Source organism: Morganella sp. B601, from assembly GCF_051172335.1.
Lineage (GTDB): Bacteria > Pseudomonadota > Gammaproteobacteria > Enterobacterales > Enterobacteriaceae > Morganella > Morganella morganii.
In genome coordinates this window covers 288,357-403,699 of record NZ_JBPIZE010000001.1, presented here as the reverse complement: position 1 = coordinate 403,699, position 115,343 = coordinate 288,357, and the positions used below count along the sequence as shown (strand labels likewise).

The 115,343-nt window shown below is 50.9% G+C and carries 97 protein-coding genes, 1 tRNA gene, 1 other RNA gene and 1 pseudogene (2 of these 100 cut by a window edge); 42 read left to right on the top strand and 58 right to left on the bottom strand.

Going from position 1 to position 115,343, the window contains the following annotated elements:
- From ACSBQN_RS01820 to ACSBQN_RS01785, 8 genes are all read right to left on the bottom strand, one after another.
- Window positions 1-70, bottom strand: partial view of a nucleobase:cation symporter-2 family protein gene (locus ACSBQN_RS01820; protein WP_004237693.1) — the 5' portion only. Its footprint begins 1,292 nt before the window's first position; only the first 70 of its 1,362 coding nucleotides appear in the window; it begins with the start codon at window positions 68-70; its stop codon lies off the left edge, out of view.
- A 944-nt stretch (window positions 71-1,014) separates the two neighbouring features.
- Complete coding sequence (gene adhP, locus ACSBQN_RS01815; RefSeq protein WP_072869700.1) at window positions 1,015-2,031, bottom strand: alcohol dehydrogenase AdhP; 1,017 nt, start codon at window positions 2,029-2,031, stop codon at window positions 1,015-1,017.
- Between the two features lie 173 nt (window positions 2,032-2,204).
- A complete protein-coding gene (locus tag ACSBQN_RS01810; protein ID WP_036406364.1) occupies window positions 2,205-3,098 on the bottom strand; it encodes a pirin family protein in 894 nt (297 codons plus the stop codon).
- 316 nt (window positions 3,099-3,414) lie between these two features.
- Window positions 3,415-5,529 carry a peptidase domain-containing ABC transporter gene (locus tag ACSBQN_RS01805; RefSeq protein ID WP_214167124.1) on the bottom strand — a complete coding sequence of 705 codons (2,115 nt, stop codon included), beginning with the start codon at window positions 5,527-5,529 and terminating at the stop codon, window positions 3,415-3,417.
- A 34-nt stretch (window positions 5,530-5,563) separates the two neighbouring features.
- Window positions 5,564-6,850, bottom strand: a complete 1,287-nt coding sequence (locus ACSBQN_RS01800) for an HlyD family secretion protein (RefSeq protein ID WP_214167125.1) — start codon at window positions 6,848-6,850, stop codon at window positions 5,564-5,566.
- A 609-nt stretch (window positions 6,851-7,459) separates the two neighbouring features.
- Window positions 7,460-7,735, bottom strand: a complete 276-nt coding sequence (locus ACSBQN_RS01795) for a hypothetical protein (RefSeq protein WP_024474777.1) — start codon at window positions 7,733-7,735, stop codon at window positions 7,460-7,462.
- A 133-nt stretch (window positions 7,736-7,868) separates the two neighbouring features.
- On the bottom strand, window positions 7,869-8,054 hold the full coding sequence (locus ACSBQN_RS01790; RefSeq protein WP_024474776.1) for a hypothetical protein: 186 nt from the start codon (window positions 8,052-8,054) through the stop codon (window positions 7,869-7,871).
- A 176-nt stretch (window positions 8,055-8,230) separates the two neighbouring features.
- On the bottom strand, window positions 8,231-9,202 hold the full coding sequence (locus tag ACSBQN_RS01785; RefSeq protein ID WP_004237684.1) for an SPFH domain-containing protein: 972 nt from the start codon (window positions 9,200-9,202) through the stop codon (window positions 8,231-8,233).
- Between the two features lie 949 nt (window positions 9,203-10,151).
- On the opposite strand from ACSBQN_RS01785, the gene ACSBQN_RS01780 reads away from it, so the two are divergent.
- The 5 genes from ACSBQN_RS01780 to ACSBQN_RS01760 all read left to right on the top strand — a co-directional run bounded on the left by ACSBQN_RS01780 (window position 10,152) and on the right by ACSBQN_RS01760 (window position 16,000).
- Window positions 10,152-10,547, top strand: a complete 396-nt coding sequence (locus tag ACSBQN_RS01780; RefSeq protein ID WP_434991534.1) for a fimbrial protein — start codon at window positions 10,152-10,154, stop codon at window positions 10,545-10,547.
- An 82-nt stretch (window positions 10,548-10,629) separates the two neighbouring features.
- Window positions 10,630-11,337: a fimbrial biogenesis chaperone gene (locus ACSBQN_RS01775; RefSeq protein WP_024474773.1), complete on the top strand. Its 708-nt coding sequence runs from the start codon at window positions 10,630-10,632 to the stop codon at window positions 11,335-11,337.
- A 25-nt stretch (window positions 11,338-11,362) separates the two neighbouring features.
- Window positions 11,363-13,891 (top strand): fimbria/pilus outer membrane usher protein, encoded by a 2,529-nt coding sequence (locus tag ACSBQN_RS01770; protein WP_214167126.1) that lies wholly within the window; start codon window positions 11,363-11,365, stop codon window positions 13,889-13,891.
- 15 nt (window positions 13,892-13,906) lie between these two features.
- On the top strand, window positions 13,907-15,241 hold the full coding sequence (locus ACSBQN_RS01765) for a fimbrial protein (protein WP_152695408.1): 1,335 nt from the start codon (window positions 13,907-13,909) through the stop codon (window positions 15,239-15,241).
- A 9-nt stretch (window positions 15,242-15,250) separates the two neighbouring features.
- Complete coding sequence (locus tag ACSBQN_RS01760) at window positions 15,251-16,000, top strand: fimbrial biogenesis chaperone (protein ID WP_152695406.1); 750 nt, start codon at window positions 15,251-15,253, stop codon at window positions 15,998-16,000.
- 156 nt (window positions 16,001-16,156) lie between these two features.
- Here the strand turns inward: ACSBQN_RS01760 and acuI are convergent, their stop codons facing one another.
- The 9 genes and pseudogenes from acuI to ACSBQN_RS01715 all read right to left on the bottom strand — a co-directional run bounded on the left by acuI (window position 16,157) and on the right by ACSBQN_RS01715 (window position 22,847).
- Window positions 16,157-17,140, bottom strand: a complete 984-nt coding sequence (gene acuI, locus ACSBQN_RS01755; RefSeq protein WP_004237682.1) for an acrylyl-CoA reductase (NADPH) — start codon at window positions 17,138-17,140, stop codon at window positions 16,157-16,159.
- A gap of 117 nt (window positions 17,141-17,257) precedes the next feature.
- Window positions 17,258-17,899, bottom strand: coding sequence for an acrylate utilization transcriptional regulator AcuR (gene acuR, locus ACSBQN_RS01750; RefSeq protein WP_024474769.1), 642 nt, complete (start codon window positions 17,897-17,899; stop codon window positions 17,258-17,260).
- A gap of 184 nt (window positions 17,900-18,083) precedes the next feature.
- Window positions 18,084-18,506 carry an arsenate reductase (glutaredoxin) gene (arsC, locus tag ACSBQN_RS01745; protein ID WP_024474768.1) on the bottom strand — a complete coding sequence of 141 codons (423 nt, stop codon included), beginning with the start codon at window positions 18,504-18,506 and terminating at the stop codon, window positions 18,084-18,086.
- A 10-nt stretch (window positions 18,507-18,516) separates the two neighbouring features.
- Window positions 18,517-19,806 (bottom strand): arsenic transporter, encoded by a 1,290-nt coding sequence (locus tag ACSBQN_RS01740; RefSeq protein WP_214167128.1) that lies wholly within the window; start codon window positions 19,804-19,806, stop codon window positions 18,517-18,519.
- 55 nt (window positions 19,807-19,861) lie between these two features.
- Window positions 19,862-21,613: an arsenical pump-driving ATPase gene (gene arsA, locus ACSBQN_RS01735; protein WP_214167129.1), complete on the bottom strand. Its 1,752-nt coding sequence runs from the start codon at window positions 21,611-21,613 to the stop codon at window positions 19,862-19,864.
- A gap of 13 nt (window positions 21,614-21,626) precedes the next feature.
- Complete coding sequence (gene arsD / locus ACSBQN_RS01730) at window positions 21,627-21,992, bottom strand: arsenite efflux transporter metallochaperone ArsD (RefSeq protein ID WP_024474765.1); 366 nt, start codon at window positions 21,990-21,992, stop codon at window positions 21,627-21,629.
- Between the two features lie 47 nt (window positions 21,993-22,039).
- A complete protein-coding gene (locus ACSBQN_RS01725) occupies window positions 22,040-22,375 on the bottom strand; it encodes a metalloregulator ArsR/SmtB family transcription factor (RefSeq protein ID WP_152695398.1) in 336 nt (111 codons plus the stop codon).
- Window positions 22,376-22,455: 80 nt separating this feature from the next.
- Window positions 22,456-22,576, bottom strand: a pseudogene (locus ACSBQN_RS01720) (Arm DNA-binding domain-containing protein); the annotation flags it as partial.
- A 194-nt stretch (window positions 22,577-22,770) separates the two neighbouring features.
- Window positions 22,771-22,847 (bottom strand) — tRNA-Arg (locus ACSBQN_RS01715).
- A 192-nt stretch (window positions 22,848-23,039) separates the two neighbouring features.
- Here ACSBQN_RS01715 and folD point away from each other — a divergent pair.
- The 3 genes from folD (at window position 23,040) to cybB (ending at window position 24,720) form a co-directional block, all read left to right on the top strand.
- A complete protein-coding gene (gene folD / locus ACSBQN_RS01710; RefSeq protein WP_004241000.1) occupies window positions 23,040-23,903 on the top strand; it encodes a bifunctional methylenetetrahydrofolate dehydrogenase/methenyltetrahydrofolate cyclohydrolase FolD in 864 nt (287 codons plus the stop codon).
- A 2-nt stretch (window positions 23,904-23,905) separates the two neighbouring features.
- Window positions 23,906-24,118: a ribosome-associated protein YbcJ gene (gene ybcJ / locus ACSBQN_RS01705; RefSeq protein WP_004237674.1), complete on the top strand. Its 213-nt coding sequence runs from the start codon at window positions 23,906-23,908 to the stop codon at window positions 24,116-24,118.
- 68 nt (window positions 24,119-24,186) lie between these two features.
- A complete protein-coding gene (gene cybB / locus ACSBQN_RS01700; protein ID WP_024475092.1) occupies window positions 24,187-24,720 on the top strand; it encodes a cytochrome b561 in 534 nt (177 codons plus the stop codon).
- A 75-nt stretch (window positions 24,721-24,795) separates the two neighbouring features.
- On the opposite strand, the gene cybC is transcribed toward cybB, so the two are convergent.
- Complete coding sequence (gene cybC, locus ACSBQN_RS01695; protein WP_201893956.1) at window positions 24,796-25,185, bottom strand: cytochrome b562; 390 nt, start codon at window positions 25,183-25,185, stop codon at window positions 24,796-24,798.
- 175 nt (window positions 25,186-25,360) lie between these two features.
- A complete protein-coding gene (cysS, locus tag ACSBQN_RS01690) occupies window positions 25,361-26,749 on the bottom strand; it encodes a cysteine--tRNA ligase (protein WP_024475090.1) in 1,389 nt (462 codons plus the stop codon).
- Window positions 26,750-27,022: 273 nt separating this feature from the next.
- Between cysS and ppiB the strand changes: the two genes are divergently transcribed.
- The 5 genes from ppiB to ACSBQN_RS01665 all read left to right on the top strand — a co-directional run bounded on the left by ppiB (window position 27,023) and on the right by ACSBQN_RS01665 (window position 31,339).
- Window positions 27,023-27,517: a peptidylprolyl isomerase B gene (gene ppiB / locus ACSBQN_RS01685; protein ID WP_004237667.1), complete on the top strand. Its 495-nt coding sequence runs from the start codon at window positions 27,023-27,025 to the stop codon at window positions 27,515-27,517.
- 2 nt (window positions 27,518-27,519) lie between these two features.
- On the top strand, window positions 27,520-28,242 hold the full coding sequence (locus ACSBQN_RS01680; RefSeq protein ID WP_004237665.1) for a UDP-2,3-diacylglucosamine diphosphatase: 723 nt from the start codon (window positions 27,520-27,522) through the stop codon (window positions 28,240-28,242).
- Between the two features lie 148 nt (window positions 28,243-28,390).
- Window positions 28,391-28,915, top strand: coding sequence for a 5-(carboxyamino)imidazole ribonucleotide mutase (gene purE, locus ACSBQN_RS01675; protein WP_015422943.1), 525 nt, complete (start codon window positions 28,391-28,393; stop codon window positions 28,913-28,915).
- Window positions 28,915-29,985 carry a 5-(carboxyamino)imidazole ribonucleotide synthase gene (gene purK / locus ACSBQN_RS01670; protein WP_214167131.1) on the top strand — a complete coding sequence of 357 codons (1,071 nt, stop codon included), beginning with the start codon at window positions 28,915-28,917 and terminating at the stop codon, window positions 29,983-29,985. The genes purE and purK overlap by 1 nt, the downstream gene beginning before the upstream one ends.
- A gap of 88 nt (window positions 29,986-30,073) precedes the next feature.
- A complete protein-coding gene (locus tag ACSBQN_RS01665; RefSeq protein WP_214167132.1) occupies window positions 30,074-31,339 on the top strand; it encodes an MFS transporter in 1,266 nt (421 codons plus the stop codon).
- On the opposite strand, the gene ybbP is transcribed toward ACSBQN_RS01665, so the two are convergent.
- Complete coding sequence (gene ybbP, locus ACSBQN_RS01660; protein ID WP_214167133.1) at window positions 31,336-33,768, bottom strand: putative ABC transporter permease subunit YbbP; 2,433 nt, start codon at window positions 33,766-33,768, stop codon at window positions 31,336-31,338. The genes ACSBQN_RS01665 and ybbP overlap by 4 nt on opposite strands.
- A complete protein-coding gene (gene ybbA / locus ACSBQN_RS01655; protein ID WP_036406429.1) occupies window positions 33,765-34,451 on the bottom strand; it encodes a putative ABC transporter ATP-binding protein YbbA in 687 nt (228 codons plus the stop codon). The genes ybbP and ybbA overlap by 4 nt, the downstream gene beginning before the upstream one ends.
- On the opposite strand from ybbA, the gene tesA reads away from it, so the two are divergent.
- The 5 genes from tesA to ACSBQN_RS01630 all read left to right on the top strand — a co-directional run bounded on the left by tesA (window position 34,419) and on the right by ACSBQN_RS01630 (window position 38,253).
- On the top strand, window positions 34,419-35,045 hold the full coding sequence (gene tesA, locus ACSBQN_RS01650; RefSeq protein ID WP_036406601.1) for a multifunctional acyl-CoA thioesterase I/protease I/lysophospholipase L1: 627 nt from the start codon (window positions 34,419-34,421) through the stop codon (window positions 35,043-35,045). The genes ybbA and tesA overlap by 33 nt on opposite strands.
- A 62-nt stretch (window positions 35,046-35,107) precedes the next feature.
- Entirely contained in the window at window positions 35,108-35,893 is a 786-nt protein-coding gene (locus ACSBQN_RS01645; RefSeq protein WP_354633171.1) for an SDR family oxidoreductase, read from the top strand.
- Between the two features lie 59 nt (window positions 35,894-35,952).
- On the top strand, window positions 35,953-36,810 hold the full coding sequence (locus tag ACSBQN_RS01640) for a co-chaperone YbbN (protein ID WP_036406604.1): 858 nt from the start codon (window positions 35,953-35,955) through the stop codon (window positions 36,808-36,810).
- A gap of 55 nt (window positions 36,811-36,865) precedes the next feature.
- Window positions 36,866-37,804 (top strand): SPFH domain-containing protein, encoded by a 939-nt coding sequence (locus ACSBQN_RS01635; RefSeq protein WP_024475083.1) that lies wholly within the window; start codon window positions 36,866-36,868, stop codon window positions 37,802-37,804.
- Window positions 37,801-38,253 carry an NfeD family protein gene (locus ACSBQN_RS01630; protein WP_024475082.1) on the top strand — a complete coding sequence of 151 codons (453 nt, stop codon included), beginning with the start codon at window positions 37,801-37,803 and terminating at the stop codon, window positions 38,251-38,253. The genes ACSBQN_RS01635 and ACSBQN_RS01630 overlap by 4 nt, the downstream gene beginning before the upstream one ends.
- Before the next feature lie 90 nt (window positions 38,254-38,343).
- Here the strand turns inward: ACSBQN_RS01630 and ACSBQN_RS01625 are convergent, their stop codons facing one another.
- The 6 genes from ACSBQN_RS01625 to cueR form a co-directional block, all read right to left on the bottom strand.
- A complete protein-coding gene (locus ACSBQN_RS01625; protein ID WP_004237652.1) occupies window positions 38,344-39,828 on the bottom strand; it encodes a C69 family dipeptidase in 1,485 nt (494 codons plus the stop codon).
- Window positions 39,829-40,050: 222 nt separating this feature from the next.
- A complete protein-coding gene (locus ACSBQN_RS01620) occupies window positions 40,051-40,695 on the bottom strand; it encodes a hypothetical protein (RefSeq protein WP_036406434.1) in 645 nt (214 codons plus the stop codon).
- Between the two features lie 240 nt (window positions 40,696-40,935).
- Window positions 40,936-45,570 (bottom strand): hemagglutinin repeat-containing protein, encoded by a 4,635-nt coding sequence (locus tag ACSBQN_RS01615; RefSeq protein ID WP_354633170.1) that lies wholly within the window; start codon window positions 45,568-45,570, stop codon window positions 40,936-40,938.
- A 36-nt stretch (window positions 45,571-45,606) separates the two neighbouring features.
- Window positions 45,607-47,295 carry a ShlB/FhaC/HecB family hemolysin secretion/activation protein gene (locus tag ACSBQN_RS01610; RefSeq protein ID WP_036406439.1) on the bottom strand — a complete coding sequence of 563 codons (1,689 nt, stop codon included), beginning with the start codon at window positions 47,293-47,295 and terminating at the stop codon, window positions 45,607-45,609.
- A 532-nt stretch (window positions 47,296-47,827) separates the two neighbouring features.
- Window positions 47,828-47,950, bottom strand: coding sequence for a hypothetical protein (locus ACSBQN_RS01605; RefSeq protein ID WP_276513030.1), 123 nt, complete (start codon window positions 47,948-47,950; stop codon window positions 47,828-47,830).
- 109 nt (window positions 47,951-48,059) lie between these two features.
- A complete protein-coding gene (cueR, locus tag ACSBQN_RS01600; protein WP_004237647.1) occupies window positions 48,060-48,476 on the bottom strand; it encodes a Cu(I)-responsive transcriptional regulator in 417 nt (138 codons plus the stop codon).
- A 141-nt stretch (window positions 48,477-48,617) separates the two neighbouring features.
- On the opposite strand from cueR, the gene copA reads away from it, so the two are divergent.
- The 3 genes from copA to ybaK all read left to right on the top strand — a co-directional run bounded on the left by copA (window position 48,618) and on the right by ybaK (window position 52,831).
- Window positions 48,618-51,356: a copper-exporting P-type ATPase CopA gene (copA, locus tag ACSBQN_RS01595; protein ID WP_152695388.1), complete on the top strand. Its 2,739-nt coding sequence runs from the start codon at window positions 48,618-48,620 to the stop codon at window positions 51,354-51,356.
- A gap of 134 nt (window positions 51,357-51,490) precedes the next feature.
- On the top strand, window positions 51,491-52,300 hold the full coding sequence (locus ACSBQN_RS01590) for a TraB/GumN family protein (protein WP_036406445.1): 810 nt from the start codon (window positions 51,491-51,493) through the stop codon (window positions 52,298-52,300).
- 51 nt (window positions 52,301-52,351) lie between these two features.
- Window positions 52,352-52,831, top strand: coding sequence for a Cys-tRNA(Pro)/Cys-tRNA(Cys) deacylase YbaK (gene ybaK, locus ACSBQN_RS01585; RefSeq protein ID WP_004237643.1), 480 nt, complete (start codon window positions 52,352-52,354; stop codon window positions 52,829-52,831).
- A gap of 55 nt (window positions 52,832-52,886) precedes the next feature.
- On the opposite strand, the gene ACSBQN_RS01580 is transcribed toward ybaK, so the two are convergent.
- Together ACSBQN_RS01580 and ushA are read right to left on the bottom strand one after the other, a co-directional pair.
- Window positions 52,887-55,742: an RHS repeat-associated core domain-containing protein gene (locus ACSBQN_RS01580; protein WP_434991533.1), complete on the bottom strand. Its 2,856-nt coding sequence runs from the start codon at window positions 55,740-55,742 to the stop codon at window positions 52,887-52,889.
- A 250-nt stretch (window positions 55,743-55,992) separates the two neighbouring features.
- A complete protein-coding gene (gene ushA / locus ACSBQN_RS01575; protein ID WP_024474617.1) occupies window positions 55,993-57,660 on the bottom strand; it encodes a bifunctional UDP-sugar hydrolase/5'-nucleotidase UshA in 1,668 nt (555 codons plus the stop codon).
- A 607-nt stretch (window positions 57,661-58,267) separates the two neighbouring features.
- Here ushA and ybaL point away from each other — a divergent pair.
- A complete protein-coding gene (gene ybaL / locus ACSBQN_RS01570; RefSeq protein ID WP_036406452.1) occupies window positions 58,268-60,073 on the top strand; it encodes a YbaL family putative K(+) efflux transporter in 1,806 nt (601 codons plus the stop codon).
- An 819-nt stretch (window positions 60,074-60,892) separates the two neighbouring features.
- Here ybaL and ACSBQN_RS01565 read toward each other — a convergent pair.
- The 9 genes from ACSBQN_RS01565 to apt form a co-directional block, all read right to left on the bottom strand.
- Entirely contained in the window at window positions 60,893-62,203 is a 1,311-nt protein-coding gene (locus tag ACSBQN_RS01565) for an inosine/guanosine kinase (protein ID WP_024474615.1), read from the bottom strand.
- A gap of 95 nt (window positions 62,204-62,298) precedes the next feature.
- Window positions 62,299-63,288, bottom strand: coding sequence for a Wzz/FepE/Etk N-terminal domain-containing protein (locus ACSBQN_RS01560; protein WP_024474614.1), 990 nt, complete (start codon window positions 63,286-63,288; stop codon window positions 62,299-62,301).
- A gap of 177 nt (window positions 63,289-63,465) precedes the next feature.
- Window positions 63,466-64,422, bottom strand: coding sequence for a ferrochelatase (gene hemH, locus ACSBQN_RS01555; protein ID WP_036406455.1), 957 nt, complete (start codon window positions 64,420-64,422; stop codon window positions 63,466-63,468).
- A 288-nt stretch (window positions 64,423-64,710) separates the two neighbouring features.
- On the bottom strand, window positions 64,711-65,355 hold the full coding sequence (gene adk / locus ACSBQN_RS01550) for an adenylate kinase (protein WP_004236486.1): 645 nt from the start codon (window positions 65,353-65,355) through the stop codon (window positions 64,711-64,713).
- 211 nt (window positions 65,356-65,566) lie between these two features.
- The gene (htpG, locus tag ACSBQN_RS01545; RefSeq protein ID WP_220730813.1) at window positions 65,567-67,441 is read right to left on the bottom strand and encodes a molecular chaperone HtpG; all 1,875 of its coding nucleotides are present in this window, start codon (window positions 67,439-67,441) and stop codon (window positions 65,567-65,569) included.
- A gap of 162 nt (window positions 67,442-67,603) precedes the next feature.
- A complete protein-coding gene (gene recR, locus ACSBQN_RS01540) occupies window positions 67,604-68,221 on the bottom strand; it encodes a recombination mediator RecR (RefSeq protein ID WP_004236484.1) in 618 nt (205 codons plus the stop codon).
- Complete coding sequence (locus ACSBQN_RS01535; protein WP_015422952.1) at window positions 68,221-68,550, bottom strand: YbaB/EbfC family nucleoid-associated protein; 330 nt, start codon at window positions 68,548-68,550, stop codon at window positions 68,221-68,223. Before ACSBQN_RS01535 ends, recR begins: the two co-directional genes overlap by 1 nt.
- 44 nt (window positions 68,551-68,594) lie before the next feature.
- On the bottom strand, window positions 68,595-70,526 hold the full coding sequence (gene dnaX, locus ACSBQN_RS01530; protein WP_354633168.1) for a DNA polymerase III subunit gamma/tau: 1,932 nt from the start codon (window positions 70,524-70,526) through the stop codon (window positions 68,595-68,597).
- Between the two features lie 94 nt (window positions 70,527-70,620).
- Entirely contained in the window at window positions 70,621-71,184 is a 564-nt protein-coding gene (gene apt, locus ACSBQN_RS01525; RefSeq protein ID WP_024474610.1) for an adenine phosphoribosyltransferase, read from the bottom strand.
- A gap of 176 nt (window positions 71,185-71,360) precedes the next feature.
- On the opposite strand from apt, the gene priC reads away from it, so the two are divergent.
- Window positions 71,361-71,906: a primosomal replication protein PriC gene (gene priC / locus ACSBQN_RS01520; protein ID WP_036406466.1), complete on the top strand. Its 546-nt coding sequence runs from the start codon at window positions 71,361-71,363 to the stop codon at window positions 71,904-71,906.
- A gap of 18 nt (window positions 71,907-71,924) precedes the next feature.
- Window positions 71,925-72,089, top strand: coding sequence for a pleiotropic regulatory protein RsmS (gene rsmS, locus ACSBQN_RS01515; protein WP_071233360.1), 165 nt, complete (start codon window positions 71,925-71,927; stop codon window positions 72,087-72,089).
- On the opposite strand, the gene mscK is transcribed toward rsmS, so the two are convergent.
- The 3 genes from mscK to acrR are packed head-to-tail and all read right to left on the bottom strand — an operon-like array spanning window position 72,077 to window position 76,586.
- Window positions 72,077-75,493, bottom strand: a complete 3,417-nt coding sequence (mscK, locus tag ACSBQN_RS01510) for a mechanosensitive channel MscK (RefSeq protein WP_080740576.1) — start codon at window positions 75,491-75,493, stop codon at window positions 72,077-72,079. The genes rsmS and mscK overlap by 13 nt on opposite strands.
- 54 nt (window positions 75,494-75,547) lie before the next feature.
- A complete protein-coding gene (locus ACSBQN_RS01505; protein WP_024474607.1) occupies window positions 75,548-75,901 on the bottom strand; it encodes a DsrE/DsrF/TusD sulfur relay family protein in 354 nt (117 codons plus the stop codon).
- 37 nt (window positions 75,902-75,938) lie between these two features.
- A complete protein-coding gene (gene acrR / locus ACSBQN_RS01500) occupies window positions 75,939-76,586 on the bottom strand; it encodes a multidrug efflux transporter transcriptional repressor AcrR (RefSeq protein ID WP_004236476.1) in 648 nt (215 codons plus the stop codon).
- Window positions 76,587-76,711: 125 nt separating this feature from the next.
- Between acrR and ACSBQN_RS01495 the strand changes: the two genes are divergently transcribed.
- The 4 genes from ACSBQN_RS01495 to ACSBQN_RS01480 all read left to right on the top strand — a co-directional run bounded on the left by ACSBQN_RS01495 (window position 76,712) and on the right by ACSBQN_RS01480 (window position 82,288).
- A complete protein-coding gene (locus tag ACSBQN_RS01495; protein ID WP_024474606.1) occupies window positions 76,712-77,908 on the top strand; it encodes an efflux RND transporter periplasmic adaptor subunit in 1,197 nt (398 codons plus the stop codon).
- Window positions 77,909-77,922: 14 nt separating this feature from the next.
- Window positions 77,923-81,099: an efflux RND transporter permease subunit gene (locus ACSBQN_RS01490; RefSeq protein WP_024474605.1), complete on the top strand. Its 3,177-nt coding sequence runs from the start codon at window positions 77,923-77,925 to the stop codon at window positions 81,097-81,099.
- 562 nt (window positions 81,100-81,661) lie between these two features.
- Window positions 81,662-82,021, top strand: coding sequence for an Hha toxicity modulator TomB (tomB, locus tag ACSBQN_RS01485; protein ID WP_004236473.1), 360 nt, complete (start codon window positions 81,662-81,664; stop codon window positions 82,019-82,021).
- A gap of 63 nt (window positions 82,022-82,084) precedes the next feature.
- Window positions 82,085-82,288: an HHA domain-containing protein gene (locus ACSBQN_RS01480; protein ID WP_024474604.1), complete on the top strand. Its 204-nt coding sequence runs from the start codon at window positions 82,085-82,087 to the stop codon at window positions 82,286-82,288.
- 549 nt (window positions 82,289-82,837) lie between these two features.
- On the opposite strand, the gene ffs is transcribed toward ACSBQN_RS01480, so the two are convergent.
- An RNA gene (ffs, locus tag ACSBQN_RS01475) (signal recognition particle sRNA small type) lies at window positions 82,838-82,934 on the bottom strand.
- A 225-nt stretch (window positions 82,935-83,159) separates the two neighbouring features.
- On the opposite strand from ffs, the gene tesB reads away from it, so the two are divergent.
- A complete protein-coding gene (gene tesB, locus ACSBQN_RS01470) occupies window positions 83,160-84,023 on the top strand; it encodes an acyl-CoA thioesterase II (protein WP_024474603.1) in 864 nt (287 codons plus the stop codon).
- Window positions 84,024-84,082: 59 nt separating this feature from the next.
- On the opposite strand, the gene amtB is transcribed toward tesB, so the two are convergent.
- The 5 genes from amtB to ACSBQN_RS01445 form a co-directional block, all read right to left on the bottom strand.
- Window positions 84,083-85,372 carry an ammonium transporter AmtB gene (gene amtB, locus ACSBQN_RS01465; protein ID WP_024474602.1) on the bottom strand — a complete coding sequence of 430 codons (1,290 nt, stop codon included), beginning with the start codon at window positions 85,370-85,372 and terminating at the stop codon, window positions 84,083-84,085.
- Between the two features lie 19 nt (window positions 85,373-85,391).
- Window positions 85,392-85,730: a P-II family nitrogen regulator gene (locus ACSBQN_RS01460; protein ID WP_004236467.1), complete on the bottom strand. Its 339-nt coding sequence runs from the start codon at window positions 85,728-85,730 to the stop codon at window positions 85,392-85,394.
- A 201-nt stretch (window positions 85,731-85,931) separates the two neighbouring features.
- On the bottom strand, window positions 85,932-87,728 hold the full coding sequence (locus ACSBQN_RS01455) for a SmdB family multidrug efflux ABC transporter permease/ATP-binding protein (RefSeq protein WP_024474601.1): 1,797 nt from the start codon (window positions 87,726-87,728) through the stop codon (window positions 85,932-85,934).
- The gene (locus tag ACSBQN_RS01450) at window positions 87,721-89,460 is read right to left on the bottom strand and encodes a SmdA family multidrug ABC transporter permease/ATP-binding protein (RefSeq protein WP_024474600.1); all 1,740 of its coding nucleotides are present in this window, start codon (window positions 89,458-89,460) and stop codon (window positions 87,721-87,723) included. The genes ACSBQN_RS01455 and ACSBQN_RS01450 overlap by 8 nt, the downstream gene beginning before the upstream one ends.
- Window positions 89,461-89,490: 30 nt before the next feature.
- Entirely contained in the window at window positions 89,491-89,967 is a 477-nt protein-coding gene (locus ACSBQN_RS01445) for an Lrp/AsnC family transcriptional regulator (RefSeq protein ID WP_024474599.1), read from the bottom strand.
- A gap of 114 nt (window positions 89,968-90,081) precedes the next feature.
- Here ACSBQN_RS01445 and ACSBQN_RS01440 point away from each other — a divergent pair, with 114 nt between their 5' ends.
- Window positions 90,082-91,122: a PLP-dependent cysteine synthase family protein gene (locus tag ACSBQN_RS01440; protein WP_024474598.1), complete on the top strand. Its 1,041-nt coding sequence runs from the start codon at window positions 90,082-90,084 to the stop codon at window positions 91,120-91,122.
- Window positions 91,123-91,168: 46 nt separating this feature from the next.
- On the top strand, window positions 91,169-91,867 hold the full coding sequence (gene queC / locus ACSBQN_RS01435; protein ID WP_024474597.1) for a 7-cyano-7-deazaguanine synthase QueC: 699 nt from the start codon (window positions 91,169-91,171) through the stop codon (window positions 91,865-91,867).
- A 51-nt stretch (window positions 91,868-91,918) separates the two neighbouring features.
- Here the strand turns inward: queC and ACSBQN_RS01430 are convergent, their stop codons facing one another.
- The 9 genes from ACSBQN_RS01430 to bolA all read right to left on the bottom strand — a co-directional run bounded on the left by ACSBQN_RS01430 (window position 91,919) and on the right by bolA (window position 102,152).
- Entirely contained in the window at window positions 91,919-92,329 is a 411-nt protein-coding gene (locus tag ACSBQN_RS01430) for an acyl-CoA thioesterase (protein WP_024474596.1), read from the bottom strand.
- A gap of 77 nt (window positions 92,330-92,406) precedes the next feature.
- Window positions 92,407-92,739 carry a ComEA family DNA-binding protein gene (locus tag ACSBQN_RS01425; protein ID WP_024474595.1) on the bottom strand — a complete coding sequence of 111 codons (333 nt, stop codon included), beginning with the start codon at window positions 92,737-92,739 and terminating at the stop codon, window positions 92,407-92,409.
- A gap of 152 nt (window positions 92,740-92,891) precedes the next feature.
- Complete coding sequence (gene ppiD, locus ACSBQN_RS01420) at window positions 92,892-94,760, bottom strand: peptidylprolyl isomerase (protein WP_024474594.1); 1,869 nt, start codon at window positions 94,758-94,760, stop codon at window positions 92,892-92,894.
- 157 nt (window positions 94,761-94,917) lie between these two features.
- The gene (hupB, locus tag ACSBQN_RS01415) at window positions 94,918-95,193 is read right to left on the bottom strand and encodes a nucleoid-associated protein HU-beta (protein WP_004240390.1); all 276 of its coding nucleotides are present in this window, start codon (window positions 95,191-95,193) and stop codon (window positions 94,918-94,920) included.
- Window positions 95,194-95,413: 220 nt separating this feature from the next.
- Complete coding sequence (gene lon / locus ACSBQN_RS01410) at window positions 95,414-97,771, bottom strand: endopeptidase La (RefSeq protein WP_024474593.1); 2,358 nt, start codon at window positions 97,769-97,771, stop codon at window positions 95,414-95,416.
- 193 nt (window positions 97,772-97,964) lie between these two features.
- Window positions 97,965-99,245, bottom strand: a complete 1,281-nt coding sequence (gene clpX, locus ACSBQN_RS01405; protein ID WP_024474592.1) for an ATP-dependent protease ATP-binding subunit ClpX — start codon at window positions 99,243-99,245, stop codon at window positions 97,965-97,967.
- Between the two features lie 108 nt (window positions 99,246-99,353).
- Complete coding sequence (gene clpP / locus ACSBQN_RS01400; RefSeq protein WP_004240392.1) at window positions 99,354-99,974, bottom strand: ATP-dependent Clp endopeptidase proteolytic subunit ClpP; 621 nt, start codon at window positions 99,972-99,974, stop codon at window positions 99,354-99,356.
- A gap of 267 nt (window positions 99,975-100,241) precedes the next feature.
- Window positions 100,242-101,552, bottom strand: coding sequence for a trigger factor (gene tig, locus ACSBQN_RS01395; protein WP_024474591.1), 1,311 nt, complete (start codon window positions 101,550-101,552; stop codon window positions 100,242-100,244).
- A 270-nt stretch (window positions 101,553-101,822) separates the two neighbouring features.
- Window positions 101,823-102,152, bottom strand: a complete 330-nt coding sequence (gene bolA / locus ACSBQN_RS01390) for a transcriptional regulator BolA (RefSeq protein WP_024474590.1) — start codon at window positions 102,150-102,152, stop codon at window positions 101,823-101,825.
- Between the two features lie 178 nt (window positions 102,153-102,330).
- Between bolA and ACSBQN_RS01385 the strand changes: the two genes are divergently transcribed.
- The 9 genes from ACSBQN_RS01385 (at window position 102,331) to ACSBQN_RS01345 (ending at window position 112,107) form a co-directional block, all read left to right on the top strand.
- Window positions 102,331-102,912, top strand: coding sequence for a YajG family lipoprotein (locus tag ACSBQN_RS01385; RefSeq protein ID WP_036409883.1), 582 nt, complete (start codon window positions 102,331-102,333; stop codon window positions 102,910-102,912).
- Between the two features lie 93 nt (window positions 102,913-103,005).
- Entirely contained in the window at window positions 103,006-104,493 is a 1,488-nt protein-coding gene (gene ampG / locus ACSBQN_RS01380; RefSeq protein ID WP_024474588.1) for a muropeptide MFS transporter AmpG, read from the top strand.
- A 241-nt stretch (window positions 104,494-104,734) separates the two neighbouring features.
- Window positions 104,735-105,493, top strand: coding sequence for an outer membrane protein OmpK (locus ACSBQN_RS01375; RefSeq protein WP_004236449.1), 759 nt, complete (start codon window positions 104,735-104,737; stop codon window positions 105,491-105,493).
- A 357-nt stretch (window positions 105,494-105,850) separates the two neighbouring features.
- Window positions 105,851-106,810, top strand: coding sequence for a cytochrome o ubiquinol oxidase subunit II (cyoA, locus tag ACSBQN_RS01370; RefSeq protein ID WP_024474587.1), 960 nt, complete (start codon window positions 105,851-105,853; stop codon window positions 106,808-106,810).
- A 3-nt stretch (window positions 106,811-106,813) separates the two neighbouring features.
- Window positions 106,814-108,805 (top strand): cytochrome o ubiquinol oxidase subunit I, encoded by a 1,992-nt coding sequence (cyoB, locus tag ACSBQN_RS01365; RefSeq protein ID WP_004240399.1) that lies wholly within the window; start codon window positions 106,814-106,816, stop codon window positions 108,803-108,805.
- On the top strand, window positions 108,795-109,409 hold the full coding sequence (locus ACSBQN_RS01360) for a cytochrome o ubiquinol oxidase subunit III (protein ID WP_024474586.1): 615 nt from the start codon (window positions 108,795-108,797) through the stop codon (window positions 109,407-109,409). Before cyoB ends, ACSBQN_RS01360 begins: the two co-directional genes overlap by 11 nt.
- Window positions 109,409-109,741: a cytochrome o ubiquinol oxidase subunit IV gene (locus ACSBQN_RS01355; RefSeq protein WP_004236445.1), complete on the top strand. Its 333-nt coding sequence runs from the start codon at window positions 109,409-109,411 to the stop codon at window positions 109,739-109,741. The genes ACSBQN_RS01360 and ACSBQN_RS01355 overlap by 1 nt, the downstream gene beginning before the upstream one ends.
- 11 nt (window positions 109,742-109,752) lie before the next feature.
- Window positions 109,753-110,637: a heme o synthase gene (gene cyoE / locus ACSBQN_RS01350; RefSeq protein WP_024474585.1), complete on the top strand. Its 885-nt coding sequence runs from the start codon at window positions 109,753-109,755 to the stop codon at window positions 110,635-110,637.
- Between the two features lie 108 nt (window positions 110,638-110,745).
- The gene (locus tag ACSBQN_RS01345; protein WP_201893945.1) at window positions 110,746-112,107 is read left to right on the top strand and encodes an MFS transporter; all 1,362 of its coding nucleotides are present in this window, start codon (window positions 110,746-110,748) and stop codon (window positions 112,105-112,107) included.
- A 42-nt stretch (window positions 112,108-112,149) separates the two neighbouring features.
- Here ACSBQN_RS01345 and ACSBQN_RS01340 read toward each other — a convergent pair whose 3' ends face one another.
- Window positions 112,150-112,641 (bottom strand): YajQ family cyclic di-GMP-binding protein, encoded by a 492-nt coding sequence (locus ACSBQN_RS01340; RefSeq protein ID WP_004236442.1) that lies wholly within the window; start codon window positions 112,639-112,641, stop codon window positions 112,150-112,152.
- A gap of 158 nt (window positions 112,642-112,799) precedes the next feature.
- Here ACSBQN_RS01340 and panE point away from each other — a divergent pair, with 158 nt between their 5' ends.
- Complete coding sequence (gene panE / locus ACSBQN_RS01335; RefSeq protein ID WP_024474583.1) at window positions 112,800-113,702, top strand: 2-dehydropantoate 2-reductase; 903 nt, start codon at window positions 112,800-112,802, stop codon at window positions 113,700-113,702.
- Window positions 113,671-114,291: a protein deglycase YajL gene (gene yajL, locus ACSBQN_RS01330; RefSeq protein WP_024474582.1), complete on the top strand. Its 621-nt coding sequence runs from the start codon at window positions 113,671-113,673 to the stop codon at window positions 114,289-114,291. Before panE ends, yajL begins: the two co-directional genes overlap by 32 nt.
- Here yajL and ACSBQN_RS01325 read toward each other — a convergent pair.
- Window positions 114,282-115,343, bottom strand: partial view of a DUF7057 domain-containing protein gene (locus ACSBQN_RS01325; RefSeq protein ID WP_024474581.1) — the 3' portion only. Its footprint extends 714 nt past the window's final position; the window shows 1,062 of its 1,776 coding nt (coding positions 715-1,776); its start codon lies beyond the right edge, outside the window — the gene reads right to left on this strand; its stop codon occupies window positions 114,282-114,284. The genes yajL and ACSBQN_RS01325 overlap by 10 nt on opposite strands.

Genomic DNA, 115,343 nt, shown 5'->3' with positions numbered 1-115,343 from the left:
ATATTTCTTCAACTTCGTCAATAACGGGCTTAACCGGTTCCTGTGCTTGATCCACACTATGATTGCTCATGAAACAGACTCCCTTACAACCGGGACTCCCCGGCTTCGATTCGAAGATCTCGGAAAATGACCCCTGGCGTCAGGGTGTCTCACTATGATGACGAACCCGGCCCGGGTATCTGTTCATCATTTAAACGATTGAGCAAAATTCAGACCAGCGTGATTTTTTATCAGCATAAATGCTGTGTTTCGTGACCGGATTCCGGTTTTTTGACGCATTTTGCCGTTAAAAACGAGATACCCGCCGCATTTTTATTACACCTGTAAAATGTAATTTTTCAGGACTCACGGCGTGACAATCGATTGCCTTCTCAATTTAATAATTCCGGTTATCACATTGATAGCGTGTATCACCGTATATTTCACCGGAACCGGCAGCCCGGGAACCCGGCCCCCTGCCTCTCATTGCGGACACGCGCCAGAAACTCACCGACAGCCGGTTCATCATAGTCTCCCGGTCACTGATACTGTTCATACCCGTTGTTATTAAACTGAAACCGGGATTTCAGGAGAACTGATTCCCGCAGCGGAGAGTAATATCGTTATCCGAGAACACCAGAAAATAATATTTGATACCATACTCAGGTGTCTGATTATCCATTTATCCGCAACCTTTATGTACAGAACCACGCATTTATCATCACAGAGAAAACTGAAAGCACCGAGATAAAATGCGTCTTTCTTTTCTGATACCGGGACAACAAAGCCCCATGGGATTTGCTTTGTAATCACTCTATTGTTTTGTGCAACAACGCTTTGCCTGATTTATCCTGACAAAGCACATGAAAGGTGTGTTTACCGATATCGATACCAATGAGTGTAATATTTTGCATGATGGCCTCTCCTGAAAGAAAAACACCCTGTCAGCATACCGCTCACAGGGCGGGGGTGACCATCTCATTAACCGCCCGCAAGCGGGCGGCTAAAGGATATTGCAGCAAATAACCGGACAGATTATTTTTTATTTTTAAAATCAATGACCATACGGCCGGTAAATTTGCCCTGCTCCATCTCTTCAAAGATGGCATTAATGTCTTCAAGCGGGCGCATTGCCACTTTCGGTACTACTTTGCCTTCGGCACCAAAGCGGAATGCTTCTTTCAGATCTTCACGGGTTCCCACCAGCGAACCGACAACCTCGATACCGTCCAGTACCAGACGCGGAATACTCAGATCCATGGTTTCCACCGGCAGACCGACCGCCACAACACGCCCTGCGGCACGGACACTGCCGACCGCCGAGTTAAATGCGGATTTGGCTACTGCGGTAACGACCGCTGCATGCGCGCCGCCAAGGTCTTTCTGAATGATTTCATCGACATTATCGGTTTTCGGATTCAGGGTCAGATCGGCGCCCATCTCTTTTGCCAGTGCCAGTTGTTTATCATTGACATCAATAGCGATCACTTTGGCATTAAAGACGTTTTTGGCATATTGCAGCGCCAGGTTACCTAATCCGCCGAGACCGTAAATCGCCAGCCACTGACCCGGTTTGATGCCGGAAACTTTAATTGCTTTATAAGTTGTGACACCGGCACAGGTAATACTGCTCGCAGCGGCTGAATCCAGGCCATCCGGCACTTTTACCGCATAATCCGCAGTCACAATGCACTCTTCCGCCATACCGCCGTCCACGGTATAACCGGCATTTTTAACTTCACGGCAGAAAGTTTCTTTGCCGCTGTTACAGTATTCACAATGGCCGCAGCCACGGAAAAACCATGCAACACTGGCACGATCGCCGACTTTCAGTGAGGTGACCCCTTCCGCGATTTCCGTCACCACACCAATACCTTCATGCCCGAGGATCACACCGGAGACATCACCAAAATCAGCATTTTTTACATGCAGGTCAGTGTGACACACGCCGCAGCATTCCATTTTCAGCAGGGCTTCTCCATATTTCAGTGGGCGTAATGTTTTCTCTTTGATTTCTACGGTCTTATTTTTTGCGACAACAGCTGCTTTCATAGTTCACCTCAGTTATGGAACAACAGAAAAGTTATGTTCAGTTCAGCAACATAACGACCATTAACTGGTTTATTCTAGCGTGAAATACGGGATAATACTGCACTCTGAATGCCAATCATTTCAACTATCATTAATAAGAATTATTGCATTCAGAGTGTATCAGCCATTGCCGGTTACAGGCGGGATGCGGGATACAGTGGAGCAGGCAGCGGCTCGCGGGGGTCATTTTCAACAGTACCGAACCGGACATCACCATTGTTCCAGTCACTGACAGCCTGCTGCAGTGTCTGTACGTCGTAGCCGACAAAATTCCACCACATCATTATCCGTTCCTGCACCGGAGTGCCGCCCAGCAGCAGTAACCGCGAGCCTTTCATCAGTGTCAGTGTGACAGAAGACAACCCTTCACCGACATACACCAGCTCATTGGCGGTATAAACTTCACCGCGGTATGTCAGCTGGCCCTCCAGCACAAAGAAGCCGTATTCAAAGTCCGGCCGGGTATCGAGTGTGGTTTGTGTTGCCTGCTGTGCCAGCAAATCCATGCCGATCAGCGGGGAAAAATGCAGAACCGGCGAACGGTGATCACCATATTCGCCGGTCAGTAATGTGAAACTCACCTGGTCATGATGCCAGACAGGTAAATCAGGATAGTGGTCAAAGCGCGGCGTGATAGTGCTGTCCGCCGGAGGTAAGGCAATCCAGAGCTGGGCGGCATGCAGACGGGCATTTCTGCCGGCGGAATCTTCGGTATGTGTGATTCCGCGTCCGGCCGTCATCAGATTCACCTGTCCCGGGCGGATAATCTGCTCTGACCCGAGGCTGTCCCGGTGCAGTACCTCACCTTCCAGCATCCAGGTGAACGTCTGTAAGCCGATGTGCGGATGCGGCCCGACTTTCATGCCGTCATCCCCTTTGAAAACCGCCGGACCGGCATGATCCAGAAAACACCAGGCACCTATCTGACGGCGCTCTTTTACCGGTAATGCACGGGATACCGGCACGCCGCCGACATCTTTAATCCGCGCGCTGATACGCTGGGGTAAGACCTCTTGTCTGTCTGTCATGGTGTCACCTGCCTTGTCAGTGAGAGAGTACCGTCAGCAAGCGGACGGCTGCCTTAAGGTATCAGTATACTGTTAAGCATTCACATGACAAATAAAGAGAAAGCCCCGCATATCACACTATGATATGCGGGGCTGACTGACAGGATCAGCGCTCACACAGGGCTTCGTTGGCCCGGTTCAGCGGTTTGACCAGATAAATACAACAGATTCCGGATATTCTGCATAAAATTCAGAAAATGCCACAAGAGTTATAGTACTAACGGTAATATAAAATACATATCCGGAGATTATTATTTCCGGTTATATTTTCGTAGCTTTATTTATTGTTTTTCCCGGCAAGAGAAATAATGCGGTCCGCTGACTCAATCGTCGACTCGCGGTGCGCAATAATAATCCGCGTGATCGGTAGTTGGCAGATCGCCTGATTGACGTAAGATTCACTCTCTTTATCCAGTGCGCTGGTGGCCTCGTCCATAAACAGGATGCGGGGTTTTCGGTACAGGGCGCGGGCGATAAATATCCGCTGTTTCTGCCCGCCGGACAGTCCTTCGCCCAGCTCTCCTATCAGCGTTTCATAGCCCATCGGCATCGATATAATCACATCATGAATATAACTGGCCTGCGCACAGGCAATCATCAGCTGCTCGTCGGGATTTTCGGTGAAACCGCAGATATTTTCGCGGATCGAGCCGGAAAACAGTTTGTCGTCCTGCATCACACAGGCGATCATTTTGTGGTAGTTATTGACGCCGAGCTGGCGGATCTCAATGTTATCAATGAATACCTTGCCGTCTGACGGTTCAAACAGGCCGCACAGCACTTTCATCAGCGTGGTTTTTCCCGAGCCGGACGGCCCTGTTATCGCCACACTTTCACCGGGGGCAACCGACAGATTAATATCGCGGAAGATCGGTGCGGACTGGCTGTCGTAACTGTACACCAGGTTGCGGGTTTCCAGCCCGGCAGCCTGCATCTGCGGCTCGTACGGCACATCCGGCTTTTTATTTTCCTGTTCGTTGAGGGCGATATCGGAAATACGCTCGTTGTGCAGGCTCATGATGCGCAGTTGCAGCAGGAACTCAATAATGGAGGCAGCGCGGCCGGAAAACTGCTCGCGGTAGGCGCTGAACGCAATAAACATCCCGAGGGTCATGGCGTTGTCGATCACCAGACCTGCGCCGATCCACAGGATGGCTATCTGGTCACAGGCCATAATAAAAGTATTCACCCCACCGAACATCAGGTTCATCTTGGTCAGGCGGATGCCGGTATTGATGGAATCGACTTTCAGATTCAGCCAGTGATTCCCCCGGCGATCGCTCATGCCCTGGGTTTTCACCGTGGTGATGCCGTAGAGGGATTCCATAAAGTACGACCCGGCGCGCGCCTCTTTGATCAGCGACTCCTCCGACAGCTGGCGGTAATAACGGTAGGTCGCCAGCCGCAGCCCGATATATACGGCGGTAAACCCGAGCACAATCCAGGTGAGATGGCCGCCGTAGAGGATCATCATGATAAACACGCCGATCAGCATGATACCGTCCATGATCGCCCCGACCACGCTGGTGGTAAAGGTGGTGCGCAGGATATCCAGCGATCCGAAACGGGACTGAATATCCCCGAGTTTGCGCCGCTCAAAATAGCTGAGCGGCAGGCGCAACAGATGAGTGAATAATCCGGACTGCCACTGGACGTTGATCAGCGTTTCCATAATCACGCTGGCCCAGGCGCGGCACATACTGACCACCGCTTTCAGCAGAATAAAGAACAGTAATCCGACACAAATCAGGGACAATAACCCCTGATCTCCGGCAGGAATAGCGTGATCCATCACCAGCTGTGTACCGACCGGCATAATCAGGCCGATGGCCTCAATCACCACGGAGAACGCGAAGATTTTCAGCAGCGCTTTTTTCAGCCCGTGAATATTGCCGATAAGCTTGCGCAAGCTGAGTTTTTTCACCACCTCCTGCTTTGTGAAGGTGCTGCCGGGCCAGGCTTCCAGCGCCACGCCGGTAAAATTGCACGACATCTCCTCAATACCGACCACCCGCCGGCCATAGGCCGGGTCATGCAGGATAAATTTGTTACCGCTGATTTTCACCAGCACCAGAAAGTGATTGAAATCCCAGTGTAAAATGCACGGCAGCCGCAGGTTCTGCAGGTCGTCCATATCCAGCGACAGGGCACGGGTAGTCATCCCCAGTTCGGCGGCCATGCCGGTCAGCCCGGCCAGGGTCGCGCCCCGTGCGGAGAGATTGAACTGCTGGTGCAGGGAAATCAGGTCAATACTTTTGCCGTAGTGGGCGGAAATCATCGCCAGGCTGGCGAGGCCGCACTCAGAGGATTCGGTCTGGTGGATCACCGGAATGCGCTGACGCAGACTGAGATCGAGTTTTTCCAGCAAATTTTTCAGGGATAAACGGCGCATGCAGCCTCCCGGTCAGATAACAGCGTCCGTTCTGTCATGGTGTGTCTGCTCCTGTTGGCCCGGAGGCGCTCTGTTTCATGTCATAGAACGGCGATACCATCCACTGATAGATTTTGCGTTTCTCCAGAAACAGCGTGGTATTGGCTTTCATGCCGTTTTGCAGGCTGAGTTCGCGGCCGTCATAGGCGATCATCTGTTTCCCGGGGCGCACAATCACTTTGTAATAGGGGATGGACTGCGGCATCTGACTGACTTTCGGCGCTCCCGCGTAGGTCATCATTTCCTGCGCGGAGGCGGGGGTTTTGGAGAGCACCTGAATGGTGGCGGCAAACTGGCCGAATTTCTCTGCAGGGAAAGCTTCATAACGGATATTCACCACATCCCCGACATTCAGATAGGGCAGCGCGTCATTGGGCACCCAGAGCACCAGCCAGTACTGACGGATATTTTCCGGCAGGATCTGCAGCAGGGTATCGCCGGGATTGACCATCTGGCCGACGGTCACGCCGAGAGAATCCACACGGCCGTCTGTCAGGGCGCGGACAATAATTTCGCCGCCCGCATCATTATTCACCTGCTCTTTCATCAGCTCGGACTGCTGTAATTCCAGTTGATAAATCCGGTTATCAAATTCCGCGGCCTGAGTGAGAATCTGGCTTTCCAGAGATGTAACCTGCAAAATATTCTGTTCATTCTGTCCGCTTAATCCCAGCAGGCTGTTTTGCTGGGAATAATAAAGCGCAGCCTGATTCAGCCACTGATCTTTATTTATCAGCCCGCTTTCCCGGTAGTGATGATAATTATCCATATTCTGTTTCATAATACGGATCCCTTCCTGCGCCCGCTCAACAATCCCGGCTGATCGCAACTGTGCCTGTGCATAAAGAGATTTTTGTTTTTCGAGCGAGGCCAGAGTGGTGTGTTTGTTATCTCTGAGACGGGCGGTCATATCACGGATATGCTGTAACTGATTTTCAATTTCACGACGCTGATTTTCACTGACCACACCACCGGCTGTAGCCCTGCTGGTATCAATACGGTAAACCGGATCCCCTTTGCGGATAATCTGCCCTTCATTCACATATTGCCCGGTAATAAAGCCCTGTACACCGGCTGATACAATGACCGCCCGGGGATTGGTGGTGATTTCTCCGGTCACACTGACCCGCCTCGTATAGCTGCCGGACAAGATAAAGGTCAGAAAAACCATTAAAAACAGAAAACTGCATGCAATTATCAGCCACAGCGGAATACCGGGTAATAATAAGGCCTTACCCCGCCATTTCATTTTTCGGTTATCGAGTGCGGCTTTGCGGAACACAATAGACCCTGCCTGCAGTTATCCGGTGAATAAAAGGCCGTCAGTATCAGGGAAAAGATAAAAAAACGGGAATTCATAAAATAATGAATTCCCTCAAAATATGATATTGACTGCGGAACAGTCAATAATGTGGGTTATAGTATTAATTAACCGGCATCAGAAACGGCTTCAGTTTCTGAATACTTAATGCATTCATATTTAGATTTCCCTTTCATTATTTATTACTTTGTCTGAATATAGTCATCACGGTACTTATTTTAGATGAATTGACTACTGATAATGAATAGAGGGAAGGATGTAATAAAAATTAATCGTTGTTACAGCGTAAAATCACATGGTTAATGTACTGACAGAAAAATAATTATTATTTATCAGCTCAACAGGAAAAACTGCAATTTCACATCACTTTTCAAGTATATATTTGCTTAAGAAATTATACTATATTGTCGTAAAATATTCAGGTTTTATTATGAATCAAAATAACATTCCTGCTCTGTCGTCAGCCGGGCAAAACACCGGCGATTCCGATGATAACTATTTATATATCAAGGATCCTCTGTGGTATATTCCGCAGAGGATCATTATTTATACTAATACTTTATCATCGTATTATTTACAAATACCACCGAGATCCACAATGCCGCCTAATTTACCTTCAATAAAACCGCCGACAGCTGAACCCACTTTTCCGCCGACTTCCCTGCCCAGCCCCGGATATGCATCTTTGAGGCTGACTTTACCGATCACCGGCAGATCTACCGTCAGATAAGGCCCGAGCTGTTCAAAACCCCAGTCACCGAGTTTTTTTCCGAGATCGGTGATAGAGTCCTGAACACATCCGGCACCGGAAACCAGTTCAATTTCAGCACAATTTAATTCTTTCATTATCAATCCTTTTAATAATCAGTTATTTTATCTGAATAATAAAATGAGTTTAGAAATAATAAATAAAATTATTATTCTAGAATCATCTATTATTCATTCGATATCCTACTGATTATTTTAATGAAGAGATAAATCAATATTTATTACTCCGGCATCTGAAATCCGCCACCAGTGCAGCCATGCATTCCGCCTGTAATGCATAAGAGAGCTGCATGCTGTCATGACAGATTTCACTTTCCGCACTGGTTACCGGTGTTTCAGATGAGAATGATGCCAGCAGAGTGCTGATATCATCATGCTGCGGGTGCTGCTCTGACATCAGCAGTGCTTTGCCGGAGACTGAAATCGTATCGCTGTTACCGCTCCTTTCTGGCCATCGCCCGGCAGGTTTTTATCTGATATAAAGATAAATCAATACCTTATTTAAGCATCAAAAATCCCATATAAATAAAAAACCCGCCATATGACGGGTTTTCGGTAGCGGGCAGTTATTTTTTACTGCTGTGAACGCATATCCATGATCATTTTTCCGTCATAGTCTGCACCAACAACAATGTTAGGCACTTCACCTTTATATTTCTCTGCTTTAATTTGTTCTATTTCAAGCTGCTTCCAGTTAATCATTTCGCGGGTGATTGTCTGCTGTAACACGGCGTTCGCTTCTGATTCCTTCTGAGCGGCATATAAACGGGCATCGGCTTCCTGACGCATTGCATAAGAGCTGGCCTGAGCATTACGCTCACGGGCAAGTGCCTGCTGTTCTGCAGACTCACGCTCTGCCTGTGCGATAACCACTTTTTTCTGAGCCAGTTCACGCTCTTTCTCTGCTTCCGCTTTTGCCTGGTTTATCTGCTCCTGACGCATCTTGGTATTCACGACCTGCTCCTGAACCACTTCCGGCAGCGTAATATCCTGGATCATAATCTCTTTGATCGTATAGCCGTAAGGTGAAGCATAACCCTGAATGGCATCACGGATAGATTCCTGTAATTTCCGCTGGGTATCTGCGGTATACAGATCCTGTGCGTTGGCAACGTCTTTCCCGAATTCCAGAATCGTGGAAATCAGTTTCTGGCGGACATATTTATCCAGCGCTTCACTTTCCGTACCGCCGTTAATACGGAGAATGGGAGCTTTAGCGCCATCAAACTGGAGCATCACCGTAATATCCACGATGGATTTCAGTTTGTCCTGTGACGGTACGCGTAGCTCTTTCAGTGACACCCGGATATCTTTTGTTGAATAGGTATCAAATGTCATAAACGGGTTAATCGGGAAATGCAGCCCGGCATCATAAGCGACCGGGTTAACCTTACCTAAAAAGGTTCCGACTTTTACCGAACCATCCTGCACAATAGTATACGAATTAAAAGTAACCACTCCCGCGACGAGGAGAATAACGGCAACAATAATCAATTTTATAACTGACTTCAGTTTGACCGGATTTACTGCCTGCATCATTTGCATGTCTCATCCCTATAAGATAATTCTTAGTTAATGTCGTTTTTATAAATACTGCTTTATGTATCAGTCATATCTTTTTACATCGCTATTATTCATAAAATACAGAAATGAGCAAATGCAGTCCCGGCAGAAAAAATACCGTCGGTACGAAACAGCCGGTACAATCAGACAATTGTAAAAAACACTTTCTCACAAAAACCATAACACACTGAAATATAAATTAAATTATGAAATATCACCTAACACAATCATCATACTCTGTAACACTATTTTGTATAGACATGTAATAAATACACGGATTTAGTGACCATTTGTTTTCAAATATGAACGCAATAATTATTAAGTATATAATACTGTATAATGAAAGCATTACATGCTGTTGTAGCATAAAATATTACAAATATCTGCAAATCAAACTTAACTCTTTTTTAAGTATAACTTAACGCTTTGATTTATATTGATTTTTATGTATACATAAAAATAACACATTCCTGAAATCCACTGACTACTCGGATTTTGTACTCTTGTTAGTTGTATGCTTACTTATTATAATGCAACTGTATTTTCAACGGGTAATACTGCATCAGAAATAATATTATTTCTGTTTATGAAAAAACACGGAATTATTTTCAGATAATATTCCGGAGAATCCTATTACCTTTAAAAAACTTTTATCTGACTATTATTTATTTTAATAAATAATGCATTCTGTCTTTCAGAGATGGGTACTTTTTATATTAAAACAGCACCCTATTTTCAGAAAAATGATCAGATAAATAAACAGGAATCAATTATAAAGAAAACACTTACTGCATTTATTGCTGCCTCATGTGCTATTACTACTTTTACAGCACACAGTGCGGCAGATAATACCGTTCGTTTTATTGGTGAAGTTGCAAATCAGACATGCTCACTCGATATTAACGGCACAGATAAAAGTCCGGTTGTATTATTGCCGACAGTACCTGTGAAAGATTTTAAAAGTACTGTCGGTACCACTACCGGCGATACTGAATTCACTATCAATATCAGCGGATGTACCGCTACGACTGAAGCAGGTATGGAAAAAACACTGAGTATTGCGTTTGTCGGTAACTCAGTCACCACCTCTAAAAACCTCGGAAATACCGGTGATGCGGATGGTGTCTCTATTCAGTTAGTGGATAACAACGCCGTTAATCTTGAATTCACCCCGGGGGATTTAATTAAATCATCACAGAAAATCAATATTGCTGATGATGGTTCTGTTGCCCCTGTTAATTTCGTTGCCCGTTATTATGCAGAGAAAAGTGCAGTAACTGCCGGTAGTGTTATCGCCAGCGCGCAATATGCCATTACGTATAAATAATAAATATACCCTGGTATAAATAAGTAAAATAATAAACGGTACGTTATCTGCCGCCGGATACGTGCCGCCATAAGGTTATACAATGAAAAAATATTTATTATTTATTATATTAAGCTTTCTCACTGCTTTTCATGCCACCGCCAGTGTCACTATGCTGGGAAACCGGATTATTTATAATGAAAATAGCCGGGATAAAACTCTGATATTTTCAAATGATAATGAAACACCGGCACTGGTTCAGATCTGGACAGATGTCAATAATCCGAAATCTTCTCCGGACAATGCTGATGGCCCGTTTGTTGCGGTGCCCGCTATTTTTAATATTACCGATAACAGCAAGCAGAATGTCAGACTGACCTATACCGGCGGGAAATTACCCGGTGATCGCGAGAGTATCTTTTATTTTAATTATCTGAGTATTCCTTCAGTCAAAAAAGAAGATGCGGATAAAAATAAACTGATGATTGTTGTCACTAACCGCATGAAATTATTTTACCGTCCGGCAAAAATCGGGAATGACACCGCTGATGTAATTAACAAACTCGAAATCAGCCGTCAGGGCAATATGCTTGATGTCCGCAACCCGTCGCCTTTTTATGCCAGCGTTTCCTCCGCTGCGTTATCTGCCGGAAATAAGCAGGGACAAATTGAAAACACCACCATGATAGCACCGTATTCCTCAGCAAAATGGTCTTTGCCTGTCGGCTATCAGAGCGGAAATGTCACTCTGCTCCTGGGGGTTATTAATGATTACGGTGTTGAAAAAACACGCTCAATTACCCTGAACTGATAATGACAGACACGATAATAATTATATGAAACACGTTATCCCTTTTCTTACCCGTAACAGAATCACGCTGGTACTTCTGAGCTGCTGCCTCTGCGATCTGAATACCGTGCGGGCAGAGGATAATAATGATTATTATTTCGACCCTTCACTGATACGCGGGAATACCCTGACAAACAGTGCATTGCAGACATTTAATACCCGTAATGCCATTCCGCCGGGGGTATATAAAGTTGACCTTCTGGTCAATGATCAGTTTATTGCTCAGACAAGCGTTCCGTTTAAAGAAGATAAAAACGGGAAAATTTCAGCCTGCCTGACACCGGAACAAATCCGCCTGACCGGACTGAAAGAGGAACCGGAACTCTCCGGGAATACTGAATGTTATTTTCCGGATGAGATCGGGGAAAATATCACCAGCCGGTTTAATAACGCAGAACTGAAACTGAATCTGACCATACCTCAGGCCATGCTTTCCGGTCACCGGCAGAAGCGGATCCCGCAGGAAAGTCTGGAAAGCGGCGAAACCATGTTATTCGCCAACTACAATGCTAATCAATATCATGTCAGTTACAGCGACAGCCGCACCCGTGATATGAATTCCACCTACCTGAGCCTGAATGGCGGATTTAATCTGGGATTGTGGAGTTTCCGTCAGGAAAGTCAGTATAACTGGTCAGACAGTACCGGCGGAAAATGGAATACCAGCCGCCGTTATATTCAGCGCGCACTTTATGAGATCGGCAGTAAATTATTAATCGGTGAAGGCTTCACTTCCGGTAATTTTTTATCCGGTATGGGATTTAAAGGGATCCGCCTGAGCACTGATGAACGGATGCTGCCGGACAATGAACGCGGATATGCCCCGCGTATTCAGGGGATCGCCAACAGTAACGCCAAAGTCACCGTCTGGCAGGGAAATCAGCAGATTTATTCTGTCACAGTTGCCCCCGGCCCGTTCGAAATAAACGATTTGTATTCCACAAACTACGCCGGTGACCTTCGGGTGGAAGTGACAGAGGCGGACGGCAGTGTAAACAGCTTTATTGTGCCCTTTTCCGCAGTACCGGAGTCCGTCCGGCCCGGCAGCACAAAATACTCTGTGACAGCGGGGAAAACCCGGTTTACCGGCAACAATGACAATTTCAGTGAAGTGGTGATTCAGCACGGCCTGACAAACCAGATCACTCTGAATGCCGCCGGTCAGGTGGCGAAAGGGTATCAGGCCATGCTGCTGGGCGGTGTGCATACCAACCGTTTCGGGGCATTCAGCTTCAACGCCACGCTGTCCAATGCAAAATTACCCGGCACAACGGAAACCGGCTGGCGTTTTCATGCCTCCTACAGCAAGACATTTCAGCCGACGGATACCTCGGTAACCCTGTCCAGTTATCATTACTCCACGAATGGTTTCCGGACACTGAATGACAAACTGAGCGCGGACTATTTCGCCGGTAACCAGATATCAGACACAGACTACCGTATTCTGCGCCAGCGTTCCCGTTTTGATATCACACTGAGCCAGAATCTTAATCAGTACGGAAACCTGGGATTGTCCGCATCACGGGAGAATTACCATAATTCCGGCGAAAAGAATGACCAGCTGCAACTCTCCTGGAGCAAAATTTTTGATAACCGGGTGGCGGTTAACCTTTCTGTCGCGCGGATGACCAATGCCGCAGCCGCTGACGGTTTACAGCCGGACAGCAGTGTACGCAGCGGGAAAAACCAGAATTTCGTCTCACTCGGGATCAGCATGCCACTGGGGGATCAGCGCTATTCGCCGAATCTTTCATTCTCTGCCAGCCACAGCCCGGGACGGAATGATTATCAGACTAACCTGTCCGGCCTGACCGGAACAGAATCTCAGCCGGTCAGCTACGGGCTGAGCTATATTTCAGATGACCGGCTGAGCCAGGGAACGATTTCCGGATCTTTACAAACACAGCTGCCGGTGACCAATCTGCGCGTCAGTGCTGCCAAAGCACCCGACTACCGGCAGGCCTCCGCCGGTGCTCAGGGTTCTCTGGTATTACACCGCGGCGGACTTACCGCCGGGCCTTACCTCAGTGATACCTTTGCCATTGTCGAGGCAAAAGGGGCACAGGGAGCAAAAGTGGTCAGTGGCGGAACGGTCAGCAGCAGCGGCTATGCGCTGGTGCCGTCGCTGATCCCGTATCAGTACAATGCGGTGATGCTGAGCAGCGAAGGCATTGATACACAGGCTGAAATCAGCCGTCCGGAGCAAAAAGTCGCGCCTTACAGCGGCGCAATGCTGCGGATAAAATATGAAACCAATGCAGGCCAGCCGGTGCTGATCACCCTGCTGTATGCCGGAGGAAAAACCATCCCGATGGGCAGTCAGGTGCTTGATGATAATGATCAGGTAACCGGGATGACCGGCCAGGCCAATCAACTCTATTTCCGGGCAGACAAACCGGAGGGACAACTGCGGATAGTCTGGGGTGACGGCCCCGGCAATTCCTGTACCACCACTTACCGGCTGCCGGATGACAAACCGGTTCCTCTGGTTTCAATGGCACTGCCGTGTCAGTAACTGCGGAAAATTTTTATGACAAGAATAATCAAAACGTTACTTATTTCCTTCATCACATTAACGGCATTTTACAGTATCAGCGCGGATGCAAAATGTGTGCGGATCACCAAAAAACAGACCGGTGCGGATGTCTCCGGTCTGGGCACCGGGCTCGGGAATATCAACATGACCAGCGCGTATCTCCAGCCGGTCGGGACGGTTCTCGCCTCCTCCGTCACCAGCTGGACGCAGTCCCCGCTGTTTCCCGACCCGGATGAAGTGCTGTACGAATGTGACGCAGCAGATAAAGGCAGTATCTTTGAATTATTCGCCACCAACGGTGATGACCGCCACGGCGGATTCTTTGATATCGGCAAAACTGACGGCTACGAAAACTATTACGCCACCTGGTTTCCGTATACTGCCATCCGCTTTACCCATATGAATTCCGGTCAGGTGTTTACCCGTTACTGGCAGAGAACGCCGATCACCACCTATGCAACCACCGCAAACGGAAAAATTCAGATCCGCGTACGGGATATCAGTGCCATGAAAGTGGATTTAATCAAAGTCAGCACACTTCCGCCCCGCTCCGGTGCAGCCAGTGCATACTGCGGCAGCGGCATGGCGCCTGTGACCGGTACCTCCACTTACCGCTGCACCCAGCCGAACGCCTATGTCATTTTCGAGGGACCGACCGGCTATGTCTATCCGAAAGAAGGTACTGATTCCGCCTATCATTATGAGGGATTCAATTATGTCTGGTGGATGTCAATAGGGATGAACGGCTCACCGGTTTCCTCGTATTCCCATGATGCCACCTGTGCTGCCCGAAATGTCACGCCGCTGGTGCAGCTGCCGCGCATTTCTGCCGGGCAACTTAATGCCGGGCAGACCGTCAGCAGCGCCTTTGATATCACCGTGGAGTGCGATAATGCAGTGGTGTCAGGCGTTGGTACAGCCCAGACTTCCGTCGGATTACAGACATCACAGGAAGCTTACCGCAAAGCACAGCAACTCGGGCTGATAAACAGTGCCGGTGGCGTGGAATATTTACTGTCAGATGGTTATGGTACAGTATCGTCAGTGGCCACCGGTGTTGGGATCCGGCTCAGTAATGCCGTCACCGGACAGCAAATGCCGTTTGTCGGCTGGAGCGGGTGCAACGGTTCCACGCCGTGTTCAGCGAATACCGCTAATCAGGCCGGGTGGTTTCCTGTGTTGTCAGGCGCATCGTCCGCCGGTTCATCCGCCACAGGCTACACCAGCTATCTGATCCGGCTGACAGCAACACTTATCCGCCTGCCGGGGCAGCAGGCACAGCCCGGTAATGTTGATGCCAAAGCCTATGTGCTGATTAAAGTCCAGTAACGGAGCAACATGAAACGATACTCAGCTCTCTCCTGTCGTCCCCTGATTCTGGCGGCTATGCTGCTGTTCACAACCTCTGCGGCGGTAGCCGGTATGCTGGCATCATCAACCCGTGTGATTTTTCAGGAGGGTCAGGCGCGGAAAACCCTGCTGCTCGCCAATACCAATGATTATCCGGTACTGGTCCAGGTCTGGGTGGATGACGGTGAGAACAGCGGCGTACCGGGAGAGGATAAATACCCGTTTGTGGCACTTCCGGCGATTTTTACCGCTGATCCGCAGTCACGCAGCAATCTTGAGATAATCTATAACGGTACACCGCTGCCGTCTGATCGTGAGTCCGTCTTCTGGCTGAATTTATATGAAAATCCGGCCGTCAAAACAACGGACGGTGATAAAAATAAAGTGCTGATGGCAATGAATACCCAAATGAAGATTTTTTACCGTCCCGCCGGATTAACCGCCCCTCTGAGCAAACGGCTTGAAACACTGACATTCTCTTACCGGGAGAAGGACGGCCGGATCACCGTAACTGCCCGCAATCCGTCACCTTATTATCTGTCATTATCCTCGTTGTCACTGACCGACAGTAACCGGCGCTACACGGCGGCTGCCATGCCGGACATGATGATTGCACCATACGGGGAAAAAACCTATGTCATTGATGCCGCTTCCGGCATAACAGCAGGGAATTATAAGGCTGAGGCGGTATTCATTGATGACAGCGGGCAATCCCTGACATTATCCCGGGAGCTATAGCTATGGTGTATTTATGGCAGCTATAATACATCTTTCGCTGATAAATGATTATGAGTAGTATGTAAGAGCACTTAATAGTGCTGACTTTGTAAGCCGAACATCCGGCGGAAGGATTCTGCCGGATGTTCTTTTACGGATACTGCGGGTCACACCATATTAATTGTTTACATCAACAACCACACGGCCGCGGATTTCGCCGTTCAGCAGGCTGTGTGCTGCAGGAATCGCTTCATTTAACGGGATCACACGGCTGATAGTTTCCAGCTGTGCCGGATCAGTCAGTTCAGCCAGTTGTTTCCATGCCGCCACACGATCTGCCTGCGGGCGCATCACACTGTCGATACCGATCAGGCTCACGCCTCTGAGGATAAACGGTGCAACAGTCCCGTTAAAATCCATGCCCTGTGCCAGGCCGCAGGCCGCCACAACGCCACCATACTGAGTACCGGCACAGACACCGGCCAGTGTGTGGCTGCCCACACTGTCAATCGCCGCCGCCCAGCGCTCTTTGGTCAGTGGTTTACCCGGTACGGATAACTCGTTGCGATCCATGATTTCAGATGCGCCCAGGGTATCTATCAGATACGCGGTATCAGCCGTACGGCCGGTGGAAGCGATAACCTCAAAACCTAATTTTGACAGCAGAGAAACAGCGAAGCTGCCCACGCCGCCGCTGGCACCGGTCACCAGTACTTTACCGGATTCTTTGGTGATCCCCTGTTTCAGCAGTGCCTGAACCGCCAGCATTGCCGTGTAACCGGCGGTACCAATCATCATAGCCTGCTTTGTGCTCATCCCGGCCGGTAACGGTGTCAGCCAGCTGTCTTTCACTTTTGCCACCTGAGACAGTCCGCCCCAGTATTTTTCGCCGACACTCCAGCCGTTGAGCAGTACTTTGTCGCCAACTTTATAGTGTTCAGAGCTGCTTTCGGTCACGGTACCGGCAAAATCAATCCCCGGAACCATCGGAAAACTGCGCACAACCGGGCTTTTGCCGGTAATCGCCAGGCCATCTTTATAGTTCAGCGTGGAGTAGTCAATCTGCACAGTCACATTGTGATCCGGCAGTTGTGATTCATCGAGCTGAGCCAGCTTTGCGGTATAGCCGTCAGTATTTTCAATCAGAATGCAGTTAAACATGGTGTTATCCTTTTATGAATATAGACCAGTTGTCTGGTTAATTGTAAAAAAATTTATTAAATACTCACCGGCGCGTTAACAACGGCGATATTTAATAAATTATTCTGCAACAATCTCTCAGGCTTTATCAGCCAGTATCTGTGTCATAAAAACAGTGATAAACAGATCCAGCGGTTCACTGTTACGGGTTAATTTGGCACGCATTACCGCCCCTTCCCAGCCCGTCCAGAAAAAAGCCGCCATTTGCCTGCAATCTGTTTTAGCGGAAATAAGCTGCTGTTTCTGTGCTTCCAGAAGGCAGATTTCCACTTTCTTCTGCCAGCCGGTAATAATCTCATCGAGTATTTCACAATACCCTGCCGGCAGACTGGTCACTTCCTGGCCGAGATTCCCCACCAGGCACCCGCGCTGCCAGTGGTATTTTTCCATTCCGGCTTTGGCGGTCAGATAAAATGCCCGTAATCGTTCCGGTGGCGGCAGCGTGGTATCAGACAAACATTTATCCAGCAGACGGGAAAAATAGCTGTCGTAATTACGCATGATTTCCAGACCAAACTGCTCTTTACTGTCAAAGTAATAGTAAAAAGAGCCCTTCGGCACACCAACCTTTTTCAGGATCCCGTTGATATCCGATGTCATATACCCTTTTTCGGTAAACATCTCCATGCCGCTGCGGATCAGCATTTTTTTTACATCCGCACCCGCATCATGATTCTTCGGCGGCCGTCCCCGTTTCGGTTTTGTGATTACTGATGTCATTGCGTCTTTACCTCTGTCATGCGGAATAATATAGACCGGTTGTCTGGTAAATACCATGTTTTTTATCCGGGTAATTTCCGGCACCGGTTTAGTAGATAAAGGTAAAATCGACTTTGCCGTCAGCGCTGCCTTCTGTGACAAAATCATTGCTGTAACGGATATAGCGGGCAAAGAAAGGGAAAATTTACATTTTTACATCGTGGCTACCAATCACTATCTGGCCATCTTCCTTGATAAATTCACTTTGTTGCTGATTAGGCAATATATCTAACACTACCTCTGAAGGCCTACACAACTTTACACCCAGCGGAGTGATGACAATCGGCCTATTAATCAGTATCGGGTACTGCAACATAAAATCGATCAATTGCTCATCGGAATAAAGGTTATTTTCTAAATTTAATTGCTTATACGGCTCAACATTTTTTCGTAATAGCTCCCTCGCTGTGATTTTCATATCTGCAATAAGTTGCACTAACACATCCTTAGCCGGAGGTGTTTCCAGGTAATAAATAATCGTTGGCTCAACACCACTATTGCGGATCATTGCAAGGGTGTTACGCGAAGTGCCACAATTGGGGTTATGGTAGATAGTGAGCTCATTCATGGAGTTACCTTTAATTTAACAGTGAAAGTTGAAGTACTAAAGCAACGAGTGTGACAATGAGCACAGGGATAGTCATGATAATCCCTGTTTTGAAATAATATCCCCATGTAATGGTCATGTTTTTTTGCGATAAAACATGCAGCCACAGCAATGTAGCCAAACTACCTATTGGTGTGATTTTCGGACCCAAATCGGCACCAATCACGTTAGCATAAACCATTGCTTGCTGAATTACCCCTGATGCTTCACTTCCTTCAATGGACAGGGCACCAATTAATACCGTTGGCATGTTATTCATTATTGAGGATAAAAATGCAGTTATAAATCCCGTACCAATTGTTGCCACCCATAACCCTTTGTCTGCAAGGTAATTGAGCGTTTCAGAAAGATAATCGGTTAACCCTGCATTTCTTAAACCATAAACAACCAAGTACATACCTAAAGAGAAAATGACGATTTGCCACGGTGCTCCGCGTAATACTTTTTTGGTATTAATCGTATGGCCTCTGGCTGCAATCATCCAAAGAATTAAAGCGCCAATAGCCGCAATTGCACTGATTGGAATACCTAATGGTTCTAAGACAAAGAAACCAATAAGCAGCAGTATCAATACCAGCCAACCTGTTTTAAACGTTGTCATATCCTTAATGGCTAAAGTCGGTTCACTCAGTTTGGTAACATCATATTGTTTAGGAATATCTTTGCGGAAAAACCAATGCAGCATCGCTAATGTTGCAATAATTGCTGCAATATCCACTGGCACCATAATCGATGCATATTCAGTAAATCCAATATCAAAGAAGTCCGCAGAAACGATATTCACGAGGTTCGAAACGATCAGCGGCAAGCTCGCCGTATCTGCAATAAACCCGGCAGCCATGACAAATGCTAATGTCGTGCCTTTGTTGAAACCAAGAGCCAATAACATCGCAATCACAATGGGCGTTAATATCAATGCGGCGCCATCATTGGCAAATAAGGCTGCAACCGTTGCACCAAGTAACACGATATAACTGAATAACAGTTTTCCTTTACCCCCGCCCCACTTGGCAACATGTAATGCAGCCCATTCAAAGAAACCACTTTCATCTAAAAGTAGGCTAATGATAATTACGGCAACAAATGTCGCCGTAGCATTCCAAACAATGTTCCAGACAATCGGGATGTCCTGGAAACTGATCACACCAAAGATCAGTGCCAATACAGCCCCTGCTGTAGCACTCCAGCCAATACCAAGTCCTTTGGGTTGCCAAATAACAAAGATGATCGTTAAAATAAAAATGAATGCGGCAATAAACATAATAACCTCATTTAAAAGGTACTTTTCCGCACCTTTTATTTTTAGAAAATAAAACTTATTCTGCGAGCTGACTTAATGCAGATATCCCCACAGGCTCTGTTTCAAGCAAAGGAACAATAGCAACACGTTTTGCCAATGTTGATGTCACCTTTTCAATCTGAGCGACTTCCTGTTCTGCTCTTGAAAGTAACAATGGTGATGTTGTTTCCGTGATAGATAAACTGTTATTGATCACCCACGCCCACGGATATATATCTGCCCGTATTAAATCATTTTGTAAGTTCTCCGCCTCAAGCACAGGCGTAGTTTCAGCGAGTGTCGTAATAATAACTTTAGTACGTTCAGGATCTTGTAATTGCATCATCGGCGTTAAATAGTGGCCTTTTTCGCCCATTTTTTTAGCAATTTCTTTATGGTATGCCCCTGTTGCATCCAGAAGTAATAATGTATGTCCGGTCGGCGCAGTATCCATGACGACAAAACGTTTACCCGCGTCTCTAATGATGCGAGAGAAAGCCTGAAATACCGCAATTTCTTCTGTGCATGGAGAGCGTAAATCTTCCTCAAGTAATGCACGCCCCTCTTCATCTAAATCTTTCCCTTTGGTTTCTAAGACATAATTACGATAACGCTCAGTTTCAGCGACAGGGTCAATTCGGCTAACCTGAAGATTGGGTAAAACACCATCGAGGGTTGATTCAATATGCGCGGCCGGATCAGATGTGGTCAGATGTACATCAAGCCCTTTTTCTGCCAATTTAACTGCGATTGATGCCGCAATCGTTGTTTTCCCTACACCACCTTTGCCCATTAACATAATCAACCCATGCTGTTGCTGAGATATTTCGCCAACCAGTTCTGACAAGGTAGGTAAAGAAATAGGTTGTTTTGTCGGGGTAATAGTTGGAATTTGTGGCATGTCATTAGATAACAACTGCTTCAGTGCATCGACACCCACCATATTGATCTTTTGTAAATAAAGAATATCGACAGGTAACGAGCGTAGTGCTTCAGGCATAGACTCTAATGCTGCTTGTTCACGAGAGTAGAGCGCATGGGATAACTTATCATTTTCAGTCACCGCAGTTTCAGGGAAAACACCATTGACTATCAATTGCTGATTTTTGATACCCAGAGATGATAACTCACTATAGGTTCTTGCGACTTCCCTCAATGCGGCAGACTGAGGTCGTGCAACCAAGACCAGCCTTGTCAGTGATTTATCACTCAGCGCTTCCACCGCCATGCTGTACTGCTCACGTTGTTTATCAAGACCAGACATTGGCCCTAAACATGACGCGCCATCAGGATTATTGCTAATAAAGTCACTCCATGCACTCGGGAGTTGTAATAAACGGATGGTATGCCCCGTTGGTGCGGTATCAAAAATGATATGGTCAAATTGCTCTGTAATTTCGGTATTGGTTAACAACCCGGTAAATTCATCGAAAGCTGCAATCTCTGTGGTACAGGCACCTGATAGCTGTTCCGTAATACCTTGAATTACCGCTTCAGGTAAACTTTCTTTGATTGGATTAATAATTTTGTTTCGATATTCTTCGGCTGCGGCTTGAGGATCTATTTCAATAGCAAATAGATTTGGAACCAATGTTATTGGCTTAATATTGTTGCCTATCGATTGAGAGAATACTTGCCCAACGTTAGAAGCTGGATCAGTGCTCACCAGTAAAACTTTTTTCCCTTTTTCAGCCAACTTAATTGCTGTCGCACAGGAAACAGAGGTTTTACCCACACCACCTTTTCCAGTAAAAAATAAATAATTAGGTGTGTTATCTAAAAATTTCATTTTATTTCTCCTGTTAACAACACGTTTTACCATTACCACAACACGATTTAACAATTTCAGCTTTTTCAATATTCGGTCGAATACCAAACCATCTGGCTAGCTCATGTCGTTTTGGGTATCGACCAGTCAGCACAATCTCACCGTCAAGAATCAATAGCGGAAGTGACCCGGCACCTGCGGTTTCCAAAAATGTTTTTGCTTTTGTGTTGTTAACGAACTCCATAGGCTCTTGCGCTAAATTAAAACGCCTTATACTTGCCCCTTGTTTCTTTAACCAATCCACATCTGTTGCGAAGTCTACCAATGCTTGATCGACTTCGGTTCCGCAAACACCGGTGCTACAGCATAACGCTGGATCAAATACTTCTAGTTTTTTCATCGCTCAACCTTACATATGTTTTTCCAAATATGTTAGCTTAAAAATTTTTATATAGAACAGCGACTCGCAGGTTCTTTTGTCTCCAGACTCTTAAGCAAATCTGCAACTCTATTTTTCTCTGTGGCGTAAGTGACATCAATGATACTTTTCACCCACGGTAGTAATGCAGGAGATAAACGATAATGAACCCATTTGCCATGTTTTGAATCGAGCAAAAGACCTGATTCTCTTAGCATTGCCAGATGCCGGGATGTCTTTGGTTGCGATAAATTCAAGGCCGTATAGATATCACAGACACATAACTCCCCGGATGCTTTTAGCAATAGCACGATATCCAGTCTGGTTTGGTCACCTAAAATTTTAAACAGTTGTAATGGTTCCATGTGTACCTCTGTAATCTTTTTTTTAAATTACCTCTAAAAAACACATACGTCAAATCGAATATGTTTCCCATGAACTATTATTGCAACCGCCAGCATTTAGAACCATTAGCATGCACATAAAGGTGCATTCCTTCACCGTCAGTTAGTTTGTATCCTTTATCGGCAGGCTGCCGTTCTTACCCTCACATCTGTTAGTGCCATATAGGAACTCCCATGAGTTTGTGTTGGTATAAGAATTCATTGAACCTGTATGTACCAACGCATATGCCAACAAATATTACTTGATGTAGGTTGATATAGGTGGGCGTCAGTTGAACGAAGAAAAGTTAAAATCAGCTAATTAACTGAATTTCAGACATAAAAAAGACATCGGTTGATGTCCGTTGACTTCGGAATGGTACGCCCTACAGGATTCGAACCTGTGACCTACGGCTTAGAAGGCCGTTGCTCTATCCAGCTGAGCTAAGGGCGCGCTGAGGAAAAAAACAGCGGGTTAACTGCTTGATGCACCGTGGATTATACGGCTGCGACGCGGCGAGTCAATCAGAAAATCAGTTATCTTCGGCAGTTACTTTCTGACACCTTAATAAAACATAACTGACAGACGGAAAATGTTCTGACAGAATAGTGCCCATCTTTTATCTGTTTTATGGATTTTTACACGATGTCAGCAAAAATTATAGACGGGAAAACGATTGCGTCGACCATACGTGCCGAAGTTGCCGCAAAAGTTCAGCAACGGATTGCCAGCGGGAAACGGGCTCCCGGTCTTGCCGTTATCCTGGTCGGTGAGAACCCAGCGTCACAGATTTATGTCGCCAGCAAACGCCGTTCCTGTGAAGAAGTCGGATTTATTTCACGCTCTTATGACCTCCCCGATACCACCAGCGAAGCCGAACTCCTCCATCTCATTGATGAACTGAATAATGATAATACTATCGACGGGATCCTCGTTCAGCTTCCGCTGCCTGCCGGCATTGATAATGTCAAAGTGATTGAACGCATTCATCCCGATAAAGACGTCGACGGTTTTCATCCTTATAATATCGGCCGCCTGTGCCAGCGTGCGCCGAATCTGCGCCCGTGCACACCGCGTGGTATTGTGACGCTGCTTGAGCGCTGCAATATCAATACATTTGGTCTGAATGCCGTGATTATCGGCGCATCCAATATTGTCGGCCGCCCGATGAGCCTGGAGCTGCTGCTGGCCGGTTGCACCACAACAGTCACTCACCGCTTTACCACCAATCTGCGTCACCATGTTGAACATGCGGATTTGCTGATTGTGGCAGTCGGGAAACCCAATTTTATTCCGGGTGAGTGGATCAAACCCGGCGCAATTGTGATTGATGTAGGCATTAACCGTCTGGAAAACGGCAAAGTGGTCGGTGATGTGAATTTTGCCGAAGCCGCTGAACGCGCTGAGTGGATAACCCCGGTGCCGGGCGGTGTCGGGCCGATGACGGTCGCCACACTGATTCAGAATACATTACAGGCCTGCGAAGAATTTCACGATAAGGACGAATAACAATGGATATTTTTAATCTTGACGGCCATCCGCATGTTGAATTGTGCGACCTGCTCAAAATTCAGGGCTGGGCCGACAGCGGTGCCGCCGCCAAACAATTTATCGCTGATGGTCAGGTGACTGTTGACGGTGAGACTGAGACCCGCAAGCGCTGCAAAATCACCGCAGGTAAAGTGGTGGAATTTGCCGGTGAGCAGGTAAAAGTGGCTGAATAATCGTAATCTGTGAATAAACCAGAGCACTGCCTCTGGTTTTTTTATCCGTATAATAAGAGCCGCAAAAAATGAAAACACAAAAATTTCAGCCGGTGCAGATTGCCCTGCACTGGTTTATTTTCCTGCTTGTGATTGTCGTTTATATCAGCGCCCTGTTACGGGATAATGCTGACGAACCACTGAGAAGTATTTTGGCCGGGCTGCATTACAGTTGCGGTATTGCTGTCGGTATACTGATGATTGTCCGTCTGGCCGTCAGAATAAAGCACCGCGCACCGGCTATCATTCCAAAACCGTCTCCGATGATAACCGGATTATCCCATCTGGTGCATCTGATGATCTTTGTGATATTTATTCTGTTACCGGTGCTCGGTTTCAGTATTAAATATCTGAACGGTTATGACTGGTCGTTATTCGGTATCCCGATGCCGGTTTCCGCCGAGCCGGATGAAGATCTCGCGTACAGCATACAGAATATTCATGAGATCATTGCCAATACCGGTTATTTTATTATCGGCCTGCATGCTGCCGCCGCACTGGCACATCACTACTTCTGGAAAGATAATACCCTGCTGCGCATGATGCCGCGCAAACGGGACTGATTATCAGCCGCTGAATAACAAAACGCCCGGCAATCATGACCGGGCGTTTTTAATACGGAAAAACGGTATTATCTGTTAACGGTATTTCTTGTGGTATTCACCACGGGTAGCTTTAAATTGTTCAGCCATCGCTTTCGCTTCCGGAATTTTACCTTCTTCCGTCAGTTTCAGTGCTTCATCAATTTGTCCGGTCAGAACATCATAACCGTGATGGTAATCCTTCACTTCTGTGCTGTCCGCCGCTTTACCTTTCAGTTTGGCCGGTAATTCTTCTCTGGCACTCTGTGCCGCAGCGCGCATGTCGGTCAGTGCTGTTTTCAGTGCTGCCGCATCATCGGTTTTTTCAACGATATGCAGATTCGCGTTCAGCGTTTTCATATTATCTGACAGTCCGGCGGCAGATGCCGTCATTGCGCCGAATGCACAGACAGACGCCACCAGCATAGCTAACATATTTTTACTCATCAGATGCTTCCTTTATTTTTAATATAAAAGTACGACAAAGACATCACATAATAAAGCAGGTGCTGTAACAGAATAGCGGATAACAGGCCGTTATGCCTGCCCGGTAAAAATAAAGTGATATAAAAAAGCCCGGCAGTGAATAATGCCGGGCTTTTCAGTCAGAATATAATAACGATTACTTACGGCGCCAGGTGGTGCCCTGCGGACCATCTTCCAGCACAATACCCATGTCGGTTAATGCATCACGGGCGGCATCCGCCAGCGCCCACTCTTTTGACGCGCGGGCATCATTGCGCTGTTTGATCAGTGCTTCGATTTTCGCTGCATCTTCATCACTTTCGCTCTGTGCACCGCTTTGCAGGAACTGCTCCGGATCCTGAGTCAGCAGACCAAGCACACCGGCCAGCTGGCGCAGTTGTGCCGCCAGGCCGTTTGCCGCTGTCATATCTTCCTGTTTCAGGCGGTTCAGTTCACGCGCCATATCAAACAGCACGGAGTAAGCTTCCGGCGTGTTGAAATCATCATCCATCGCATCGCGGAAACGATTTGCGAATTCCTCATTCACCACTACCGCAGCGTTTTTATCTGTACCGCGCAGTGCGGTATAGAAACGTTCCAGAGCAGTACGCGCCTGTTTCAGGTTCTCTTCCGTGTAATTGAGCTGGCTGCGGTAATGTGCGGACAGCAGGAAGTAACGCACCGTCTCCGGGTCGTAATAGCCCAGCACATCGCGGATGGTGAAGAAGTTATTGAGGGATTTTGACATCTTCTCTTTATCAACCATCACCATACCGGAGTGCATCCAGTAATTGACATACGGGCCGTCGTGGGCACAGGTGGACTGCGCGATTTCGTTTTCATGGTGCGGGAACATCAGGTCAGAACCGCCGCCGTGAATATCAAAATGGGTGCCCAGCTGTTTGCTGTTCATCGCGGAACATTCGATATGCCAGCCCGGACGCCCCGCGCCCCACGGGGATTCCCATGACGGCTCACCCGGTTTGGACATTTTCCACAGCACGAAATCCATCGGATTGCGTTTCACATCCGCCACCTCGACACGGGCACCGGCCTGGAGCTGCTCCAGATCCTGACGTGACAGCAGGCCGTATTCCGGGTCGCTGCTGATATCAAACATCACATCCCCGTTGTCCGCCACATAGGCATGACCGCGATCGAGCAGTAACTGCGTGATCTCAATAATCTCTTTGATGTGATGTGTGGCACGCGGCTCTGAATCCGGGCGCATCAGGTTCATGGCATCGAAATCGCGGTGCATCTCCGCCACCATGCGATCCACCAGCTGATCACAGGTTTCGTTATTTTCATTCGCCCGTTTGATGATTTTATCGTCCACATCCGTGATGTTGCGGATATAGTTCACATCATACCCGGCGTGACGCAGATAGCGCACGATGGTGTCAAACGCGACAAATGTCCGCCCGTGTCCGATATGACACAGGTCGTAAACAGTGATACCACACACGTACATCCCGATTTTACCGGGGTTAATGGGCTTAAATTCCTCTTTTTGTCTTGATAAGGTGTTATAAATTTTCAGCATAGGACTATTCCATTAAAAGTCTGTACGTGTTGATGGTGACTTCTGTTAATTAATTGATAATAAATACTTTATTTTTTATATCTGTCTGCGGGGATCAAAATCTGAGACAGGTCAGGTTATTGAAACGCGAATACCCTGCAAATGCAAGAAAGACCCTGTAAAACCCGGTGATTATAACAAATACTGACGCAGATTAGTGAGTATGATATAACACACCCCGGAGATAAAAACGGCAGATTATTGCCTTTATAATATAAGCAGCAGGAAATTATTATGGTAACTTTTCATACAAATCATGGTGATATCGTCATTAAGACGTTCGCGGATAAAGCACCGGAAACGGTCGCAAACTTCCTGAAATATTGTGAAGACGGCTTCTACAATAACACCATTTTCCATCGTGTTATCAATGATTTCATGGTCCAGGGCGGCGGTTTTGAACCGGGCATGAAGCAGAAACCGACTCTCGGTATGATCAAAAACGAAGCCAACAACGGTCTGAAAAACAACCGCGGCACCCTGGCGATGGCCCGTACCAACGATCCGCATTCCGCCACTGCACAGTTTTTCATCAACGTGGTTGACAACGACTACCTGAACTTCCGTTCAGAAACACCAAGTGGCTGGGGCTACTGCGTGTTTGCTGAAGTGGTTGAAGGTATGGATGTTGTGGACAAAATCAAAGCGGTCAAAACCGGCAACAGCGGTATGCACCAGGATGTGCCGCGCGAAGATGTAATCATCGAAAGCGTGACTGTTTCTGAGTAAGTATGACCACGCTTATTATTGCAGATTTGCATTTAAATGAGCAGGAGCCGGCGATCACCGCCGGCTTTCTTCGTTTCCTGCGGGAACAGGCGGTTCACGCATCACAGCTCTATATCCTCGGCGATTTTTTTGATTACTGGATTGGTGATGATGACCCGAACCCGCTGCATAAAACCGTGGCTGATGCACTGAAATCCCTCAGTGACAGCGGCGTGAAGATCTTCTTTATCTGCGGTAACCGTGATTTCCTGCTGGGTGAGCGCTATGCCCGTCAGTGCGGCATGACCCTGCTGCCGGACACGCAGGTAATTGAAGCCGAAGGGCATCAGATCCTGATCCTGCACGGCGATACCCTCTGCACGGATGATACGGACTACCAGCATTATCGTCAGCGCGTTCACACTCCGTGGATCCAGCGCCTGTTTCTGTGGCTGCCGCTGTCGCTGCGCCTGAAAATCGCGAAGAAAATGCGCGCGGGCAGTCAGTCTGCCAATCAGCGCAAAAGCGAAGCGATTATGGATGTGAATCAGAACGAGGTGATGAAGGCATTCCGTCAGTACCGGACCCGCTGGATGATCCACGGCCACACTCACCGTCCTGCGGTGCATGATGTCTCCGCTGACGGCGAAACGCACTTTCGCGGTGTCCTCGGCGCGTGGCACTCACAGGGTTCTGCCTTTAAAATCACCCCGGATAGCATTTCACTGATCTTCTTTCCGTTCTGAGCCGTTATCTCCCCGTATTTGTGAAAAATCCGTGACGCAAACGTTTTCCTTCGTGATTTACCGTGATATTATGCCCGTCTTCTTAACCGGCCAACGGCCGGACGTCTGTCAATTTTCGTGACGCGGGATGTACAGGAGCACCGAAAACATGAACGCCGCCTCTTCGCAACAACACTCACCGGCAGCCAAAGTGGCTATTGTTATGGGATCCAAAAGTGACTGGAGCACCATGGAACACGCCGCAGCGATCCTCGATATGCTTCAGGTGCCTTATCACACAGAAGTGGTTTCCGCGCACCGCACGCCGGACAAACTGTTTTCCTTTGCTGAAACCGCAAAACAGAACGGGTTTGATGTGATCATTGCCGGTGCCGGTGGTGCCGCGCATCTGCCGGGGATGCTGGCGGCGAAAACCCTCGTACCGGTACTGGGTGTGCCGGTGCAGAGTGCCGCGCTCAGCGGTGTCGACAGTCTCTATTCCATTGTGCAGATGCCGAAAGGCATTCCGGTCGGTACGCTGGCCATCGGCAAAGCCGGTGCCGCCAATGCCGCCCTGCTCGCCGCACAGATCCTCGCCCTGCATGATGAGGCGCTGCTTACCCGCCTGACAGCATGGCGTAATGCACAGACCGATGATGTCCTCAGCCACCCGGATCCGCGGGAGGCCAACTGATGAAACCGGTGTGTGTTCTGGGAAACGGCCAGCTGGGCCGGATGCTGCGCCAGGCCGGTGAGCCGCTGGGGATTTCGGTTTATCCGGTCGGGTTAGATGCCGAGCCGGAAGCCGTCCCTTATCAGCACAGCGTGATCACCGCTGAAATTGAGCAGTGGCCGCAGACCGCGCTGACACAGGTGCTGGAGCAGCACCCTGCCTTTATCAACCGCGATATTTTTCCGCGCCTGGCCGACCGCCTGCCGCAAAAAACGCTAATGGACGATCTGCATCTCGCCACCTCACCGTGGCAGCCGCTCTCCTCTCCGGATGAATGGCCGGACATTTTTGCCCGTCTCGGGGACTTTATCATCGTCAAACGCCGTACCGGCGGTTATGACGGACGTGGTCAGTGGCGGGTGCGTCCCGGTGATGAAGCTGCTCTGCCGCCGGAGATTTACGGCGAATGTATTGCCGAGAAAGGCATTCTGTTTTCCGGTGAAGTGTCGGTGGTCGGTGCCCGTAACCGCGCCGGGGAATGTGTGTTTTACCCGCTGACCCGTAACCATCACGAAGAGGGCATTCTGCGTATGAGCGTGGCCTTCCCGCAGACACAAAACCCGCTTCAGACACAGGCTGAGCAGATGCTGGGGGCGATCCTCACTGAGCTGGATTATACCGGTGTGATGGCTATGGAGTGTTTTGTCACAGAGGACGGCCTGCTGATCAACGAACTGGCACCGCGAGTGCATAACAGCGGCCACTGGACACAAAACGGTGCGTCTGTCAGCCAGTTTGAGCTGCATCTGCGGGCGATTCTGGATCTGCCGCTGCCGCAGCCGGTTGTCACCGCCCCGGCGGTCATGGTGAATATTATCGGCACAGAACTGAATACACAGTGGCTGGCACAGCCGCTGGCGCATCTGCACTGGTATGACAAAGAAGTGCGCCCGGCGCGTAAGGTCGGTCACATTAACCTGACTCATCCCGATCCGGCACAGCTTATCGCGGCACTCAGCGGGCTGGCACAGGATTTACCGCCGGAATATCAATCCTCTGCGGACTGGGCGAAAACAATATTAAGCTGGTAGTCGGCACGGTTTCCGGCGACAATAGCCCCATTCTGATGCCCGGTGTTCAGCCGGGCATTTTGCTTTTTACGCCGTTTCCGGAGCCGGGATGTTTTCGTCAGATCGCCGCTTAGGTCCTGTTTATCAATGGACTATACTCACCCTGCTGGGGCTGGTTTATTTCCTCACCACTGCCACCACCTTTACCTCATTAGGCGTGGTCTTACCCGGCATGCTCAGAGAGCTGAACTGGAGCTGGACAGACGCCGGTTTCGGATTCACCCTGCTCGGGCTGACCTGCGGGCTATCCAGCTTTCTGCCAAGTCTTCTCATCCGTAAAACCAATGTCCGCCTGACGCTGCTGGCCGGGCTGCTGCTGTTTCTGGCCGGGTTTTACAGCCTGTACACCACACAGTCAATTCAGCGCTATTTTATCGGTACCGCCTTTCTCGGGATTGGTTTTACCTTTATGGCCACCGTTCCGGGCACTTATGTGATTTCGCGGCTGTTCAGCCGTCAGTCGCTGGCGTTTGGTTTTTACTTTACCCTTGGCGGGCTGGGCGGCGTAGTCGGGCCGTGGATCTATTTTCTCGCTGCGCATGTGTTCGGCTCCTGGCGGATCCACTGGCTGATCTCCGCTCTGACGCTGGCCGTTGTCACTCTGATCACCCTGCTGGTGATGCGGGAAGGCCGCCGTGAAATTACTCACGCCCGTGCTGTCATGTGGCAGCAGAAAAAACAGAGTTCCCGCATCTACCGCAGTCAGGCGCGCTGGAGTGCCCGTCAGGCGCTGAGAACCTGGCAGTTTTATGTCATCGCCGCCTCTTATACCGCGTTTTTATGGTGCGGATTCACCGTAAACAGCTTTGCCGTGCCGCATATTATGGATAAGGGGTTCAGTGAAACCGTTGCCGCCACGCTGCTCAGTACCATGGCCTTTATTAACGCCTTTTCCCGGCTGGCCGGCGGCGCTATCGGGGAGTGGCTGGAGCCGAAAAAACTGCTGATTATCAGCCTCGCCACTATCACATTCGGTGTGCTGACACTGAGTATCGCGACCAACTGGCCGCTGCTGATCCTGTTTACCGTGCTGGTGGGGATTGGTTACGGCATGACATTCCTGGCCTCGAGTGTGCTGCTGGCAAACTATTTCGGCCGTGGTCCGTATCTGGAGCTGTTCTCTGTGGTGAACCTGATTTCCACCTTTGCCTGTCTGGCTCCGTTCTTTGCCGGTGCCGTCAAGGATTACAGCGGCAGCTTTACCCCTGCGTTTCTGCTGATTGCCCTGCCGGTGATTGTGATTCTGGCGGCCACATTCTTTATGCGGCCACCACAACACAAACCGGTCAGAGCATACACATCATCGCCGGACTAACTCTGCAGGCGGCGGTATTGCTGAGAGTCCCCGAGCAGGCGGATCCCCAGCACGCTGCCGCAGAGTGACAGCAGGAAACCACCGGCCAGCGGCAGCCCGACCCACAGCGGCCACTGCGGCTGCCACGGAAAATCAAACACGCGGGTCTGCAACAGCCACAGGGCTGTCTCCGCTCCGAGCGCCGCGACCACTCCGGCCATCGCGCCCAGCAAGGCAAACTCACTCCACAGCGTGCGCCGCAACAGGCGTTTACCGGCCCCGAGCGTGCGGTATACCACCAGCTCTGTCCGGCGCTGGTTCATCCCCACCTGAATCTGTGCCAGCAGTAACAGCACGCCGCAAATCAGCACCAGTACCACCATCGCTTCCAGCGCACGGCTGACCTGCGCGAGAATAGTCTGGATCTGTTTCAGCATCGATCCGGTATCAAAAATACTGATGGACGGATACTTGCGGTTCATCTGAGTGATTAACCCGTCATTGCCGTCATAGTGAAAGCTGGTCAGCCACATGGCGCTCTGGTTTTCCAGCGAGGCGTGATTAAAGATGAAAAAGAAATTAGGCCGCATACTTTCCCAGTCCACCTGCCTCACACTGCTGACAGTCACGGTAAACGGCCGGGTATCACCGGTAAAGGTCAGGGTATCCCCGACTTTCAGCCCGAGTTCTTTGACCACTTCCATCTCAATTGAGACTTCCCCGGGTTTCGGCGGCCAGGTACCGTCCACCAGCTCATTGAGCGGCGGCAGCGATTCCTGCCAGGTGAGGCTCAGTTCGCGGCGGACTGTATTATTGCCCGGATCACGCGCATCCGCCCACGCCAGCGCAGTTTCGCCGTTAATGCCGGACAGCCGCGCCAGCACCACCGGGTAATATTCTGACGGCGTCACATTATGTGAGGCCAGCAGCTGATTGGCCGGCGTTATCTGTTCTTCAGTCATATTCACGAGGAAATAGTTCGGCGTATCCGGCGGCAGTTGCTGCTGCCAGCGCCCGATCAGATCACCGCGGACCATCACCAGCAATCCCAGCAGCATAAAAGAGAGCGCGAACGCCCCGGTCTGTACCAGTGTCTGGCCGGGCTGGCGCAGCAGACGGCGGACAGCCAGGCGCAGACTCAGCGCACGGAACGGGATTTTTGCCAGCAGCCATAACCCGCCGTAACCGGCCACCGCCAGCAGTGCGGCGATCAATACCACCCCGGCCAGCACCGCCCAGAGCAGAAACGAGGCATTGGTCAGCACCGCCAGCCCGCCTGCCACAATCAGCACCGCCAGCGGCAGATACCAGCGCAGCGGCCAGACCGGCGCCACCACATCATCACGCAGTACGCGGGTCGGTTGTGTCAGCATCAGCTGGCGGTAAGGCCGTGCGCCCACCAGCAACGTGATGGCAAGCAGTGTCAGCAGTGCCCACGCCCACGGCCATAATCCCGGATCCGGCAGCGCCTTCGGCAGCAGCGGTGCCAGCAGGCTCATCAGGATTGCATCAAAAATCAGTCCCAGCAGAGATCCGGCAACCATTGCTGCCGCCATCAGCACCGCCCACTGGCCGACCACCCAGTAACGCAGCTCGCGCCGCCCGGCTCCGAGTGTTTTCAGTACGGCAATCAGGGTGTGACGGCTGCGGCAGTAATGCGACATAGCAACCGCCACTGCGGCGATCGCCAGCAACAATGTCAGCAGCGCAGAGAGCACCAGGAACTGCTGAGCGCGATCGATCGACTTCGCCAGCGCCCCGCCTTCCTGTTTCAGGGTGACCCAACGCTGGTCAATCCGCAGCGCATCTTCATACTGCTGTTTAAACACCGCCACCGCATCCGGCGCACCGGCAAACATATCGCGGTAGGTCAGGCGGCTGCCCGGCTGTACGGCACCGGTGGCTTCCACATCCTGTAAATTGATCAGCACACGGGGCGCCATCTGAAACGGGTTAAAACCGCTGTCCGGCTCCTGAATAAGAAAACCGGCAATTTTCAGATCGGTATCCCCCACTTCCAGCATCTGTCCCGGTTTTACCGAGAGCAGCTCTGCCAGACGCGGCGCGATCAGAATCTCCCCCCGTGCAGGTTTCAGGCCGGGAGGGTCGGTTTCCAGCTCGCCGTACAGCGGATAAGCGTCATCCGCCGCTTTGACATACACCAGCTGCGGCACGTCATTGGCAAATACCATAGTGTTGAAACTCATCTGCTGACTGAGCGCCAGACCGCTTTCCTGTGCCTTTTTCAGCCAGGTTTCATCCGCGGGATGCGAGCCGCGCAGTACCAGATCACCGGCCAGATAGTCACGGCTCTGATAGTTCACACTTTGATTAATACGATCACCGGCACGTCCCAGTGCCAGCACACAGGCCACCGCCAGCGTCAGTGACAGCCAGACCACCAGCAGAGACGGCGTACGCCACTCCCGCCAGAACCAGCGCCAGATCATGCCAGTTCCTCCAGCTTACCGTCTGACAGTTTCAGCCGCCGCTGACAGCGGGCAGCGAGGGTCAGATCATGCGTGACCAGAATCAGGGTGGTGCCATAGTCGCGGTTGAGCGAAAACAGCAAATCGGCAATTTTGTCGCCGGTGCGGCGGTCGAGGTTGCCGGTCGGCTCATCGGCAAACAGAATTTTCGGCCGGGTCGAGAATGCACGGGCGATAGCCACGCGCTGCTGTTCCCCGCCGGAAAGCTGGGCAGGCATATGCTTCAGGCGTTTTTCCAGCCCTAGCTGGATCAGCAACTGCTCTGCATTCTCCCGGCTGACGGATTCGGACTCACCGCGCAGCAGCGCAGGAAGCTGGACATTTTCCAGGGCATTAAGGGTCGGGATCAGCATAAAGGATTGAAACACAAAGCCGACATCCCGCGCCCGCAGTTTTGCCCGCGCTTCCTCATCCAGCTGCGGCAGTGACTGCCCGAGCAGTTTCACCTCACCGGAGGTCGCGTCATCCAGACCGGCGATAATGCCGAGCAGAGTTGATTTTCCGGATCCGGATTCCCCCACCAGCGCGATTGTCTCTTCAGACTCGACAACCAACCCGGCACCCTGCAATATAGTGATCTCATTATCACCCTGACCGACGCGCTTAATAAGATGATCAATTTCAAGAATAGGCTCCGCTGCCATCTCTGTTTCCTTTTTCTGCTGCTGTTCAGCGGGAATTTGTATGCCGCCGGAACATTACTGATACTGGGGGACAGCCTGAGTGCCGGTTACCGCCTTCCGGCCGGAGAGGCGTGGGCGGCACAGCTGGGACAACGCTGGCAACAGGCCGGTAACGGTATCACACTGATAAACGGCAGTATCAGCGGGAATACGGCGGCTCAGGGACTTGCCCGTCTGCCCGCACTGCTGGAGCAGCACCGGCCGCAATGGGTACTGATTGAACTGGGTGCCAACGACGGCCTGCGCGGTCTGCCGCTGACACAAACCCGCACTGACCTTCAGGCTGCAATTGATGCAGTGAAGGCCGCCGGGGCGAAACCGCTGCTGATGCAGATCCGTATCCCGCCGAATTACGGCAAACGCTATACCGATCGGTTCTCCGCGCTCTATCCGGCGCTGGCACAGGAAAATGCCGTTCCGCTGATCCCGTTTTATATGGAAGCGGTCGTCACCAATCCGCAATGGATTCAGGATGACGGCATACACCCGAACGCGGCAGCACAGCCTTATGTGACTGACTGGATGGATAAAACACTACTGCCTTACTTACAGTAACGGGTGTCAGACTATCCTAAATGATTTATCCATAATTTATAAGCAGTTAAGCAGGTAAAGAAATGCAAAAAGCAGTTTTGATCACCGGCAGCTCCAGCGGTATCGGGCTATGCACGGCTAAAACACTGAAACAGCGGGGCTACCGTGTGCTGGCCGCCTGCCGCAAACCGGCAGACCTGGCCGAAATGGCGCGCCTCGGGTTTGAGCCGGTGGAGCTGGATCTGGACTGCCCGCAGAGTGTTGCCCGCGCCGCAGAGCTGGTGCTGGCACTGACAGATAACCGCCTGTACGGCTTATTCAATAATGCCGGTTTTGGTCTGTACGGCCCGCTGGACAGCGTCAGCCGCGAAGATCTGGAAAAGCAGTTTTCCGCCAATCTGTTCGGCACACACCAGCTGACCACCCTGCTGCTGCCCGCCATGAAACAGACCGGTGAAGGCCGGATCATCCAGACCAGCTCGGTAATGGGGCTGATTTCCACGCCCGGGCGCGGTGCCTATGCCGCCAGCAAATACGCGCTGGAAGCCTGGTCCGATGCCCTGCGGATGGAATTGTCCGGCAGCGGGATCCGCGTCAGCCTGATTGAACCGGGGCCGATCACCACCCGCTTTACGGAAAATGTCACACAAACGATGCAGGATAAACCAGTAAAAAATCCGGGAATTGCCCGGCTGTTTACCGGTAAACCGGAGGATGTGGTGAAAAAAGTCATCCACGCCCTGGAACACCCGCACCCGAAAATACGCTATCCTGTTACGGGCCTTACCGTAATAGTGATGTGGCTCAGACGCCTGCTGCCGCTGTGGCTGATGGATAAAATACTGAACAAAAAGTCCTCTGCCGCTTGAAATGCCGCGCTGCGCCCAGATGTTATTAAAAAGTCCGCCAATTTATTAAGAGAATGAATATGTTATCAAACGCACATATCACAGACGTTAACGAAACCAATTTACGCCAGGTTATTGAATCTTCAATGCAGGTGCCGGTGGTCTTTTTCTTCCATTCCGCACAGTCCCCGCAGTGTCAGGAACTGGGCACTATTCTGGAAAAAGTGGCTGCTGATTACGCCGGAATGATGATCCTCGCCAGAGTGAACTGCGATACCGAGCAGATGATCGCCTCACAATTCGGCCTGCGTGCGGTGCCAACCACCTATCTGTTCCATCAGGGGCAGCCGGTCGACGGTTTTGAGGGGCCGCAGAATGAAGAGACTGTCCGTAACTTCCTGGCCAAATTCCTGCCGTCTGAATCTGAAATCAAAACCGGTCAGGCCATTGAACTGATTGAAGCCGGCGATTTTCAGGCTGCCCTGCCGCTGCTGCGTGAAGCACACCAGGCTGAGAGTAATAACAGCGAAATCACCCTGCTGCTGGCACAGACGCTGATGGAAGTGAAGCTGTCAGAAGAAGCTGAAAAAGTATTGAAGTCCGTCCCGATTCAGGATCAGGATACACGCTATCATGGTCTCTTATCTCAAATTGAGTTACAAAAGCAGGCCGCAGACACCCCGGAAATCCAGGAACTGCAAAATACCTTTGCGGCGGATCCGGAGAATGCGGAACTCGCGGTACAGCTGGCGCTGAAACTGCATGAAGTGCACCGCAATGATGAATCACTGGCTCTGTTATTCAGCTTCCTGAAGAAAGATCTGGCGGCTGCGGAAGGTCAGGTGCGCAAAACCATGATGGATATTATGGCGGCAATGGGAACCGCAGACAGTACTGCCGCATCTTATCGTCGTAAGCTATACTCGTTACTGTACTAATTAATTGCTTTACTGAATTATTTAACTCACTCATTACTGATAAGGATTTTGGCTCATGGATTTGTTCTCACTGGGTTTTGTCCCGATTATTATTCTCATCGCCGTCATTATTGTCGCGACCGGTGTCAAAACTGTACCGCAGGGCTTTCAGTGGACTGTTGAGCGTTTTGGCCGCTATACCCGGACACTGCAGCCGGGCCTGCATATCATCGTGCCGTTTATGGATCGCATCGGCCGTAAAATTAATATGATGGAACAGGTTCTCGATATTCCGTCACAGGAAGTTATCTCCCGCGATAACGCCAACGTCACCATCGACGCCGTCTGCTTTATTCAGGTCATTGACCCGGTGCGTGCCGCGTATGAAGTCAGTAATCTGAATTTAGCCATTATCAATCTGACGATGACCAACTTCCGTACCGTTCTCGGTTCAATGGAACTGGATGAAATGTTGTCTCAGCGCGATTCCATTAACTCCCGCCTGCTGCATATTGTGGATGAAGCCACCAACCCGTGGGGGATTAAAATCACCCGTGTTGAAATCCGTGACGTGCGTCCGCCGAAAGAACTGGTGTCTGCGATGAACGCACAGATGAAAGCAGAACGTACCAAACGTGCGGATATCCTCGAGGCGGAAGGTATACGTCAGGCCGCAATTCTGAAAGCAGAAGGTGAAAAACAGTCTCAGATCCTGAAAGCAGAAGGTCTGCGTCAGTCCGCCTTCCTGGAAGCGGAAGCCCGTGAACGTGCGGCAGAGGCGGAAGCCCGCGCCACACAGATGGTATCTGATGCTATCGCTGACGGTAATATGCAGGCTATTAACTACTTCGTGGCACAAAAATATACCGATGCACTGACCAAAATCGGTGCGGCAGAAAACAGCAAAGTCATTATGATGCCGCTGGAAGCAAGCAATCTGATGGGCGCTATCGGCGGTGTGGCTGAAATGTTCAATGTGTCAAAAGACACTAAAGGTCAGGGTAAATCCGCATGATTGAGATGATCGCATCACAGGCGGTCTGGTTCTGGCTCTGTTTCGGCGGCATCCTGCTGATTCTGGAGATGCTCGGTACCGGCGGTTATCTGCTCTGGAGCGGCGTGGCGGCATTGGTTGTCGCGCTGCTGACGTGGATTATACCGGGGCTGAATCTTGAATGGCAGGGCATTATCTTCGCGGTGATGACGGTGATCTGTGCGGTGTTGTGGCGTAATTTTCAGCGCCGCCGCCAGCGTGATGACAGCAGTTCACCAAATCAGGCCAATCACAAACTGATCGGCCTGCGTGCCGCCCTGCTGACAGATACAGAAGAAGGTTACAGCCGTATCCGTCTGGCAGACGGCAGCTGGCGTGTCTACAGCCAGTCAGCGCTGCCTGCCGGTACGGAAGTGGAAGTGATTGCCGTTGACGGCATTACACTGACTGTCCGGGCTGTCAGCCGGTAACTGACCGGAAAGACAACAGCAAAACGGCCTCTGGTGACAGAAGCCGTTTTTTATTTATCTCAATAATCTTGTTTCAATACCCTTACAGCATCATGCGCCTTTAAAGCGGTAGCGTTCGTTCACGGAATTGGTCAGATCCTGCATAATAATATTGGTCAGTTTATCCGTGGTATTTAATGCATCCTGCATGACTTTATTCTGGAAGTCCTGTAACAGCTGTTTGGCTTTCGCCGGGTCTGTTTTATAAATACTCAGATACTCTTTTTCCATTGCCTGCTGTTCTTTGGCAAACTCAGCTTCCTGTTTGCTGTATTCCGCCTGCACAATTTTCGAATATTTATTAAAGTCGATCATTGCCAGTGTCTGTAATTTACGGAATTTCCAGTGCGCGGAGGCATTATCCGCCTGTGGTGAACCGATGGTATAAGCTTCCACGTAGCTGTCCGGGCCGTAATATACCGGGACATAAACGGATAATGTCGGCATACCGAAGGCAATATAACGGACATTCCCGATTTCTTTCGGTAAATCTTTGCGCACCTGTAAAATATGGGAGTGCTGGGTTCTGAACACCGAGATTGGTCGTTTAGTGGTATCCGGATAGGTGGTTGCATACGGGGATGTGCCGACATTTTCATAATGGTTGCGCAGCCCGGCTTTAATATCCTCCAGCCCCAGTTTTTTCGCCGGTTTTAAGAAGACAGGGAAATCATTGGATTTCACATCCTTAAAGTCTGTCTTAATTTCCGGGTTATACATTTTCTGCAGGACTAACACACGCGGGTAGTTGTAATAACCGTCACTTTTCGCGTCATCTTTGGTATAGGCTTTTTTGAAATTAAACTCACCGTCTTTCTTCGGATCATATAAACCATTTTTCTCGGCAAAGGAAATCAGTGTCGGGGATGACAGGTAATTTTCTTTGTCATTCATATCAAATTTTTCCAGGCGGCCCTGGTTTGCGGTGACATAATAGGTATTGGCCGGGATTTTTGCGGCCATCCACTGGTGGCCGCTGCCGGTTTCCAGATACCAGATCCCGTCTTTATCAATAAAGGCCACGCCGAAACCTTCACCGGCCCCTTTTTCCTCAATGATTTTCCCTAACCGCATCACCCCTTCTTTTGCGGAAGATACATACGGTAATACCACATCCGGAATCGCATCTTCAATAATCCCGGTATCTTCGACATACGGGTCAATTTTTAATGAAGCTTCATTGGCGAAAATCGTTTCTGTGGCGCTGATCCCGACACCGGCGTCATTAAAGCCGTTGGAACTGAAACGGAACTGACCTTTATCATTCCATTCCGGGATAGTGGTATAACGCATTGCCTTTTCCGGAAGGGTATAGGTGAATTTATTTAAGTTGGTTTTAAACTCAGTGTCTTTATTTACTTTTTCCTGATTCACCTGCAAAACTTTCGGGTTTGCCGGATTCATATCTTCATTGCGGGCAATATATTGCGCACCATCTGAAGATGCATTTTCACCGACAAAAATAGTGGTACACGCCGTTGCATCAGAAATCACCAGTGCAGCACCCACAGCAAGAGATAAAACACTACGTTTCATAGAGAACACCTTCCATTGAGTTATAAATTGCGCTTACGCTATCCATTACCCACTGAATTTTCTTTTACGCAGATCGCATAATGCAAAGTCAATCACTGAATTATTCGCAAAATATGGTGCATTTCACTAATTTGCGATTTAATCACGGATAAGTGTTTTGGTTAAAATTACGGATTATTTTTTCAGAGGGGAATTGATCGGGACAGGAAATACAGGGAATCGTTATTTTATTTCTTTTTTACTGATGACAATTAAGCGGTGTGTGTGGGTATCGGGATCATTCCCCCAACAAAAATCACTCCAATATTCAAAAAAGGATTCCATATCCTGAATAACAAACAGTGGCCTTTCCGGCTCTCCGCCATCTGAAGCATAAACATAAAAACCGGCGGCCAATGCCCATGAAATCATCACTTCCCAAAAACGCCTTCCGTCACCGGTTTGTTCTTCATCGGTAACCACAATATAATAGGTATCCAGCAGCCAGCGGAAAAAGTACCGCGGCAGGTCTGCAACAGCAGACTGATGTTTGTCATTGGTTGTCCGCCATACCTTAATTTGTGTGCAACTTGTCTGACCGGCAACGATGTCATTGCGGAAGCAAAGCTCAACCAGATAAACGGTTTCGGGTAAATCCCCGGTAGTCACCAGCCTGTACTGCTGCTTTTTACCTGATTTAATAAATTGATAGCCCTCTTTGACCTCATAGCCCGGCAATAAAAACTGATGCGTACCGGCGGCCAGAAACAGTGCTGTCAGTTCGCTGTTTTCAGAGGGCAGATTTAATTTCCGGTTAAAACCCGCTGCGGGGATCAATTTCGGCATGTCGGCATGAACCTGTCGTCGTTGTAGCTTTTTATCATTCATATTAGCGCCTCATTACCGGTGATTTATAAACACAGTATACACAGATATCACACGTTATTTCTTATTGTGGTAATTTAACTTTACATTAAATAATGCACTTTCCCATTCCCTTTTTGACGATGATTAAAATATTGGAATCAATTAGTTAAATAAGTAATTAATCCAAAAAATAGAGCCGGAATAAAAACGGCCCTTATTCAGAGCCGTTTACGCTACGTTATACGTTATCGTCCATAATAATTACTTCACTTTACTGTTCACACTGCTGTGATCATTAGTGACAGAAATACCGACCGGGGATTTTCCGTTGACGATCCCGTCTTTAACCGCACTGACAGCCTGCCCGGCATTGAGCGGGAGTTCGCCGTGAATGCGGGTGCCGGTCTCTTTGACCGCCACAGAGTGCATTTCCGTATTCCCCGTATCCGGCAGCCCGTCCAGCACCGCACCGGTCAGAATAGTGCTGCCGCCGGTGCGCAGTTTGCCCTGCTCACGGGCGGTCAGACCGGATTGCTGTCCCACCTGTTCCACGGAGCGGGTTTCAAAGGATGCTTTAACATTGCCGTTCATCCCGGCCGGGGATGTCAGTCCGGATTTCACCTTGTCCGCCACGGTACCGGCACCGGCTCCGGCATTTTTCCGTACAGAATCTGCCGCTTTATCCAGTCCGTTTTCCAGACCCGCTTTGATGTCATCTGCAAACTTCGGGGTACCGGCATTGGCCAGTTTTGAGGTGATACTGCTGCCCTCATCATTGGTATGTGCCGCCGACAGATCCGCGTCAACTTTCAGAACAGATTCGGTGTTAGTCCGGCTTTCCACGATCAGATCACCGCCGACACGCCCGCTGACAGTATCCGCCGTCAGTTTTCCGCCCTGAATCCGCGTGTCATTGCGGCTGTTCAGAGTGAGATTTCCGCTGTCAGCAAGGGCATTTTTCTGTGTTATCGTCTGCTGATTGTCGATCCCGCCCTTCAGACCGGCACTGATATTATGCCGCGAACCGGTTTCCGGATTTTCTGTACTGCGCGAGGTGCCGATATTCAGGTTTCCGCCCGCATTCCAGTTGGCTTTGTCCGTGGTTTTCTGTGCCGATTCAATCACAATACCGCCGTCACGGGCGGTCAGCGCGGTGTTTTTTGCATCAATCTGCGTCCCTTTCAGATGCAGCGCATCATCCCGCATACCATCCGCAGAAACAGAAACGGTACCACCGCTGCGCAGACTGCCGCCGCGCTGGTCAGTCACGTTTTCAGATTGTTTGCTGATACTGAAATCCGCACCGCCGCCGGGTTTGCTGCCGATCTCTGTTTTACCGCCATTAGCCTGAACACCGCCGTGCCACTGATGGCCGGAGATAGTATTCGTGCTCTCCGCGCTGTTAAGCAGCGTGTTGTGTCCGCCTTTCACCGTCACATCCCCGTCACTGCTGACATTAGTACCGTTAGCGGTCAGGTCGTTTCCGGCCTGTAATACCACGCCGGTTTTGCCCTCAGTCACGCCGGTTTTCGCCGTTGTGCCGCTTTCGTTGTACACTTCACGTCCGCCGCTGAGACCACCACCGGCATTTTTCAGGTTGAGCGATTCCACATTTACCTTCGCCCCGGCATCATAACCACTGACAGTTTTGCTGTGGGTATCACCCGCCTGATCCAGCGTCAGATTATCACCGGCACGGACAGAAACGTGTCCTTCCTCACTACGCAGTGTATCGCCCTGCAATGCCGCATCACGCCCAGCCTGCACGGTGATATCCCCTTTCGCCGACAGCGAACCGGTCACCGCTTTACTGCTGCTCTCTGTCGCCAGACGATGACCGCCGCTGCCTTCTGCGCTGACTGAAACATCCTGTCCGGTGGATGTCGCCACACGCAGACTTCCTTTGCCCTCAGTCACGGATTCAGAGTGATGATGTGTATCCGCTGCGGCCACTGACTGATAATCGCCGGTGCTGATCGCAATACCGCCGTTATCCGCCCGGTACTGCGTTCCTTCATCAAGAACACGATCCGTGGTGTTCACGGCAACCAATCCTGCATTAACAGACGTGGTTTTCGCCTGTGTGTTTTCGCTGATGGTCTGCCGGTTTTCCCCTTTACCGCTCAGATCAACGCCGATATCCGGTAGTCCGGTGGCAGCGGTACTGTCAGCCACCCCGGCAATATTGCCTTCCGCAATATTTTCACCGGCTTTGGCCAGCGGACGGGAGACTTTGCTGTAATCCAGCGAAACACCAAGGCTGCCTTCACCGCCTTTACGGGTTTCCGTGGTGCGATCACTGTTATGAGCCGCCCGGTGCTCCGAGTTTTGCGCAGTTTCCGTATAAGCGCCGCCCACCGTATGTGATGCGCCTTCCTGCGAGAGCGTTTTACCGGCGGTCAGGGTGAGATTGCCCTGCACCTGTGTGCCGGAGGTGACCGCCTGATGCTGCTCCTGTGTCTTGCCGGTTTCAGTATGACCACCGCTCAGCCCGCCGCCGAGTTTATCCATGCCGCCGGTCAGATAAATACCGCCGTGTGATTCCCCTTTCTGCTGTGTCCGGGTCTCACGGTTATCCGCTGCGTTCAGGGTGATATTTTCAGCGGAAAGTGCCGCATCCCCCTGCGTGGTGGTCAGAGAGGAGCCGGTAAGCGTGAGATCGTTTCCGGCGGTGACAGAGACACTGCCGCCTTTGAGTTCACTGCCCTGATGCGTGACAGAATCCTGCTTTTGTGTATCGCGGGTATGGTTGATGTCCAGACCGGCGCGGTACTGTTTGTCCTCATCCTCTTTGGCATAGCCGCTGATTTTGAGTGTGGTTTCTGTTTTGTCAGACTGTTTTTGTGCCTGTGCCGCACGGACATTGATATCGCCAAGGGTATCAATTTTCAGTGTGCCCGCACTTTCAATCAGGCTTCCGGCAATGGTGATATCATTTTTCCCGGCCAGCCGCAGGTCAGCCTCTGATTTCAGCTCACTGCGTTCAACACGGGTATCTTCACTGTTTTCGCGAAGAGTACTGCGGGTGATATTAAACGCACCGCCATCACGGTTATCAATGTGTTTCGCCGTCCGGCTGATGCCGTTTTCAATCACCAGCGCGCCCTGCCCGGTCTGCACCAGACTGTCCTGTGTGCTTTTTACCTTGCTGCCGGTAACAGTGACGCCGTTACCGCCGGAAAGCCAGAGCTTACCGCCTGCGGTAACGTCAGAGCCGTGCGCTGTCTCTTCTGTGGTGGCCCGGTTCTCACGGGAACCACCGCCGATACCACCCCAGGAGGTGATATTCTCTGTATGCCCCTGATGCTGTGTCGTGGTTTGCGTACCGATGGTGAGATTATTACCGGTGTTGATGATCATATCCTGTCCGGCGTGTACCTGTGCCGCCTGAGCCCGGATGTCATGACCGGCATTCAGTCCCAGATTGCCGCCTGCGGTCAGTTCCGTTTTCACCAGTTGCTCTTTTGACGTGACATCGCCGTGTGTGCCGCTGAGCAGTTTTGCCGTCTCATTGCGTTTATTGCCGGACACCGTCTGAGTGCGCGAGTTGGTCACACTCTCAAGCCGGATATCCCCTCCGGCATCCGCACTGAGATGCGTTCCGGCCGCCAGTGTTGCCCCTTTCAGGGTAATATCACCGGTTTTGGCCGTCAGGCGGATATCACCGTCAGCCCGGAGGTTGCTGGTTTCCTGCCGGATGCTTTCGTCTTTGCGGGTTTCATTATTTTCCCACGACATCTTCCGCTGATTTGTGGTGCGGGTGTCTGACTGTGCAACCTGGTCGCTGTCGAGCATGATGGTTCCTGCCTGAACGGCGATCTCAATCCCGTTCAGATCAGTACCGGTCAGCCGGGCTTCCTGCTGTGCTACCAGGGTGATGTTTTTACCGTCCAGTGAGGTACGGGTGTAACGCCCCTGCCGGGTTTCGCCGGTGACGGACTGCCCGCTGCGTTTGTCTTCTGTCCGCTGATGTTCATTACGCAGCTGTCCTTCGGTACGCAGTGTATCGCCGCTCAGGCGGATATCCCCGCCGGTGACCTGTGCGCCGGTGAGTGTCAGCGCGCCCTGAGACTGAGCATCGAAACCATTTACAGCATCAATATTACCGGCCAGTTTCACGCCGCTGCCCTGCGCGGTATTCACCAGACGGATTTTCCCGGCGCGCATGCCGCCCAGATAATAGCTGTCCAGCGGAACCGCGTTTTTCCCGGCGGAAATAGTCTGCATATCAGCGGAAACGGTATTGTTCCCGGTGATCACATTCAGTGCCGCCGCGCGGATCTCCCCGTCGGTATTAATCGCAGGCGCGACCAGATCCAGCACCTTACCGGTCGTGATCCCGTTATTTCCGATCGTCAGTGAGTTCGTGTTGTCCAGCGTACTGTACGCACTGATCATCCCGTTCTCAATCAGCGGATTCCCCACGATCAGCCCGGCATTATTGGTGTTGATAAAACCACAGCCCTGACAGCTGATCCCGTTCGGGTTGGCGAGGATCAGATCCGCCGCCATGCCGAACACTTCCTGCTGACCCAGCAGCAGAGAGGGGTTACGGCTGACCACTTCATTGAGGATCACCCCGGCGGCCTGCCCGTTCAGGTTTTTGTTGGCCTCCAGCATACCCGCCAGCTGCGACTGCCCGGCGGTCATGCTGTTATTAAAGACCGCGCCCCGGTTATCCACATTAAAATCAAGATACTGGTTATGAGACAACCCGTTACTGTTCGGCGTTGTAATATTGACAATATCCGTTCCGTTTACCTGCGAAACCCCGGGGCCGTCCGGGCCGCCGTCCGCCACAATCCCTGCGGCTGCACTGTTCAGCGTGACAAAGGCCAGCGCCATCCACGCGGCCACCTTACCTGAAGAAGAGAGTTTAAAGCGTTCTTTTTTCATTGTATTTCCTTACCATCCAACGACTGACGGAGCCGATCAGAACTGATATCCCAGGCGCAGGGAAAACAGGGTGTCCTGTGCTGGCAGTGCCGTCACAGAGGTCCGGGCGCGGCTGATTTGCGCATCCAGCTGTGCGCCGCCGTAACTGACATTAACCCCTGCGGCGATACCCGCGGCAGACTGCCATCCCGCCTGCCCGGTCTGAGCCATAACCCGTCCGTAGTCCGCACCGGCACGGGGCGTTACCGTAATCCCCTGCCAGACAAAACGGCGGGAAAGGGTGTTTTGCCAGTACCATCCCTTATCCGCCGATAACGAGCCGTCGTGAAACCCTCTGATCGCGCTGTTATCCGACAGTGTCAGCCACTCCACCCCGGGGAGGTGATCCTGTGTGTACTGACCGGCCAGATGACTGCTGAACAGATATGTGTCTTCCGACAGCGAAAACTGCTGAACATAGCTGAGTGAGAATTTGCCTTTGGTGTACTGCGGATCTGAGCCGGGCAAGGTGTTCCGGGTATCCGCCCCGAACAGTGTGGTGCCCTTTTCCACTGATAAAGAGGTGCTGATAACGCCGCCCGGAACCAGAATCAGCCCGGTATAACCGGCTTCGGCGATACTCAGGGTCGGGCTGCTGACGTCAATCAGTGTGTCATTGAGGTAGTTGCGGCTGCGTTTGTGTGTCATCTGCGCCATCAGTGAATCAATCCGTGAGCGGTTACGGAAGATGACATAATCCGCCCGCAGCGCTGCCTGAGCGCTGTCCCCGCGCAGAATGACGTGGTTATAACGCAGCGCCTGAGTGATGCGGTAACGGGAAAGGCTGCCGTAAGTGCTGACCGTCAGCGCGCCGTAAGGCACGGAGTAAAACAGCATGCCGGAGCGGCTGTAACGCGCCGCCGGATTATCGGTTGTGGCGGAGCCGCTCAGGCTGACAAAATCAGATAATCCGGCCGGGCTGTCTGCGGTGACTGCGGCGCGGATAACGTTGCGTCCGGTACTTTTCTGCCCGTAATTATCCGTGCTGAGAGAAAAACCGGCCGGGGTACCGCGCTGATTAACCAGCCGAATCACCGATCCTCCCGGTTCGCTGCCGGGCAGAATATCCATCGTGACATGATTGGATTTCAGGCGGTTTGCCTGATCCAGCCCCTGCTCCAGTTCGGTTATTTTCAGTGGTTTACCGGTCAGAGAAGGAAACAGTAATGACGTATTAATGCCGCTGTCCGCGCCGTCGATCTGCTCCACCGTTCCTTCCGTCACGCCGATCCCCAGCTCGTGATAGCTGTTGACCGGCAGAAAACGGATCCGTGCGGTGATATAGCCTTTCTCCAGATACCGCTCCATCAGTTCCGCCACCAGCACATTAATGTCACGGCTGCGGATACAGTCTGCGGGCAGTGGTGAAAGTGAGCGGAGATCGTCCTGAGATAACAGTGTGATACCGGAGAGATACACGCCGCTGACCGGCAGACAGTGTTCATTCTCTGCCGCACGCAGTAACGGCTCTGCGGGGGTGATCGTTGTCTGCGGCTTGCTCAGTTGCCGGTAAGTCTGCTGTTCCAGCAGATCACTGACCTGCTGTCCGGCATCCTGCATCGCCCGGCGCGAAGCATCAGCGCCGGGGTTTTCCGCCGCTGCGGGGAAAGGTGCGGCAGATAATGGCGGGCAAAAAAACAGCCCTGATAATAATATGCAGCGGAATAATGTCAGCAGTTTCGTCATTTCGTCTTACCTATCCTTTGCGCCAGTTACCGCCGCAGCGGACAGAAATGCCGGTTTTCTCCGGTATAACGCCGGATGAAAAATAGCCGTGCTTTTATCTGTTATCGGCAGAAATAAGAAAAACTTAACTGACAGGATGTAAGACGGCGCACGCTGGTGTCGTCTTTATTTGCGGCATATGCGGCGGTGGCCGCTGACTTAACAGCAACAGTAAGCAGTGAGTATTTGAATGAAGCGTTCATGTTATTCCCTGACCGGATTAATATTTTTTATTTAAAAAGCCAAATGAGAATGATTAACCCTATTATTTATATATCTCATTGAGAATATGATCGCAAATGTGAATTATTATCATGATGATAATGAATTGCTGTGATGTCGTTAAACCGGAAAGTAAATCTGGATAGTTAACGGAAGGGATGAAAATTGCAGGACAAAAAAATGCTTAAAATTCAGGTGAATTTAAGCCTTATAACAAAGTACAAAAGTAAATATCGAGAGATGACTAATAAATAAAATTAACACATTTTCGTCAGAAAAATCTGCCCATCACCGGGTGGCGGAGAACCAGAGCCGGTGTGTAACACAGCGGACAAAACGGCAGCGCCAGTGAGGACGCCAATGCCTGTGCCGGATGTGCAGCTGTCTGAGCCATCACGTCAGCAGGATAACGTATTGTGCTCAGACGAGGTTAGATATATCGTGCATTCATGCTGTCATCAGAGCCGATCTTCCGGCGCGGGCAGACGCACAAAACAGACGGATTATTTATGACAGGCAGGTTTGCTGTGGCGGCATCCGGAGAGATGATCGATGATCGGACACTCCGCGCTGTCATCCCCGGGACAGGAATCAGCCAGTGCCAGCAGGCGGTCACGGATAGCCGTGAGCTCCGTAATGGTTTTTTCAATCTGCTTCACTTTGCCCAGTGTCGCCGATTTCACATCCGCCGCGTGGCGGTTCGGATTACGGAACAGCGATAACAGCTCGCGGCACTCATCCAGCGTGAACCCGACCTCTTTTGCCTGGCGCAGCAGAGTCAGTTCATCCACATGCCGTTCACTGAAATACCGGTATCCGTTCTCACCCCGTTCCGGTGGCGTGATCAAAGATTTATCTTCGTAAAAACGGATTGCTTTTGGTGTTAAACCCGTTTTTTGTGCAATATCGCTGATATTCATAACTTCTCCTTGACCTTACCCTTGAGGGAAGGTTTACCATCATCGTAAATCAAAATTCCCGTTCCCCCGAACAGAATTTTTTCTCTTGCGCCGTGTGCTGATATGCGGCGTGATGATGCGAAACATGTAAGGAAAAAAAGTATGGCTAATACCACTATTCTTGCGTTACAGGGGCTGTCCTGCGGACATTGCACCGGCAGTGTGAAAAAAGCTCTCGACGCCCGCCCGGATGTTGAATCTGCGGTGGTCACCCTTGATTTCGCCAAAGTGACCGGCGATGCGGATGCGCAATCCCTCATCAGTACTATCGAAGAAGCGGGTTACGAAGCTCAGATTGCAGACAAACCCGGTACAATTTTACAGCTTTCCGGGCTGAATTGTATGAAATGTGCAGCGAAAACGCAAAGTGCATTAGAAGCGGTTGACGGTGTTGCGGCTGCGGTCGTTGATACCAAAGAGGCAAAAGTGTACGGCAGCGCCGATGCGCAGACCTTAATCAGCGCAGTGGAAGCCGCCGGTTTTCAGGCGGCGGTGGCAGGAGAAAACGCCTCCCCAAAATCTGAACCGCTGACGCCGTCTCAGACTGAGGCTGCGGCAGCGGAGCACTGCGACATTCCGGCCACCCCTGACAATACCCCGGCCATGCCGGTGATTGAAGAGGATGACGACAGTCTCTCCTTCCTGCTCGACGGCATGACCTGTGCAAGCTGTGTCAGTAAAGTACACAAAGCGCTGCTCAGTGTGGACGGCGTGGAAAATGCCCGCGTTAACCTCGCGGAACGCAGTGCACTGGTCACCGGGCACGCCTCTGCAGAGGCGCTGATCGCCGCTGTGGAGAAAGCCGGTTACGGCGCGGAGCTGATTCAGGATGACGCCAAACGCCGTGAGCGCCAGCAGGAAGTGGCTGTCGCCAATATGAAGCGGTTCCGCTGGCAGGCCGCTCTGGCACTGGCGGTCGGTATCCCGGTGATGATCTGGGGGATGATCGGCGACAATATGATGCTGACCCCGGCGAACAACGGGATCTGGCTGACCATCGGGATCGTCACCCTGGCGGTGATGATTCTGGCGGGCGGGCATTTCTACCGCAGCGCCTGGCAATCCCTGAAAAACGGCAGTGCAACGATGGATACCCTGGTGGCTCTCGGCACCGGTGCCGCATGGCTCTATTCCATCACTGTAAACCTCTGGCCGGATGTATTCCCGCCGCAGGCGCGTCACCTCTATTACGAGGCCAGCGCCATGATTATCGGTCTGATAAACCTGGGGCATATGCTGGAGCAGCGTGCCCGCCAGCGTTCGTCAAAAGCACTGGAGCGCCTGCTGGATCTGACTCCGCCGACCGCCCGTGTGGTGACACCGGAAGGGGAAAAGGATGTACCGCTGGCAGATGTGCAGCCGGGGATGATCCTGCGCCTGACCACCGGTGACCGCGTGCCGGTCGATGGTGAGATTACCGAAGGCGAAGTGTGGATGGATGAGGCGATGCTGACCGGAGAACCTATCCCGCAGCAGAAAACCACCGGCGATACCGTTTCTGCCGGGACCACCGTGCAGGACGGCACCGTGCTGTTCCGTGCTGCCGCTGTCGGCAGCAAAACCACGCTGGCACGCATCATTAAACTGGTGCGTCAGGCTCAGAGCAGTAAACCGGAAATCGGCCAGCTGGCAGATAAAATTTCAGCTGTTTTTGTACCGGTCGTGGTGGTTATCGCCCTGATCGCCGGTGCCGTCTGGTACTTCTTCGGTCCTGCGCCGCAGATAACCTATGCACTGGTCATTATTACCACGGTACTGATTATCGCCTGTCCGTGTGCGCTGGGGCTGGCAACGCCGATGTCAATTATTTCCGGGGTCGGACGTGCCGCTGAGTTTGGTGTGCTGGTACGGGATGCCGATGCTTTACAGCAGGCAAGCACCCTCGACACCATTGTTTTCGACAAAACCGGAACCCTGACCGAAGGCATGCCGCAGGTAACGGAGATCCATACCTTTAATGGTTTCAGTGACGATGATGTCCTGTGTCTCGCGGCGGCGCTGGAAAGCGGTTCTAATCACCCGCTGGCCCGCGCTATCACTGAACGTGCGAAAGAGCTGACACTGCCGTCTGTTACTCAGTTCCGTACCCTGGCGGGTATGGGGATCAGCGGGGAGTCTGAAGGCCGGACACTGCTGCTGGGTAACCATGCACTGATGCAGGCACAGAATATCAGCACTGCCGGTGAGGCGGATGCGCTGGTGCAATCCCAGGCCGGTAAAGGTGTGACCCCGGTGATGCTGGCAGTTGACGGCAACATCGCGGCAATACTTTCCGTCCGTGACCCGCTGCGTGAGGACAGTGTCAGTGCGCTGGCGCGTCTGCACAAACAGGGATACCGACTGGTGATGCTGACCGGGGACAACGAAGTGACCGCCCGGGCTATCGCCAAAGAGGCGGGCATTGATGAAGTGATCGCCGGTGTGCTGCCGGACGGCAAAGCCGCTGCCATTGAAAAATTACAGCAGGCCGGACGCCGTGTCGCCATGGTCGGTGACGGTATTAATGACGCACCGGCACTGGCACGGGCCGATGTGGGGATCGCTATGGGCGGCGGCAGTGATATCGCCATCGAAACGGCAGCAATCACTCTGATGCGCCACAGCCTGCACGGTGTGGCCGATGCCGTGGCTATCTCGAAAGGGACACTGCGCAATATGAAACAGAACCTGCTGGGTGCCTTTATTTATAACACACTCGGGATCCCGATCGCAGCCGGGGTACTGTTCCCGTTCACCGGCACACTGCTGAATCCGGTAGTGGCAGGGGCGGCCATGGCGCTGTCATCCATTACCGTGGTCAGTAACGCCAACCGGTTGTTACGTTTTAAACCAAAAGATTAATAACTCAACCAATAAGGGAGCGAATACTTCGCTCCCTTATTTTTTCCTGCTGATTAACCGGATATTACTTATCAGGGTTGAAAAAAGCCCGCGCTTGCAGTCAACTAAGGTATCGTTTCACGACAGGAGTCGTCATGAAAACACTGTTCCGCCGGCTGAAAGATTACCTTATCCCGCCTGATCCGCAGGGTGGCTGTACCTGGCCCTCTATCGACCTCACATTGCCCGGGGATATCTCACTGCATCTGGTCGGCAGTATTCATATGGGATCGGAAGCCATGTATCCGCTGCCCGGCCCGCTGCTGGAAAGAATCAATCGGGCTGATGGCCTGATTGTGGAAGCGGATATCACCCGTCCGGCACCGCCGTTCCCGGGGCAGGACCCGGAATCTCCCCGTCTGCCGGTAAGTGAGCGCTTACCGGAGCACCTGAGAGATGACTACCGCCGGTATTGTGAGGAACAGCGCCAGCCGGTACAGACCCTGGATACCCTGCCCGCCTGGCAGGTGGCTCTGATCCTGCAGTCCGCCCAGGCACAAAGCCTTGGATTGCGGCCGCATTACGGCATTGATTATCAGATGCTCAATGCCGCTCACGGACAGAATATCCCCGTTTTTGAACTGGAAGGTACACAGGCACAGTTACAGATGCTGCTGGATTTCCCGGACGAAGGACTGAGTCTGCTGGAAGATACCCTGGCCTACTGGCATGACAATGCCCGCGCACTGCAGATTATGCTCGGCTGGTGGCTGGATTACCGGCCGGAAAAACTCGCGCAGCCGCTGCCCGCCACCTTCAGCGAGCAGACGTATCAGCATCTGATGATAAGTCGCAACGACGCCTGGAAAACCCGGCTGATACAGCTGCCGCCCGGCAATTATGTGGTGGCAGTCGGCGCACTGCATCTTTACGGCGACCATAATCTGCCGTCCATTTTGTGTTAAACTGGCAGGCCTTGTGACACTGCCGTCTGAATTATCTGCAAGGAAAGACCTATGACACCGGCTGTAAAACTTCTGGAAAAAAACAGGATTTCATTCACCCTCCATCCTTATGAACATGATCCGAATGATCATAATTTCGGTGATGAAGCGGTCCGCAAACTTAATCTCGATGCCCGTCAGGTATATAAAACCCTGCTGGTGGCGCTTAACGGTGATAATAAACACCTCGCCGTGGCAGTCACCCCGGTATCAGAACAGCTTGATTTAAAAGCGGTGGCCAAAGCCCTCGGCGTGAAAAAAGCGGAAATGGCTGACCCGGTGAATGCACAGAAAGTCACCGGTTATCTGGTGGGCGGGATCAGCCCGCTGGGACAGAAAAAACGCCTGCCGACCCTGATTGATGAGGGCGCACAGGAATTTGCCACTATTTTTGTTTCCGGCGGCAAACGCGGCCTGGATATCGAACTGGCACCGCAGGATCTGGCGAAAGTGCTGGACGGGAAATTTGCCCCGGTGGCGAAACGGGACTGATATACAGAAAAAAGCACTTCCCGGAGGAAGTGCTTAAATACCTTTAATAACTTACCTATGCAGCCCGCTTTCTCATATATCCGGCTTTGTTGTTATTAAATCGTTTTCTTATCTGGCTATTTTGATCAACCATTTCAGTATTAATACTTTCATCCGGACTTCTCAGGATATGATTTTTTCCGGCTGTGGCAGAGATGATCTGATACCCCTCAGGTGAATGACTTTCATTTGCCGGGTGCCAGATACCTGTTTCGGTTATACCATTATCTCTGGTTAGCGACAATTTACTGAATTCATCCGAAGGGATAACCATCTGGAGATTTTTTCCCATCGATTTCATTATTGTGTCTGAAACAGCTTGTCTTTCATCTGGTTTCGCAAACTGAATACCTGATAAATCATCTCTTAGCATGCTATTCCACTGAGAATTCACCAAAGACTGTTTTTTATATACTTTCAGTAAAGCAGGGGTAATATTATCAGGATAATCCGGACTGAATTTATATGCATTAAAATATGATCCGAACAGACCAAGTAACGAATTTTGAATCTTCCGGAAAAATGGAATATTACGGTCTAATTCAGCCTTTCTTCTTCCGCCATCCGGATTTGCAGAACCTTCAGCAAGATACCGGTCTTTCGCAACATAGAATCCCTGACCAATCTGTCCGTGAGGAAGCATATCAATATCAAGACCTTTACCAAGTATATTTTTTGCTGACTGTTCATTTGTACCATGGTATCCGATAAATGTTCCGCCTTCTCCTGTTTGCTGTGATGCCGTATATAAGTTTGGCTGACTGACACTTTTTGTCAGTTGATATCCCAGCCCCCGCTGATATTGAACAGCCGGTTCGGGCAACATATCCCGGAAGCTGCCGGCTGATAACGCGGCACGGACAGGCGCACGCCCGTCATTATCATAAAGTGTTACCGGATTATTCCTCACCATCCGGAACAGATTCAGCCCGTCAACCGTTCCCGCCGGGTCTGAACTCAGCCAGCGCCCTGCCCACGGCTGATAATAGCGGTAGCCGTAGTAATACAGTCCGGTCGCATCCCGCTCTTTGCCGGAATAACGGTGGGTTTTGTAGTCAATGCCGCTGTCCGCATCCGCCACCAGCACCGCTGTGCCACCGAAAGGATAATATTCCTCCTGACTCAGCAGGTTACCGTCACCGTCTGTTTCCAGGCCGCTGCTGCCGATCAGATTGTCGTAACTGAACCGCTGGTGATCTTTCTTACCGTCCTGCCAGTGCAGCAGCCGTACCTGTGCCCGCCCGGCAACACCGGCGCAGATCACCTGATAGTTTTCTTTTCCGCTGTGCAGCTCCAGCCCCGGCAGATAGATGACCTGCTGTGTCTGTGTGCTGTTACCGGTTTTCTGCACGGCAGTTTTCAGGATACGCCGGCTGCCCGCATCATAACGGTAGCTTTCGCAGTCACCGGCGGCACCGTTACGCACCACCGGCGTAACCTGTTGCAGTTCGCCGCGCGCAGTCCATGACAGAGTTTGTCCGGGCTGTAACTGTGTCTGCTGTCCGCCCGGGGTGAACAGGGCTTCGGCTTTCTCCGGCGTGTCCGCCAGGGTTTTCAGTACCGCGCGGTTGCTGCGCTGACTGACCGTGATATCCGTGGTGTAGTTATTATTGGTCGCAGGCGCTGAGTGGCGGATCTGCGTCATATTCCCGGCACAGTCATAGATATAGTTGCGGGTGTAACTGGTGTAAGTGGCTTTATCAAACGGGGAAATATCAGGGAGGGAACTGCTTTGCTGTCCGGCATTGGCCATCTCGCGCCCGGTGGCGCTGACCAGCTGATACAAGGTATCGTAAGTGTATCGGTTTTCCGGCACCACTTTCTGATTATGCCAGAAGCGCGTCTCCTCGGCGTCATTAGTCACACACAGCACATTACCGACCGGATCATATTCATAGCGCAGATCCTGAAATATTTTTTTCCGTGCCGGATGTTCGGCTTTGACGGCGAGCAGGCGCTGGGTCTGCGGTTCATAAGTGTAAGTGGTCACTACGCCGTTACCGTGCTCCTCGCGCAGCTTCTGTCCGGCAGCGGAATACGTCACAGATTTGATGATGATTTTTTCCGCCCCGCCTTTCACCGTCACCCGGCTGGTGCTCAGTAATCCGGCAATATCATAAGTGACTTTCTGCCGGTGACCCGCCGCATCCGTGGTATTCAGCACCGCACCGGTGGTATCTGCAATGGTTTGTGTGGTGTATTTTTCAGTAGATAATAATGTTTGCGGATTGCTTTCCGGCCAGTTAACCGGGTTATCCGCATCTTTCAGCAACTGACGGGTCACCGACAACGGCACGCCGGTCAGCGCAATACTGTCCGTCCGCATCAGCCCGGCAGGGTCATAATGGTGTGTACAGATACCCGCCAGGTTTTTTGCTTTCTCCGCCTCACTGTTGCCTGCATACACAAAGCGTTCGGTTACCTGAGTGCTCTGCCCGGCGGTCTGTTCCGCGATACTCAGCGGACGCCCGGCTGAATCCGCATCTTCATACCGGAAAGACTGAGTCACGGCCCGGCTGTGGTCATCCTGCCCGTTTTCAGTACCAATCTGATGAATACTGGTCGCCGGTCGCCCGGCCGCATCGTTCAGTGCCAGTGATGTGCCCGCATCCGCACTTTCTGTGCGCAGCACCTGTCCGGAGAGTGAGGTTATATAGCGGAAATTAGCCAGCCCGGATGCCTGCAAACGCGGATCGGCACTCTCCTTTAAAAACCCCCGTGAATCAAACTGATGACGGGTAATGCGCTCATCGGTTTTCTCCGGCGTATCCGGATGGCGGTGATACACGATATCGCGTACTACCTGCCCCCGGTTGCTCAGTACCGTCACCGACGGTGTTTTTTTATGTAAGGTGTTTTCTGTTTTGTTCATTAATATTTTTCTTTACAAGGCGGATATCGGCATTAACTTTCGCTCAGCCCATGCTGAAGCACCTTCTATTTTAGAAAAAAGACAGAGAACACATAAGTATTAAAAATGCTAAACAGCAAAAAACACAGAGTTTAAATCCAAAAAAAATAAATATTCAGCACAAAAAATCAATGGTTATATTTCAGGAAAAGAACAATTAATGGGGATACAAACCTGAAAAATCTTCCGGCTTATATCCCCAAAAAAACAACTATTTATTTTTATATACAATTTCACCTTTCGGCTCATAATCTGCCGCTTTCAGCGGAGAATGGGCTTCGATATAGCCTTTCAGCACTTCTGCATCAACAAAGCCGGTATTGACATAGCCCGGGTGAGAATCAATTTTCGGATAACCATCCCCGCCGATCGCATTGAAGTTCAGTGTCGCCATACGGTAGGTTTTTGCCGGGTCCAGTGGTTTACCGTCAATGGTCACATCACTTACGGAGCCATCTTTATTCAGCGTCAGGCCGACATTATAAAACTGTGCGTAAGCCCCTGAATCAGTTTTCATATTTGCCACAGCGGTCAGATACGGCAGCACTTCGCTTCCTTTGAAATCGATATACACCAGTTCGTTGGCAAACGGCTGCACTTTCAGCACATTTTTATAGGTGATATCGCCCGGTTCGATAGAATCACGCACACCGCCGCCGCTCATGATGGCGAAATCGGCATTTGCCCGTTCTTTTTGTGCAGCCAGCAGCAGGTGCCCCATGCTGGTCTGTTCAAAACGGACTTTGCTGCGATCACCTTCCAGTTTGCTGTCAACCGAACCGACTTTGATATTCAGTTGCTCATTGCCTTTTTCCTGGTACGGTGTCAGCAGTTTAAGCATGTCCGGGCTTTCGCTGATTTCACTGGTGTAATACACCCGCTCTGATGTGCCATCCTCTTTGGTGATTTTTTTCTTCAGATTCACCGGGATAAGCTGATAGTGTTTCAGCGTGAATTCGCCGTTGCGGAACTGAAAGTCCGCACGTCCGACATATTTACCCCATTCATGTGCCTGCACAATCCAGGTGCCGTTCTGGTTGTCCGGTGCACACGGAGTGCCCGGTACGTAATCAGCAATTTTATAATTCTTGTTCTCCGGCTGCATACAGACCGGATCCTGCGAGTGACCGCCGACAATCATATCCAGATAACCGGCCGGCAGGCTGCGCGCCATTTCCACATCTCCGGGGGCGTTGGAGCCGTGGTTGCTGTCATCGTAGTGCCCCATGTGGGTGGCGGCGATAATGATGTCCGGTTTTTCCGTTTCGCGCAGGGCTTCAACCACTTTTTTGGCTTCTTCTGCCGGGACACGGAATTCAGTGTCCGGGAAGTTGCCCGGATTACCGATTTTCGCTGTGTCATCCGTTGTCAGGCCGATTACCGCAATTTTTACACCCTGCTTATCAAACATGGCATACGGCTTAAACAGGCGTTCACCGGTACTTTTCTTATAGATATTGGCGGACAGGAACGGGAATGTGGCCCATTTTTCCTGAATGCGTAGCGTTTCCAGCGGATTATCAAACTCGTGGTTGCCCAGCGCCATCGCATCATAACCGACCAGATTCATCCCTTTGAAATCCGGCTCGGCATTCTGTAAATCAGATTCCGGCACGCCGGTATTGATATCCCCGCCGGAGAGCAGCAGCAGTGAGCCCCCCTTCTCTTCCACTTCCTTACGGATACCGTCCACCAGGGTCTTCTGGGCTGATAAGCCGTATTCGCCGTGATCGTTCTGCCAGAAATGGCCGTGGTGGTCATTGGTATGCAAAATGGTGATGTCGTAGGTTTTATCTTTTTCCCAGGCATTCGCCAGCGCCGGAAAAAGCATTGCGGATACCGCCAGCGCACAGGCTGTGGTTTTCAGTGTAAATGTCATGGTCATTCCCTGTGTGTCTGAATGATGATACCGGCACAGAAACAACTCTCTCCGGCGTCCTGCTGAAAGTATGATGAAAATTCACAAATTTTTACACCGGTTATGATAAACACGGCAAGAAAGTGCGATCTGATTCAATGTTTTGTCATTTAACGGATCCGCACAAATACGATAACGCAGTATTAAAAAATCGTTAAATATCAATATACAACAACGAAAAATCGCTGATTCATCCACCGCGTATCAGTGTGGTTATTTTATACCGCTGAGATATTACCACGCTGTTACCGGCGTCAAAACCGCAATTAAACCTGTATTTTTCAGCTGATTTTTATAAATACACCTGCATTGATATCAAAAACAGACTAAAGACACTTAATAATCTGTTAATTAACAATAATATTAAATATTAAAGTAAATCAATGATGGTACACATGACGATCACAAAGAGCAGAATACGCTAAAAATAGTCAAAGCTGAATGGTATCTGCTGTTAAGTCCTGTTTTTTACATAATTAGTTATATTTTTAACGCGATTTATGTCACGAAAACATGTATTATATTTATAGCTAACCCACATCCGTTCACACCACTAATCAAAAGGAGAATGAAAAAAGTGCATTCAACGCCTCTTATCACAACTATTGTTGGCGGTCTCGTTCTCGCTTATTTACTCGGTATGTTAGCGCAACGGTTAAAGATTTCCCCGTTAGTGGGTTATCTGGCGGCGGGTGTGTTAGCAGGCCCTTTTACCCCGGGATTCGTTGCCGATACATCACTGGCACCGGAACTGGCGGAAATCGGGGTTATTCTGCTGATGTTCGGGGTCGGGCTCCATTTTTCACTGAAAGATTTGCTGGCGGTTAAAAATATCGCCATTCCGGGGGCTATCTGTCAGATAGCCGTTGCCACGATTCTGGGTCTCGGCCTTTCCGCTCTGTTCGGCTGGGGATTATTTGCCGGGATCGTATTTGGTCTGAGCTTATCCACCGCGAGTACCGTGGTGCTGCTGCGCGCCCTGGAAGAGCGGCAACTGATAGAAAGCCAGCGCGGTCAGATAGCTATCGGCTGGCTGATTGTCGAAGATCTCGCCATGGTGTTAACCCTGGTGCTGTTACCGGCTGCCGCCTCTATCATTAATAACCCGGAGGCCAGTGCCAGTACATCAGATCTGCTGATAAGCCTGAGCATTACTATCGGTAAGGTCGTGGCATTCATCCTGATTATGATTTTTATCGGCCGCCGCGTGATCCCGTGGTTACTCGCCAGAACAGCCGCTACCGGCTCCCGCGAGCTGTTTACCCTGGCAGTACTGGTGCTGGCGCTGGGTATTGCCTATGCCGCTGTCGCACTGTTTGATGCCTCGTTTGCCCTCGGCGCGTTCTTTGCCGGTATGGTGCTCAATGAGTCAGAACTGAGCCACCGCGCCGCACAGGATACCCTGCCGCTGCGTGACGCCTTCGCGGTACTGTTCTTTGTCTCTGTCGGGATGCTGTTTGATCCGATGGTGCTGATTAACCATCCGCTGGGTGTGCTCGGTGTGCTGGCGATTATTATCATCGGTAAATCCGCCGCCGCCCTGCTGCTGGTGAGGATGTTCGGCCATAACCGGCGGACAGCCCTGACAGTCGCCGTCAGCCTCGCGCAAATCGGGGAATTCGCCTTTATCCTCGCGGGAATGGGGGTCACGCTGGAAGTCCTCAACCGCCAGGCCAATGACCTGATCCTGGCCGGTGCGATTGTCTCTATCATGCTCAACCCGGTGCTGTTCACGCTGCTGGACCGCTATCTGGAAAAAACCGAAACACCGGAAGAGCAGCAGGAAGAAGAAACGCTGGAAGAAATCACCCAGGTGCCGGTCAATATCTGCGGACATACCATTATTGTCGGTTATGGCCGTGTCGGTGCGATGCTGGCTGATAAGCTGCATAATAAAGGATATCCGGTTGTGGTGGTGGAAGATACCCGCGCCCGCTTTGAAGAGCTTGCAGAACGCGGCTTCCCTTCCGTGATGGGGAATGCGGTGGCACAGGATGTGCTGGAGCTTGCCCGTGCCGATTGCGCCAGTGCGCTGCTGCTGACTATTCCGAACGGCTATGAGGCCGGAGAGATTGTCGCCAAAGCCCGTGCCATGAACACACATATGACGATTATTGTCCGCGCGCATTATGATGACGAGCGCACTTATATTATGGAGCGCGGTGCAAACCGTGTGGTGATTGGTGAGTTTGAAATTGCCCGGGCGATGAGCACACTGCTGGTGGAAAACCAGACTGATCATGAGTTCGGTTGTCCGGTCAATATCAATCCGGCGGCGGAAACAGAGACGGAAGGCCGCTCACTGCATGACATGCTGCGCAAACCTGAAGCAGATGCCGCCCCGGAGAACCAGAATCCGCATCCGTCGGCATAATTTGTTTTAATCTGCTGTGAAATACAAGCCCGGATTTTCCGGGCTTGTATCTGATGATTAGTGCTGTGAATTAAACTACCTACCACCGCAGTTCCGGCCCCGGCCACTGGTGCTGCAGGTGTCATTGATGCACCTATTGCAGCCGTTAATACCAGGTCATTTATAAATTTAATATTATCAATGTTATCCTGATTACCTGCACCTGAAACACTTTCCATCATATGCTTGGCTAATAATTTCATATTATTTAATCCTTTTTACAGAGTCTGATACCCATAGTGAGATCAGATTAATAACACCTCCTGTAATAATCGCGATAGCATAATTAATATCTGTAAAAAATGAAAAATTGAAATACATTTCTTTTAATATACTCAATTTTAAAAGAGGAAATACAGTGACAAATAATATTGATATAAATATGGATATAATGACTCTATTTATTATTTTTTGTTTTAGTATTACCCCCTGAAACAGATGACATTTACAAGACTCAGTAATACTGCAATAAAATACTGGCCGGCGTCAGGCATCACACCTCCTCTGGAGAAAAAGACACTCATCCGGATGATATGGATTTATCAGAATACATGATCATAACAGATATTATGATCTTTTATTTACGGGATTCAGATTATTTTTACATCACGCTGGACATCATTATAAGATGAATTATTTTCCATTTAAGTTAATTTTAATATCATACCTTATAATTATGTTCGATAACATATAAATATTAATTCTGTCTGACATTTATATTGTTATTCCTGATAAAAAAACGCCGGATAATTCCGGCGTTTTTTATATCAGTTATTGTTATCAGCGTTCCCAGTATGACTCTTCCAGGCTGTCTTCCCGGTCCGGTAACCCTTTGGTCAGACGCGGTGAGTGCTGAATCAGTACCTGATAGCTGACACGGTTGGCATATTTGCAGACCTGCGCCAGTGAAGAGTATGTCAGATAACGGCGCTGATGCTTACTGGAGTTCGGGATATTCATCCGGTGATAGCTGTTGGCCGTAATATCATGCAGTAATGCGGATAATGCCCCGTCGCCGGCACCGTTGGTATTCATTATCTTATCCGGGCCGCCCATATAAGGTTCGATATGGGAATAGACCCGCGCCGCGTCCTGACAATCTTTCTGACGCATTGCGCGGCTGAATTCATAACGGTTAAACTCCGCCAGCGCGCCCGGCAACAGCGGGTGGGTGGTTTCGCGCATAAATTCTTTTTCTGAATAACCGGCCATATATAACCCGGCAGGACCTGCGGTACACAACACCAGATCCACCCAGTCCAGGGCTTTATCTGACGCCAGCAGCGGGTCGGCAATGCCCGTCAGTGCCAGTGCTTCTTCTTCATTCATTGCCAGCACAGAGACATTTTCCGCAAGGAAATCACGCCACCACTGCGGATCTTCCGCAATCACATGTTTGGTGCCCAGAGTCAGAACTACCGGAACATCATGTTTCCGGGCATATTCGATAGCTTTCATGGTGGCATCCGGCATCGGTTCGCCCGGTTTGCAGCGCACCAGATAGGCGGTCAGTACCAGTGCGGAGGCTTCCGCAATAATCGCTTCCGGAATACTATCCGGACGCAGCTGGTTCATCAGCCCGGGGCTGATGGCAAATGTCCGCTCACCGTTTTCACTGATCAGGGTAAAGCAGCGGCCAATCGGGCCGTCGACACCCTGTAAATAGTTGAGATCCATACGGCTGGAGGTGTTGCACAGATAATAATAGGCATAGCTGCCAATCTGAATATTATTGCACATGGTGCCCAGCAGCACAGAACGGTCGTCCGCCAGAACAGAATAATTGTGAAGGGTATTACCGATAGTACCACCGGCAAATTCATGGGTGATCAGTGAACGCTCAATCAGCTCACGATACAGTTCTTCAGCCACATCATCCTCAATCACCAGCGAATGCCCGCGGCTGAGCTGATAACGGCAGATAAAATCATCATCTACATTGGCTTCGATATCCACCAGCGTCTGATCAATACCAACGATATACGCGCGGGTATTTTCATCATCTTTCATCAGCTGGACAGGCTGTAATAACGGGTCACGCAGGCTGACCGGGAAATAGTGTTTGGATTTGCGTCTGCCGGGGAATTTCATAAAGGTTCATGGCCGGAAAAAAAGATGGCGTATTTTATCATAACGAAGGGAAGAATGTGAGCGGACAGAACCCTCAATGTCCGCTCAACCGGAAATTATGCTGATTTTTTTCTGTTAACAAACATATTCCATGCGAAAACCGCCATAACTGACAGAATAAACCCTAAAAAGGCGGATGCGATGAGATACATTTTAGTGCCGGGGCCGTCTTTCACCACCGGCAGATCCGGGGATTCGGTCACGGTGAACGGAACAATGTTCAGAGAGAAAGGCGCGATACTTTTGATAGCTTTCAGCGCATAGGCTCTGTCCAGAAGTTCCGCATCCACGTCCGGTAAATCCAGTGCTTTCAGGGAGTCTCTCATCTGCATCACAGCCGGACGCCCCATGGCACTGTAAGAGGCAACCGGGTCAGCTTCCGGATTCTGAGGCGGGACAGATGCCGCCGCCGGTGCAACCCGTTCAGCCGCAGCCAGGTAAGCCAGCGTTTGCTCCCGCTGATGTTCCGCTCTCACCAGCGCCACATTATACTGACTCTGACCGGCACTCAGCGCAGCGGCCAGGTTTTCCTGTAACTGCGTCTGCATTACATTCTGACTGTATTGTGCGGTGTAATCGAGGTAATCCGACAATATTTGCTGTGCTGTCTGCGGATCTGCCGCAGTGAAGGTCACTTTGGCAGTAGCCGGTTTCAGTATATCGCCGTCCGTTTTCTGAAAACCAAAAGAGCCGGAAACAGCAGTATCGCCCTGTGAGAGGCGGAATGATTCCTGTACTGACGGCGACTGCCAGACAGTACCGAACACGTTAAATGCAGCCGGCAGATCAGATACCGCAGTCACATTGAGTGCATTCATCTGCTGACGGACTTTATCCAGCTCCGGCATATCGCGGAGCTCTGTTGCTGTCACTTCGGCGGTACTGGTCCATTTCTGCGGCAGTATTTTGGAGACACCGAACCCGGCGGCAGCGAATAATACGGTCACAATGACGATAAAAACCTTATGCCGGTATAACAGTTTCAGCAGATCAATAATATCGATCTCGTCATTATTCAGGTTCACTGAACCCTTCTCATTCACCATGTCCGTAGCACCTGTCCTGTCTGCGATGAAATACTGAATTTCACTTAAAATGAACAATAATATCTATCATTTTTCAGCTAATTAATTGTTACATGATTAATGTTAACATTAATTTCTCAAAATTCTACGCATAACAGTGGTATATTTCGGACTATTCCAGATTGGAATGCGAAAAAACTAGCCAACCAACTCTTGCAACAGCTTTATATGAATATCAGCGTCATTAAGGGACTGAATGTAATGATATTCCTCCCCGCCGGAAGACAAAAAGAATGCTTTATTCTGTTCCTTAATTTCCTCTAACGTTTCCAGGCAGTCAGCCGAAAATCCCGGGCACATCACCTGAACAGATTTCACACCTTTTGAGGGTAATAACTTCATTGTTTCATCAGTATAAGGCGTAAGCCACGGCTCACGGCCAAAACGGGACTGATAAGTGTGCATGATATGTTCAGACGGGAAATTGAGCCTTTCCCGCAGCAATGCCGTTGTTGCTTCACATTCTGCCGGGTAAACATCGCCCTCTTTCGCATAACGGACAGGAATACCGTGATAGGACAAAATCAGCCGGTCAGGTACCCCGTGCTCCGCAAACGCGGCCTCCGCTGACTGCGCCAGCGCCTCAATATAGAGCGGATGTGTCGCGTAACTGCGGATAAAATGCAGTGACGGGAATGTCCGGCGGCGTTTAAAGATATCCGCCAGCCCGTCAAACACCGCAGCAGTGGTTGAGCAGGAATACTGCGGGTACAGCGGCAGAACATCCAGATGCGTCACCCCCTGTGCCAGAAGGGCATCAACGGCGGATTCCAGTGACGGTGAACCATAGCTCATCCCCAGCTCCACCGGTGTACCCGGCATCTGTGCCGCCAGTGCCGCCTGCTGACGGCGGCTGTATACCAGCAGCGGAGAACCCTCTTCCATCCAGACAGACTGATAAAGCTTCGCCACACGCGGCGAGCGGAATGGCAGTACAATACCGCGCAGAATACACTGCCAGAGCAGCGGAGAGACATCCACCACACGCGGGTCACTCAGGAACTGCTTCAGATAGCGTTTTACCGCCGGGGTTTCCGGCGCATCCGGAGTGCCTAAGTTAACCAGTAAAACGCCGCGTTTGTGTTGATTTGTCATCAGAAAATCCTGTCAGCAACTGAGAATGATTGTCAGGGTAATGTATTGTATGTAATGATTCTTATTCTTTTCTGCCATGTTCTTCATCCTTTTATCCGCAGGTTCGTTGGCTTCTCTCTGTCACCCGGTCACATACTGATGTATGCTCCCGGTGTGCCTTCGCTTGCCGCCTGCCTGCAAACAAAATGATTTTGAACATTGTCCTTCATCCTTTTGTCCGCAGGTTCGTTGGCGGCGCAGGATAAAAAAAGGCAGCCGTTTGGCTGCCTGACAGAAATAAGTGCCGGATTAACCCAGGATACGGGCTAATTCCTGACTGACTTCGCTTACCGGACGGGTGCCGTCAATACGGTTGTATTTCACGTCACTCATCTGAGCTTCTTTCTGATAGTACTGGATCAGTGGTGCAGTCAGCTGATGGTATTCCACCAGACGCTTACGGACGGTCTCTTCCTGATCATCTTTACGGATGGTCAGTTCTTCACCGGTCACGTCGTCTTTATTTTCTGTCTTCGGCGGATTGTATTTTACATGATACACACGGCCTGAGCCCGCATGTACGCGACGGCCGATAATACGGTCAACGATAATCTCATCCGGAACATCAAATTCCAGAACGAAATCAACGGTGATACCGGCTTCTTTCATTGCATCTGCCTGCGGAATGGTACGCGGGAACCCGTCCAGCAGGAAACCGTTACGGCAGTCATCCTGTTTGATGCGCTCTTTAACCAGTGCGATAACTAATGCGTCAGTCACTAATTTGCCGTTGTCCATCAGTTCTTTTGCCTGGAGACCCAATTCACTGCCGGATTTCACTGCTGCACGCAGCATGTCACCCGTCGAGATCTGAGGGATCCCGTATTTTTCCATGATAAACTGAGCCTGAGTCCCTTTACCGGCGCCCGGAGCGCCGAGCAGAATAATACGCATTGCGTAAACCCCTTGCTGGTTGCTTTTTTATAATTCGGATAAAAACAAGCTACCATACCATTTGTCAGGGTATGGACTCAAGAAAAGCGGGGAAACTCTGACGTTCGTTTTTCCTCATTTCAATAAAAAAACCACATGATCGTCATGAAATCATGTGGTTTTTAAGCGGGTTATGCGCGATTGTGCTCACCCGGCGCGGGAACGCCTGTTTTTAGCCTAATAACAGACTATTCATCCGGGAAACAAATTCGTTCGGATCTTCCAGGGTTCCGCGTTCAACAAACAGTGCCTGGTCGAGCAGCAGATTGATCCAGTCGGCAAAGCGGCTTTCGTCCTGCTGTTCTGCGGCCAGTTTCACCAGCGGATGCTCCGGATTCAGCTCGAAGTTGTATTTCACTTCCGGTGCCTGCTGGCCGGCGGCGGCAAACAGTTTCGCCATCTGTGTGCTCATATCATCGGCGTCAGTGGTGACAATCGCCGGAGTGGAGGTCAGACGATGGGTCAGTTTCACCTCTTTCACACGGTCGCCGAGCAGAGTTTTCACACGCTCAACAAACGGTGCCAGCTCTTTGTCCGCTTCTTCCTTCGCTGCCGGATCTTCATCCGCCAGTTTTTCCAGCGATTCATCCGCTTTACTGACAGACTGGAAGGTTTTACCATCAAATTCATTGAGGTAATTCATCATCCACTCATCGATGCGATCGGAGAGCAGCAGCACTTCAATACCTTTCTTACGGAACAGTTCCAGGTGCGGACTGTTTTTCGCAGCCGCATAGCTGTCTGCGGTGATGTAGTAAATTTTCTCCTGACCTTCCGCCATGCGGGATACATAATCCGCCAGGGAAACGGTCTGCGCGGAGGTGTCTTCCTTCGTGCTGGCAAAACGCAGCAGTTTGGCGATCAGTTCCGCATTAGTGATGTCCTCGCCCGGACCTTCTTTCAGAACCAGGCCGAACTGCTGCCAGAATGTCTGGTATTTTTCCGCGTCATTATTGGCCAGTTTTTCCAGCATCTGCAGAACACGTTTGGTCAGTGCGCTGCGCAGGCTGCGGGTGACGGCGCTGTCCTGTAAAATCTCACGGGAAACGTTGAGCGGCAGATCATTGGAATCTATCAGGCCGCGCACAAAGCGCAGATAGTTCGGCATAAACTGTTCCGCGTCATCCATGATAAACACGCGCTGGACATACAGGCTCAGGCCACGGCGCTGGTCACGGTGCCACAGGTCAAACGGAGCCACGGACGGGATATAGAGCAGGCTGGTGTATTCCTGCTTCCCTTCCACGCGGTTATGCGCCCATGTCAGCGGATCCGCAAAGTCATGGGAGAGATGCTTGTAAAACTCATTATATTCTTCATCACTGATGTCGTTTTTATTGCGCGTCCACAGTGCCTGAGCTTTGTTGATTTTTTCCCAGATAACAGTGCCGTCTTCTTCATTTTTGCTTTCGATTTCCACCGGCAGCGCAATATGGTCGGAATATTTGCCGATAACCGAGCGCAGACGCCAGTCATCGAGGAACTCATCTTCCCCTTCACGGAAATGCAGGGTGATTTCGGTACCGCGTGAATCCTTATGGGTTTTGGCGATGGAGTAATCCCCTTCCCCTTCAGATTCCCAGAACACCGCCTGATCAGACGGCACACCCGCCGCACGGGTGATCACAGTGACTTTGTCCGCCACGATAAAGGCGGAATAGAAACCCACCCCGAACTGGCCGATCAGCTGGCTGTCTTTGGCCGCGTCAGAGCCGAGTGATTCGAGGAAGGCTTTGGTGCCGGATTTGGCAATGGTACCCAGGTTGTCGATAACCTCATCGCGGGTCATCCCGATACCGTTATCACTGATGGTCAGCGTGCGCTTTTCTTTATCCGCGGACAGACGGACATGCAGATCACCGTCATTTTCATACAGTGAACTGTCGGATAAGGCACGGAAACGCAGCTTATCGGCCGCATCAGAGGCGTTGGAGATAAGCTCACGCAGGAAAATTTCTTTGTTGGAATAAAGTGAGTGGATCATTAACTGCAGAAGTTGTTTTACTTCTGACTGAAAACCACGGGTTTCTTGTTCTTGCAGACTCATGAATAACCTCAGACTGACTTATCAACGAAAAAAAACAGGATAAAAATCAGGTGGGGCCGGTCTCCGGGTTTTCAAGGCAAACGGGGAATTTTTTGTGACAATTCTGAGGAAAAGTGACAGACGGCACAGGCCGTCTGTCCGGGTAACAGGCAGAAACCGCCGTCAGTAATCGCTGTTGTAACGGATTTTCTGACGTCCTGCGATGGAGTGGGACAAGGTCGTGCCATCCACCATTTCCAGCTCACCGCCGACTGGTACGCCGTGGGCGATACGGCTGGCGGAGACATCATACTGCGCGCACATTTCCGCAATATAGTTGGCGGTGGCTTCCCCTTCCACTGTCGGGTTGGTGGCCAGGATCACCTCAGTGATGGTTTCCTGAGACAGCCGCTCCTCCAGTTTATCCAGCCCGATATCCATCGGACCGATGCCGTCCAGCGGTGACAGGTGTCCCATCAGCACAAAGTAGCGGCCGGAGAACTGCCCTGTCTGCTCAATCGCGTGGATATCCGCCGGGCTTTCCACCACACAGATAAGACCGGTCTGCTGACGGCGCGGGTTGGCGCAGATAGTGCATTGTTCCTGCTCGGTAAAGGTCCGGCAGTCCCGGCAGTGGCCGATTTCCGACATGGCGCGGGTCAGTGCCTGTGCCAGGCGCATTCCGCCGCTGCGGTCGCGCTGTAACAGCTGAAACGCCATACGCTGTGCCGATTTCGGCCCGACGCCCGGCAGGCAGCGCAGGGCGTCCATCAGTGCTTCAAGAAGCGGACTGGTTTGCATCAGAACGGCATCTTAAAGCCCGGCGGCAGTTGCATTCCGCTGGAGACTGACGCCATTTTTTCTTTCTGGGTTTCATCGATACGACGCGCGGCATCATTGAATGCGGCAGCAATCAGATCTTCGAGCATCTCTTTGTCGTCTTCCATCAGGCTTGGATCGATTTCCACGCGGCGGCAGTTATGTGCGCCGTTGATAGTCACTTTAACCAGGCCTGCACCGGATTCACCGGTGACTTCCGTATTTGCAATCTCTTCCTGCATCTGCTGCATTTTATCCTGCATTTGCTGGGCTTGTTTCATGAGATTGCCCAAACCGCCTTTACCGAACATAGTTTTCTCTCTTTGACTAAATTGCGTATTCTAACGCAAGGTGGTTAAACAGGCCGGATACTCTCTTCATCCAGTTCCGCATCAAAAAAGGTCAGCAGAGTCTGAATGGTTTTATCCGTCACAATGGACTGACGCGCCTGCGCCAGCATCTCTTCATAGATAGCCTGCCGCCATTCCAGCGGCGTTTTCATGCTGACATCATCGTCTTCACAAATTGTGAGACTGATAACTTTACCATAAAGTTCACTCAGTGCATCACTCAGCACGCTGTGTGCTGATTTTGAATTCAGGTGGCGCTGTGAGGTGCGCAGGTGCAGACAGATACTGTCTTCCCCGGTCTGCTCTTTCACCGCATTCAGCGCCAATTGCTGCACCAGTTTCGGCAGCTGCATTTTATCAATATCCGCCGCCCACGGATCCCGTTCCCGGGCGGCAACAGCCAGTTTTTCAGCCACTTCCGGCGTTTTTTCGTGCTCAAGGGCTTTTTTGATATCTTTCGGCCGCGCAACCGGTGTTTTCTCTTCCGGTTCATCCTGCTTCTGCGGACGCCACTGATACGGCTGCGGTTTACCGGATGCATTCGGCTGCGGTGCAGACACAGCACGGCCCCGGCGGTTTTCAGTCACGGCAGCGAGTCGCTCCAGTGCTGAGTTCGCCGGTTTACCCTTCTCAGTTAAGGTAACCGGCTCAGACTTTTTTGACGGCGGGATCTCCTGCCGGTTCAGTGCGTCACGGGCTTTCAGCAACTGGGCTGTCGGGTTGTTTTCCGTTTCCTGCGGCATCACCGGCGGCGGCGTACTGCGTACCGGTGCAGCCGGAGCCGCTGTCTGCGGTTGTGACGGCAGAGAGACCGGTGCCACGGACGGCGCGGTGATCACTTCATCAATCACATTACGCGGATGAAATGCCAGTGCGCGCAGCAGCGCCATTTCGGCGCCCATGCGTCTGTCAGGGGCATACGGCAGCTCTTTGCGGCCGACCAGCAGTGTCTGGTAATAGAGTTGCAGATCCGCCGGGGCAATAGCTCTTGCCAGGATGCGCAGACGTTCTTCTGTCACCCCGGCACTGTTATCCTGTACCGGCAGCAGTTGAAGCATGGCGATTTTATGCAGCGCAGCCAGCATTTCTGTCAGCAGATTATCCCAGTCCGCGCCCCGTGATGCGGCATCATTCACGCCGTTCATCACCTGAACGCCATCCCCTTTCACCAGGGCTTCCAGGATAGTCAGCGGCTGTTCGTCGTCCAGGGTGCCGAGCATCTGCGTCACCACCTCAGTGGTCACTTTTCCGGCGCCCAGGGCAATCGCCTGATCCGCCAGACTCAGCGCGTCACGCATACTGCCGTCTGCGGCACGGGACAGTAACAGCCGTGCACGGGCATCGTTTTCAATCTGTTCTGCGGTCAGAATGGTATCGAGCTGCTGACTGATCTGATCCACATCCAGCGCTTTGAGATGGAACTGTAAGCAGCGGGATAAAATCGTCACCGGCAGTTTTTGCGGATCGGTGGTTGCCAGCAGGAATTTGACGTGCTCCGGCGGCTCTTCCAGGGTTTTCAGCAGCGCATTAAAGCTGTGACGGGAGAGCATGTGAACTTCGTCGATAAGATAAACTTTGAAACGTCCGCGTGACGGGGCGTACTGGACGTTATCCAGCAGTTCACGGGTATCTTCCACCTTGGTGCGCGATGCGGCATCGATCTCAATCAGATCAACAAACCGCCCCTGCTCAATTTCAAGGCAGTTCTGGCATTTACCACACGGCGTAGCCGTGATGCCCTGTTCACAGTTAAGACCTTTGGCAAACAGGCGTGCCAGGGTGGTTTTTCCGACCCCGCGGGTACCGGAAAAGAGATAGGCATGATGCAGCCGCTGATGTTCCAGCCCGTTTGCGAGCGCTGTCAGAACATGCTGCTGACCGATAACCTGTGAAAATGTTTGTGGTCGCCACTTACGGGCAAGGACTTGATAGCTCATGGATTCCGCAGAGAGTGAACATGATTTTCCATCATGCTACCACAGCCTCACCACAATGGGCGAGGCTGAGTTTGCGTTTAATACGGGGAGAGACTCAGCCGCCGGCATATTCCAGCAGGCAGAAGCTGTGCACACCTTCCGCTTCAAGGCGTTCCGCGCCGCCGAGATCAGGCAGGCCGATAATAAAGGCCGCTTCATGCACTTCACCGCCCAGACGGCGGATCAGACGGATGGTCGCATTGACGGTACCGCCGGTGGCCAGCAGATCATCGACAACCAGCACGTTGTCACCGCTGCTGATGCTGTCTTTATGCATCTCCAGGGTATCAGTGCCGTATTCCAGATCATAGGTCTCGCTGAGGGTATCACACGGTAATTTCCCTTTTTTGCGGACCGGCACAAAGCCGACACCCAGACGTAACGCAACCGGTGCGCCGAATAAGAATCCACGGGCTTCAGTGCCCACGACTTTGGTGATCCCTTTGTCTGCGAAATGCTCCACCAGCATATCAATCGTCAGACGATAGGCTTCCGGATTGGCCAGTAATGTGGTGATGTCGCGAAACAGTACCCCTTCCTTAGGATAGTCAGGGATAGTCCGGATACTTTCTTTAATAAATTGCAGTTGTTCAGCAGTTGCGCTCATAATGGGTGCCATAGAGATAACACGAAACCTCAGAATCTATGCAAATCAGGGGAAAATTGCAACCGTATCCCGTGACTTTGCCGATTATTTGTTGTTTTATATCAAACAGACTAAAAAATGCTTCTGTAACTATAGATCCTCAACAGATCCTCAACGACGATCCCGGGCACATTTCACTGAGGCGGATAATGAACACCAGACAATTGTTACAGGCGCTGCGGCAGAAAATCAGCGCGCTGGAAGAGCAGATTGCCCCGATAGCAGACCGGGAACTGAGCCAGCGCCGCTTCGATGATACCCTGTTCGCCGCCCGTAATAAAACCCTGCGCCTGTGCATGGATGAACTACTGCACCATACTGACCAGCTTGAGCAGTGCGCGGATGAAAACCGGGCTGAACAGGTACGCTTTCTGGCAGAAAAAATTGTCGCCCAGATTGCGGCACTCAACCGTGAGGCCGCCACTCAGGCGCTGCGGCAGAAAGAGCAAAGCTATGTGAAACGGGACAGCCAGGTGGATCTGTATCAGCGTCTGGCGCAGCATCAGGATTATGAGCGCCGCCTGGCTCAGATGACCGATGACCGCGAACTGGCACTCGGCCGCGCACAGACCTTTGCCGAACAGCAAAAGCTGCAGAAAGAGCTGGCGGCACTGGCCGGGCGCCTTGTCCGCTGCCGTCAGGCACTGCGGCGGATAGAGCGGCAGATTGAACGCCACGACGGCACCGAATTTTAATCAGATACCGGATACCCCATGAGTCTTGAAAATGCCCCCGATGAGGTAAAACTGGCGGTCGATCTTATCTGTCTGCTGGAAGAGAACCGCATCCCGGCCGCAACCGTGCTCGCGGCGTTACAGATTGTCCGCCGCGATTATGAAAACAAACTGCGCGATACCGGAGATGATCAGGCCGGCTGAGCGCCGTCATCCTTCTCTTTTCCCTGCACCTGTACTTCTTTGCCGCTGTTCTGATCGTGGAGATACACTTCCAGCTGATTGAAGGCGATATTAATATCGTTTTCGCGCGCCATCCGGTCAATCGCGCGGTTCACTTCATCCGTGGTGGCACTGCGGTCGCCGATAGTGCGCACATAGAAACGCAGCTGGTGATCGAGGCTGCTGGCACCAAACTCGGTGAAATACACACCCGGCGCCGGGTCGGTCATTACTTTCGGGTTATCAGTAGCCGCTTTCAGCAAGACCTCTTTCACCTTCGCCAGATCCGAGCCGTAAGCCACACCGACATTAATCACAATCCGCGTTACCGTATCAGAGAGTGACCAGTTGGTCAGGCGCTCGGTCATAAAGGCTTTGTTCGGGATAATGACTTCTTTGCGGTCAAAATCAATCACCGTGGTCGCACGGATGCGGATCTTGTTAACCGTACCGGAGAAAGTACCGATAGTGACGGTATCGCCGATGCGGATCGGGCGTTCAAACAGAATAATGATACCCGAAACAAAGTTAGCGAAGATTTCCTGTAACCCGAAGCTGAGACCGAAGGTTAAGGCTGCTGCCAGCCACTGTAATTTACCCCACGACACCCCGAGGGTGCCAAACGCGGCAATCGTCCCGATCCCGACAATCAGATAAGTCAGAATGGTGGTGATAGCGTACGAGGTGCCCTGGCGCAGCGAGAGCCGCGAGAGCACAAGGACTTCAAGCAGACCGGGCAGGTTGCGCATCATTATCCAGGACACCACCACAATCAGGACAGACAGGATCAGATCCCCGAGCGTGATCGCTTCCACCACATTCCCCAGCGCGGTATCGACGTTGTAATGCCACAGCGTGATACTGTCAAAGAAGGAGAAAATAGTAATAAAATCAGACCATATACCGTAGAACGCCGCTGCAAAGACAATAAACAGCACCATCGAGGTCAGACGCAGTGACTGCTGGTTAATCAGCTCCATCGACATCGGCGGCTCTTCCACAATCACATCCGGGACATCATCCCCCTCATGCTGCTCCTTATGCTGAACCTGCTGTTTCTGACGGCGGGCCAGCGCGCGCTGATAGGTCAGACGCCGTGCTGCCAGTGCCAGGCCGCGCAGACTGGTATGATAGACGATATACCACAGCAGCAGCAGATAGAGGCTGTCTATCCAGCGGCTGCTCAGGCGCAGTGCCGTGTAGTAATAGCCCAGCCCGACCAGCACCACCAGTACCAGCGGGGAGAATGTCAGTAAGGTCAGCAGGAACGCCCGCACCAGGTGAGAGCCCTTCTCGCGCCAGATCTCAATGCAGAACGGCAGTGTGAATGCAAAGACAAACACCAGGGCCACCGGCACCACCAGCTGACCAATCACATCATCCACCAGACGCAGCGGGTATTCCATCCCGTAAGCCGCCCACAGCATAATCGGCAGCAGCGGCAGTGCCAGGCGCACCAGTCTGCGGCGGCCGGTACGGCAGACTTCAGGATCGATCCCGAAGTGTGTGACAGCAATCCCCTCCGGCTTCATAATCCGGTAACTCCACTCGAACAGCACCCAGAAGAGAGCCAGTTGGCGGGAGATAGTCCACATCAGTGCGGAATCCGCACTTCCGGTTTTCAGGCAGAAATAGCCGAAGGCAATCACAAACAGTGAGGACGGCAGGGTTTTGATCAGCATCAGTCCCAGCGCCATTGGTGTGTAGATCTGGCGGTCTTTTTTCAGCCGCCCGACATCAGCATTAATTTCAGCCAGTTTGGTATCAATATTCTTGGTGCCGAAACGCAGCAGCAGCGCAATAATCAGCAGAGGAATGGTAATAAAGAGGGAATCGACAAAACCGTTGATCAGGCTTTGCAGCGACCAGTTCAGATCCAGTGACGTCAGCTCCTGTTTGGCCGCGCCCGGGAAGGACTGGAACCAGGCCAGGTTAACCGGTTTGTTACTGTTGACCCAGAAAATCTGCTGCGCGAGGGTTTTCTCCAGCGAAGCCACCACGGTGACCAGTTGGGTCTGATCGAGCTGCAGATTAATCGCCTGGGAAATCTGGTTACCCATCTGGGTATTCAGCTGATCCAGTAAATCCTGACGGACAGACACCACCTGCATCAGCGCATGTTTCTGAGCCCGCAGCTCTGCTGCGGTCGCCGGCATATCATGAGTTTTGGCGTACTCGTCAATCATGGTGCTGACAAAATTGTCCGGCTGATAAAGCTTGTCGCGCTGCTGGTTGATTTCAAACTGCGCCAGACGCATATCCGCAATCCGGTCCGGCAAATCTTTAATCAGCAAATCCGGCGGCAGGTAGATCTGCTCTTTAAACAGGATACGGGAGAGCAGCAGGCTGCCGCGCAGCACGGTGATCTGCTCTTTGAGGTTGCGCTCGGATTGCAGTGCGCGATCCAGAATACTGCGTACCTTAATAGTGCGCTGCACCAGCTGGTTATTATCCCGGGTGGCGGCGACCAGTTTTTCACTTAAATCATGGTTGAGCGCGATTTCACGCTGCACCAGCGGATCATCCTGCATATTGCGCTGGGTATCATCCGAACTCTGCGCCTCTTTGGCCGCCTCTTCCGAATAATCCAGCCGCTTGCCGCTGACCGTTTCCTGAATCACATCAATATTGCTTTCCAGCTGTTTGATGCGCTCCACCACATAGTCACGCTGCACCTGCAGCAGATTCTGTAACTGGGTGTTCGACTGTAATGCCCGTTTCTGATAATCAATCTGCTGCTGTAAGTAATACTGCTCCACCTGAAGGGCTTCAATTTCTGTCGGCCGCAGCACTTTCTGGGCCGCCATCGAATCATTCAGCAGGACGCGGATCTGCTGCAGACGCTGCACATTACCGTACATAATATTCTGCGCACGCTCAGGCTGAGTCTGGAGAGCAATCAGATCACTGTTATAAGAAGAGAGGTTATTCTGTGCGGTCTGCAACGCCTCAAGAGTGCTGTTAAGTTTCAGCTCCAGTTGTGAGAGCGGCAGATTCTCAATGGAGGCCCGGTATTCCGCCAGTCCTTCATCAGTTAATGATTTTATCTGCGTTAATTTTTGTGTGACCTGATCTGACAGTTTCGGGGCTTCATCCACCCGTTTTTTCAGTGCCTGTGATTTTTCTTTCAGGGCATCGAGATTGTCATAAAACACCAGCGCCCGCTCCAGATCCTGCACTGACAGCTTATCAGCGGCAGTCTGTTCTTTGCGGTTATTCAGGGCATTGAGTTCGGTCTGAATGGTGTTGCGGTCAGGAATATCCTGTACGGCCGCCACCGCGCTGTTCTGAACCAGCACCGGCAGCAGAAATATGAAACAGGTAAAAAGACGGAGGAAAATCTGCCTCAGCAGACCGGAAGCCGGGACACGGCTGATTCGCTTCATAATAATATCCACCTGTATCTGCCCTTCCCCGGCTGTCTGTTTCAGGTTATCTGATTAAAAGGTAATGATTTTTTCTGCATCAAGTGACCACTGCGCCAGCTCGGCCAGTGTCCCGACCTGCACGCCGTCCACCAGCGGAAGCTCAGTGATACCGCGGGCATCGGTACAGGTTTTACACAGCCTGATGTCTGTTTTCTGTGCCACCAGGATCTCCAGCATCTGTTTCAGGTTATAACCCTCTTTCGGCTGCTGACCGCGTAACCCGGCGACCACCGCATCTGACATCAGAAAAACATTCATCGGCACCTGACTGTCCTGCTCTTTAATCGCAATTGCCAGACGCAGTGCGTTAAATAAAGATTCACTGCCATACGCAGCGCCATTGGCAATAATTAATACAGGCTTCATACATGATATCCTTAAGGTTAATGTTATAAAATGTAAATCAGGCGTCTGCCGGCGGTAGCTGCATATTTTTACTGAGCATTAACATATCCAGATAACCGTCAACCAAATATTCAGCCTGCCCGCTGATATTAAAACTCTCGCTGGAAAAGAGCCAGTTTTCTAACAGCCCGGTTATCATTCCGCGCAGCATGATAGCCGCACGGCGTAGATCGAGGGTTGACGGCAGCAGCCCCAGTGTAACGCTTTCAATCAGGAACGACTCTATTCTTGAGTATTCCGCAGCATATAAATTTTGTCTGATGGTAATTAATTCGCTCATTTCACCGGTAAATTCACATTTATGAAATGAAATGCTCAGAATAGCCCGCATTTTGGGATCAGAAGCCACAGACGTCAGAATGTAAATTAATATTTTCTTAAACACTAAAAGTGGATTATCCGGGTATTTTGCCCGATACTCTTGTTCAATAAAGCCAATTTTCGTATCGGTTATCGAACAGACTTCAGTAAACAGATCAACTTTATTTTTGAAGTGCCAATAGATCGCACCACGGGTCACACCTGCTTGCTTTGCAATATCCACTAATGACGTCGCAGACACGCCCTGCTCACTGAAGGCGGTTAACGCGGCATCAATAATCTGCCGGCGGGTTTCTCCGGCCTGTTGTTTAGTTTTTCGTGCCATGTAAGGCCTGTGTCATCTGAAGTTAATTTACATACATTCGTGTATGTTTGTATTATAGCACGCTGATTTATTAGTTAATCAACCATATTTACCGGTTAAAAATCGACATTTTATAGAGGTTTACTATGCGAAAAAACAGAGGCGTTCTACCTCTGGCGATGCTCGTTCTGTCCGGGAGCTTTCTGCTGTCCGGATGTGGTGAAGAGCAGAAGCAAGGGGGCGAAATGCCACCGCCGGATGTTAAAGTCGTCACACTGAAAGCTGCACCACTGACAGTGAGCACGGAACTGCCGGGACGAACTTCTGCTTACCGCATCGCGGAAGTGCGCCCTCAGGTCGGCGGCATTATTTTAAAACGCAACTACAAAGAAGGAAGTGACGTCAAAGAAGGCGAATCGCTCTATCAAATTGATCCGGCTCCTTTTCAGGCCACGCTGAACAGCGCGCAGGCTGAACTGGCAAAAGCCAGAGCGAATGCCGAACTGGCCCGCCTGACAGTGAACCGCTATAAACCGTTGCTGGGAACAAACTATATCAGCCGCCAGGATTATGATGAGGCTGTCTCCACACATGCACAGGCTCAGGCTGCGGTCCGGGCTGCACAGGCAGCTGTTCAGACAGCACAAATCAACCTGAACTACACCAAAGTCACTTCACCGATTTCCGGTCTGTCCGGTAAATCAAACGTGACTGAAGGTGCATTAGTGGCAACAGGTCAGAGCCAGCCGCTGACACTGGTTCAGCAGATTGACCCTATCTATGTGGATGTAACTCAGTCCAGCGATGATTATCTGCGTCTGAAACACGAAATCGCCAGCGGTGCCGTGGATAAAGAACAGGGCAAAGTTGCGGTCACCCTGGTGACAGCTGAAAACAAAGATTATACCCATAAAGGTTATCTGGAATTCTCCGATGTGACTGTCGACGAAACCACCGGCTCCATCACCATGCGTGCTGTGTTCCCTAACCCGCAGGAATCCCTGCTGCCGGGCATGTTTGTCCGCGCCCGTGTGGATGAAGGTGTGCGTCCTGACGCCATCCTGGTTCCGCAGCAAGGGGTTATCCGTACAGCAAAAGGCGGTGCGGTGGTTAACGTGGTTAACGCCAAAAACGAAATCGAAGTCCGTCCGGTCACTGTCGGCCAGGCATATGGTAACAAATGGCTGGTTACCGCCGGTGTGAATAACGGCGAACGTGTTGTTGTCGAAGGCTTCCAGAAAATCAAGCAGGGTGCTGTCGTTAAGGCAACAGAGGTGGATTTAAATGCACAGCCGGCAACAGCTGCGCCGAAAGAAACTGAATCTGCCAGGAAGTCCCAATAAGGAGTCAGTGATTCATGCCAAAGTTTTTTATTGAAAGACCGATATTTGCATGGGTAATCGCCATTATTACCATGCTTGCAGGTCTGTTGGCGATCATGAAACTGCCGGTGGCACAGTATCCGACTGTTGCCCCGCCGGCGATTTCGATTTCCGCAACCTATCCGGGTGCGGATGCCGAGACGGTTCAGAATACGGTAACCCAGGTTATCGAACAGAACATGAACGGTATCGACAAAATGGTGTACATGTCTTCAACCAGTGACTCAGCAGGTAACATGAGTATCTCGCTGACCTTTGAAGCTGACGCCGATCCGGATATTGCCCAGGTTCAGGTACAGAACAAACTGCAGCTGGCTATGCCGTTACTGCCGCAGGAAGTGCAGCAGCAGGGGATTACGGTTCAGAAATCAACCAGCTCCTTCCTGTTGGTTGCCGCGTTTATTTCCGATGATAAAGACATGACGCAGGATGATATTGCGGACTATGTCGGTTCAAACGTGAAAGACCCGCTCAGCCGTGTAACCGGTGTGGGGGAAACCCAGCTCTTCGGTACCCAGTACGCCATGCGTATCTGGCTCGATCCCGATAAACTGGTGAAGTACAACCTGACCACTATCGATGTTATTAATGAGATTAAAATTCAGAACAACCAGGTTGCTGCCGGTCAGCTCGGGGGAACGCCCTCTGTTAAAGATCAGCGTCTGAACGCATCGATCATTGCACAGACCCGGCTGAATACCCCTGAGCAGTTCCAGGAAATCATGCTGCGCGTGAATACTGACGGTTCTGTTGTCCGTCTGAAAGACGTTGCTTATGTGGAACTCGGTGCAGAGAACTACGGGATTATCGCGCGTTATAACGGTAAACCATCTGCCGGTATCGGGGTTAAACTTGCCACAGGGGCCAACGCCCTGGATACAGCAAACGCAGTTCGTGAAAAGCTGGCTGAAATGCAGCCGTATTTCCCGGACGGAATGCAGGTTGTTTATCCTTACGATACAACTCCATTCGTTAAAATCTCCATTTTCGAAGTGGTGAAAACACTGGTCGAAGCAATCATGCTGGTGTTTGTGGTGATGTATCTGTTCCTGCAAAATTTCCGCGCAACATTGATCCCGACTATCGCTGTTCCGGTCGTGTTATTAGGTACATTCGCCGTTCTTGCCGCTTTCGGGTATTCGATAAATACCCTGACGATGTTCGCGATGGTGCTGGCCATCGGCCTGCTGGTGGATGACGCCATCGTGGTGGTGGAAAACGTTGAACGTGTTATGCAGGAAACCGGCCTGCCGCCGAAAGAAGCCACAAAAGTATCTATGGGGCAGATTCAGGGTGCCCTGATGGGTATCGCCATGGTGCTTTCTGCGGTATTTATTCCGATGGCCTTCTTCGGGGGTTCAACCGGGGCAATTTACCGTCAGTTCTCTGTAACTATCGTATCAGCCATGATTCTGTCAGTATTAGTGGCATTAATTCTGACACCGGCCCTGTGTTCCACCATGCTGAAGCCTATCAAACAGGGCAGCCACGGTGCTCAGACCGGATTCTTCGGCTGGTTCAACCGGATCTTTGAGAAACAGACTCACCACTATACTGACAGCGTGGGCCGCATGCTGCGCGGTACCGGTCGTTATCTGCTGCTGTATGTTGTGCTGGTTGCAGCCATGATTGTGATGTTTGTCCGCCTGCCGTCTTCCTTCTTACCGGAAGAAGACCAGGGGGTATTCCTTGCCATGGTTCAGTTACCTCCGGGCTCCACACAGGAACAGACTCAGGTTGTCCTTAATGAAGTCAGCGATTACTTCATTAATACTGAGAAAAATGTGGTGGAATCTGCCTTTACCGTTAACGGCTTCGGTTTCGCCGGTCAGGGACAGAACATGGGTCTGGCTTTCGTTGTCCTGAAAAACTGGGATGAACGTAAAGCGAAAGAAGATAAAGTGGAAGCTATTGTCGGCCGTGCCAACGCGAAATTCAGCCAGAATTCAGGCGCAATTATTTATGCGTTCAACATTCCGGCAATTGTTGAGCTCGGCACATCCAGCGGCTTTGACCTTGAACTGATGGACAATGCCAACCACGGGCATGAAGCTCTGACTCAGGCCCGTAACCAGTTACTGGGACTTGCAGGCAAACATCCGGATATGCTGGTTCAGGTTCGTCCGAACGGGATGGAAGATACATCTCAGTATCATCTCTATGTTGATCAGCAGAAAGCTGAAGCATTAGGTGTGGACATCAGCACTATCAATGCGACAATGAGCACCATGTTCGGCGGAACATACGTCAACGACTTTATCGATCGCGGACGTGTCAAAAAAGTCTATATTCAGAGTGATGCACAATTCCGTATGCTTCCTCAGAATATTTCTGAACAGTATGTCCGCAATAACAACGGTCAGATGGTTCCGTTCTCCGCCTTTGTTGATACGAAGAAAGATCCGTGGTCATTTGGTTCACCACGTCTGGAGCGTTACAACGGTTTACCGGCTATGCAGATTCAGGGGAGTGCCGCACCGGGTAAAAGTAGTGGTGATGCGATGAACCTGATGGAAGACCTGGCAAAAGAGTTGCCGCCGGGCTTCGGCGTTGAGTGGACAGGTATGTCTTATCAGGAAAAAATGTCCGGTAACCAGGCGCCTGCACTGTATACCATCTCACTCATTATCGTCTTCCTTTGTCTGGCAGCGTTATATGAAAGCTGGTCGGTTCCGTTCTCTGTTATGCTGGTCGTTCCGCTCGGGGTTATCGGCGCGCTGTTGCTGACCCATGCACGCGGGCTGGAAAACGACGTGTACTTCAAGGTCGGCCTGCTGACAACCATTGGTCTGTCGGCGAAGAACGCCATCCTGATTGTGGAATTCGCCAAAGACCTGATGGAGAAAGAAGGTAAAGGGCTGATTGAAGCAACACTGGAAGCGGTTAAGATGCGTCTGCGTCCTATCCTGATGACATCGCTGGCCTTTATGCTCGGGGTTATTCCGTTAGTCCTGAGTAACGGTGCCGGTTCCGGTGCACAGAACGCCGTAGGTACAGGTGTGTTCGGTGGTATGATCGCCGCAACCTCACTGGCTATCTTCTTCGTACCGGTCTTCTATGTGGTTATCCGCCGCCGCTTCAGTAAGAAGAATGAGGACATTGAGCATGCTCATGCGGTAACGCAAAAGAGCGATAGTCCTGACGGATTTTAATCCTGCTTAAACATAAAAAGGTCACATTAGTGACCTTTTTTATTTTTTTGACATGATGAATATTTTTAAATTTGAGTAAGAAAAACTTAAATAAACAATAGATGAATGTAAATTATAACATTTTACAAATGTAAGGTTTTGTCATAACACGTTATGATTCATCACCTGCCCTTTCCCATAAAAATTCAGTAAATTTAAGCAGATGAGTAATTATCACCTGTGTATCATCGCATTTATTCTGCATTTAAATTTACTTTTTTTGTATTTTGGCTAGTGACAAGAGCGGAAATAGTGTTATATTACTAACAGGGTTAACTCAGACCTTTTTATTCACATCTTTTTCCGGAACATCACGTTCACTGACTGAAACAGATTAACACGTAATCAGCGTCTGGTTATCCGCTTGTGCTGAACGGAACTTTACATTACCTTTATTTATAATTAAAGGCTGATGATATATATAATACACCGACGTCGATAACGTAATAACTTACTCATGTGTTAATTATAATTTAACGTTTTTCAGCGCCTTATCATTCCCGGTTACATTCAGGAGGTGATTATGGACGAGTATTCTCCACGAAATTACGATATTGCGGTACTGAAGTATCTGTGTGATGAACTTTGCCGTGAAGGCACACAAACCCTCATCAGAAGCAATAATTATTGGGTTAATGATTTAGCCTCAGATTCAAACTTAAAACTTAACGAATTATTAGGTTACATTGCTGACGTGGCCTGGAGTTTTAAGATAAAACATACACAAAATAAGGATCTCATCTCATTTGTCGATGAATACATCGATGAAACTTACGCGCTGTTTGGTCAGATGGAAGTTTCGTTTAATGACGTTGAGGAATGGAAGAAGATGGCATCACTGGTAAGCAGCATGCTGACCAGCGAGGGGCATCTCGTCCACTAACGGAATACAGATTTATATATCAGTATATTGCGTACTAACAACTCAGCAAGAAGATAACATATGATGACTAAACTGGACTATCTCATGCGCTTACGTAAGTGCACTTCTATTGAAACACTGGAACGTGTCATTGAGAAGAACAAATATGAACTGACTGATGATGAGCTGGAGGTTTTTTATTCAGCAGCCGATCATCGTCTGGCCGAATTAACCATGAATAAACTGTATGACAAAATCCCGGCATCTGTCTGGAAATTTGTCCGTTAATTCAACCTGCTGTAACCGCCTCTCTTTCAGGCAATAGTCTTATTTTTAGTGATCCCGGGCCAAAGGCACAGCTGACTGACTTTGGCTTCCGATCATGCCCGCTATTTATCCCGCTATTCTTTACGTATATTACGATACAGATATAATTTATAACAAAAGCATATATTTTATGTTTGTTTCACTCACCAGATTATTAAATGACGATACCCATTTATTAAACTCAATGTATAGCGAAAATTTTATTTTCACTGTTTACCACTATAATGGGTTAAATCAAAAATAAGATTTTTACCTGAACATGCGATTTTATGTGAAACTCTCTCTTTTACACTAAGAACATAAAACAAATTTTACCTATATTGCTATATCCTTATATCTGATATTGCCCGCTGAATGCCGGAGTTTGTGCGGACAGGGATAATGTTAAATTATGAATACATGAATAATATGCGCCGGATGAATAACGGAAGAAACTCGCTGTGCAAACAGAGGCAAACAGTATCAATAACGGGATAAGCACGAGACGGGTACAGCAGAAATGGGTGGGGGCCTTGCCAGCGACATCCCGGCACACAATTCCCCTGCTATGGCTGCTTCCTTCCGGACCTGACCGAGTTAACAAGTTCATGTTGCGGGAGAACCAACAAAGCCCCCATAGGAACCCTCAATAATGAGGCGGTGCTATTATCCGGGATCATTACTGAAATAGCAAGGCAACCGGCGCTGACCGCTGTATTTTTACACACTACTGACACAATGACATTCCCCTGCCGGCCGGGAACCGCACATAACGGCGGTTTATCATTTTTCAATTGCGCTGACAGCGATTAGAATGACCGGTTCCTGCTGAAAATACTTAATAAGGGTAACTATGAGCCTGGCATTAGAAAACCTGATAAACCTGATGGCACTCGAAAAACTCGAAGACGGGTTATTCCGGGGGCAAAGTGAAGATCTCGGCCTGCCGCAGGTCTTTGGCGGACAAGTTGCCGGACAGGCACTGTATGCAGCGGGACAGACCGTTCCGGCTGATCGCCGCGTTCATTCATTCCACAGCTATTTTCTGCGCCCGGGCGACAGCCATAAACCGATTATTTATGATGTGGAAAATCTGCGTGACGGCAAAAGTTTCAGTGCCCGCCGTGTCAGCGCGATTCAGAACGGAAAACCGATTTTCTATATGACCGCCTCTTTCCAGGGGGAAGAGAGCAGTTTTGAGCATCAGAATGCCATGCCGGAAGTTCCGGGCCCTGACGGACTCGCCTCTGAAACTGATATTGCCCGCAAGATCGCCGCGAATCTGCCACCAAAAATGCAGGCACTGTTCCTGCGTGAGCAGGCGATTGAATGGCGGCCGGTGCGTTTTTACAGCCCGTTTCAGAACCCGGAGAATCCGCCGGTGCGTTATACCTGGCTGAAAACCAACGGTACAATGCCGGATGATCAGGCTCTGCATCAGTATCTGCTCAGCTATGCTTCTGACTACAATTTCCTGCCGACCGCTCTCCAGCCACACGGCTACGGCTTTATGCAGCCGGAAATTCAGATTGCCACGATTGATCATTCCATGTGGTATCACCGCCCGTTCCGGCTGGATGAATGGCTGCTGTATGCCGTGGAAAGCCCGACAGCGTCCGGCGGACGCGGTTTTGTCCGTGGTCACTTCTATAATCAGGCTGGTGCGCTGGTTGCATCTACTGTGCAGGAAGGCGTTCTGCGCTTACGGGATATTTAAGCGCCTGCATAAAAAAGCCCCCGCTGCACATCGGTGAGCGGGGGCTTACTTTTTTGCGGCTATGAGCGGTTATAGGCCTGCTCGCCATGCGTGCTGATATCCAGCCCGCTGATCTCATCTTCTTCTGTGCAGCGTACACCGGTTGTCAGTGCCGCGCATTTGAATGCGATGTAAGTAATCACTCCGCTCCAGAGCACAGTAACCAGGATGCTTTCCGCCTGAATCCATACCTGATGCAGCATAGTGACACCTTCTGCGTAGCCGGTACCGCCGAGAGCAGACGCGGTAAACACGCCAGTCAGCAGACAGCCCGCAATACCGCAGACGCCGTGGATCCCGAAGACATCGCAGACATCATCCACTTTCAGGCGGCGCTTCAGTGCAGTGACGCCCCAATAGCCGGCAATACCGCTGATAAGGCCGATAACTATCGCCCCCGCGACGCCCACCGTCCCGGCCGCCGGGGTGATCCCGACCAGGCCGCCGATACAGCCGGAACACGCACCGAGAAGTGAGGGCTTACCCCGCATGCACCACTCTGCAATCACCCACGCCAGCACGCCCGCCGCCACCGCAATCACGGTATTCAGAAAAGCCAGTGCTGCAATACCATCCGGTTTTCCGGCCGATCCGGCATTAAACCCGAACCAGCCGATATAAAGGATCGCCGTGCCGGTAAAGACCATCGGCAGACTGTGCGGTTTGGTCGCGGTTTTCCCCGGTAACAGGCGCGGTCCCAATATGTAAGCACCAACTAACCCGGCAACCGCCGCGTTAATATGTACAACGGTTCCCCCGGCAAAATCCAGTGCGCCATCTTCCGCCAGCCAGCCGCCACCCCAAACCATATGCGCCATAGGTACATAAGCCAGAGAGAACCAGATAACGGTGAACAACAGAAAGGCCGTGAATTTGATCCGTTCTGCCAGCGCACCGGTGATAAGTGCAACAGTAATTGCCGCAAAAGAGCCCTGGAAAATAACGTGTGTCAGCTGGCTGATACTGCCGCTGTTACTGACAGGCGTGATCCCGCTGAGAAATGCATGAGACAGACCGCCAATCACCCCATTTCCGTCAGAAAACGCCATGCTGTAGCCATAAAAAACCCATAACAGCAGCACCAGCGCGAAGCTGACAATCACCTGTGTCATGACTGATAACACATTCTCACGTCGTACCAGTCCGCCGTAAAACAGCGCGATACCGGGAAGTGTCATAAAATACACCAGTGCGGCACAAATCAGCATAAAACCATTATCCGCACGCTCCATTCCTTCCGTTGCACTGAATGCCGGAAGCGGCAGCACCGCGGACATCACAACAGGCAAGACCATTTTTCGTTTCATCATCTGAGCATCTCCGCGCGGTTTAAATAGCTTCATCATTTTGTTCACCGGTACGGATCCGTACCGCCTGAGTAATGTCTGAAACAAATATTTTCCCGTCACCGATACTGCCGGTATATGCCGAGCGGCAAATTGCCTCAATAATGCGATCAAGAGAATCATCAGGCACAACAATCGTAAGCTGCGTCTTCGGCAGAAAATCCGTGCTGTACTCTTCCCCCCGGTACAGCTCAGTGTGCCCCTTCTGTCTGCCCGCACCCCGTACTTCCAGTACAGTTAATCCCTGAATACCCTCTTCGTTCAGCGCATCTCTGACGTCATTAAGTTTAAAAGGCTTGATGATGGCCATTATCATTTTCATCGCATTCTCCGCTTCAGGTTGCTGGTGTCCTGAGGGCAAGTTGCAAAAGTGATGCCAATAAGCAGAATGGAAATTAAATCTATTAATTACAATGGGATAAAAATAAAAAAGGTGTCTGATGAATCAGACACCTTTTCCTGTGATGCGGGGATTGCACTTTTTTACAGCATCATGCACCTGTTTATGTGAACGATCTCACAATTATAGTGCAGGGGTATAGTTCTCTTCCGGGGCGTTGAGTGATTCCCCGACCTGCTGCAGCTGATACATCTGGTAATAGCGGCCCTTCTCTGCCAGTAACGCCCGGTGAGAGCCGGATTCCGCCATTTCGCCGCGGTTGAGCACATAAATGGTGTCCGCATCGACAATCGTGGACAATCGGTGTGCAATCACCACCAGTGTGGTTTCACGGCGGATCAGCTGTAAGGCTTTCTGGATAGCCTGCTCAGTACCGGAATCGATATTGGCGGTTGCCTCATCCAGGATCAGGATTTTCGGGGTCTGCACCAGCACCCGTGCCATGGCCAGCAACTGTTTCTGCCCGTCAGACAAGGTGTTACCCTGCTCACCCAGTTCGGTATCCAGCCCGTATTCAAGCTGTGAGACATGCTCACTCAGTTGAACCATCTCCAGCACCCTGTGAATGCGCTCATCATCAATATCCCGTCCGAGGGTGATGTTGTCACGGAAAGAAGCGGCCATAATGACCGGATCCTGCTGCACCATCGCGATGCCCTGCCGCAGTGCTTTATGTGAGAATTGTTCCAGCGGACGCCCGCCGAGGCTGATTTCCCCGGCCTGCCACGGATAGTAGCCCATCAGCAGGTTTGCCAGTGTGCTTTTCCCGCTGCCGGTATGCCCGACAAAGGCGACAAAACTGTGCTCCGCCACATCGATACTGATATCACGCAGTACCGGTTTTCCCGGCTGATAGGCAAATGTCAGGTGTGATACACGGATACTGCCGCCGGTCAGCGGCTGATCATCCGCCCCGTATTTCTGCTGCGGGCTGTCCATCAGTTCAAAAACACGCTCACCGGAAATCACCGCCTGCTGTAAAACAGACTGCTGGGATGTCAGCGTGATAAGCGGTTCATTCAGCCGACCGAGGTAGGTGATAAACGCATATAACACCCCGACGCCGATAACGCCGGTGCCCTCAACCCCGAACAATAACATCAGACCACAGAGGATCGCCGCCGAAAACAGGCTCAGCAGCGGACGCAGCAAAATGCCGTCCAGCCGCAGTGCCGCCATTCTGACCTCATAATGACGGCGGTTGGCGGCAAACATCCGCTCTCCGAAACGCGCCTGCTGGCGAAACTGCTGAATCACTGTCATGCCGCTGATAATTTCATGGAAACCATCGTTAATATCAGCCAGATAACTGCGCACCCGGCGCACAATCGGCGTGCTCAGCCGCTGGTAGATCCACATCACCATCATTACTGCCGGGAACATAGCAGTTGCCACCAGCGCCATCCGCCACTCCAGGGAGTACATGGCAATCAGCATTACCACAATCAGCGCCACACTGCGGAACAGTGTCGGCAGCACGTTAACAAACAGGTCTTTGATCATCTCCGTGTCGTTGGTAACACGGGAGATCAGCTGCCCGACCGGCTGGGTGTCAAATGCACTCAGCGGCTGGCGCAGCGCGGCATCCATCACATCGGCGCGCAGTGTCTGTACCACGCCGACAGCGGCCTGGTTGAAATAAATCAGCTGAAAATAATGCAGCAGCGATGCGGCAATCTGTAAGGCGATAAACCCGGCCACCAGCAGCAGTGTCACCGACAGGACAATCTGATTTTTCGCCACCATATTGTCGATAAAATAGCTCACCAGAACCGGTGCGGCGACTTCAGCAATGGCTGTCAGCCACAGCATCACAATGGCAACGGCCATCGGACGGCGGTAGTTACGGCCATAGCCGAGCAGACGTTTCAGCGACGGCCACAGGTTTTTTGCCGCTTCCGGGCGGGTCTGTTCACTCATCGAGCGCGGCCTCTAACTGCTGATAATGATACATTTCACGATACCATCCGTTCTGATTAATCAGCTCCTGATGACGCCCCTGAGCACTGATACCGCCCTGTTGCAGCACCAGAATATTGTCGGCTTCAGTCAGCGCTGAGAGCCGGTGCGCACTGATAATCACCGTACGGCCTTCCCCCCAGCGCCGCAGATTCTGCAGGATCCGGTATTCCGTCTGCCCGTCCACTGCGGAAAGTGCATCATCGAGGATCAGGATCTCAGCATCCATCAGCAAAGCCCGGGCAATGGAGATCCGCTGTTTCTGCCCGCCGGACAGCATCACGCCCCGCTCACCGGCCTGAGTCTCATAACCGAGCGGCAATCGTTCAATATCATCATGAACACTGGCCAGCCGGGCCGCGTGTTCAATTTCTTCCTGTGTCGCCCCGGGCCGCCCCAGCGCAATATTATTGGCGATAGTATCGGAGAACAGAAACGGCGTCTGATTCACCACCGCCAGCCGGGCATGCCAGCCGGCGAAGGTCAGTTCCGGCAGCGGTCTGCCCTGAAAACAGATATTTCCTGCTGTCACATCATAATGACGCTGGATTAATGCCAGCAGCGTGGATTTGCCGCAGCCGGTCGGGCCGCACAACCCGAGCAGCTGGCCCGGTCTGAGGGTAAAACGAATATCGTGCAGAACTGTCCGGCGGCTTTCCGGGTAGCAGAACTCATCCACAGCAACGGACAGTTCACCACGCCCCGGTTGCAGGGATTCTGTACCATCCGCCAGTACCGGCGGGGTTTCAAGAAGGGATTGGATCCGGCTGTAGGCCGCACTGCCGCGCTCCACAATGTTAAACATCCAGGCTAATGCCAGCATCGGCCAGATCATCAGCCCGAGATACATAATAAAGCTGGTCAGCCCGCCGAGCGTCAGTGTGCCCTGCATCACCATCCAGCTGCCGCCGGCAACCGCGAGCAGGTTTGACATCCCGATCGCCATAATAATGGTCGGGTCGAAACGGGCATCTATCTGTGCCACATGCATATTTTTGCGTCCGGCTTCTGCCGCAACGGATTCAAACCTGGAAGACTGGTGATCTTCCAGGCCAAAAGCTTTAATCATCCGGATACTGCTGAGGCTTTCCTGCGCGTGGTTATTCAGGGAGGAAAATGCGCCCTGCGCTGTTTTAAAGCGCTGATGCAGCTGCTGACCGTAACGTTTGATAGCCAGAGCCATCAGCGGCATCGGCAGCAGGGAAAGCAGTGTCAGTTGCCAGCTGATCTCAATACTCATCGTCAGCAGGACCACCAGTCCCATGACAAAAGAATCCACCAGCGTCAGCACCCCCTCTCCGGCGGCAAACACCACTTTGTCCACATCATTGGTACTGCGGGCGATCAGGTCACCGGTCCGGTAACGGTGATAAAAGGCCGGAGACTGGCGGCTGAACTGCTGATAAAAATCCTGACGCAGACGCACCGCCAGCTTGTAGGAGGCACCGAATAACCAGACCCGCCAGATATAGCGCAGAATATAAATCACCAGTGCGATAAGCAGCATCACGCCGACCCAGCCCCACAGCGTGGTGGTGGTCATCGTCTCTTTGGTCACGCCGTCAACAATGATGCCGACAAAGCGCGGCGGCAGGATCTGTAACACCGCGATAATGATCAGAAAAGTGACCGCACCGGTATAGCGCCGCCATTCACTGAGGAAATACCATTTTAATTGGGCAAATAATCTCACAGGATCCCGTATAACATCTCAGGTTAATAATCAGTCCGCTTTGCATTTCTCCGGAATCGGCAATGCGGTGGTGTACTTTATGCGCTCCATCGCAAAATTGGAAGTCACATCAATTAAACCGGGCACACCGTTAACCAGTTTTTTGTAAAAATGATCGAAGCATTTCATATCCACCACTTCGACCTGCAGCATGTAGTCAAATTCCCCGGCCATCCGGTAAAACTCCACCACATCAGGCATCTGCTGAACAAATTCCACAAACTGAGTATACCACTCACTGCTGTGGTGCTGTGTCTTGATCATGACGATCACCGTCAGCCCCAGCCCGAGTTTTTCCGGGTCCAGTAGTGCCACACGTTTGCGGATGTATCCTTCATCTTCCAGCCGTTTCAGCCGTTTCCAGCAGGGGGTGGATGTCAGGTTCACCGCTTCGGACAGGGTGTTCAGTGATAATGCAGCATCTTCCTGCAAAAGTTGTAACAATTTACGGTCTGTTTTATCTAACATATCACCACCAGAGAGAATAAATTTCTCCATATCATGCATGATACAGAAAATAGAAAAAGCCTTTTCTCTCACAGAATTGCTAAGATGCATCAACAGACCGTGAGGAGATACTACATGACAACCCAATGGACCACATCCGCCATTAATGCCATTCAGGCCGATTATCAGCGCAGTGCTGACACCCACCTGATCCCGCTGGAATTACCCGTTTACCCGGGGGTTTCATTATATCTCAAAGATGAAAGCACTCACCCGACCGGCAGCCTGAAACACCGCCTGGCGCGTTCGCTTTTCCTGTACGGCCTGTGTAACGGCTGGATCCGCGAAGGTACACCGGTGATTGAAGCATCCTCCGGCAGCACCGCTGTCTCGGAAGCATACTTCGCCCGTCTGCTCGGCCTGCCGTTTATCGCCGTGATGCCGCGCTGCACGGCACGCCGTAAAATTGAACAGATTGAGTTCTACGGCGGCCGGTGCCACTTTGTGGACAGCAGTGCGCAGATTTATGCGGAATCCGAGCGTCTGGCCCGCGAAACCGGCGGCCACTATATGGATCAGTTCACCTATGCCGAGCGTGCCACTGACTGGCGCGGCAACAACAATATCGCCGAAAGTATTTACCGTCAGATGTCACGGGAAGCCCATCCGGTGCCGCGTTACATTGTGATGAGCGCAGGTACCGGCGGTACCTCTGCCACGCTCGGCCGGTTTATCCGCTATCAGGGACATGACACAAAACTGGTTGTCGTCGATCCTGAAAACTCTGTTTTTTATGACTGTTACCATCAGAAATGCTCACATCTGCGCTGCGATACCGGCAGTAAGATTGAGGGCATCGGCCGTCCGCGTGCGGAACCGTCTTTTATCCCGGGCGTGATTGATGATGTGATCAAAGTCAGTGACCAGTGCAGTATCGCCACTCTTTACTGGCTGGAAAAACTGCTCGGCCGCCGCACCGGTGCCTCCACCGGTACCAATGTCTGGGGCGCACTGCAACTGGCAAAACAGATGCATGAACAGAAACAGACCGGCTCGATTGTGACACTGATTTGCGACAGCGGCGAACGATATCCGGACACCTATTACAACCCGCAGTGGGTGGCAGACAACATCGGTGATCTGACTGACGCACAGGCAACACTACCCAAATGGTGATGCAGCCGTTACCATAAACCTTATCTTTTTATAATGAGGTTTACCGATGAAACGTGCTGTGGTCGTATTCAGTGGCGGGCAGGATTCCACAACCTGCCTGATTCAGGCACTCCGCAACTATGATGAAGTGCATTGTGTGACGTTTGATTACGGACAGCGCCACAGTCAGGAAATAGACGTTGCCCGTAAACTCAGCCTGAAACTGGGTGCGGCAGCACATAAGGTGCTGGATGTCTCTCTGCTGAATGAACTGGCGGTCAGCAGCCTGACCCGTGATAACATCCCGGTGCCCGGGTTCAGTGAAAGTGAACAAAGTGATATTCCGAATACCTTTGTCCCGGGCCGTAATATCCTGTTTCTCACCCTGACGGCGATTTATGCTTATCAGGTCAATGCGGAAGCGATTATCACCGGTGTCTGTGAAACCGATTTTTCCGGTTATCCGGATTGCCGGGACGAGTTTGTCAAAGCACTGAACAAAGCCGTCAACGCCGGTCTTGCCCGTGATATCCGCTTTGAAACCCCGCTGATGTGGCTGGATAAAGCACAGACCTGGGCGCTGGCTGACTATTACGGACAACTGGATACCGTCCGCACAGAAACACTGACCTGCTATAACGGTATTCAGGGGGATGGCTGCGGGGAATGCGCCGCCTGTCATCTGCGCCGCAACGGACTGGACAGCTATCTTGCTGATCGCAGTGCTGTTATGGCCGCTATGAAAAAAATCACCGGCCTGCAATAAGTGCCTGTTACGCCCGGTGACCCGCCGGGCGTTTCTCTGTCCTTCGGATCATCAGCTCTCTTTTGGTGCTGTCAGCAATTCAAATTTATCGCGGATTTCCCCTTCAATCGGGATCGCTTTGCCGGTTTTCATATTAATAAAGACAAAGGTCACTTCCGCATCCGCCACAACCTGCTTATCCTCCTGACGGGTAATTATCTGTTTGAGAACACCGCTTTTCTGCCCCGCGTGCTGTAAATAGCTGTCTATCACCAGCCGCTCTCCCACATACACCGGCAGCCGGTAGTTAATATTGATATTCACCACCACCACGGCGATATCCATCTGTTTAAACCAGCGGTAAGCATCGTAGCTTTCCAGCCAGTCCCAGCGGGCGGCCTCCAGAAACTCCAGATAACGCGCATTGTTAACATGTCCGAAGGCATCAATATGGTAGCCAATCACTTTAATTGTGGTGCTCATAATATCTCTCCCTTTACTCTGTTTCCGGTATTCCCTTCCCCGTCAGCCCGGGGAAGGGAAATCAGCCTTTGCTGATATTACAACTCTATCTTATCGCTGTTCATCGTAAAAATACGCTCACCAATACCATATACATCCTTCAGTTGTTCCGCAGAAGTAAATGGTCCGTTTTCCGTGCGGTACTCCACAATCCGCTGGGCTTTTTTCGGCCCGATGCCACTGAGTTCCCGGGCCAGTTCTTCCGCAGTCGCGGTATTAATGCTGATGCGGTTTGTTTCCTGTGCAACAGACTGCTGAACCTGCGCACTGTCTGCCGGTGGTGCAGCCTGAGCCAGTGCGGAAGTACTGAAAAAACCGCCGGTTAACAGTGCTGATGTTAATAATAATGCAGATGTCCATTTTGTTTTCATGCTATTTCTCCTTTTGTGTTTAGCACGAAACGGAGTGTCGCAAAAATTTTTTCTGCCGGGGGATTTTCAGAACAGAAATGCGAAAGGCTGCGAACGCAGCCTTTCAGATGATGTAAAACGACATTTTATTTTTCGGTACAGATCGAAAAATTTTAGTTCATATTTCTCACATCAATATCTGCGTTAGCACGCAGGTTCAGCAGTAATGATTCCAGCTCAGTGGACGCCATTTGCTGACGCAGCACTGTACGCAGCTCAGTTTTTTCCTGATCCGTTGCCGTACCGGCTGTGACTTTATCCAGCTGTACCAGAACAATGTTGCCCTTGCCGTCAATGGTGCGGCTGTAGGTCGGTTTACCGTCCGCAGGATGCGGCTGGGTAAAGGCAGCATTGATAACCGGGTCTGACGGATTCAGGCGCTGAACAGTCTGCTCTGCACCGAATTTCACACCGGCTTCTGTTAACGCGGCGTCGCCTTTACCTTCTTTCAGTGCCGTCAGCAGTTTATCCGCTTCCGCATTCAGCGCGGCTTCCGCTTTGCTGCGTTTCACCAGCGCGTCAATGTCTGACTTCACTTTTTCGAAGGATTCCACTGCTTCCGGACGATACTCATCAACACGGATCACAAAGGCACGGTCACCGGAAACAGTGATGATGTCAGAGTTAGCACCGGACGGTCCTTTCTCATCAAACAGTTTGTTTTCCGTTAATGCTTTTAACACTTCCGGATAGTTCACCGCATCCGGCAGGCTGTTCAGAGCAAACCAGTCAGTCTGTACAGCTTTAACGCCGGTTGCCTGCTCAACACCCATCAGGGATTCGTTATCGTTCGCAGCAGCTTCACTGGCTTTCTGCTGGAGGTCAAAGAAGGCTTTGCTTGCCGCTTCGCCTTTGGCCAGACGGGTGGCTTCATCTTTCACATCCGCCAGCGGTTTGACGGTTTCCGGCTCGTACACATCCAGGCGGAAAATCGCGTAGCCGTTATCCACTTTCATAACCTCTGAAAGCTGGCCGGCGGTTGTCAGCCCGGCACCTTTAATTTCAGGGATCAGCGCGGCGTCTTCCATCCAGCCGATCACCCCGCCGTTACGGGCAGTCAGTTTATCGGTGGATTTTTCTTTCGCCAGGGTTTTGAAATCCGCCCCGTTTTTCAGCTCATTCAGTACCGCTTTGGCATCATCTTCCGTCGCCAGAGTGATCTGACTGTACTCGCCTTTTGCCGGTACGGTGAAACGCGGGATATTTTTGTCGTAGTAGTCCTGAATCTGTTCTTCAGTGACTGATGTGTTGTCCTGGATATTCGCGGCATCCAGCTCAACAAAACTGATTTTTAAGGACTGCGGCGCGATGAAGCTGTTTTTATTCTTCGCGTAATAAGCCTGCAGCTCTTCATCGGTGGTGGTCTGTTTTGCCTGAGCGGAAGCCAGATCCAGCGTCGCGGTACGGATGGTACGTGACTGGAGTAAAACCGCTGCCGCATTGGTCACTTCGGAATCAAGCACAAATGAGTCACGCACAAACGGCTGAACCAGCTGTGCCTGAATCATCTGCTTGCGCAGGTAAGTTGCGTAGTTGTCACCGGTGATACCGTTACGGGACAGGAATGTTTCGTACGCCTGCTGGCTGAACTGGCCGTTAACCTGAAAGTCAGGCTCCTGACGAATCGCGCTGATAATCTGGTCATCACTGACAGTGATACCTAATTTCCGTGCATACTGTTCCAGCAGAATGGTGTCAATCATCTGGTTCAGCGCCTGAGAACGGATTTGTTTAACGCCCTCTTCGGTGCTGACTAACTGCGAGAACAGATCACCCAGCTGAGCCTGCTGGCGGTTACGCTCTTCCTGGAAGGCGCGCTCTAACTGCTGGACCGATATTTCAGTATCGTTCACTTTGGCAGCATAGTTAGAACCGCTGACGAGGTAACCACCCACACCTGTCAGAATAAATGACAGGATAATGATGGCGAAGATAATTTTAATCACAGGGTTGTTCGCCGCTGTGCGCAGGTTTTCCATCATAAGAAATCCAAACTCCGCTTTGGTAAAAGAAAAATCAGGTCAGGGGAAATTATGCCCTAAAACAAAAAAAAGCGCATCATTCTGATGCGCTTCCTGTTTAGCTTTATACGGTTTTTGTGCCCGGGACAGATAAATATCCCGTTGCCTGAGGAAAAACTCAGCCGTTTACTGCGTCTTTAAGACCTTTACCTGCACGGAAAGCCGGGACTTTCGCAGCGGCGATTTTGATCTCTTTTCCGGTCTGCGGGTTACGGCCTGTACGTGCTGCACGCTCACGAACAGTGAAAGTACCGAAACCAACCAGAGCCACGTCATCCCCGCCTTTCAGAGAATCGGTTACTGAACCAATAATTGCATCTAACGCGCGACCAGCCGCAGCTTTAGAAATATTAGCGTCTGCAGCAATTTTATCGACCAATTGTGACTTATTCACTATTATCATCCCCTTTCAGAATTTTCGGCCCGGATTTACGAAGTATGTTCCTGACAGCCACAGCCGTTATATCAAGCCTTTTCGCTCTTGGCAAGATTGCAGACTTCGCATGTTTCGTAAGAATGTTCGCTAAATTAGCGGGACAAAAAAAGGCTGACAAGTCCTAAAGTACCTGTCAGCCCTTTATTTATCTGAACTTCTTGACGCAGGTCACTATTTCCTACGCCTTTTTACTTACCACTTCCATACCGAAAGCAGGATTCACTAAGGCAAGTGAAAGAACTTCATCTATTGTTTTAACCGGATGAATATCCAGATCCGCTTTTACGTTATCCGGAATTTCTTCCAGATCACGGCGGTTTTCGTCCGGAATCAGAACAGTCTTAATGCCGCCGCGGTGTGCTGCCAGCAGTTTTTCTTTCAGACCACCGATTGGCAGCACCAGACCACGCAGGGTAATTTCCCCGGTCATCGCCACATCCGCACGCACCGGATTACCGGTCAGCGCGGAAACCAGTGCGGTACACATTGCAGTACCGGCACTCGGGCCGTCTTTTGGTGTTGCACCTTCCGGTACGTGGACGTGAATATCGCGTTTTTCATAGAAATCATTGTTGATCCCCAATTTATCCGCACGGGCACGTACCACGGTTAACGCTGCCTGGATAGATTCCTGCATCACTTCACCCAGTGAACCGGTGTAGGAAAGTTTCCCTTTACCCGGAACCGCTGCGGTTTCGATGGTCAGCAGGTCACCACCGACTTCTGTCCACGCCAGACCGGTAACCTGGCCCACGCGGTTTTCAGTATCAGCACGGCCGTAATCCACTTTCTGCACACCCAGGTAATCTTTCAGGTTATCCTGATTAATCTCGATGTGTTTCAGTGTCTTATCCATCAGCAGCTGTTTCACCGCTTTACGGCACAGTTTGGAGATTTCACGCTCCAGTCCGCGCACGCCCGCTTCACGGGTGTAATAACGGATAATGCCGAGGATCGCGCTGTCATCAATATGCAGCTCGGTTTTCTTCAGTGCGTTACGCTCAATCTGCTTCGGCAGCAGGTGACGCTTGGCAATGTTGAGTTTCTCATCTTCCGTATAACCGGACAGACGGATCACTTCCATACGATCCAGCAGCGGTGCCGGAATATTCATGGAGTTGGATGTCGCGACAAACATGACGTCGGACAGATCGTAATCCACTTCCAGGTAGTGATCGTTAAACGCGATATTCTGTTCCGGATCCAGCACCTCAAGCAGTGCGGAAGCCGGATCACCGCGCATATCCGATGACATTTTGTCGATTTCATCCAGCAGGAACAGCGGGTTTTTCACACCGACTTTTGCCATTTTCTGAATAAGTTTACCCGGCATAGAACCGATGTAGGTACGGCGGTGACCGCGAATTTCCGCTTCATCACGCACGCCGCCCAGCGCCATACGGACATATTTACGGCCGGTTGCACGGGCAATGGACTGCCCCAGAGAGGTTTTACCCACCCCCGGCGGTCCGACGAGGCACAGGATAGGCCCCTTGATTTTGCTGATACGGCTCTGTACCGCCAGATATTCAAGGATGCGCTCTTTCACCCGCTCCAGGCCGTAATGGTCACTGTCGAGGATTTCCTGCGCTTTAAGCAGATCTTTTTTCACTTTACTGCGCTTGACCCACGGAACCTGAATCATCCAGTCAATATAGCTGCGGACAACCGTCGCTTCCGCTGACATCGGCGACATCATTTTCAGTTTCTGTAATTCCGCTTCGGCTTTCTCTTTTGCCTCTTTCGGCATCTGCGCTTCTTCGATTTTGCGTTTCAGCGCTTCTGCTTCATCCGGCGCGTCGTCCATCTCACCCAGTTCTTTCTGGATAGCTTTCATCTGCTCATTGAGATAGTACTCGCGCTGGCTTTTTTCCATCTGCTTTTTGACGCGGTTACGGATGCGTTTTTCAACCTGTAACAGGTCGATTTCCGATTCCATCATCGCCATCAGATATTCGAGACGCTCAACCACATCTGACATTTCCAGAACAGACTGTTTGTCCTGTAATTTCAGTGTCATATGGGAAGCGATAGTGTCAGCCAGTTTGGCGACATCGTCGATACTGTGCAGAGATGTCAGGACTTCCGGCGGGATCTTTTTATTCAGCTTGATATAGCCTTCAAACTGGTTGATCGCCGTGCGCAGCAATACTTCCTGCTCGCGCTCGTCCACGACAGGGGATTCCATCAGCTCTGCCTGGGCAGAGAAGAAATCGCCGTTGTCACTTAATGTTTTGATATGCGCACGTTGCAGGCCTTCGACCAGCACTTTGACGGTGCCGTCCGGCAGTTTCAGCATCTGTAATACAGACGCGACTGTCCCGACGGAAAATAAATCATTGACGCCCGGCTCATCCGTTGACGCTTCTTTTTGTGCTACCAGCAGCACTTTTTTATCCATATCCATCGCTGTTTCCAGGCAGTGGATAGATTTTTCGCGCCCGACAAATAAAGGAATAACCATGTGGGGGTAGACCACCACATCGCGCAAAGGCAGTACCGGGATTTCAATGCGTTCAGCACGCTCAGGATTCATAGAGCACTCTCTTCGTTTAGCTTACGCCTTGTTGGGAACGTCGTGAAACGCGTTATCACGGGTTCCACTCCATAGAATAATCAATATATGGGGATGCATTTCTCACATTCAACACTTTATTTAGTAAGAAAAGCAAAATGAGGGAAAATTCCCTCATTTAGTTAATATTGATAACAACTGCGCTAACTTTCCGTTACTCGCCGGAAACCTGAGCTTCCGGTTTGCGGTAAATCAGCATCGGTTCGGTCTGGTTGGTTATCACGTTTTCATCGATAACCACTTTTTCAACATTTTCCATCGACGGTAAATCATACATCGTGTTGAGCAACGCAGCCTCAACGATGGAACGCAGACCACGGGCACCGGTTTTACGCTTCATGGCTTTTTTCGCAATGGCAATCAGTGCTTCACGGCGGAACTCGAGTTCAACATCTTCAATGCTGAACAGTGCCTGATATTGTTTTGTCAGTGCGTTTTTCGGCTCCTGAAGGATCTGAATCAGCGCATCCTCACTCAGTTCACCGAGCGTTGCCACGACAGGCAGACGGCCGATAAATTCCGGGATCAGACCAAATTTGATCAGATCCTCCGGCTCGACCTGAGACAGTAATTCGCCTTCTGTCGCTTTGTCTTTCTCGCCGCGCACTTCCGCACCGAAACCGATACCGGAACGGGTGTTCAGACGCTGGCCGACAACTTTATCTAGACCGGCAAACGCCCCGCCGCAGATAAACAGAATTTTCGAGGTATCAACCTGCAAAAACTCCTGCTGCGGATGTTTGCGCCCGCCCTGCGGCGGAACAGCAGCGATAGTCCCTTCAACCAGTTTCAGCAGTGCCTGCTGAACTCCTTCACCGGAAACATCACGGGTAATCGACGGGTTATCTGATTTACGGGAGATTTTATCGATTTCATCAATATAGACGATACCGCGCTGTGCTTTCTCCACATCATAGTCGCATTTCTGTAAAAGCTTCTGAATGATGTTTTCCACATCCTCACCCACATAACCGGCTTCGGTCAGTGTGGTGGCATCGGCCATAGTGAACGGCACATCCAGGTAGCGGGCCAGAGTTTCAGCCAGCAGGGTTTTACCGCTGCCGGTCGGGCCGATCAGCAGAATGTTACTTTTACCCAGTTCCACGCCGTCAGCGGTTTTATCGCCGTTGCGCAGACGTTTGTAGTGGTTGTATACCGCGACTGCCAGCACTTTTTTAGCCAGTTCCTGACCAATGACATAGTCATCGAGGTGCTGACGAATTTCATGAGGCGTCGGCAGTTCACTGCGCTCACTGCCACGGGCCGGGATCAGATCTTTAATTTCTTCACGGATAATATCGTTGCATAAATCAACGCATTCATCACAGATATACACTGACGGGCCGGCAATCAGTTTCTTAACCTCATGCTGACTTTTTCCGCAGAAAGAGCAGTACAGCAGCTTTCCTGAACCGTCTTTGCGTTTGTCTGTCATCAGTAAACCTCACTTAATCAGTACAGCTCACCGCCTGTGAGCCGCAAAAAATGTCACAGCACCGCAGTACCCTGCCGCCCGGCAGGATACGGGCAGTGCCTGTGTTACTTACCGGTGTGTGTAAATATGGTCAACCAGACCGTATTCCTGCGCTTCTTTCGCGGACAGGAAGCGGTCACGCTCGGTATCACGCTGAATTTCCTCAACGGATTTACCGGTATGGTGAGCTAATAAATCATTCATGCGCGCTTTCACTTTCAGAATTTCCTGAGCATGAATTTCAATATCAGTGGCTTGTCCCTGATAGCCGCCCAGCGGCTGGTGAATCATCACCCGGGAGTTCGGCAGACAGTAACGTTTGCCCGGCGCACCTGCCGCCAGTAAGAAAGAACCCATTGAGCAGGCCTGGCCCACACAGATGGTGCTGACCTGCGGTTTGATGAACTGCATGGTGTCATAAATGGACATCCCTGCGGTGATCACGCCGCCCGGCGAGTTGATATAAAGACTGATGTCTTTTTCCGGGTTCTCAGCTTCCAGGAAGAGTAACTGTGCCACGATCAGGTTTGCCATATGATCTTCAACCTGGCCGGTTAAAAAGATAATACGGTCTTTTAATAAACGGGAATAGATATCGTAGGAGCGTTCACCGCGTGAAGTCTGCTCGATAACCATCGGCACCAGCGCCATGTTGGGTGCGAAAGTATCCTGATTGTCGTGATATGACATGTCCATCTCCTGATTGAATTTTATTGGTGCCTGGCGGATACCGGTTATTTTACTTGAGATCCGGCGCGATGACCATGCGCTATACGCGATCCGGTCACATAAGCAGCATATACTGTCCGGCAGATACCCTGTATGGCAAATATGGGGGATAACCACCGCAGTTTTCAAGGAATATTGTCAGAAATGACGAAAAAACCGCAGACAATACACATTGCCTGCGGTTTTATATCAGATAAACAGCCTTCGGCCGTTCACAAAGAGAGAGGATTAACCTGCTGCCTGAACCTGGTTCATCAGATCAGTGAAGCCGGTTTCTTTATCTGTCACTTTTGCTTTCGCCAGAACAGTTTCAACAGCCTGCTCTTCCAGTGCCAGATTACGGATACCATCCATCATCTGTTTGTTTTTGTTGTAGTATTCCACAACTTCAGCCGGATCTTCGTACGCTGATGCCATTTCTTCGATCAGCGCATTAACGCGATCGTCTTCGGCTTTCAGTTCGTTAGAAGAAATCACTTCGCCTAACAGCAGACCAACCATTACACGGCGCTTAGCCTGGCCTTCAAACAGTTCGCGTGGCAGTTCCATCGCCTGTTTTTCAGAGCCGCCGAAACGCTGTGCCGCCTGACGGCGCAGTTCTTCGATTTCGCTGTCAACAGCTGCTTTCGGTACATCGATTTCGTTTGCTTTCAGCAGACCGTCGATAACCTGAGTTTTGATACGGTTGCGCACTGCGTTTTTCAGTTCGCGTTCCATATTTTTGCGGATTTCCGCTTTCAGACCTTCCAGGGAACCGTCGCCGATACCGAAACGTTTGATGAACTCTTCAGTCATTTCCGGCAGTTCGCGCTCTTCCACTTTTTTCAGGCTGATAGCGAATTTCGCTGCTTTCCCTTTCAGGTTTTCAGCGTGGTAATCTTCCGGGAATGTCACTTCGATGTCGAATTCTTCACCGGCTTTGTGACCCACGATACCGTCTTCAAAGCCCGGGATCATACGGTTCTGGCCCATGACCAGGACGAAATCAGAAGATTTGCCGCCTTCGAACTCTTCGCCGTCAACAGAACCGGTGAAGTCGATAGTGATGCGATCGTCAGCTTTAGCTGCGCCTTCAGTCACTTTCCACTCAGCCTGCTGTTTACGCAGAGTCTCAACCATGCCGTCGATGTCTTCGTCTTTAACTTCAACAACCGGTTTTTCAACTTCGATTGTTTCCAGACCTTTCAGCTCAATTTCAGGGAAGACTTCGAACTCAACAGTGTAAGTGAAATCCTGACCTTCTTTGTACGGCTCATCAACTTTGTAGTCAGGCGCGCCGACAGGGTTGATTTTGTTTTCGATGATAGCGCTGACAAAGTTACGTGACATCAGGTCGCTCAGTGCATCCTGAACCGCCACATCGCCGTAACGCTGTTTGATGATGTTGTGCGGCACTTTACCTTTACGGAAACCGTCGATACGTGCTTTCTTGGCGATTTCAGCTAATTGTTTAGTTACTTCTTTGTCAATATCGGCTGCAGGAACGGTGATTAATACACGACGCCCAAGGCCTTCAGTCGTTTCAACAGAAACTTGCATCTTATTACCTCAAAAAAGTCTATTGCTCGGTCAACTCCATATCTCACACCGGCCCGATGCCTGTGTGAAACGATAATGAACCGGGGCGGTCGCATTTAAAAACCGAGTTCCCTTATATTCAGAAGCGTCCCGAAACCATACGGAATTTCAGACGCGACATTATAGCGATGCTGACAGGCCGCGTCGAGAAGTGCAGACAAAAGAGTCTGAATTTCACCCTTTTTCTGTTAAATTTTGTGCTGTGCGCTGCTTTTTCACTCAAACAGCGGCTTACTTTCCGCCGCCGTGACAACGCGGGGACGGATTCACTCCGCCCTGACTGTGATTCCACTCATCCGGGGTATAAGTATGGAGCGCCAGAGCGTGAACCCCGCCGGCCAGCTCATCAGCCAGCAGCGTGTACATATGACGGTGACGTGCCACCGGGCGCATGCCCGCAAAGGTCTCACTGACCACCACCACCTTAAAATGGGTTTCCGATCCCGCCGGAACATTGTGCTGGCTGCTCTCATTCACCACATCAATATAATGAGGGGCAAGCGCGTGATTCAGTTTTTCTTCAATACGCTGCTGCATTACAGCAGGAAATGATGCCGACATAACTATCCTTCCGGTCAATACTGGCTTTCAGAGAAAGCTCAGTGTAGTGAGTTTTTTATCAAAATCCATACCATTCGCGGATAAAGCCGATTATCATCATGCGTTAAGCCGAACACTCACGCCCCGGCGTTTATCCGGTGCTGTGACTGACTTCAACAACTTGTAACGGATTCATATTATGTTGAAAAAATACCTCCTCCCGCTGTTCGCAATGCTCTTACTGGCCGGGTGTCAGGCACCGTCCAACACCCTGTCCATTGAACCGGTGATGAAATTACCGTCTGCGGATCCGACGCTCGGTGCCGCCACCATCTCTATTACCGGCGTGGATAAACGCCCGTCACAGACCCTGGCTGAATTCAGCCGTAACGGCCAGCTGGCACAGTTGCGCCCGTCCCGTGATCTGCGTTTCCTGATGCAGGAAACCCTGGAAAAACAGATGACCGCACGCGGTTTTATGATTGGCTCACCGGCAAATGCCAATGTCCAGATTTCCATCAATACCTTTAAGGCAGATGTTCAGGAAGGCAGCCTGCGCCATAATATCACCGTCAGTATTGATATTACTGTTCTCGCCACCGCGCAGAATAACAGCACAAAGAGCCGGACTTTCCGCACCAGCTATAATGTGCAGGGCCCGCTAAGCGCCAGCAATGAAAAAATCACTGACGCCTTTAACCGCGCACTCAGCGATATCGTCGCGGACATGGCTCAGGATACCCAAATCAGCCAGTTCATTAAACAGAACACCCGCTACTAATCTGCCGTGCCGTCCGCAGCCGGATAACGCCGGGCGGCCTGCTGTTTTCAGTCACTGTCAATGCGCCGCAGCCTGCGGCGTGTGAGGATAATCATGCTCCGGAGTATTTGGGCGACTTACAGCGAGCGTAATGCCCGTATTCTTTTACTGCTCGGTTTCGCATCCGGATTACCGCTGGCACTGACCAGCGGCACACTCCAGGCCTGGATCACCGTCGAAAACGTGGATATCAGGACCATCGGGTTTTTCACCCTTGTCAGCCAGGCCTATGTGTTTAAATTCCTGTGGGCACCGTTTATGGATCGCTACCAGTTGCCGTTCCTCGGACGCCGCCGCGGCTGGATGATCACCACACAGCTTCTGCTGGTTGTCAGTATCGCCGGTATGGGGATGCTCAAACCCACGGAACACCTCTGGTGGCTGGCTGCGGCCGCCGCGATTGTTGCTTTCTGCTCTGCCTCACAGGACATCATTTTTGATGCCTATAAAACGGATCTGCTGTCCGCGAAAGATCGCGGCACCGGGGCTGCGATATCAACCTTAGGTTACCGGCTGGCAATGCTGCTCTCCGGCGGCCTGGCGCTGTTTATCGCTCACCGTTATACCGGCTGGCAGAACATGTACCTGCTGATGGCGGGAATGATGCTGATCGGTGTGTTTGCCACGCTGAGGGCGAAAGAGCCGGAAACCGATGCCCCGCCGCCGCGCACGCTGCGTGAGGCTGTCCGGGAGCCGCTGGCGGAATTTTTCTCCCGTAACAACACCTGGCTGCTGTTACTGCTGATTGTCCTTTATAAGATGGGGGACGCCTTCGCCCTGACGCTGAGCACGCCGTTTCTGATCCGCGGAGCCGGGTTCGGTCCGGACGAAGTTGGGCTTATCAATAAAACCCTGGGGCTGGCCGCCACGATTGTCGGGGCACTGTACGGCGGTTATCTGATGCAGCGCTGGAGCCTGTTTAAATCCCTGATGTTCTTCGGGATCCTGCAGGGATTTTCCAACCTCGGCTACTGGGTGTTGTCCGTCACACCACAAAATATCTATATGATGGGCGGCGTGGTATTTATCGAGAACATCTGCGGCGGGATGGGCACAGCCGCCTTTGTCGCTCTGCTGATGACACTCTGTAACCGGTCCTTCTCCGCCACACAGTTTGCCCTGCTGTCGGCACTGTCTGCTATCGGCCGCGTCTATACCGGCCCGTTTGCCGGCTGGATGGTGGAAGCCTACGGCTGGAGCTGGTTCTATCTGTTTACCGTGTTTGCCGCAATTCCGGGATTACTGCTGCTGATGTTGTGCCGCAAAACACTGCTCTACACCCAGAAAACGGAGCAGTTTCTGCCGAGGCGGCATTTCCGCAACGGCTACCGGACGGCGATGTCACTGCTCGGTATCACCGCAGTACTGTTCGCGGCCAGCCTGATCCTGCTGCTGACCGGGGTATTTGAACTGACACCGGGCTTTATTCCTGACACGCTGAAAGGCGACCTGTTTATTTACGGCCTGAATATCGGTATTGCCGGGTTGTTCCTGGGCGGACTGCTCGATTATTGTGCACTCCGCCGCGATAAACTGGCCTGACAGGCTGTCACGAATATCAGAAAAAATTCAATCAAAAGTTTATAAAGCCGGTTTTTACCGGCTTTTTTTATGTTTAATTTTAGATTTCTATCACATTTTTTGTAATTTATTTCTTTAAATTACATTCAAAACCACAAATACGTCACATCACCCATTTTCCTTTTTGTGCCTTCACCCTATATTCGCGCTGTTACTTCTGACTTCGATACTCTTTAACGACCAAATAAACAGCTAATAAATTATGAAAAAAACGACTATTGCAGCCCTGATCGCTGCAACCGCCGCGTTTTCTGCGCAGGCTGAATATCAGTGGGGATTTGCTAACGTCAGCATGAACTATCTGGACTGGACCCCGCATACCACTCACAAAAGCGGCAACAGCACGCACAAAGATGACTTTGCGTATCTGGAGCTTGAGGGCGGTGCCGGTTTCAGCTGGGGTGAGCTTTATGGTTTCTTCGACCTCGAGAACGCGTTTAACAGTAAAAACGATTCCGATGCCGGTGATAACCAGCGTTACACCTTCAAAACCACGGCGCGTATCTACCTCGGTGATACCGGTTTCAACGCCTACGGCCATGTCTACGGTACTTACTCTCTGCCGGGTAACGGCGGTAACTTCCATGAAGTGAACACCCTGTATGGTATCGGTTATAACACCGAATTCAACGGCTTATGGTTCAAACCATTTGCTGCCCTGCACTATGTTGATCAAACGTTTTACAGCGGCAACAACGGCTATGTCCTCGGCTGGGTTGCCGGTTATGACTTTAACCTGTGGAATGAAAAATTCAGCGTCACCAACTGGAACGAAATCGAGCTTAACCGCAACGATCGTTACGGCAACGGCGGGCGTGACGGCGTCAACGGCGCGCTGGCCTTATGGTGGACACCGGTTCCGTCAGTGACAACCGGCATTCAGTACCGCTATGCGGATAACAAACTGGGTGAGGACTTTTACCAGCAGGCTGTGGTTTACAGCATAAAATATAACTTCTAGATCACATTTTTCCGCTGCGGGGGGCAAAATCCCCCCGTATTTTTACCAGGAAACTGTTTCTGAACAAAAAAATTTCACCATTACGTCATATAAAGTGTAATAATCAGTGTTTCATCCTTTCGGTATTTCCTTCCCTAATCTAAGCTTAAATATAAATTTGTCTCCTGATTGTTAAAATTGTGATTTTTATTTCACGATTTCACAAAAATTGGCTCACTTGTGATCATTTTAACATAAAGAGGCAACAAACCAACCAATCTTATTACATATATTTACACTGATCTTACCTTGCCGTAATATGTGCGGACTGATGAAACGACAAGAGTACTTGAGTACCTTTGTTTTTGGGGTCGTTGGATGAGACTTATGAACTACAAAAAGAGTATTGGGGTAATCTCGCTGCTCGCATCTGCACTTTTGCTGGGCGGATGCGATATGGCACTGATGAACCCGAAAGGCACTATCGGTGCTGAGCAAAAAACACTGATTTTAACCGCCATTGGTCTGATGCTCATTGTGGTTATTCCGGTCATTATCATGGCAATCGTTTTTGCCCTGCGTTACCGGGAAACCAGAAAAGCAACTTACCGTCCTGACTGGGCGCATTCCAATAAAATCGAGCTGGTCGTCTGGACTGTTCCGATCATTATCATTCTGATCCTGGGTACCATTACATGGAAAACCACCCATGAGCTGGATCCGTACAAGCCGCTGGTCAGTGACCAGGAGCCTGTCACCATCCAGGTTATCTCAATGGACTGGAAATGGTTATTTATCTATCCGGATCAAGGCATTGCCACTGTCAATGAGATCGCATTCCCTGTCGGTGTTCCTGTCAATTTCAAAATCACCTCTGATTCTGTGATGAACTCGTTTTTCATCCCGCAGTTAGGCGGCCAGATTTATGCGATGGCAGGTATGCAGACCAAACTGCATCTGATTGCGGAAGAACCGGGCGTGTACAAAGGCATTTCTGCCAGCTACAGCGGCCACGGTTTCTCTGACATGAAATTTACCGCCACTGCCACCCCGACACGCGAAGCCTTCGATGAATGGGTTGCGAAGGTGAAAGCCTCACCGGACACCCTGACCACCACCGAAGCGTTTGACGCACTGGCAAAACCGAGTGTGAACAACCCAGTTGTCTATTTCTCCGCTGTCAAACCAAACCTGTTTGTGGACACCATTAACAAATTTGGTCACAGCGGCCACGGTGCCGGGAAGACACACGAAGGCGAAAGCCATTCAATGATGAACATGAGCGCAGATGAACACAGCAGCCATATGCCTGCAGCTCATGCCGGGAATGAGGGGTAAAGCATGTTCGGAAAATTAACACTGGATGCCATCCCCCTGCATGAGCCTATCGTTGTAATTACGGTACTGGGTATCATTCTGGGTGGTGCTGCACTTGTCGGTCTTATCACCTACTTCCGCAAATGGACGTGGTTATGGACTGAATGGTTGACCACCGTTGACCATAAAAAAATCGGTATTATGTACATCATCGTTTCAATGGTGATGCTTATCCGTGGTTTTGCTGACGCCATAATGATGCGCGCCCAGCAGGCCCTTTCGTCTGCCGGTGAAGCCGGATTCCTGCCGCCTGAACACTACGACCAGATCTTTACCGCCCACGGCGTTATTATGATCTTCTTCGTCGCGACACCGTTTGTTGTCGGCCTGATGAACCTGGTTGTGCCGTTACAGATCGGCGCCCGTGACGTCGCCTTCCCGTTCCTGAACTCCCTGAGCTTCTGGTTCTTTGTAGTCGGCGTGATGCTGGTGAATATCTCTCTGGGTATCGGGGAATTTGCACAGACCGGCTGGCTGGCCTATCCGCCGCTGTCGGGACTGGAATATAACCCGGGCGTCGGGGTCGATTACTGGCTGTGGAGTCTCCAGATATCCGGTATCGGTACATTGCTGACCGGGGTGAACTTCTTCGCCACCGTACTGCGTATGCGCGCGCCGGGCATGTCGATGATGAAAATGCCGGTCTTCACCTGGGCGGCATTCTGTACCAATATCCTGATTATCGCCGCGTTCCCGATTCTGACTGTCACCTTAACCGGCCTGACATTAGACCGCTACCTGGGCACCCATTTCTTCACCAATGATATGGGCGGCAACATGATGATGTACATCAACCTGGTGTGGGCATGGGGCCACCCGGAAGTGTATATCCTGGTTCTGCCGGTCTTCGGGGTCTTCTCTGAAGTCACTGCGACATTCTCGAAAAAGCGCCTGTTCGGCTATACCTCACTGGTATGGGCAACTATCGCGATTACCGTACTGTCCTTTATCGTCTGGCTGCACCACTTCTTTACCATGGGCTCCGGTGCGAACGTCAACGCCTTCTTCGGTATCGCCACGATGATCATCTCCATTCCGACCGGGGTGAAGATATTCAACTGGCTGTTTACCATGTATCAGGGTCGTATCGAATTCAAAACCCCGATGCTCTGGACGGTCGGCTTTATTATCACCTTCTCCGTCGGTGGTATGACCGGGGTTCTGCTGGCCGTGCCGGGGGCAAACTTTGTCCTGCATAACAGCCTGTTCCTGATTGCACACTTCCATAACGTCATCATCGGCGGTGTGGTCTTCGGTTGCTTCGCCGGTACCGCTTACTGGTTCCCGAAAGCCTTCGGTTTCACCCTGAACGAAAAATGGGGTGTCCGCGCATTCTGGTGCTGGTTCATCGGTTTCTTTGTTGCCTTTATGCCGGTTTACGTGCTGGGCTTCATGGGAATGACCCGCCGTATCAGCCAGAACATTGACCCGACCTTCCACACCATGCTGTTAATCGCAGCCGTCGGCGTGGCGATTATCGGTGTCGGTATTCTGTGCCAGGTTATTCAGTTCTACGTCAGTATCCGTGACCGTGACCAGAACCGCGACCTTACCGGGGATCCGTGGGGCGGCCGCACGCTGGAGTGGGCAACCTCTTCACCACCTCCGTTCTATAACTTTGCTGAAGTACCGGATGTTCAGTCCCGTGATGAATGGTGGGATATGAAAGAAAAAGGCACCGCGCATAAACGTCCTGCAAAATATGAAGAAATTCATATGCCGAAAAACACGGCAGCAGGTGTGATTATCGCCGGTTTCAGCCTGATCTTTGGTTTCGCCATGATCTGGCATATCTGGTGGCTCGCGATTGTCGGTTTCGCCGGCATGATCGTCACCTGGATTGCAAAAAGCTTCGACGAAGATGTGGATTACTATGTTCCTGTGGCTGAAGTCGAAAAAATCGAAAACGCCCACTACGAACAACTGAGCAAGGCAGGTGTGGATAATGTCAACTAATACCCTGACTCAACATAATAACGCCCATGATAATCATGGGCATCACGATGCAGGTGCGACCAAGGTCTTCGGATTCTGGGTCTACCTGATGAGTGACCTGATTCTGTTTGCGAGTCTGTTCGCCATTTATGTGGTGCTGAAAGACGGCACCGCCGGCGGCCCGACCGGCAAAGAGATCTTTAACTTACAGTTTGTACTGGTGGAAACCTTCCTGCTGTTATTCAGCAGTATCACCTACGGCTTTGCCATGCTGGCAATGAACCGCAATCAGGTGGGTCAGGTTAATCTGTGGTTATTTGTGACTTTCCTGTTCGGCCTCGGCTTCGTAGCGATGGAAATCTATGAATTCCATGAATTAATCAGCGAAGGTTACGGCCCTGACCACAGCGGCTTCCTGTCCGGTTTCTTCACCCTGGTGGCAACACACGGTCTTCACGTCACAGCCGGTCTTATCTGGATCATCATCATGATCATCCAGACCAGCCGCCGCGGCCTGACCGAAGTGAATAAAACCCGCCTGAACTGCTTAAGCCTGTTCTGGCACTTCCTGGACGTGGTCTGGATTTGTGTGTTCACCGTTGTTTATCTGTTGGGGGCACTGTAATGAGTCATTCAAATACAGCCGGTACCGGGGCAAGCCACGGTAGTGTGAAAACCTATCTGATCGGCTTTATATTGTCGGTCATTCTGACAGTCATCCCGTTTTATATGGTGATTGAGGGAACCGCCTCAACATCTGTTCTGCTGGCGACTGTTGTGATTACTGCTGTTGTTCAGATTCTTGTTCACCTGGTGTGCTTCCTGCACATGAATACCGCGTCTGAAGAGCGCTGGAACCTGATTGCGTTCCTGTTCACGCTCCTCATTATCGGTATCGTGGTCGTGGGTTCACTGTGGATTATGTACAACCTGAACATCAATATGATGGTTGATTAAGAGTTGCCGATATGATGAAGCAATACCTGCAAGTGACCAAACCGGGAATTATTTTCGGAAATTTAATTTCTGTGGTCGGGGGATTCCTGCTCGCCTCCAAAGGTGACATTGATTACCCCCTGTTCATTGCGACATTGCTCGGTGTCTCGCTGGTCGTGGCCTCCGGTTGTGTTTTTAACAATTACATCGACCGCGACATCGACTCCGTCATGGAACGCACGAAAAACCGCCCTCTGGTAAGAGGGCTTATTGACCCGAAAATCAGTCTGGTTTATGCCTCTGTGCTGGGTATTGCCGGCATGGTGCTGCTGTTAGTGGCAGCCAATGCGGTGGCAATGCTGATTGCTGTTGTCGGCTTTGTGGTTTATGTCGGGGTTTACAGCCTGTACATGAAACGCAAATCGGTCTACGGCACACTGGTCGGCAGTCTGTCCGGTGCCGCACCGCCGGTTATCGGCTACTGCGCGGTGACAGGCCAGTTTGATACCGGCGCACTGATCCTGCTGTTAATCTTCAGTTTATGGCAGATGCCGCACTCCTATGCGATTGCCATCTTCCGTTTCAAAGATTACCAGGCGGCCAATATCCCTGTACTGCCGGTGATTAAAGGTATTTCTGTGGCGAAAAACCACATTATCCTGTACATCATCGCCTTTATGTTTGCCACACTGATGCTCGCCATCAGCGGGTATGCGGGATATAAGTACCTGATTGTCGCCGCAGCGGTCAGTGTCTGGTGGCTGGGCATGGCGTTATCGGGCTATAAGACAACCAATGATCGTGTCTGGGCGCGTAAATTGTTCGTGTTCTCCATTGTCGCTATCACGTCACTCAGTGTGATGATGTCTGTTGACCCCAGCGTCTCCGGTGATGTTCTGCTGGCCTACAGTCGTTAACACACACTTTCTGTAATAACAAAATGGCAGGGCTCCCCTGCCATTTTGTGTTTAGTAAAAACCACAAATCTCATTAGAATGTGGTGTCTGTCTTTTTGAGGTTATCCCATGAACGATAATAAAATGACCCCGCTTGAGCGTCGCGCGACCTGGGGTTTAGGCTCGGTATTTTCTCTGCGCATGCTCGGCATGTTCATGGTATTGCCTGTTATCACCACGTTCGGACTCGATTTTAAAGACGCCACCAGCACCCTGATAGGCTTTGCCATTGGTGTCTACGGCCTGACCCAGGCCATCTTCCAGATCCCCTTCGGCCTGCTTTCTGACAAAATCGGCCGCAAGCCGCTGATTGTCGGCGGGCTGATTATTTTTATGGCGGGCAGTATTGTTGCCGCACTCAGCCACTCTATCTACGGTGTGATTGCCGGACGGGCGCTCCAGGGCGCAGGAGCGATATCTGCTGCCGTCATGGCATTACTGTCCGATACCACCCGCGAACAAAACCGCACCAAAGCGATGGCGTTTATCGGCATCAGTATCGGGATCACCTTTGCAGTTGCTCTGGTACTCGGCCCGGTACTGGCGGATATCGTCGGTCTGTCCGGCCTGTTCTGGGGTATTGCCCTGCTCGCCTTCCTCGGGATCCTCGTCACCCTGTATGTGGTGCCGGACAACAAAGAGCACCGTCAGAACAGAGAAACCGCCGTGGTAAAAGGCGCGATTAAGCAGGTGCTGATGGATAAGCAGCTCGCCCGGCTGAATTTCGGGATCCTCGCCCTGCACACCCTGCTGATGGCCACCTTTGTCGCGCTTCCTCTGGTAATGAGTGATGCCGGGCTGGCGCGGGAATCTCACTGGAAGACGTATCTGTACACGATGCTGATCGCCTTTGTGTCTGTTCTGCCGTTTATTATTTATGCGGAAAAGTACCGCAAAATGAAGCAGGTTTTTGTCAGTTGCGTAATCATGATGGCGCTGGCAGAAATCGTGTTTCTGCTGGCAGACAAAAACCTGTGGCTGCTTTACGGCGGATTACAGATTTTCTTTATCGCCTTCAATGTGATGGAAGCGATTCTGCCGTCACTGATCAGCAAAGAAGCGCCGGCGGGCTACAAAGGGACGGCGATGGGGATTTACTCCACCAGCCAGTTTATCGGCGTGGCACTGGGCGGCAGCCTCGGCGGCCTGCTCTACGGCATCAATGGTGCGGTAACGGTTTTCGGCGGTGGTCTGATACTGACACTCATCTGGCTGGCTGTTAGTCTGACACTGCGTCAGCCGCCGTATGTCAGCAGTCTGCGTCTGGAGTTACCGGAAAATGACGTAAATAATCCGGATATTGCTGTGAAATTACGCGAACAGCCGGGTGTGAGTGATGTAGTGATTATTGCGCAGGAACGGGCGGTGTATGTGAAAACAGATACCAGACTGTCAAACCGCAAACAACTTGAGGCCGTTTTACAGGGCTGACAGGAACCGGCAACCGTACTGATGCAGGTTGCCGGATAACACTCAGTCGCGGAAGTTTTTGAACTGGAAAGGCTGCCCCAGTTTTCCTTCGCGTACCAGTGCCATTACAGACTGTAAATCATCACGGGATTTGCCGGTCACCCGGACTTCTTCTCCCTGGATTTGCGCCTGCACTTTCAGTTTGCTGTCTTTGATCAGCTTGACGATCTTTTTCGCCAGTGCAGCATCGATCCCCTGTAACAGGGTTGCCTCAACACTGTACAGCTTACCGCTGTGAACAATCTCATCCGGTACAGTCAGAGACGCACCGTCAATTCCGCGTTTCGCCAGTTTTTCCCGCATAATATCAACCAGCTGATTGACCTGGAAATCAGATTCACTGGTCATTTTAACACTGTTATTTTTCTCATTGAGCTCAATCGTGGCGGTAATGTTGCGGAAATCCCAGCGACTGGTCACTTCACGCTGTGCGTTTTCCACGGCATTGCGCACTTCATGTAATTCAACTTCAGAAACAATATCAAATGATGGCATCGGAAGACCTCCCTATATTCAACTGACCGGCATAATACCGGGTTTATCAGACCAACAAAAGCACTATATTTCCCGCTATATTTACTAAGGTGCAAACGGCCAAAAAGTGGTACTATTCAGTGATATTGCTCACATCTTTTTCGCTGTCCGGAGTCCTTATGAAAATAACAGTACTGGGTTGCGGCGCAATCGGGAAACTCTGGCTCGCTGCACTGTCAGGCAATCATGAGGTGCAGGGATGGATGCGTATTCCCCAGCCCTACCTGAATGTGAATATTGACTCTCTGAACGGGGAGCCGTTTTACGGGCAATTTACCACAAACGATCCGGAATTCCTCGCACAAACCGAATTATTACTGGTTTGCCTGAAAGCCTGGCAAACCTCCGAAGCGGTCAATCAGTTGCTGCCGCAGATACCGGAATCCTGCCCGGTGTTACTGCTGCACAATGGCATGGGCGTGGCGCGTGAGTTATCCCCCTGCCCGAATCCGCTGCTGACCGGCATCACCTCCCACGGCGCATATGAAGAAAACGGCCTGCTGCATCACAGCCGCCGGGGACTGACCCATATTGGCCCTGTGAATGAACGCGCCCGTCATTACGGCCATCTGGCGGATATTCTGCATGATGCACTGCCGGATGTGGCCTGGCATGATGAAATCGATGCGGCCAGCTGGCAAAAACTCGCCGTGAACTGCGTTATTTCTCCGCTCACCGTTATCTATGACTGCAAAAACGGCGGACTGTTGGCGCACCTGCCGCAAATCCGCGTACTGTGTGATGAAGCTGCTGAAGTGATGCTGCGCGAAGGGATCCACACTGACGGTGATAATATCTATGAATATATTCTTCATGTGATTGAAAAAACCGCGGATCACAGCTCATCCATGCGCCGGGATATTCTTTACGGCCGTTATACCGAAATTGATTACATCACCGGCTATCTGCTGCAACGTGCCCGTTATCACGGGATCCTGCTGCCGGAACATATTCACGTTTACAGCCTCGTCAAACAAAAAGAGGAACAAAATGCCCCCTTCAGTTCTCATTTGTCTCGCTGACGGCTGCGAAGAAACCGAAACCGTCACCACCGCTGATTTGCTGGTGCGTGCCGGTGTAACGGTCACACTCGCCAGTGCCAATGATGACGGCAGTTGCCTGATCACCGGCTCACGCGGGATCCGCATTATGGCCGATGTGCCGCTGGTGCGGGTAGCGGACACCCCGTTTGATGCCATTGTGCTGCCGGGTGGCCTGAAAGGCGCGGAGAATCTGCGTGACAGCCCGCTGGTGATTGAAAAAATCCGCCGCATGCATTGTGACGGGCACATTGTTGCCGCTATCTGCGCAGCGCCGTCTGTCATTCTGGTGACCCACAATCTGTTTCCGCTCGGCAATATGACCGGTTATCCGGCGCTGGAAGATAAAATACCGGCAAAACAGTGGGTCAATCAGCGGGTCTATTTTGATGAGCGCGTTAATCTGCTGACCAGCCAGGGCCCGGCCACCGCCATCGATTTTGCCCTGCGTCTGACAGAGCGCCTGTGCGGACAGGAAACCGCAGCAAAAGTGGCGGCAGAATTAGTACTGCCGCCGGGGATATGGGATTATCAGGATTCCCCTTACCGCACGCTGGCTGATCAGGGCTGAATAACAAGCGGAGCCGGTGTTGCGGGCGTCTGTATTACCTCAGGAGCCTGTTCCGGTTCTGCACCCTTTTCAGGTTCCGGAACCACCATCATCCAGACTTTGGGTTTCAGTGAATAATGTCCCGCTTTCAGTGCCGCCCAGGCCGCCTGCTTCTCTTCTTCAGAGGCATACTGAATATCCTGGTAATCCCGATCTTCCCAGACCTGTTTATCCGGCTGACCGTCTGTGACTTCCGTGGCTTGCTGCCAGATCTGACAATAGAACGATGAATCAGAAGAACCGGTAATACAGACCACCGCATCATCCTGTCCGTTGCCGTCCGCATCCGCCATAAAGCCGATGCACTCCCCGCCTGCAGAGGATTCGGTACAGAACCAGCTGCGCGTGACATCAGGATTTCCTTCCCACCAGGACTCCGGCAACGCCGGGCTGCCCGGTACCGCGAGTATCACATCACGCAGCAACTGCCGCTCTCCCCGGTCATGACGGGATTGTTTCAGTGCTTTGCGGTATTCCGGATTTTCATTCAGCGTGGCGAGTACCTTTTCACCCTCTTTACCCATATACCCGAGAGTATAATTCAGCTCCGAATCAACTTTCAGCCTGCCGTTATCCACACCCGCCAGAATACTGCCGGCAGCAATACGGTTAAAATCCGCAACCGGAGAATTAATCAGAATTAACCCAGTAATCAGTATTAATAACCCGGCTTTGCTGATGATTCCCGTCAGATGAATGCGGCGGAAAATAATCGCCATGCTATAAGCCAGAATAAGCAGAGTAAAAAATAATGCCGCAGAAAAAGCATACAGTCGTTCAACGGTCCAGCTGTACTGACTGACGCGGATAAGGATACCGTAAAGGGACATCACCGTCAGAATATTCAGTATCAAAATACCGCACAACAACAGGTATTTAAACCCTGAGCGGAGAGAAAACAGCCCGCGTTCATTGTCATAAACCAGGTTCAGCAGAATCACATTCAATGCTATGAATAATAGCATAGCTGACGACCCGAGGCCGCTGACTGTGACAGAAGAAACCGCGGAAAT

Excerpts from the sequence above, each read along its gene's own strand:
- arsC (WP_024474768.1), bottom strand. The coding sequence starts at position 18,506 with ATGAATGAGCTCACTATCTACCATAACCCCAATTGTGGCACTTCGCGT.
- acuI (WP_004237682.1), bottom strand. The coding sequence starts at position 17,140 with ATGTTTAACTGCATTCTGATTGAAAATACTGACGGCTATACCGCAAAG.
- purK (WP_214167131.1), top strand. The coding sequence starts at position 28,915 with ATGAAACCGGTGTGTGTTCTGGGAAACGGCCAGCTGGGCCGGATGCTG.
- ACSBQN_RS01810 (WP_036406364.1), bottom strand. The coding sequence starts at position 3,098 with ATGACAGACAGACAAGAGGTCTTACCCCAGCGTATCAGCGCGCGGATT.
- ACSBQN_RS01375 (WP_004236449.1), top strand. The coding sequence starts at position 104,735 with ATGAAAAAAACGACTATTGCAGCCCTGATCGCTGCAACCGCCGCGTTT.
- ACSBQN_RS01355 (WP_004236445.1), top strand. The coding sequence starts at position 109,409 with ATGAGTCATTCAAATACAGCCGGTACCGGGGCAAGCCACGGTAGTGTG.
- ACSBQN_RS01425 (WP_024474595.1), bottom strand. The coding sequence starts at position 92,739 with ATGAAAACAAAATGGACATCTGCATTATTATTAACATCAGCACTGTTA.
- cysS (WP_024475090.1), bottom strand. The coding sequence starts at position 26,749 with ATGCTGAAAATTTATAACACCTTATCAAGACAAAAAGAGGAATTTAAG.
- ACSBQN_RS01445 (WP_024474599.1), bottom strand. The coding sequence starts at position 89,967 with ATGTTAGATAAAACAGACCGTAAATTGTTACAACTTTTGCAGGAAGAT.
- dnaX (WP_354633168.1), bottom strand. The coding sequence starts at position 70,526 with ATGAGCTATCAAGTCCTTGCCCGTAAGTGGCGACCACAAACATTTTCA.
- adk (WP_004236486.1), bottom strand. The coding sequence starts at position 65,355 with ATGCGTATTATTCTGCTCGGCGCTCCGGGCGCCGGTAAAGGGACTCAG.
- yajL (WP_024474582.1), top strand. The coding sequence starts at position 113,671 with ATGCCCCCTTCAGTTCTCATTTGTCTCGCTGACGGCTGCGAAGAAACC.
- priC (WP_036406466.1), top strand. The coding sequence starts at position 71,361 with ATGAACACCAGACAATTGTTACAGGCGCTGCGGCAGAAAATCAGCGCG.
- ybaL (WP_036406452.1), top strand. The coding sequence starts at position 58,268 with ATGAAAAAAGTGCATTCAACGCCTCTTATCACAACTATTGTTGGCGGT.
- ACSBQN_RS01580 (WP_434991533.1), bottom strand. The coding sequence starts at position 55,742 with ATGAACAAAACAGAAAACACCTTACATAAAAAAACACCGTCGGTGACG.
- acrR (WP_004236476.1), bottom strand. The coding sequence starts at position 76,586 with ATGGCACGAAAAACTAAACAACAGGCCGGAGAAACCCGCCGGCAGATT.
- ACSBQN_RS01775 (WP_024474773.1), top strand. The coding sequence starts at position 10,630 with ATGAAAAAATATTTATTATTTATTATATTAAGCTTTCTCACTGCTTTT.
- ACSBQN_RS01740 (WP_214167128.1), bottom strand. The coding sequence starts at position 19,806 with ATGTTTATTGCCGCATTCATTTTTATTTTAACGATCATCTTTGTTATT.
- ACSBQN_RS01635 (WP_024475083.1), top strand. The coding sequence starts at position 36,866 with ATGGATTTGTTCTCACTGGGTTTTGTCCCGATTATTATTCTCATCGCC.
- queC (WP_024474597.1), top strand. The coding sequence starts at position 91,169 with ATGAAACGTGCTGTGGTCGTATTCAGTGGCGGGCAGGATTCCACAACC.
- cybB (WP_024475092.1), top strand. The coding sequence starts at position 24,187 with ATGAAAACACAAAAATTTCAGCCGGTGCAGATTGCCCTGCACTGGTTT.
- ACSBQN_RS01645 (WP_354633171.1), top strand. The coding sequence starts at position 35,108 with ATGCAAAAAGCAGTTTTGATCACCGGCAGCTCCAGCGGTATCGGGCTA.
- ACSBQN_RS01615 (WP_354633170.1), bottom strand. The coding sequence starts at position 45,570 with ATGAAAAAAGAACGCTTTAAACTCTCTTCTTCAGGTAAGGTGGCCGCG.
- ACSBQN_RS01505 (WP_024474607.1), bottom strand. The coding sequence starts at position 75,901 with ATGAAGCCTGTATTAATTATTGCCAATGGCGCTGCGTATGGCAGTGAA.
- ACSBQN_RS01490 (WP_024474605.1), top strand. The coding sequence starts at position 77,923 with ATGCCAAAGTTTTTTATTGAAAGACCGATATTTGCATGGGTAATCGCC.
- adhP (WP_072869700.1), bottom strand. The coding sequence starts at position 2,031 with ATGAAAGCAGCTGTTGTCGCAAAAAATAAGACCGTAGAAATCAAAGAG.
- ACSBQN_RS01385 (WP_036409883.1), top strand. The coding sequence starts at position 102,331 with ATGTTGAAAAAATACCTCCTCCCGCTGTTCGCAATGCTCTTACTGGCC.
- ACSBQN_RS01665 (WP_214167132.1), top strand. The coding sequence starts at position 30,074 with ATGTTTTCGTCAGATCGCCGCTTAGGTCCTGTTTATCAATGGACTATA.
- apt (WP_024474610.1), bottom strand. The coding sequence starts at position 71,184 with ATGGCACCCATTATGAGCGCAACTGCTGAACAACTGCAATTTATTAAA.
- ACSBQN_RS01440 (WP_024474598.1), top strand. The coding sequence starts at position 90,082 with ATGACAACCCAATGGACCACATCCGCCATTAATGCCATTCAGGCCGAT.
- ACSBQN_RS01795 (WP_024474777.1), bottom strand. The coding sequence starts at position 7,735 with ATGAAAGAATTAAATTGTGCTGAAATTGAACTGGTTTCCGGTGCCGGA.
- ACSBQN_RS01430 (WP_024474596.1), bottom strand. The coding sequence starts at position 92,329 with ATGAGCACCACAATTAAAGTGATTGGCTACCATATTGATGCCTTCGGA.
- cyoE (WP_024474585.1), top strand. The coding sequence starts at position 109,753 with ATGATGAAGCAATACCTGCAAGTGACCAAACCGGGAATTATTTTCGGA.
- ACSBQN_RS01725 (WP_152695398.1), bottom strand. The coding sequence starts at position 22,375 with ATGGAACCATTACAACTGTTTAAAATTTTAGGTGACCAAACCAGACTG.
- lon (WP_024474593.1), bottom strand. The coding sequence starts at position 97,771 with ATGAATCCTGAGCGTGCTGAACGCATTGAAATCCCGGTACTGCCTTTG.
- copA (WP_152695388.1), top strand. The coding sequence starts at position 48,618 with ATGGCTAATACCACTATTCTTGCGTTACAGGGGCTGTCCTGCGGACAT.
- ACSBQN_RS01610 (WP_036406439.1), bottom strand. The coding sequence starts at position 47,295 with ATGACGAAACTGCTGACATTATTCCGCTGCATATTATTATCAGGGCTG.
- cyoA (WP_024474587.1), top strand. The coding sequence starts at position 105,851 with ATGAGACTTATGAACTACAAAAAGAGTATTGGGGTAATCTCGCTGCTC.
- tomB (WP_004236473.1), top strand. The coding sequence starts at position 81,662 with ATGGACGAGTATTCTCCACGAAATTACGATATTGCGGTACTGAAGTAT.
- tesB (WP_024474603.1), top strand. The coding sequence starts at position 83,160 with ATGAGCCTGGCATTAGAAAACCTGATAAACCTGATGGCACTCGAAAAA.
- hemH (WP_036406455.1), bottom strand. The coding sequence starts at position 64,422 with ATGACAAATCAACACAAACGCGGCGTTTTACTGGTTAACTTAGGCACT.
- ACSBQN_RS01805 (WP_214167124.1), bottom strand. The coding sequence starts at position 5,529 with ATGCGCCGTTTATCCCTGAAAAATTTGCTGGAAAAACTCGATCTCAGT.
- ACSBQN_RS01680 (WP_004237665.1), top strand. The coding sequence starts at position 27,520 with ATGACCACGCTTATTATTGCAGATTTGCATTTAAATGAGCAGGAGCCG.
- cueR (WP_004237647.1), bottom strand. The coding sequence starts at position 48,476 with ATGAATATCAGCGATATTGCACAAAAAACGGGTTTAACACCAAAAGCA.
- ACSBQN_RS01760 (WP_152695406.1), top strand. The coding sequence starts at position 15,251 with ATGAAACGATACTCAGCTCTCTCCTGTCGTCCCCTGATTCTGGCGGCT.
- clpX (WP_024474592.1), bottom strand. The coding sequence starts at position 99,245 with ATGACAGACAAACGCAAAGACGGTTCAGGAAAGCTGCTGTACTGCTCT.
- recR (WP_004236484.1), bottom strand. The coding sequence starts at position 68,221 with ATGCAAACCAGTCCGCTTCTTGAAGCACTGATGGACGCCCTGCGCTGC.
- tig (WP_024474591.1), bottom strand. The coding sequence starts at position 101,552 with ATGCAAGTTTCTGTTGAAACGACTGAAGGCCTTGGGCGTCGTGTATTA.
- folD (WP_004241000.1), top strand. The coding sequence starts at position 23,040 with ATGTCAGCAAAAATTATAGACGGGAAAACGATTGCGTCGACCATACGT.
- ACSBQN_RS01770 (WP_214167126.1), top strand. The coding sequence starts at position 11,363 with ATGAAACACGTTATCCCTTTTCTTACCCGTAACAGAATCACGCTGGTA.
- ACSBQN_RS01480 (WP_024474604.1), top strand. The coding sequence starts at position 82,085 with ATGACTAAACTGGACTATCTCATGCGCTTACGTAAGTGCACTTCTATT.
- ACSBQN_RS01560 (WP_024474614.1), bottom strand. The coding sequence starts at position 63,288 with ATGGTGAATGAGAAGGGTTCAGTGAACCTGAATAATGACGAGATCGAT.
- acuR (WP_024474769.1), bottom strand. The coding sequence starts at position 17,899 with ATGACATCAGTAATCACAAAACCGAAACGGGGACGGCCGCCGAAGAAT.
- arsD (WP_024474765.1), bottom strand. The coding sequence starts at position 21,992 with ATGAAAAAACTAGAAGTATTTGATCCAGCGTTATGCTGTAGCACCGGT.
- ACSBQN_RS01360 (WP_024474586.1), top strand. The coding sequence starts at position 108,795 with ATGTCAACTAATACCCTGACTCAACATAATAACGCCCATGATAATCAT.
- ushA (WP_024474617.1), bottom strand. The coding sequence starts at position 57,660 with ATGACATTTACACTGAAAACCACAGCCTGTGCGCTGGCGGTATCCGCA.
- tesA (WP_036406601.1), top strand. The coding sequence starts at position 34,419 with ATGATCAATTTCAAGAATAGGCTCCGCTGCCATCTCTGTTTCCTTTTT.
- ybbP (WP_214167133.1), bottom strand. The coding sequence starts at position 33,768 with ATGATCTGGCGCTGGTTCTGGCGGGAGTGGCGTACGCCGTCTCTGCTG.
- ACSBQN_RS01565 (WP_024474615.1), bottom strand. The coding sequence starts at position 62,203 with ATGAAATTCCCCGGCAGACGCAAATCCAAACACTATTTCCCGGTCAGC.
- ACSBQN_RS01535 (WP_015422952.1), bottom strand. The coding sequence starts at position 68,550 with ATGTTCGGTAAAGGCGGTTTGGGCAATCTCATGAAACAAGCCCAGCAA.
- purE (WP_015422943.1), top strand. The coding sequence starts at position 28,391 with ATGAACGCCGCCTCTTCGCAACAACACTCACCGGCAGCCAAAGTGGCT.
- ACSBQN_RS01605 (WP_276513030.1), bottom strand. The coding sequence starts at position 47,950 with ATGGCTCAGACAGCTGCACATCCGGCACAGGCATTGGCGTCCTCACTG.
- ACSBQN_RS01640 (WP_036406604.1), top strand. The coding sequence starts at position 35,953 with ATGTTATCAAACGCACATATCACAGACGTTAACGAAACCAATTTACGC.
- ACSBQN_RS01455 (WP_024474601.1), bottom strand. The coding sequence starts at position 87,728 with ATGAGTGAACAGACCCGCCCGGAAGCGGCAAAAAACCTGTGGCCGTCG.
- arsA (WP_214167129.1), bottom strand. The coding sequence starts at position 21,613 with ATGAAATTTTTAGATAACACACCTAATTATTTATTTTTTACTGGAAAA.
- ACSBQN_RS01620 (WP_036406434.1), bottom strand. The coding sequence starts at position 40,695 with ATGAATGATAAAAAGCTACAACGACGACAGGTTCATGCCGACATGCCG.
- ACSBQN_RS01340 (WP_004236442.1), bottom strand. The coding sequence starts at position 112,641 with ATGCCATCATTTGATATTGTTTCTGAAGTTGAATTACATGAAGTGCGC.
- ACSBQN_RS01630 (WP_024475082.1), top strand. The coding sequence starts at position 37,801 with ATGATTGAGATGATCGCATCACAGGCGGTCTGGTTCTGGCTCTGTTTC.
- ybbA (WP_036406429.1), bottom strand. The coding sequence starts at position 34,451 with ATGGCAGCGGAGCCTATTCTTGAAATTGATCATCTTATTAAGCGCGTC.
- htpG (WP_220730813.1), bottom strand. The coding sequence starts at position 67,441 with ATGAGTCTGCAAGAACAAGAAACCCGTGGTTTTCAGTCAGAAGTAAAA.
- ACSBQN_RS01495 (WP_024474606.1), top strand. The coding sequence starts at position 76,712 with ATGCGAAAAAACAGAGGCGTTCTACCTCTGGCGATGCTCGTTCTGTCC.
- ACSBQN_RS01785 (WP_004237684.1), bottom strand. The coding sequence starts at position 9,202 with ATGCAAATGATGCAGGCAGTAAATCCGGTCAAACTGAAGTCAGTTATA.
- mscK (WP_080740576.1), bottom strand. The coding sequence starts at position 75,493 with ATGAAGCGAATCAGCCGTGTCCCGGCTTCCGGTCTGCTGAGGCAGATT.
- ACSBQN_RS01790 (WP_024474776.1), bottom strand. The coding sequence starts at position 8,054 with ATGTCAGAGCAGCACCCGCAGCATGATGATATCAGCACTCTGCTGGCA.
- amtB (WP_024474602.1), bottom strand. The coding sequence starts at position 85,372 with ATGATGAAACGAAAAATGGTCTTGCCTGTTGTGATGTCCGCGGTGCTG.
- ACSBQN_RS01590 (WP_036406445.1), top strand. The coding sequence starts at position 51,491 with ATGAAAACACTGTTCCGCCGGCTGAAAGATTACCTTATCCCGCCTGAT.
- cybC (WP_201893956.1), bottom strand. The coding sequence starts at position 25,185 with ATGAGTAAAAATATGTTAGCTATGCTGGTGGCGTCTGTCTGTGCATTC.
- ybcJ (WP_004237674.1), top strand. The coding sequence starts at position 23,906 with ATGGATATTTTTAATCTTGACGGCCATCCGCATGTTGAATTGTGCGAC.
- panE (WP_024474583.1), top strand. The coding sequence starts at position 112,800 with ATGAAAATAACAGTACTGGGTTGCGGCGCAATCGGGAAACTCTGGCTC.
- ppiB (WP_004237667.1), top strand. The coding sequence starts at position 27,023 with ATGGTAACTTTTCATACAAATCATGGTGATATCGTCATTAAGACGTTC.
- clpP (WP_004240392.1), bottom strand. The coding sequence starts at position 99,974 with ATGTCATATCACGACAATCAGGATACTTTCGCACCCAACATGGCGCTG.
- ACSBQN_RS01765 (WP_152695408.1), top strand. The coding sequence starts at position 13,907 with ATGACAAGAATAATCAAAACGTTACTTATTTCCTTCATCACATTAACG.
- rsmS (WP_071233360.1), top strand. The coding sequence starts at position 71,925 with ATGAGTCTTGAAAATGCCCCCGATGAGGTAAAACTGGCGGTCGATCTT.
- ACSBQN_RS01460 (WP_004236467.1), bottom strand. The coding sequence starts at position 85,730 with ATGAAAATGATAATGGCCATCATCAAGCCTTTTAAACTTAATGACGTC.
- ppiD (WP_024474594.1), bottom strand. The coding sequence starts at position 94,760 with ATGATGGAAAACCTGCGCACAGCGGCGAACAACCCTGTGATTAAAATT.
- ACSBQN_RS01625 (WP_004237652.1), bottom strand. The coding sequence starts at position 39,828 with ATGAAACGTAGTGTTTTATCTCTTGCTGTGGGTGCTGCACTGGTGATT.
- ACSBQN_RS01345 (WP_201893945.1), top strand. The coding sequence starts at position 110,746 with ATGAACGATAATAAAATGACCCCGCTTGAGCGTCGCGCGACCTGGGGT.
- ampG (WP_024474588.1), top strand. The coding sequence starts at position 103,006 with ATGCTCCGGAGTATTTGGGCGACTTACAGCGAGCGTAATGCCCGTATT.
- cyoB (WP_004240399.1), top strand. The coding sequence starts at position 106,814 with ATGTTCGGAAAATTAACACTGGATGCCATCCCCCTGCATGAGCCTATC.
- ybaK (WP_004237643.1), top strand. The coding sequence starts at position 52,352 with ATGACACCGGCTGTAAAACTTCTGGAAAAAAACAGGATTTCATTCACC.
- bolA (WP_024474590.1), bottom strand. The coding sequence starts at position 102,152 with ATGTCGGCATCATTTCCTGCTGTAATGCAGCAGCGTATTGAAGAAAAA.